This is a genomic window from Hirschia sp., from assembly GCF_058892565.1.
In genome coordinates this window covers 1-82,893 of sequence record NZ_JBZXVU010000017.1, presented here as the reverse complement: position 1 = coordinate 82,893, position 82,893 = coordinate 1, and the positions used below count along the sequence as shown (strand labels likewise).

78 protein-coding genes and 1 pseudogene are annotated in these 82,893 nt (G+C 45.6%); 45 read left to right on the top strand and 34 right to left on the bottom strand.

The features are described from left to right. A pseudogene (locus AC5EF3_RS07210) lies at positions 1-717 on the top strand (AAA family ATPase); the annotation flags it as partial. A gap of 626 nt (positions 718-1,343) precedes the next feature. Here AC5EF3_RS07210 and AC5EF3_RS07205 read toward each other — a convergent pair. Together AC5EF3_RS07205 and dut are read right to left on the bottom strand one after the other, a co-directional pair. Beyond that, a complete protein-coding gene (locus tag AC5EF3_RS07205) occupies positions 1,344-1,472 on the bottom strand; it encodes a hypothetical protein (RefSeq protein WP_493547546.1) in 129 nt (42 codons plus the stop codon). A gap of 625 nt (positions 1,473-2,097) precedes the next feature. Beyond that, positions 2,098-2,565, bottom strand: coding sequence for a dUTP diphosphatase (gene dut, locus AC5EF3_RS07200; RefSeq protein WP_015828865.1), 468 nt, complete (start codon positions 2,563-2,565; stop codon positions 2,098-2,100). 157 nt (positions 2,566-2,722) lie between these two features. Between dut and AC5EF3_RS07195 the strand changes: the two genes are divergently transcribed. Next, on the top strand, positions 2,723-3,637 hold the full coding sequence (locus AC5EF3_RS07195) for a hypothetical protein (protein ID WP_493547545.1): 915 nt from the start codon (positions 2,723-2,725) through the stop codon (positions 3,635-3,637). On the opposite strand, the gene coaBC is transcribed toward AC5EF3_RS07195, so the two are convergent. The 3 genes from coaBC to AC5EF3_RS07180 all read right to left on the bottom strand — a co-directional run bounded on the left by coaBC (position 3,627) and on the right by AC5EF3_RS07180 (position 7,235). Continuing rightward, positions 3,627-4,829 carry a bifunctional phosphopantothenoylcysteine decarboxylase/phosphopantothenate--cysteine ligase CoaBC gene (gene coaBC / locus AC5EF3_RS07190; protein WP_493547544.1) on the bottom strand — a complete coding sequence of 401 codons (1,203 nt, stop codon included), beginning with the start codon at positions 4,827-4,829 and terminating at the stop codon, positions 3,627-3,629. The genes AC5EF3_RS07195 and coaBC overlap by 11 nt on opposite strands. A 93-nt stretch (positions 4,830-4,922) precedes the next feature. Next, a complete protein-coding gene (locus AC5EF3_RS07185; RefSeq protein WP_493547543.1) occupies positions 4,923-6,470 on the bottom strand; it encodes an AarF/UbiB family protein in 1,548 nt (515 codons plus the stop codon). Between the two features lie 6 nt (positions 6,471-6,476). Further along, positions 6,477-7,235 (bottom strand): class I SAM-dependent methyltransferase, encoded by a 759-nt coding sequence (locus tag AC5EF3_RS07180; RefSeq protein WP_015828861.1) that lies wholly within the window; start codon positions 7,233-7,235, stop codon positions 6,477-6,479. A gap of 81 nt (positions 7,236-7,316) precedes the next feature. On the opposite strand from AC5EF3_RS07180, the gene mutM reads away from it, so the two are divergent. From mutM to AC5EF3_RS07120, 12 genes are all read left to right on the top strand, one after another. Continuing rightward, positions 7,317-8,162: a bifunctional DNA-formamidopyrimidine glycosylase/DNA-(apurinic or apyrimidinic site) lyase gene (mutM, locus tag AC5EF3_RS07175; protein WP_493547542.1), complete on the top strand. Its 846-nt coding sequence runs from the start codon at positions 7,317-7,319 to the stop codon at positions 8,160-8,162. Positions 8,163-8,247: 85 nt separating this feature from the next. Continuing rightward, positions 8,248-8,655: a hypothetical protein gene (locus AC5EF3_RS07170; protein WP_015828859.1), complete on the top strand. Its 408-nt coding sequence runs from the start codon at positions 8,248-8,250 to the stop codon at positions 8,653-8,655. Positions 8,656-8,699: 44 nt separating this feature from the next. Beyond that, the gene (locus AC5EF3_RS07165; RefSeq protein WP_015828858.1) at positions 8,700-9,485 is read left to right on the top strand and encodes an enoyl-CoA hydratase-related protein; all 786 of its coding nucleotides are present in this window, start codon (positions 8,700-8,702) and stop codon (positions 9,483-9,485) included. A 150-nt stretch (positions 9,486-9,635) separates the two neighbouring features. Further along, positions 9,636-9,899 carry a 30S ribosomal protein S20 gene (rpsT, locus tag AC5EF3_RS07160; protein WP_015828857.1) on the top strand — a complete coding sequence of 88 codons (264 nt, stop codon included), beginning with the start codon at positions 9,636-9,638 and terminating at the stop codon, positions 9,897-9,899. A gap of 511 nt (positions 9,900-10,410) precedes the next feature. Further along, entirely contained in the window at positions 10,411-11,913 is a 1,503-nt protein-coding gene (gene dnaA, locus AC5EF3_RS07155; protein WP_493547541.1) for a chromosomal replication initiator protein DnaA, read from the top strand. Positions 11,914-12,105: 192 nt separating this feature from the next. After that, on the top strand, positions 12,106-13,230 hold the full coding sequence (dnaN, locus tag AC5EF3_RS07150) for a DNA polymerase III subunit beta (protein ID WP_015828855.1): 1,125 nt from the start codon (positions 12,106-12,108) through the stop codon (positions 13,228-13,230). 13 nt (positions 13,231-13,243) lie between these two features. Further along, complete coding sequence (gene recF, locus AC5EF3_RS07145) at positions 13,244-14,434, top strand: DNA replication/repair protein RecF (RefSeq protein WP_493547540.1); 1,191 nt, start codon at positions 13,244-13,246, stop codon at positions 14,432-14,434. Positions 14,435-14,500: 66 nt separating this feature from the next. After that, the gene (gene gyrB, locus AC5EF3_RS07140) at positions 14,501-16,942 is read left to right on the top strand and encodes a DNA topoisomerase (ATP-hydrolyzing) subunit B (RefSeq protein ID WP_493547539.1); all 2,442 of its coding nucleotides are present in this window, start codon (positions 14,501-14,503) and stop codon (positions 16,940-16,942) included. A gap of 417 nt (positions 16,943-17,359) precedes the next feature. Continuing rightward, positions 17,360-20,347, top strand: a complete 2,988-nt coding sequence (locus tag AC5EF3_RS07135; RefSeq protein WP_493547538.1) for a TonB-dependent receptor plug domain-containing protein — start codon at positions 17,360-17,362, stop codon at positions 20,345-20,347. A 111-nt stretch (positions 20,348-20,458) separates the two neighbouring features. Beyond that, positions 20,459-21,448: an endonuclease/exonuclease/phosphatase family protein gene (locus tag AC5EF3_RS07130; RefSeq protein WP_493547537.1), complete on the top strand. Its 990-nt coding sequence runs from the start codon at positions 20,459-20,461 to the stop codon at positions 21,446-21,448. 116 nt (positions 21,449-21,564) lie between these two features. Continuing rightward, entirely contained in the window at positions 21,565-22,143 is a 579-nt protein-coding gene (locus AC5EF3_RS07125; RefSeq protein WP_015828849.1) for a hypothetical protein, read from the top strand. 26 nt (positions 22,144-22,169) lie between these two features. Continuing rightward, a complete protein-coding gene (locus tag AC5EF3_RS07120; protein ID WP_015828848.1) occupies positions 22,170-24,167 on the top strand; it encodes a cation:proton antiporter in 1,998 nt (665 codons plus the stop codon). Here the strand turns inward: AC5EF3_RS07120 and AC5EF3_RS07115 are convergent, their stop codons facing one another. Beyond that, positions 24,168-24,887 (bottom strand): M48 family metallopeptidase, encoded by a 720-nt coding sequence (locus AC5EF3_RS07115; protein WP_493547536.1) that lies wholly within the window; start codon positions 24,885-24,887, stop codon positions 24,168-24,170. Between the two features lie 56 nt (positions 24,888-24,943). Between AC5EF3_RS07115 and AC5EF3_RS07110 the strand changes: the two genes are divergently transcribed. Continuing rightward, the gene (locus AC5EF3_RS07110) at positions 24,944-26,548 is read left to right on the top strand and encodes an aq_1923 C-terminal domain (protein WP_015828846.1); all 1,605 of its coding nucleotides are present in this window, start codon (positions 24,944-24,946) and stop codon (positions 26,546-26,548) included. An 81-nt stretch (positions 26,549-26,629) separates the two neighbouring features. Here the strand turns inward: AC5EF3_RS07110 and AC5EF3_RS07105 are convergent, their stop codons facing one another. Next, positions 26,630-27,250, bottom strand: coding sequence for an SCO family protein (locus AC5EF3_RS07105; RefSeq protein ID WP_493547535.1), 621 nt, complete (start codon positions 27,248-27,250; stop codon positions 26,630-26,632). Between the two features lie 87 nt (positions 27,251-27,337). Between AC5EF3_RS07105 and AC5EF3_RS07100 the strand changes: the two genes are divergently transcribed. The 3 genes from AC5EF3_RS07100 (at position 27,338) to AC5EF3_RS07090 (ending at position 30,519) form a co-directional block, all read left to right on the top strand. Beyond that, a complete protein-coding gene (locus AC5EF3_RS07100) occupies positions 27,338-28,729 on the top strand; it encodes an ActS/PrrB/RegB family redox-sensitive histidine kinase (RefSeq protein WP_493547534.1) in 1,392 nt (463 codons plus the stop codon). Positions 28,730-28,863: 134 nt separating this feature from the next. Further along, positions 28,864-29,430 carry an ActR/PrrA/RegA family redox response regulator transcription factor gene (locus AC5EF3_RS07095; protein ID WP_015828843.1) on the top strand — a complete coding sequence of 189 codons (567 nt, stop codon included), beginning with the start codon at positions 28,864-28,866 and terminating at the stop codon, positions 29,428-29,430. Between the two features lie 84 nt (positions 29,431-29,514). Further along, on the top strand, positions 29,515-30,519 hold the full coding sequence (locus AC5EF3_RS07090) for a hypothetical protein (protein ID WP_493547533.1): 1,005 nt from the start codon (positions 29,515-29,517) through the stop codon (positions 30,517-30,519). Positions 30,520-30,562: 43 nt separating this feature from the next. On the opposite strand, the gene AC5EF3_RS07085 is transcribed toward AC5EF3_RS07090, so the two are convergent. Both AC5EF3_RS07085 and AC5EF3_RS07080 read right to left on the bottom strand, forming a co-directional pair. Continuing rightward, positions 30,563-31,057 carry a hypothetical protein gene (locus AC5EF3_RS07085; RefSeq protein WP_493547532.1) on the bottom strand — a complete coding sequence of 165 codons (495 nt, stop codon included), beginning with the start codon at positions 31,055-31,057 and terminating at the stop codon, positions 30,563-30,565. Between the two features lie 63 nt (positions 31,058-31,120). Then, positions 31,121-31,579 carry an MmcB family DNA repair protein gene (locus AC5EF3_RS07080; RefSeq protein ID WP_493547531.1) on the bottom strand — a complete coding sequence of 153 codons (459 nt, stop codon included), beginning with the start codon at positions 31,577-31,579 and terminating at the stop codon, positions 31,121-31,123. A 190-nt stretch (positions 31,580-31,769) separates the two neighbouring features. Here AC5EF3_RS07080 and AC5EF3_RS07075 point away from each other — a divergent pair, with 190 nt between their 5' ends. Further along, entirely contained in the window at positions 31,770-32,198 is a 429-nt protein-coding gene (locus AC5EF3_RS07075) for a metallopeptidase family protein (RefSeq protein ID WP_493547530.1), read from the top strand. Positions 32,199-32,204: 6 nt separating this feature from the next. Here the strand turns inward: AC5EF3_RS07075 and AC5EF3_RS07070 are convergent, their stop codons facing one another. Beyond that, positions 32,205-32,819: a TetR/AcrR family transcriptional regulator gene (locus AC5EF3_RS07070; protein ID WP_493547529.1), complete on the bottom strand. Its 615-nt coding sequence runs from the start codon at positions 32,817-32,819 to the stop codon at positions 32,205-32,207. Positions 32,820-33,063: 244 nt separating this feature from the next. On the opposite strand from AC5EF3_RS07070, the gene AC5EF3_RS07065 reads away from it, so the two are divergent. Next, positions 33,064-33,723, top strand: a complete 660-nt coding sequence (locus AC5EF3_RS07065; RefSeq protein ID WP_015828837.1) for a carbonic anhydrase — start codon at positions 33,064-33,066, stop codon at positions 33,721-33,723. A gap of 34 nt (positions 33,724-33,757) precedes the next feature. Here the strand turns inward: AC5EF3_RS07065 and AC5EF3_RS07060 are convergent, their stop codons facing one another. From AC5EF3_RS07060 to AC5EF3_RS07050, 3 genes are all read right to left on the bottom strand, one after another. Then, complete coding sequence (locus AC5EF3_RS07060; protein ID WP_493547528.1) at positions 33,758-34,390, bottom strand: LysE family translocator; 633 nt, start codon at positions 34,388-34,390, stop codon at positions 33,758-33,760. Between the two features lie 77 nt (positions 34,391-34,467). Further along, entirely contained in the window at positions 34,468-34,995 is a 528-nt protein-coding gene (gene ppa, locus AC5EF3_RS07055; protein ID WP_015828835.1) for an inorganic diphosphatase, read from the bottom strand. 132 nt (positions 34,996-35,127) lie between these two features. Continuing rightward, positions 35,128-36,372 (bottom strand): argininosuccinate synthase, encoded by a 1,245-nt coding sequence (locus AC5EF3_RS07050; protein ID WP_015828834.1) that lies wholly within the window; start codon positions 36,370-36,372, stop codon positions 35,128-35,130. Positions 36,373-36,814: 442 nt separating this feature from the next. On the opposite strand from AC5EF3_RS07050, the gene AC5EF3_RS07045 reads away from it, so the two are divergent. Together AC5EF3_RS07045 and AC5EF3_RS07040 are read left to right on the top strand one after the other, a co-directional pair. Then, complete coding sequence (locus AC5EF3_RS07045) at positions 36,815-37,399, top strand: rhodanese-like domain-containing protein (protein WP_493547527.1); 585 nt, start codon at positions 36,815-36,817, stop codon at positions 37,397-37,399. A gap of 29 nt (positions 37,400-37,428) precedes the next feature. After that, positions 37,429-38,223 carry a vWA domain-containing protein gene (locus AC5EF3_RS07040; protein WP_015828832.1) on the top strand — a complete coding sequence of 265 codons (795 nt, stop codon included), beginning with the start codon at positions 37,429-37,431 and terminating at the stop codon, positions 38,221-38,223. Positions 38,224-38,349: 126 nt separating this feature from the next. Here AC5EF3_RS07040 and purH read toward each other — a convergent pair whose 3' ends face one another. The 7 genes from purH to AC5EF3_RS07005 all read right to left on the bottom strand — a co-directional run bounded on the left by purH (position 38,350) and on the right by AC5EF3_RS07005 (position 47,851). Continuing rightward, positions 38,350-39,969, bottom strand: coding sequence for a bifunctional phosphoribosylaminoimidazolecarboxamide formyltransferase/IMP cyclohydrolase (gene purH, locus AC5EF3_RS07035; protein WP_493547526.1), 1,620 nt, complete (start codon positions 39,967-39,969; stop codon positions 38,350-38,352). Positions 39,970-40,178: 209 nt separating this feature from the next. Continuing rightward, positions 40,179-42,191, bottom strand: a complete 2,013-nt coding sequence (locus tag AC5EF3_RS07030; RefSeq protein ID WP_493547525.1) for a UDP-N-acetylglucosamine 4,6-dehydratase family protein — start codon at positions 42,189-42,191, stop codon at positions 40,179-40,181. Between the two features lie 44 nt (positions 42,192-42,235). Beyond that, positions 42,236-44,098 carry a heparinase II/III family protein gene (locus AC5EF3_RS07025; RefSeq protein WP_493547524.1) on the bottom strand — a complete coding sequence of 621 codons (1,863 nt, stop codon included), beginning with the start codon at positions 44,096-44,098 and terminating at the stop codon, positions 42,236-42,238. Positions 44,099-44,129: 31 nt separating this feature from the next. Then, complete coding sequence (gene rpe / locus AC5EF3_RS07020; RefSeq protein ID WP_493547523.1) at positions 44,130-44,786, bottom strand: ribulose-phosphate 3-epimerase; 657 nt, start codon at positions 44,784-44,786, stop codon at positions 44,130-44,132. A 104-nt stretch (positions 44,787-44,890) separates the two neighbouring features. After that, positions 44,891-45,409: an outer membrane lipoprotein gene (locus tag AC5EF3_RS07015; protein WP_493547522.1), complete on the bottom strand. Its 519-nt coding sequence runs from the start codon at positions 45,407-45,409 to the stop codon at positions 44,891-44,893. Between the two features lie 126 nt (positions 45,410-45,535). Next, positions 45,536-46,999, bottom strand: coding sequence for an RsmB/NOP family class I SAM-dependent RNA methyltransferase (locus AC5EF3_RS07010; protein ID WP_493547521.1), 1,464 nt, complete (start codon positions 46,997-46,999; stop codon positions 45,536-45,538). Beyond that, positions 47,000-47,851, bottom strand: a complete 852-nt coding sequence (locus AC5EF3_RS07005) for a M48 family metalloprotease (RefSeq protein ID WP_015828825.1) — start codon at positions 47,849-47,851, stop codon at positions 47,000-47,002. A 147-nt stretch (positions 47,852-47,998) separates the two neighbouring features. Between AC5EF3_RS07005 and AC5EF3_RS07000 the strand changes: the two genes are divergently transcribed. Further along, entirely contained in the window at positions 47,999-48,262 is a 264-nt protein-coding gene (locus AC5EF3_RS07000; protein ID WP_493547520.1) for a DUF1674 domain-containing protein, read from the top strand. Positions 48,263-48,383: 121 nt separating this feature from the next. Next, positions 48,384-49,013 (top strand): hypothetical protein, encoded by a 630-nt coding sequence (locus tag AC5EF3_RS06995; RefSeq protein ID WP_493547519.1) that lies wholly within the window; start codon positions 48,384-48,386, stop codon positions 49,011-49,013. 15 nt (positions 49,014-49,028) lie between these two features. Here the strand turns inward: AC5EF3_RS06995 and AC5EF3_RS06990 are convergent, their stop codons facing one another. Further along, positions 49,029-49,823 (bottom strand): SDR family NAD(P)-dependent oxidoreductase, encoded by a 795-nt coding sequence (locus AC5EF3_RS06990; RefSeq protein WP_493547518.1) that lies wholly within the window; start codon positions 49,821-49,823, stop codon positions 49,029-49,031. 83 nt (positions 49,824-49,906) lie between these two features. Here AC5EF3_RS06990 and AC5EF3_RS06985 point away from each other — a divergent pair, with 83 nt between their 5' ends. Together AC5EF3_RS06985 and AC5EF3_RS06980 are read left to right on the top strand one after the other, a co-directional pair. Next, positions 49,907-50,056, top strand: coding sequence for a hypothetical protein (locus AC5EF3_RS06985; RefSeq protein ID WP_159098047.1), 150 nt, complete (start codon positions 49,907-49,909; stop codon positions 50,054-50,056). Positions 50,057-50,174: 118 nt separating this feature from the next. Next, entirely contained in the window at positions 50,175-50,579 is a 405-nt protein-coding gene (locus tag AC5EF3_RS06980; protein ID WP_493547517.1) for a hypothetical protein, read from the top strand. 35 nt (positions 50,580-50,614) lie between these two features. Here the strand turns inward: AC5EF3_RS06980 and AC5EF3_RS06975 are convergent, their stop codons facing one another. The 4 genes from AC5EF3_RS06975 to typA all read right to left on the bottom strand — a co-directional run bounded on the left by AC5EF3_RS06975 (position 50,615) and on the right by typA (position 54,537). Next, positions 50,615-51,226 carry a LysE family translocator gene (locus AC5EF3_RS06975; RefSeq protein WP_493547516.1) on the bottom strand — a complete coding sequence of 204 codons (612 nt, stop codon included), beginning with the start codon at positions 51,224-51,226 and terminating at the stop codon, positions 50,615-50,617. Between the two features lie 200 nt (positions 51,227-51,426). Continuing rightward, on the bottom strand, positions 51,427-51,894 hold the full coding sequence (locus tag AC5EF3_RS06970) for a superoxide dismutase [Ni] (RefSeq protein ID WP_493547515.1): 468 nt from the start codon (positions 51,892-51,894) through the stop codon (positions 51,427-51,429). A gap of 80 nt (positions 51,895-51,974) precedes the next feature. After that, positions 51,975-52,592, bottom strand: a complete 618-nt coding sequence (locus tag AC5EF3_RS06965; protein WP_493547514.1) for a DUF1287 domain-containing protein — start codon at positions 52,590-52,592, stop codon at positions 51,975-51,977. 118 nt (positions 52,593-52,710) lie between these two features. After that, positions 52,711-54,537, bottom strand: coding sequence for a translational GTPase TypA (gene typA, locus AC5EF3_RS06960; protein WP_015828817.1), 1,827 nt, complete (start codon positions 54,535-54,537; stop codon positions 52,711-52,713). 296 nt (positions 54,538-54,833) lie between these two features. On the opposite strand from typA, the gene AC5EF3_RS06955 reads away from it, so the two are divergent. After that, positions 54,834-56,507 (top strand): methyl-accepting chemotaxis protein, encoded by a 1,674-nt coding sequence (locus AC5EF3_RS06955; protein WP_493547513.1) that lies wholly within the window; start codon positions 54,834-54,836, stop codon positions 56,505-56,507. 14 nt (positions 56,508-56,521) lie between these two features. On the opposite strand, the gene AC5EF3_RS06950 is transcribed toward AC5EF3_RS06955, so the two are convergent. Further along, complete coding sequence (locus AC5EF3_RS06950) at positions 56,522-57,631, bottom strand: glycosyltransferase (RefSeq protein ID WP_493547512.1); 1,110 nt, start codon at positions 57,629-57,631, stop codon at positions 56,522-56,524. A 216-nt stretch (positions 57,632-57,847) separates the two neighbouring features. Here AC5EF3_RS06950 and AC5EF3_RS06945 point away from each other — a divergent pair, with 216 nt between their 5' ends. Both AC5EF3_RS06945 and AC5EF3_RS06940 read left to right on the top strand, forming a co-directional pair. Continuing rightward, positions 57,848-59,284 carry a glutathione S-transferase family protein gene (locus tag AC5EF3_RS06945; protein ID WP_493547511.1) on the top strand — a complete coding sequence of 479 codons (1,437 nt, stop codon included), beginning with the start codon at positions 57,848-57,850 and terminating at the stop codon, positions 59,282-59,284. A gap of 29 nt (positions 59,285-59,313) precedes the next feature. Continuing rightward, positions 59,314-59,940: a rhomboid family intramembrane serine protease gene (locus AC5EF3_RS06940; RefSeq protein ID WP_015828813.1), complete on the top strand. Its 627-nt coding sequence runs from the start codon at positions 59,314-59,316 to the stop codon at positions 59,938-59,940. 158 nt (positions 59,941-60,098) lie between these two features. On the opposite strand, the gene AC5EF3_RS06935 is transcribed toward AC5EF3_RS06940, so the two are convergent. After that, positions 60,099-60,605, bottom strand: a complete 507-nt coding sequence (locus AC5EF3_RS06935; protein ID WP_015828812.1) for an Hsp20 family protein — start codon at positions 60,603-60,605, stop codon at positions 60,099-60,101. A gap of 217 nt (positions 60,606-60,822) precedes the next feature. Between AC5EF3_RS06935 and AC5EF3_RS06930 the strand changes: the two genes are divergently transcribed. The 4 genes from AC5EF3_RS06930 (at position 60,823) to AC5EF3_RS06915 (ending at position 64,212) form a co-directional block, all read left to right on the top strand. Beyond that, entirely contained in the window at positions 60,823-61,722 is a 900-nt protein-coding gene (locus tag AC5EF3_RS06930; RefSeq protein ID WP_493547510.1) for a class I SAM-dependent methyltransferase, read from the top strand. A 132-nt stretch (positions 61,723-61,854) separates the two neighbouring features. Further along, on the top strand, positions 61,855-62,736 hold the full coding sequence (locus AC5EF3_RS06925; protein WP_493547509.1) for a hypothetical protein: 882 nt from the start codon (positions 61,855-61,857) through the stop codon (positions 62,734-62,736). A 127-nt stretch (positions 62,737-62,863) separates the two neighbouring features. Then, on the top strand, positions 62,864-63,166 hold the full coding sequence (locus tag AC5EF3_RS06920) for an SCP2 sterol-binding domain-containing protein (RefSeq protein WP_015828809.1): 303 nt from the start codon (positions 62,864-62,866) through the stop codon (positions 63,164-63,166). Between the two features lie 116 nt (positions 63,167-63,282). Further along, on the top strand, positions 63,283-64,212 hold the full coding sequence (locus AC5EF3_RS06915) for an alpha/beta fold hydrolase (protein WP_493547508.1): 930 nt from the start codon (positions 63,283-63,285) through the stop codon (positions 64,210-64,212). Position 64,213: 1 nt separating this feature from the next. Here the strand turns inward: AC5EF3_RS06915 and hisN are convergent, their stop codons facing one another. The 3 genes from hisN to AC5EF3_RS06900 form a co-directional block, all read right to left on the bottom strand. Beyond that, on the bottom strand, positions 64,214-65,035 hold the full coding sequence (gene hisN / locus AC5EF3_RS06910; RefSeq protein WP_493547507.1) for a histidinol-phosphatase: 822 nt from the start codon (positions 65,033-65,035) through the stop codon (positions 64,214-64,216). A gap of 158 nt (positions 65,036-65,193) precedes the next feature. After that, the gene (locus AC5EF3_RS06905) at positions 65,194-65,592 is read right to left on the bottom strand and encodes a helix-turn-helix transcriptional regulator (RefSeq protein WP_015828806.1); all 399 of its coding nucleotides are present in this window, start codon (positions 65,590-65,592) and stop codon (positions 65,194-65,196) included. A 375-nt stretch (positions 65,593-65,967) separates the two neighbouring features. Continuing rightward, positions 65,968-66,921 carry an N-formylglutamate amidohydrolase gene (locus AC5EF3_RS06900; RefSeq protein WP_493547506.1) on the bottom strand — a complete coding sequence of 318 codons (954 nt, stop codon included), beginning with the start codon at positions 66,919-66,921 and terminating at the stop codon, positions 65,968-65,970. Between the two features lie 137 nt (positions 66,922-67,058). On the opposite strand from AC5EF3_RS06900, the gene cpdR reads away from it, so the two are divergent. Both cpdR and AC5EF3_RS06890 read left to right on the top strand, forming a co-directional pair. Further along, the gene (cpdR, locus tag AC5EF3_RS06895; protein WP_407635713.1) at positions 67,059-67,421 is read left to right on the top strand and encodes a cell cycle two-component system response regulator CpdR; all 363 of its coding nucleotides are present in this window, start codon (positions 67,059-67,061) and stop codon (positions 67,419-67,421) included. Between the two features lie 103 nt (positions 67,422-67,524). Continuing rightward, entirely contained in the window at positions 67,525-68,709 is a 1,185-nt protein-coding gene (locus tag AC5EF3_RS06890; protein ID WP_493547505.1) for a BaiN/RdsA family NAD(P)/FAD-dependent oxidoreductase, read from the top strand. Positions 68,710-68,731: 22 nt separating this feature from the next. Here the strand turns inward: AC5EF3_RS06890 and zapA are convergent, their stop codons facing one another. Together zapA and AC5EF3_RS06880 are read right to left on the bottom strand one after the other, a co-directional pair. Further along, on the bottom strand, positions 68,732-69,058 hold the full coding sequence (gene zapA / locus AC5EF3_RS06885; RefSeq protein WP_493547504.1) for a cell division protein ZapA: 327 nt from the start codon (positions 69,056-69,058) through the stop codon (positions 68,732-68,734). Positions 69,059-69,112: 54 nt separating this feature from the next. After that, positions 69,113-69,424 carry a DUF4164 domain-containing protein gene (locus AC5EF3_RS06880; RefSeq protein WP_493547503.1) on the bottom strand — a complete coding sequence of 104 codons (312 nt, stop codon included), beginning with the start codon at positions 69,422-69,424 and terminating at the stop codon, positions 69,113-69,115. Between the two features lie 136 nt (positions 69,425-69,560). On the opposite strand from AC5EF3_RS06880, the gene tkt reads away from it, so the two are divergent. From tkt to AC5EF3_RS06840, 8 genes are all read left to right on the top strand, one after another. Next, positions 69,561-71,543 (top strand): transketolase, encoded by a 1,983-nt coding sequence (gene tkt / locus AC5EF3_RS06875; RefSeq protein ID WP_493547502.1) that lies wholly within the window; start codon positions 69,561-69,563, stop codon positions 71,541-71,543. A gap of 85 nt (positions 71,544-71,628) precedes the next feature. Further along, on the top strand, positions 71,629-72,636 hold the full coding sequence (gene gap / locus AC5EF3_RS06870) for a type I glyceraldehyde-3-phosphate dehydrogenase (RefSeq protein WP_015828799.1): 1,008 nt from the start codon (positions 71,629-71,631) through the stop codon (positions 72,634-72,636). 26 nt (positions 72,637-72,662) lie between these two features. Then, positions 72,663-73,289, top strand: a complete 627-nt coding sequence (locus AC5EF3_RS06865) for a MarC family protein (RefSeq protein WP_015828798.1) — start codon at positions 72,663-72,665, stop codon at positions 73,287-73,289. Positions 73,290-73,298: 9 nt separating this feature from the next. Further along, complete coding sequence (locus AC5EF3_RS06860; RefSeq protein ID WP_493547501.1) at positions 73,299-74,501, top strand: phosphoglycerate kinase; 1,203 nt, start codon at positions 73,299-73,301, stop codon at positions 74,499-74,501. A 135-nt stretch (positions 74,502-74,636) separates the two neighbouring features. Next, a complete protein-coding gene (locus AC5EF3_RS06855) occupies positions 74,637-75,530 on the top strand; it encodes a fructose bisphosphate aldolase (protein ID WP_493547500.1) in 894 nt (297 codons plus the stop codon). Between the two features lie 176 nt (positions 75,531-75,706). Next, on the top strand, positions 75,707-76,360 hold the full coding sequence (gene thiE / locus AC5EF3_RS06850) for a thiamine phosphate synthase (protein WP_493547499.1): 654 nt from the start codon (positions 75,707-75,709) through the stop codon (positions 76,358-76,360). Positions 76,361-76,479: 119 nt separating this feature from the next. Beyond that, positions 76,480-77,655, top strand: a complete 1,176-nt coding sequence (locus tag AC5EF3_RS06845) for an endo-1,4-beta-xylanase (protein ID WP_493547498.1) — start codon at positions 76,480-76,482, stop codon at positions 77,653-77,655. Between the two features lie 210 nt (positions 77,656-77,865). Beyond that, positions 77,866-78,681, top strand: coding sequence for an inositol monophosphatase family protein (locus tag AC5EF3_RS06840; RefSeq protein WP_493547497.1), 816 nt, complete (start codon positions 77,866-77,868; stop codon positions 78,679-78,681). Positions 78,682-78,728: 47 nt separating this feature from the next. On the opposite strand, the gene AC5EF3_RS06835 is transcribed toward AC5EF3_RS06840, so the two are convergent. Next, on the bottom strand, positions 78,729-79,229 hold the full coding sequence (locus tag AC5EF3_RS06835) for a DinB family protein (RefSeq protein WP_493547496.1): 501 nt from the start codon (positions 79,227-79,229) through the stop codon (positions 78,729-78,731). A 208-nt stretch (positions 79,230-79,437) separates the two neighbouring features. Here AC5EF3_RS06835 and AC5EF3_RS06830 point away from each other — a divergent pair, with 208 nt between their 5' ends. Then, positions 79,438-80,718, top strand: a complete 1,281-nt coding sequence (locus tag AC5EF3_RS06830) for a serine hydrolase domain-containing protein (protein WP_493547495.1) — start codon at positions 79,438-79,440, stop codon at positions 80,716-80,718. A gap of 6 nt (positions 80,719-80,724) precedes the next feature. On the opposite strand, the gene AC5EF3_RS06825 is transcribed toward AC5EF3_RS06830, so the two are convergent. Further along, entirely contained in the window at positions 80,725-82,551 is a 1,827-nt protein-coding gene (locus AC5EF3_RS06825) for an ABC transporter transmembrane domain-containing protein (RefSeq protein ID WP_493547494.1), read from the bottom strand. A 112-nt stretch (positions 82,552-82,663) separates the two neighbouring features. Here AC5EF3_RS06825 and rpmE point away from each other — a divergent pair, with 112 nt between their 5' ends. After that, positions 82,664-82,891, top strand: a complete 228-nt coding sequence (gene rpmE, locus AC5EF3_RS06820; RefSeq protein ID WP_015828789.1) for a 50S ribosomal protein L31 — start codon at positions 82,664-82,666, stop codon at positions 82,889-82,891. Positions 82,892-82,893 lie beyond the last annotated feature (2 nt).

Genomic DNA, 82,893 nt, shown 5'->3' with positions numbered 1-82,893 from the left:
GAAGAAGAGCAAACTCTGAAAGAGCGTGTTTCATCGCGTACGCCTGCCGATGCATCCGAAACGCATATTGTGCTCACCCCCAATAATGCGGCGGCATGGCGGATAAATCAGCAACGCCTCGATGAATTACCCGGCGTTGCTACCAGCTATGAGGGGGTGAGTGATGGTCAATTTGATGAGCGCTCTTTCCCGACCGATGCTTTTCTTGATCTGAAAGTTGGCGCGCGCGTTATGCTGATCAAGAATGATCCAGAGGGCAGGTGGGTGAATGGTTCTATCGGTATTGTGGAAGCGTTGGGCGAAAGCTCAGTATTTGTGAAAATTGACGGCGAGACCTACCGAATTGTGCCCCAAGCTTGGGAAAAATATCGCTATGATTTTGATTCCGATAAAAAATCTGTCAGCCGAACGGTCGTTGGTTCATTCAAGCAATTGCCATTGCGGTTAGCGTATGCGGTGACCATTCATAAATCCCAAGGCATGACGCTGGATAATGTCTATATCGATTTTGACAATGGCATGTTTGCTCACGGTCAGGCCTATGTGGCCTTTTCCCGTTGCCGCACGCTTGATGGGTTGGAGCTTTCCCGCGAATTACGCCCGCGCGACATCATCATAGACCGCACAGCCTTTGCTTTTGGCAAGCTCAACATCAATGCCAATAATGATGACTACTTATTGGCAGATATGGCAGGGGAGCCGTTTCAGTTGGAGTAGATTTAGACCGGCAGGAGTTGGCCCATTCCTGCCTCATTACCAGAATTGCAAACCGTCCGCTATTGGCGATTTTAAGCCGCTCAGTTTTTGACAGTTTCGACGGAACCATAAGTAAATACGTACTGTGATATCAAATCAGTTTGGATAAAATCAGCAATCAAGCAGTTCTTAGGGTGTCATTTCGCGCCAATACCTCACCGCCCCCTATAGTGCCGAGATACAAACCCGTTACATGATAATTGCCTAACTGCGTCCTCAGCTCTTTGGTCTGCCCAAGGATAAGTTCAGCAGCGGGGGCGAAGGACTGGATCAACTTGGCCTAAAGCTCGAAGATCAGGAGACGGGCCAAGAGCAGCCCAAAGCGTTTAGACGCAGCCATAGATAAAGCGCCTGTTAAGATAAAGCCTGTCTGCCGCGCTCTTCCAAAACAGCTATCCATCATAAAAGTGCAGCTGGTGTCTGTTGGCCTCGGTGCGGGCTGCGGCGTAGGGTTTGACTACAGGGCTACCCCCTCGGCAAAGAGGTGATAGGAGAACTTGAGTATGTCCTGAGTCGTTTTGTCGTCAACCGCATCATACGATTACGCCTATCCTGCGAGACGGTATCGCAGGCACCTACGCCAAATCTTAATTTTTTGAAGATTTACTAGGTTTTAAACTAGGCTTATTTCCAGGAGTGTTTTTGTTGTCACGCCGACGTTGATCAAGTTTTCCTGTTGATTTAGCTTTTGGTTTTGGGCCGGGTTTAAGCGCCATGATAGTTCTCCTTAATTATAGCGAATGATAGCATCCTCTTTCATTACACATTTGGGTATAAAAAGAGTATTTTCAATAGCTCACAAAATTGGACAACCGTAAGCTAAATAAAGAGGTAAATTGTTTTAATATAAAAGTTCGCCAAACGCTTACCAAACAAGTCTCTGAGTTAATGCCTGCTTTTGCTCGCATTGGAGCCATTCGCACTGAAATGCTGAATGCCTTCCATTGGCCAGAAGCCGCCGTTAGGAATGCTTCATCGGGTGTCGCCTTTGGGCGATTTTCTGCCGCTTGTAGGAAGATACCTCACTCTCTAACATCCCTTCATTTTAAGGGGTGAACGAAGGCGAGTTGGATGACCTTATTTGGCAAATTCCACTCAATTCTTCACTTTAAGTCACATGCAACCCGAACATCGCGGGTCGCTATTGGATCATCTGCTTGCATATTTTGAAGGTGTGAGATGTCGTGTGAGCGACCCGACCCGTTGGCAAAAGAGGACGGGGAGGAACTCTTCAGTTTGTCGGTATCGCCAGCTTCTCACATTACGGTTTATTCATGTTGAGTCAGAAGCATAAAATTCAATCAAATAAATTTATGTTTTGTTAACTCAATTTTGGACCTTTTAGCGCCCTGTAGAGCCAAATCCACCTGTGCCGCGATCGGTGCTGGAAAGCTCATCAACTTCTTTCCAAACGCCTTGCGTGACGGGAGCCACGACCATTTGCGCAATGCGTTCGCCGCGTTTGATGGTGAATGGTTCTGATCCTAAATTAATCAAAATGACTTTCACTTCACCGCGATAATCAGCATCAATTGTGCCGGGTGTGTTGAGGCATGTAATACCGTGTTTAGCGGCTAGGCCAGAACGCGGGCGGATTTGCACTTCATAGCCATGTGGAATTGCCATGCTCAAACCCGTCGGGATCATATCGCGCGCCATTGGAGCCAGCACAATGTCTTCGCCTTCATTATTGGCTGCGCGCAAATCCATGCCAGCCGCACTTGTGGTTTCATAAGCAGGCAATGCCAAACCTTCAAAATGGGGAAGGGGCTTAACTTCGATGATGGCTGTGTTTGCTGGCTGGCTCATGACATATCTCCTAGATTTGGAAACATGCTTAAACTGGTTGTTGTGGTTTGGAAACTTGCCATATCTTTTTTCAATTTTAAAACAGACATTTACCTGAGGGTGTATTTTAGGTTGAAAATGTAGTAGGATAAGTATTCATTGCTAGTTGGGGGCTACTATGCAGTTTAAATTCATCATTCTTACAGTATTCGTGTATCTTTCAGGGTGTTCAAATGCACCACACATTAAAGATTATTCCAATAAACTAACATTACCGGCAACATTGTTGACGGTGAACAATATAGTGGATCCTACAAATGTTGTTGGTCTTTTAGATGCTGGCAATGTTGCAAAATATGAGACTTGTATAGGCAAGAAACCGAAGCCCAAACCGCGAAAGCAGTATACCAATTCGGAGATTAGAGATTGTAGTCTCTTGGCAAGTGCAAAGCAGGAAGTTCCAATTGAGAATGTTTTGGGTGTTATGGGAAGGGTGGATGATATAGTCCGGCGTCAGATATTGATAGCTGCTTATGCCAAATCGGATAGGCTTTGTGATGCCTATATGTCGGAAGTCATAACGCAATCAAAGGTAACGAAGTCTTCCATGGGGGTAGGAGGTTTGGCTTTGGCTGTATTGGCGGGTGTGAATACGCACGCGCAATCTGCCAATCAGCTTGCAAATGGTGGTGCTTTTCTTATCGGCGCGAGAGATGAGTTGAGCAATACTATTCTAGGGGGAGACAACACTGACCTTCATTATAGAGCCGTGCGCGTGCGGCGTTTAGAAGAAAGAGAAAAAGCCCAGCAAATGCTGGATGTTGCCGATTATGATGGATTGCAGCTTCATATTGTAAACTATCATGCATTATGCGGAATTGTGCATGGAAAATCTACGCTGGAGGCGGCAGTCTCCACGAAAGAAGACCAAGTGGAAGTTAGTCAAATTAAATCTATTGCTGAATTGCAGGCGAATAGAATAAGTGAACTACAAAAACAGATTGTAGAATATAAAAAAGCTATACAAATAAGTGAGACTGAGCTTTCAGAAGAAGGTGATAGTGCGGCAACCGAGGATGTGGCTAGTCCTTAAAGCTCTCAGCGATACGTTTGGCGAGATTTTGGGCGACAAATGCTTTGCTCATGCGTGGTAAACGTTCAATGCCATCACGTTTGACAATGGCGATTTCGTTTTCAGCTCCGCCCATCACATCGCCAGACACATCATTCGCCACGATCCAATCACAGCCTTTGCGTTCCAGCTTGCCTTGCGCGTGATCTTCCACATCATTTGTTTCAGCTGCAAAGCCAATAACAAGCTTGGGGCGGTCTTCGCTCATGTGGGAAATGGTTTTTAAGATATCAGGGTTTTCAACAAGCGTGATTGAACCCATGCCTTTTTTTGTTGTTTTGGCTTTGATTTTTACATCTGATGGTTCTGCCGGTCTCCAGTCCGCGACTGCTGCGACGGAAACGAAAATATCTGATGGCAAACCGGATTTTACAGCATCTAGCATCTCTATTGCTGTTTCAACTTGAACAAAATTTAGACCAGCCGGTTGAGGCAAGGAAGTTGGACCAGACACCAATGTGACGTCGGCTCCAAGGCGAGATAGTGCAGAGGCAATTGCGTAGCCTTGTCTACCTGAAGAATGGTTTGAAATATATCGAACCGGATCTAAAGCTTCTCTTGTGGGGCCCGCTGTAACAACAGCTTTTTTGCCTGCGAGGGGTGCATCAATCGGGCGCGCCAAATGATCAAGAATTTCGTCTTTTATCCGCATAATATCCGGCAGCCGACCAGGCCCATATTCACCACATGCCATTTCGCCAACATCTGGTTCCATCACTTCAATACCATCAAGGCGCAATTGTCTGACATTGCGTTGGGTTGCTGGATGGTCCCACATGCGCACATTCATGGCCGGCACCATGAACACGGGTTTATCAGTCGCAAGTAGAGTCGTTGTCGCTAGATCATTCGCAATACCGGCACAGGACTTCGCCATTAAATCCGCAGTAGCGGGACAGACGACAACCAAATCCGTGGAACGAGAGAGTTGAATATGACCCATATCGGCTTCATCATCGAGGTCGAAAAGTTCGGAAAATACTTTCTCACCTGTGAGGGATGAGACGGTGAGTGGGGTTACAAATTGCTCGCCACCTTTAGTTAAAATGCAGCGTGTGGAAACGCCGGCGCGGCCCAATTCACGGATCAGCTCAAGGCTTTTATAGGCAGCTATCCCGCCGCCAATGATAAGTAGAATTGATTTATCAGCCACGTTTTGTGTCTCCAAAGGGGTCTGTACGTTCTTGTTCTAACGTATATTTATGAGGAATGCACGGATTGGGCCGAACAGATTTTATGTAATCTCTTAAACGTGAATACCAACAAGATAACCAATTAGAGCGGCGAGGGCTTTGCCTAATATCAAAGTCACAGTCCACAATGGCCAATTTGAGCGTGGTTTTATGGGCGTTGGCGGATTTTCAATTTGAATCAAAGCATTATCAACACGGTCCATAAATTCAGGTAGGCGTTTAATGCGGTTAGTTGCTTCATTGGCGACATTCTGGGCTAGCTTGGCCGCACCTACAGGTCCAAATTCTCTGGCAACCCAACGCTCAACGATTGGACGCGCCGATTCCCATATATCATGTGGCGGGTAAATGGCGCGTGCAACACCTTCAACTTGTACCATTGTCTTTTGAATTAGCACGAGTTCTGGGCGCATGCGCATTCCAAATTGTTCTGTAATATCAAACAATTGCATGATAATACGGCCCATTGGAAGATCTTCTGCTGTTTGCCCATGAATAGGCTCGCCTACAGATCTTAATGCTTGTGCAAAATCATCCATTGAATGCTCTGCCGGCACATAGCCATTTTCAAAATGCACACGGGCAAGGCGGGTGTAATTGCGCGTTAGGAAGCCATTTATGATTTCAGCAAGGAAAAGACGCTCATTTGGACCTATCCGTCCCATAATTCCAAAATCAATAAAGGTCAGTTCATATTCATCCCCGTCTTTTTCGGGAGGGTGTAGTATCATATTGCCTTCATGAATGTCGGCATGAAAAAAGCCATGATCTAGCGCGGAGGCAAGAAAACTACGATTAACCTTATAAGCGAGCGCTTCGCGATCTTTGTCACTTATCCCCTCAAGCCGGGTCATGGCCTGTCCAGATATCCATTCAGTGGTCAGAACGCGTTTGCTTGTGCGTTTCCAATCAACTTCAGGTGCGCCGGCATAATTATCGATTTTGAGAACTTCTTTAAATTCAGAAGCAGCGCCGGCTTCAAAACGCAGGTCCAACTCTAATGTTAAAGAGCGAGCTATTGTTTCAACGGCGTCTATTGGGCGTAAACGTCTGGAATCAGGAACAAATTTCTCGATCATGCGCGCAAGGCGTCGAAGGGCGCGTAATTCCTTTTCGATGTGTTTTTCAACATCGGGTCTTAAAATTTTGAGGGCTTTATACCCATCTTCTGTGTGTATTTTGTGGACTTGGGATATAGATGCTGCGGCAATAGGTGCGTCCAGCTGTGGAAAGAGTGTCGAACATTCGTCTCCAAATTCGGCTTTGAGTGCTTTTTCTGCGAGTGCGACTGAAAAAGGCGGAACGCGATCTTTTAGACGAGAAAGATCTTGTGCGTTTTTTATCCCTATAATGTCTGGTCGAGTGGCGAGGATTTGTCCCAGCTTCACATAAGCTGGGCCCATTTTTTCAAGGGCGGATGCCAAGCGGTCGCCAGTGCTTTTCTTTTTGCTGCTACCAGAAAATAAACGCAGCACCATGCCCACAAGTTTGCCCGGCCAAGGTAGATGGCGGCGAATATCGCTAGGTATCAAAACATCATGTCTTGCGAGTGTCGTCCCCGCTTTTATCAAGCGGTAATAATCTGCAATGGCTTTAAACATAATCGGTTAAATCGCCCAACCTGTGTGTAGAGCAGCAACACCGCCAGTATAATTTGTGAAGGAGACTTTGGAAAAACCTGCTTCTTTTATCATGTCTGCAAATTTTTCCTGTTTAGGGAAGCGGCGGATCGATTCGACAAGGTATTGATAACTGTCTTTATCGCCGGTCACTATTTTTCCTAATTGCGGGATGACATTAAAAGAATACGCATCATAGGCAGCCTGCATTTCTTTGGTCGCCATATGTGAAAACTCAAGGCAGGCAAAGCGGCCGCCAGGTTTAAGGACGCGGCGAAACTCTCTTAATGCTGCGGGAATATCGACAACGTTTCTAATGCCAAATGAAATTGTCACGACATCTACGCATTTGTCGGGGAAGGGGAGTTTGGTTGCATCGGCGCATGCCCAGATCAATCCGTCATCGCCGCGTTGCTCTAATCCCGCCAATAGCATGTCGTCATTAATGTCTGTGACAATAGCCATAGCAGGTTCGCCGCCTCGGCGTTGGCGAACTTCTTCTGCCTTTGCAACGAAAGCGCGCGCGATATCACCTGTGCCACCCGCGCAATCAAGAAGCAATTCACCCGGTTGCGGATTTAAGCGGGCAATCGTGTTGGATTTCCAGATACGATGAATGCCCCCAGACATGAGATCATTCATAAGATCGTATTTGGAAGCGACAGAACGGAAAACACCTTTAACGCGTGAGACTTTTTCTTCTTCTGAAACGTCTTCAAACCCGAATGATACTTTTTCGCCCGTCATCAATTCATCCTGTGGACTATAGTTTTAGTATTTTGACGAACACCATAGGCGAAGCTTTGCTTACGCGCTATAGCTATCTGAATGCCAGAGCTTCCTGAAGTAGAGACTGTTCGTCGCGGTTTAATCCCCGCAATGCAAGGTCGCGTCATTGAACGCGTCGAATTGCGGCGTGCTGATTTACGTTTTCCGTTTCCTGATGATTTTTCTCAACGCCTTCAAGGTGTAAAAATAGAGCGTTTGGATCGGCGCGCCAAATTTTTGATGGTTGAGCTTTCATCAGGTGAATTGTTGACCATGCATTTGGGGATGACGGGCCGTTTTTCCATAGAAGGAGAAGGCTTTGATATATTTGCGCATGCAATTGCTGGAAATCCAAAACATGATCATGTTGTCTTTCATTTAGAGGATAATTTGAAAGTGACGTTTAATGATCCAAGACGCTTTGGATTTATGGAGTTATATCGTGCAGGCGAAGCCGAAAAATCCAAGCGTTTTTCAGAGTTAGGGCCTGAGCCTTTATCAAATCATTTCTCTGCAGCGCATTTAAATGAAGTTTTGCAAAAAAAATCTTCGCCCATTAAATCAGCCTTACTTGATCAAAGAGTGGTTGCTGGGCTTGGCAATATATATGTGTGTGAAGCGTTGTTTCGCGCGGGCATTTCTCCGACACGAATATCTTCCACTATAAAAGGTAAGAGAGCTGAAAAACTGGCACCCATCGTTAAGGATGTCATCAGTGAGGCAATTGAAGCGGGCGGTTCTTCTATATCCGATTTTGCTCAAACAGATGGCAAACTAGGTTATTTTCAGCACAATTTCTTGGTTTACGGTAGAGAAAATGAGCCTTGTAAAGTGTGTGATAAACCGGTGCAGCGTATCTCTCAGTCAGGCAGATCGACATTCTTTTGTGCGTCTTGTCAAAAGTAAGCTTTTGAAAAGGTGTGCTTGTTAGAAAGTGGGTATAGCGCTATTTTGCTATCTTTGGGCAACAAGCTACAAAAGGAAGGGGCTGATGATGTTTCTTTGTGCATCAATATTGCGCCGACACTTTTTATCATTGCTGGGGGCTCTTGTATTTTCGTTGAGTTTTGCTGTACCAGCCAGCGCAGTAGATTTTTTAGAAACAATTCAGGATATTCCTTTGCCAGCTGGTTTTGCCGAGCTGGCGGAACCTGTTGAGTTTGAAACACCTTTTGGGCGCATCGTAGAGGTGTCGGCCGAAGGCAAAGGAACGGTAGATCAGTCACGGTTTTTCTTTGAGGAAACTTTGCCGGCATTCGGTTGGGTTTTAAAAGAGCAACCCTTGGTATTTGAGCGCGGAAATGAGCGCCTTTATATCAGCCTGATCAGCGGTGATGGTATTGTGCGATCTGAGTTTAAGCTTGTCGTACGTCCAGCATCATCGGTTATGAACGACTAATTTGCAGTTTGCCGTCGAGGCGGTACGACGCAAGGAGAATTTTTATGAGCTATGTGCTGATTGAAACGAACGTAGATGAAGCCACAGGTGTTGCCACTATTGTGCTTAATCGGCCAGAGCAGCGTAATGCTCTTTCTAACCAGCTTATGAAAGAAGTCGCCCTTGCGATTGATGATTTCGAAAGCAAAGATACGATTGGTTGTATTGTTATAACTGGTAAGGGCACAAAGGCTTTTGCTGGCGGAGCAGACATTAAAGAGATGGCTGGCCGCGATTATGCGCAGAACTTAAAAGAAAATTTTATTACATCTCATTGGGAACGCGTTGCGCAATGCCGTAAACCAACAATAGCTGCCGTTATGGGTTATGCATTGGGTGGTGGATGTGAGCTTGCGATGATGTGCGACATTATCGTGGCTGCGAGCAATGCGAAATTTGGACAACCTGAAATAAATCTTGCGCTATTGCCAGGAATTGGTGGTACGCAGCGCCTGACACGGTTTGTTGGCAAGTCGACAGCAATGGATATGTGTCTGACCGGCCGTATGTTGAATGCAGAGGAAGCACTCGCATCTGGATTGGTGGCTAGAGTAGCGCCTACGGATGAGCTTCAGGATTTAGCACAAGAAATGGCTAAGAATATTGCAAGCAAGTCTCGCATGGCTTCAATGTTGGTAAAAGAAGCTGTTAACACAGCATATGAATCGACGCTTTCTCAAGGGATTTCGTTTGAGCGTAAGTCGTTTCATGCGATTTTTGCCTTGGAAGACGCTGATGAAGGTATGGCTGCATTCATTGAAAACCGTCCTGCACGGTGGCATAACAAGTAAAATGGCGTTTGAACTGAAGGAATTTCGAGATTCTGAAGATTCATCGTTGACGAAAATATCTCCTGTTGGTATCTACCCCGCTTCTGAGTGGCCGTCCCATGTGTGAGATAGACTGCTCAAACCTAATTTTATGTTCGGAGACTGCACTATATGGCCAACACTAGTTCCGCCAAAAAGATGGTACGTAAGATCGAGCGGAAGACGGCTGTTAACAAGAATCGCCGTTCACGTATGCGTACTTTTATTCGTCGCGTAGAAGAAGCTATTGCGGGTGGCGATCAAGCTGCTGCACAAGCTGCGCTAAAAGCGGCACAGCCAGAAATCATGCGTGCTGTAGGTAAAGGTATCCTTCACCGCAACACAGGTTCACGTAAAGTGTCTCGTTTATCATCTCGCGTTAAGGCGATGGCATAAACATAAAGCCTTCGGGTTTAAGAATAAGAGGCAGGCTCATGTAGCTTGCCTTTATTTTTGCCTATTATATTGCTACTAGCAATATCCAGAGAATAAAGTGATTGTTTCTGTTGAAATGCTGAGAAATGGTCTTGTCAAAACATGGTAAATGAAGCAGCCGACTCGCAATGGAAGTCATCCGTGTGCTGTGTGTTTTTTTTCGTAAAAAAAGAGTCTTTTTTCGCTTGCGTTTTTCTCATTTTTTCTAGGTCTCTGGAATCACTTGTCTTTTTAAAATTAGTGCTGATTTGACAAAAAAAATGTTTTGGCGGGTGTGACCTAACCTGTGAATATCCGTTGACTAACAGGGTTAATTTTGATGATTATCTCCTCCTCAGAGAAAGTTTCTCCTTGCACTGCAGAAGGACGCCACACACCGCTTGTTCATGGGTGTGAACGAGAGTGGCGTATCTAAAATAACTGTGGGTAGGGAGGGCTATTTATAAAATAAGAATTTGGGGCTGTGGGTAAGATGGACAACCAAACACATAAAGAATCCATGTCGCTATTTGGTGACTTGGACATGCAAGCTGAAATACTTTCCGAAGGAGGACGTGGTCCTGTCATTTGGAGTGAAGTGCGCGCAAAATTGCGTGACCTATATGGTGCGAGTTCATTCGATAAATGGATGGCGTCTTTAGTCTTTGTGGCTGAAGTTGATGGCACTGTGACTTTGTCAACTGAATCAAGAATTGATCGCGAACGTATTGATCGTGATTATATGAGAAACATTACGGGTGTTTGGGCTGCGCTTGACCCTAAATCCCGTCCTGTAAATCTTATGGCAGATGCAGATCTGTGTGAAGATTTGAAAGCTTTAGCGAAAACTAATCGTGCAAATCAGAATGAAAAAGCGGTGTCTGTAAAGGCATCAGCAGAAAACACCAAAGTAGCAGACAAAAAAGAAAGTGTAGATTTTACGCAAGGCGTAGATCTAACACAGACTTTTGACACGCTTGTTGTCGGTGATAGCAATCAGCTTGCAGCAAATATTGCGCGTAAAGTCGCTTCTGGCATTGTTGGTCCTGTTTCTGTCGTGCTTTTTTATGGAGCGCATGGTGTTGGCAAGACGCATTTGTTGCGTGCGATCGAGCATGATTGCGCGGTGCAAACGAAAGCTAAATCAGCTGTATATATGAGTGCAGAAGATTTTATGCTGTCATTTGTTGAGGGTGTCCGTCAGAAAGATACAAGCGCTCAGCGTAATCGCATTAGAAATGCCGATATTGTTCTTTTGGATGATTTGCAGCTTATTACATCTCGTGCCGCAACCTTGAAAGAGTTCTTCCAACATCTTCGCGCGGTAACATCTAATGGTGGAAAAGTGGTTCTATCAGCAGATGCTGCACCGACACGTCTTGAGTGTTTAGATGATCGTATGCGTGACGATATTCAAGGCGGCGTGGTTGTTGAGGTTCATCGTCCTGAAATTGAGATGCGTGCTGAAATTATTCGTTCAAAAATTGCAATTATCAAAGAGGACTTCCCTGAGTTTTCTTTGGAAGATGCATGGATTGATATGATGGCGGAACGTTTAACCGCATCAGGGCGTGCACTATACGGAGCGGTTCGAAATGTTTTTGCAGGAACTGTACTCGCGAATAAGCCTGTGACTGAAGCAGCTGTTGAAAATGCTATTCGTTTGATTGTTGGTGAGCGTCGCGCACCTAAGATTGATACGATCAAAGATGTTGTCGCAAAATACTATGGTGTGACAAAAGCTGATCTGGATTCTGCATCGCGTCGTCGTAATTTGGCGCAGCCGCGTCAGATTGCGATGTATTTTTGCCGTGAATTGACGACGTGTTCTTACCCGCTCATCGGATTCAATTTTGGGAAACGTGACCACACCACTGTGATATATGCTTGCCGTAAAGTGCAGGAGCGTATCGACCTTGAGAGTGAACTTGGGGATGAAATCGTGAAATTGCAGCGTCAAATTATGGATGACCCGCGCAATCAGCAATTCAATTAGAGTATTTTTTGGGCTGAATTGCATTTTAGGTGCGTATTTTTAAATCTTGACGCATCTAGAGGCTTCCCTCACACAAAAAACTAGATATGGTTTCGGCCCGTCCTTTCAAAGGCGGGCCGCATCCACATGAGTTCGCATATGATCGGAATTCTCTGATTATATAAAAGCCGTATCCAAAGCAGGTGACTGCATATGAAGCTGACAATCGACCGCGGTGCTTTGATGAAAGCACTTTCCCACGTTCAAAATGTTGTGGAGCGCCGCAACACAATTCCTATTTTGTCGAACGTGCTAATTGATGCAGAGGGCACGAGCCTGAGGTTGACTGCGACGGATTTGGATATGGAAGCATCCGATACAACGATCGCGCATATTGAAAAGCCTGGATCTGTGACTGCGCCAGCACAAACTTTGTTTGATGTTGTTCGCAAGCTGCCAGATGGATCGGATATTGGGTTGCTTTTGGACACTGAAACGCGTCGCCTGACGATCACATCTGGTCGCTCGCGTTTTGCGTTGCCGACTTTGCCAGCCGATGATTTTCAAACCATGTCTAAAGAAGAGGCTCCCAATTCTTTTGAGATTCCGGCCGCTGATTTTCGTCGTTTGATTGATAAAACTAAATTTGCAATCTCTACTGAAGAAACACGTTACTATCTGAATGGTGTATATATGCACGGAACAGAAGTTGGCGGCGCTGTGAAATTGCGTACAGTTGCAACCGATGGACACAGATTGGCGTTGGCCGAAGCAGATGCACCTAAAGGCGCTGAAACGCTTCCTGGCATTATTATCCCGCGCAAAGCAATTGCTGAAATTCGTCGTCTTTTAGATGATGCCGCGCAAGATAGTGATGTGAGTGTTTCTACCTCTGAGTCTAAAATCGTCGTTAAAGTGGGTGATGCTGTTATCACGTCTAAATTGATTGATGGATCTTTCCCTGATTACTCTCGGGTTATTCCTCAATCCAACAGCAAGATTCTTGTTTTGAAGAATTCAGAGTTTAAAAGCGCTGTTGACCGTGTTGCGACTGTATCCGCTGAACGTTCGCGTTCTGTGAAACTGACTTTAGAAAACGACAAGCTTGTTCTTCAGGTTTCAAATGCTGAAACTGGGCAGGGTGTTGAAGAGTTAGAAGCGCAATACAGTGATGAACCAATGGAAATTGGTTTCAACGCACGCTATTTGCTTGATGTGACGCAACAGATTGAAGGCGACGAAATTCGCTTTGAGCTAAATGACAGCGCATCTTCTGCGCGTGTGACTGATCTGGCTGATCAGGGTGCGCAATATGTGTTGATGCCGTTGCGTGTTTGATTAGAACATACTGATGGTTGATGCCGTGTCAGATATTACCGATGAGGAGGCGTTTGTGTCTCCTCAGGGGCTGACGATACAGCGTCTGGCACTTCATAATTTCAGAAATCATGCTTCCACCGTCCTTGAGATGGATGCCAGACCTGTCTGTTTGTTTGGTGCAAATGGTGCTGGAAAAACAAACTTGCTCGAAGCGGTGTCTATGCTTGGCCCCGGTAAAGGGTTGAGAGCTGCATCTTTGCCTTCTCTTGTGCGCGTAGAAGCGGGGGAGAGTGTGGTTGGTGGTTGGGCAATATCGGCACGTATGGATGATGCGGGGCTGGATAGGCAGATATCTGTTGGTTTGGATGTTTCTCCCGATGGGCGCACCAGACGTGTCGCAAAGCTAGATGATGCGCCTGTTAGCCAGACAAACTTAGCCGAACTTGTTCGTGTGGTATGGTTGACCCCGGCTATGGATCGCGTTTTCGCAGGACCAGCCGGCGACAGGCGTAAATTTTACGACCGGCAGGTGCTTGCACATGTCCCCGCGCATGGAAGTGCATCTGCCGCTTATGAGAAGGCCATGCGCGAACGAAATGCTCTTTTTGAGCAGGGGCGTATGGATGCATCTTGGTTGGATGCGCTGGAGGCGCGGTTAGCAGAGGCTGGAGCGGCAATTGCTGTTAATCGGGCAACGGCGCTCAAACGTATTCAGGCTGCAATAGATGCGCGTCCAGAGGGGCATTTCCCTAAGGCTGATTTATCAATTGCAGGTAAGTTTGAAGCAATGGCTTTGCAAGGTGATTCGCAAGCGGCTATTGAGGGGGCAATATCTGATTCGCTGAAGGTGGGTCGGGCGCGTGATTCTGTTGCTGGAAGGACACTTACAGGTGTTCATCGCAGTGATTTGCAGGTTGTTCACCGTCCAAAACAACTTCCTGCGGCTCAGTGCTCGACAGGAGAGCAAAAAGCGCTCCTTATGGGAATGATACTAGCAAATGCAAAAGCACTTTTAGAGGGCGACTTTGCCCCCAATCCTTTGCTATTGTTAGATGAAGCTGCGGCCCACCTTGATTCGGTTAGGCGGGCTGCTTTGTATGACGAATTGGCCGCGCTTGGCGGTCAGGCTTGGCTGACGGGAACAGACGCTGCCTTGTTTGATGCATTTGGTGATCGTGCGCAACGTTTTTGCGTCGAGAATGGCCAAGTGATCAAGGTTTGAACTGAGCGTCTAATTGCGTGCAGCTTTGCTGCGGAATGAATATTGATATGGGCGGAGGTCCTCGACATGACTGAACCAACACAGAACGCCGAATATGGTGCCGGATCGATTAAGGTCCTTAAAGGGCTTGAAGCTGTTCGTAAGCGTCCGGGTATGTATATCGGGGATACAGATGATGGGTCTGGTCTTCACCACATGATCTATGAGGTTGTGGACAATGCTATTGATGAAGCATTAGCTGGCCACGCTGATTATGTGACTGTGACACTTCATCCAGATGGATCTGCGTCTATTTCAGATAATGGTCGCGGTGTACCCGTTGATCTACACCCAACCGAAGGTATATCTGCCGCTGAGGTGATTATGACCCAGCTTCACGCGGGTGGTAAGTTTGACGACAACTCTTATAAAGTTTCTGGTGGATTGCACGGTGTGGGTGTGTCTGTTGTGAACGCTCTTTCTGAGTGGTTGCAATTGTCGATCAACCGTAATGGCAAACGATATTCTATGCGCTTTACGCATGGTGTCTCTGATGCGCCGCTTGAAATTGTTGGTGATGCTCCAATGCGTCCGGATGGCACGCGCCCTGAGACGGGAACAGAAGTGCGTTTCTTGCCATCAACAGACACGTTTACAATGGTGGAGTTTAAGCGGGAAACGCTTGAGCACCGTTTGCGTGAGCTTGCATTCTTGAACTCTGGTGTGAAAATCGTTTTCCGGGATGAGAGACCAGCAGAGCCTATCGAGACTATTCTTGAATATGAGGGCGGCGTTGTCGCATTTGTTGAGCACCTCGATAAATCGCGCACGAATGTTCTTCCGGAAGCTATTCAAGCGCGCGCTGAAAAAGACGGTATGACTGTTGATGCGGCGCTTCAGTGGAATGATGGATATCACGAGAATGTTCTGTGTTTTACAAACAATATCCCACAGCGTGATGGTGGTACGCACCTTGCCGGTTTCCGAGCAGCTTTAACTCGCGTCATCAATAAATATGCTCAATCGACGGGTGTAGCTAAAAAAGAGAAGGTCGATATTTCTGGTGATGATGCACGTGAAGGTCTGACTTGTGTGTTGTCGGTAAAAGTGCCGGACCCGAAATTCTCTTCACAAACGAAAGACAAGCTTGTCTCTTCAGAAGTGCGGCCAGTTGTTGATAATCTGATGACCGAGGCGCTTTCGACATGGTTTGAAGAAAACCCGAATGAAGCCAAAATCATCATGCAAAAAATTGTGCAAGCTGCTGCTGCGCGTGAAGCGATGCGGCGTGCGCGCGATTTGGCACGCCGGAAAACGGCTTTGGATATTACTTCCTTGCCGGGCAAGCTTGCTGATTGTCAGGAAAAAGACCCAGCTAAGTCTGAACTCTTTATTGTGGAGGGAGATTCAGCGGGTGGATCTGCAAAGCAGGGGCGAAACCGTGAAAACCAAGCTGTCTTGCCACTGCGCGGTAAGATTTTGAACGTTGAGCGTGCGCGATTTGACCGCATGCTCGGATCTGATCAGGTGGGGACACTTATCACTGCGCTTGGCGCGAGCATTGGTCGTCGTTCAGAAGAAAATCCGAATGAAGGTTTTCAGCCAGACAAGCTGCGTTACCACAAAATTATCATCATGACCGATGCGGATGTTGATGGTGCGCACATTAGAACGCTTTTGCTGACATTCTTCTATCGCCAAATGCCGGAACTCATTGAACGTGGTCATTTATTTATTGCCCAGCCGCCTTTGTATAAAGCAGAGAAAGGGCGGTCATCGCGTTATCTGAAAGATGATGCTGAGATGGATGCGTTCTTGATTGAAGAGGGGACATCCGGCGAGACGCTCATCTTGAGCACGGGTGAGCAAATTGGTGGTGAGGATTTGCGTGAGCGTGTTCGCGATGCAGCTGCATTTAAGCATACCTTATCAAGATTGGCACTTCGTGCGCCAGCCTTCATTCTTGAGCAAGCAGCTATCGCTGGTGCTATGGCTGAAGGTGCTGGAGATGCTGAGGCTAAATTGACGGCTGAACGTCTGAACATCCTTGCAGAAGAAGGTGAGAATACGTGGACAGCCAAATTTGAAAACGGTGGTTTGGTGCTTGAGCGTGAAGTGCGTAATGTCATGGAGCGCGCTGCATTGGATGCGACTTTACTGGCATTACCTGATGCAAAAAGACTGTCTGAGCGCGGGAAAGAAATGTCTTCTATATTCCGTGAATCCGGAAGACTTCGTCACGAGAAAGGTGGCGAAGTAGAAGTATTTGGCCCATTATCGCTTTTGGGCGCAGTATTAAAGTCGGGTGCTAAGGGTATTAAAATACAACGCTATAAAGGATTGGGGGAAATGAACCCCGATCAATTATGGGAAACAACACTCGATAGGAATGCGCGTTCTCTGCTTCAGGTTCGGGTTGAGCATGCTGATACAGCGGATGAAATGTTTACCAAACTAATGGGAGATGTGGTTGAGCCACGTCGTGAGTTTATCCAAGAAAATGCTCTAGAGGCTGAGGTGGACGTTTAGTTCAAAGGGTGTTGCTACATTGTGATGTGGCAACATTCGCACTTTGATGTATTTTTGAATATATTTTTGCACAAAAAGTGTTATTTTGCCCAAGGTAATTGGTTAAAGTCTACCCCGATTTGGCATATTGCCTGATTTGCAACAAATTCAGTGTGCACAATATACAGTCACCTATCGGCTGGAATTGAGCAAAATTTGTTGCGTTACGGTGTAAACAAGGCCTGATTGTTGCAATTTTGTCTCATGCTGGGTGGAAAGGCCGTTATTTTGGCGTTGTTTCATCTAAATCAATTGACGATTTTGTGACAGTAGACTTGTTTAGTATGCAAGTTCGCGGGCCAGAGGTTTCAAATTGATTGGGCAAAATCATTATGGAAGGGCTCCGAACTGTTGTAATTCTCTAATTCGGGGGTCCGAATGACTAATAAGAACTTAAAAAGCGGTCTGATCCGCTCAACCATTTTGGCTGGTTTGGCTGTATTCAGTGCGCCTGTTGTGCTTGCTCAAGATGTTGAGACAGTCGCTGAAACAGCAGAAGATGCTTCTGTTCAACAAACGATTGTTGTAACTGGTTCACGTATTCCGCAACAAAATCTTATTGGAACTAGCCCAGTAACGAACATTGGTGCTGGCGAAATCACAACACGTGGTGTTGTGCGCGTTGAGGATATTGTGAACACTTTGCCACAAGCATTTGCTGGGCAAGGTTCAGCTGTGTCTAACGGTTCTTCAGGTACAGCGACAGTAAACCTTCGTGGTTTGGGTGCTAACCGTACATTGGTGCTTATGAACGGTCGCCGTATGCCTTACGGTTCTCCTCAATTGGCTGCTGCTGACTTGAACCAAATTCCTGCTGCTCTAATCGAGCGTGTAGATGTTCTTACGGGTGGTGCGTCAGCGGTTTATGGTTCTGATGCGATCGCCGGTGTTGTTAACTTCATTATGAAAGATGACTTTGAAGGTGTTCGCATCGATTCAAACTATTCTTTCTTCCAACACAACAACAACAACACAACTATGCAGGAATTGAATGCTGCAAACGGTTATGATGCACCTAGCGGCAGCACAACTGATGGTACAGCATACGATATTACTGCGATCATGGGTGTGAACTCTGATAACGGTAATGGTAACATTACTGCTTACGCATCATACCGTAATGTGGAAGCTGTAAACCAAGGTCAACGTGACTATTCAAACTGTGCTTTGACAGGTTCTGGTCCATACGGATGTGGTGGATCTGCAACTAACCTTGATGCAAACTTCCTTGTTCTAGGTACAGGAAACATTCCAGTACGCGGTGATGCTAACCCAGGTGGTCTTCCTAGCTTGTTTGGTGTGCAAGATGGTGTGTTTAGTGATGGTTCTTCAGGAAGCTTCAACTACAACCCGTACAACTATTACCAACGTCCGGATGAGCGTTACTCTTTTGGTGTGAATGGTCACTATGAATTCAACAAAAATGTTGAAGTTTATACAGAACTTTCATTCATGCATAACCGCACATTCGCCCAGATCGCACCATCTGGTGTGTTCGGTGGTGGTATTGCTGGTGATGCTGGTGGCATCAACTGTAACAACGCATTCTTGTCAGACCAACAATTCCAATACCTCTGTGCTAGTCAAGGTTTAACAGCTGATGATACAGCTACTGGTGTTCTAATTCTTCGTCGTAACGTTGAAGGTGGTAACCGTACGGATGACCTGACACACCAAACATTCCGTGGTGTGGTTGGTACACGTGGTGAAATCGCAGACACTGGCTTGAATTACGATGTGTTCGCATCATTTGCTCGTGTTAGCTTGTCTCAGTCTTATCTGAATGAATTATCTAAAGCTAAAGTCGCTAAAGCGCTTAATGCTGTGGATGATGGTGAAGGTAACATCGTGTGTGCGGTAAACGCTGATGCAGACACGTCAAACGATGATGGCGCATGTGTGCCTTACGACATCTTCTCAGCTGCCGGCCCTTCAGAAGCTGCACTAGGATATGTTGTTAGCCCGCTATTGTCTAATGGTAGCACAGATGCACAAAATATTGTGGCGACTATTTCCGGTGACCTTGGTCAGCACGGTATGAAAGTTCCGACTGCTTCTGAAGGTCTTGGATTTGCTGCCGGTGTTGAATACCGTCGTAACTCTTTGGCATTCACTCCTGACGCTGGTTTCCAATCTGGAGATGGTTACGGTCAAGGTGGGGCAACTACACCGATCTCTGGTTCAACTGAATCATACGAATTCTTTGGTGAGTTGAATGTACCATTGGTACAAGACAGACCTGGTATTTATGACCTTGGTCTTGAGTTTGCTTACCGTTACTCTGACTACACAACACCAGATGCAACAACTGACACATACAAAGTCGGATTCGACTACGCGCCAGTTGAAGACATCCGCTTCCGTGCTTCTTACCAACAAGCTGCACGTACTGCGAATATCTTTGAGTTGTATGATGCTCAAGGTCTTGGTTTGTTTGACTTGACTGAGCAAGGTCCAGATGGCGCAAGCTATTATGACCCGTGTTCAGGTACTAACCCAGCTGCTACTGCTGCTCAGTGTGCGAACACTGGTGTAAGTGCCGCTCAATACGGTCTTATTGCTGATAACCCAGCAGGTCAGTTCAACCAGCTTACTGGTGGTAACTTAGAACTTGATCCTGAGGTTTCAGAAACATTCACAATTGGTTTTGTGTTTGAACCAACATTCATTGACGGTCTAACACTGTCTGTAGACTATTTTGATATTAATGTTGAAGACTACATTGATACTGTGAACCCAGAAACTGCCCTGAACGAGTGTCTCGATAATGGTGATGCTTTCTTCTGTAGCCTTGTTAATCGTGGTGATGGTGGAACATTGTGGGCTGGTACAACTGGCTTCATTACAGCGACAAACGTAAACACTGGTGAGCTATCAACATCTGGTTTTGATGTGAACGCAGCTTATTCATTCGATATTGGTACATTCGGATCAATGACAATGGATTACACAGCAACAATCTTGCAAGACTTAACAACGCAAGAACTTCCTACATCAGTGCCATATGACAGCGTAGGTTACTACGGTGGTCGTCACGGAACTTCCAACCCTGAATACCGCCACATTGCTGGTGCATCATGGGAAACACCTTGGAACGTGACAGCTGGTATCACATGGCGTCACTTCGGTGAGGTAGAACTAGAATCTGGTGCTCAACCACTAGATGCTCAAAACTATCTTGACGTGAACGCTACATACAACGTGTTTGAAAACACTAGCCTTCGTGCTGGTATCAATAACGTTCTTGACGATGAGCCACCATTGTCTTCATCTGTTGGATCTGGTTTCGGTAACGGAAACACATTCCCGCAGGTTTATGACGCCCTTGGACGTTATGTCTTCTTTGGTGCGACTGTAGACTTCTAGGTCTCATTTCCATCAAAAATAATAGGAAAGGCCGGAGCATTCTGCTCCGGCCTTTTCTTTTGTGTAAATATGTTTATCTAGCATCCTCTTGTTTTGGTGAGGTAATCGCATATGACACAAATTTCAGTGACGACGTTTAACTGCGAAAATTTGATGATGCGGTGTGATTTTTCAACGCAAACCATTCCCGACCTTGGAAACAAAATCACGTTGATTGATGATTCAGAAAAAGCCAATCAAATTGATGAGCTTTTTAATGTCTTATCTGAAGATGATCGCACTTTGACGGCGCAAGCCTTATCGGCTTCTCAGGCAGATATTTGCTGTTTGCAGGAGGTTGAAAACCTTGTCACTTTAACGGCATTTCACAATCGGTATCTACGGCGTTGGCTTAAAAAAGGTTATTTTTACAGGGCGTTGGTAGAAGGCAATGATCAACGCGGTATTGATGTTGGTGTTTTGTCGCGCGTTAAAATCATACGCAAATTAAGTCATGCAGATAAAACTTATGCAGACTTAAACATAAAGCCGCCTTTGGGTTGTCATGAAAACGATCGTATTTTTCGCCGCGATTGTTTGGAAATAGAGGTTGAAAAAGAGGGTAAGTCGCTCACGCTGTTTGTGTGTCATTTCAAATCCATGCATGGTGGTCGATTAGAAACCAAGCCGGTACGAGAGGCTGAAGCTAAGGCGGTCCGTTTACTCATCGAGCAGCGTTTTGCTGATCCTGAAGCAGAAAACTGGATCGCGCTGGGAGATTTCAATGATTATTTCGAGCTAGATGGTGCAACGCTTTTTGACCACGGATTAGGGCCTTTAATCAGCGATGGGTTTGCTATTGATGCAGGTGTCACTCTTGAGAAATCTCCATTAAATCGCTGGACGCATTACTATAGTCATGGTGATGTTTATGGTGCACTGGACCATATATTTATGTCTCCTTCTCTTGCTGCACGTAACCAGGATGCAAGACTGAGGATTGTTAGGGCAGGGCAGCCATTGAGAGCAAATCGATATAAAGGGCACCGCTTTGGTGGTGTGGGGTGGATGCGTCCCAAATCTTCAGACCATTGCCCATTGTCCGTGACTCTTAGTATATAAACTGCCAAATTGATCCAAATGGGCGTGCAATGGATGTTATTTCAATTTAACTGATTGTTTTACATCTATTATTATAGTTCTTCATGAGCAGAAAATCTTTTTCTAAAGAGAATAAAATGACAAAAACCAAAGATGCAACAAAGTTTGAAATCCTGATAGAGCGCGCTGGTGAATATCAGGAGTTAGCCAAAGAAAACTATGATCGTGTGCGTCGTATTGCAAATGGAATACAGTCAGGTTTTTGCAAATATTTAGCATCTACAGATGGGGTTTGTGTGCATTTAGTTCCTGCTCAAGGCCCGTTCCAACCGAAAGAATATGGGGATGCAGCATTTTCCATGCCTCCGCGCGGCTTCCGCCATATCGGACCAATTGCTTTTGGTTTGGCTGTGCGCGTGACACGGGGCACCGATTGGTTGAGGATGTCACTTATTTGTTCAAAAAAAGGTGACTTTTTCGAAGTTTCCATTGTAGATGGAGAATCTCACAAGTTTGATCTGCCGTTCACAGATGATGATCATCAAGAATTTTATCAAAAGCTGTTTGATCACATCGTGCATTGGTTAGATGAAAAGATAGAGCTTTATCGAGACGGTGATTATAGTTCGCGTAGTATCGGATTTGACTTTTCAGATGAGCATGTTGCGGGTGATGGATTAGCACCGGACATTATTGTCAACACTCCAGTTTCTTGATTTGCCGCCTGAGGGGCGTTTAATATATGCATGATAACTTAATCCTCGCCGTCGCCATTATCGGTGTGCTCGGTATTGGTGCGCAATGGCTAGCTTGGCGTCTTCAGGCACCTGCAATTGTCTTGATGAGTGTTGCCGGACTATTCGTCGGCCCGTTTTGGGCATGGATTTTCGGTGAACCCTTGCTAAATCCTTCCCAAGTCTTTGCATCGGGTGGAGAGGGAGCACATGGCGAGAAAACAAGCAGCCTTTTAGGTCCGATTGTTTCATTGGCCGTTGCAGTTATCTTGTTTGAAGGCGGATTGAATCTGCGTTTCCATGAATTGCGGGAAGCAGGTCGTGCGGTAATGCGATTGGTGTTTATCGGTACGCCTATTGCGTGGGGGCTAGGCACGCTTGCTGCCCACTATGCAGCAGGGCTTTCTTGGCCGGTGGCTATTTTGTTTGCCGGTATTCTGGTGGTGACAGGCCCCACAGTAATCATGCCATTATTGCGTCAGTCCAAATTGGGGGGGAAAGTTGGTTCCACCCTGAAATGGGAAGGTATCGTGAATGACCCTGTCGGTGCATTGCTGGCTGTGATTGTTTATGAAGCTCTGCGCGTTTTGAGCGCAGGTGAAAACCCCCTCTATGCTGCTGGGTGGATTTTCTTTACTGCAGTTATCGCTGGTGCTTTGGGGGTGGCTTTTGGATATGGTTTGGTCCACGCTTTCCGTCGTGGTTGGACGCCTGAATACCTCAAAGCCCCGATATTATTGTCGGCAGTTATTGCCTGTTATTCATTCGCTGAACTCATTGAACACGAAACCGGACTTGTCGCGGTCACAGTGTTTGGTATGGCGATGGCAAACGCCAAATTTGCAAGCTTACAAGAAGTTCGACGTTTCAAAGAGAATATCGCGGTATTGTTGATTTCAGGGGTGTTTGTCATCCTGACGGCAAATCTGAAACCAGAAGACATTGCTTCTGCGTTTAATTTCCCAACATTCGCTTTCTTATTCTGTATGCTATTTATTGTTCGCCCAATTTCAGCAGGTCTGACAACGCTTGGGGCATTGGAGCCCAAAGAATCAGCCTTGATCGGGTGGATAGCGCCTCGCGGTATTGTGGCTGTTGCTATCTCTGGCTTCTTTGCTGAAAGAATGGTGGCGGCAGGATACCCAGATGCAGAGCGTCTAACCACACTTGCTTTCGCGATGGCAATCACAACTGTTGTCTTGCACGGGTTTACAATCAAACCGATTGCGAGCTGGTTGGGACTTATTCGAACAAAAAGACCGGGAACTTTGATTGTTGGTTCGACGCCTTGGAGTGTCGGGTTTGCCAAATGTTTGGGAGAAGCCGGTGCCGATGTGATATTGGCTGATTCCAATTATGGTCGATTGCGCGGTGCTCGTCAGGCGAATCTAGACCGGTATTATGGTGAAGTGATTTCTGAAGAAGCTGAATTGCAGCTAGACCACTCCAAATTTGACAGCGTCGTCGCAGTGTCTGCAATTGATCCTTATAACGCGCTAGTGTGTAGTCATTTCGGACCAGAGCTAGGGCGCAATCACGCCTTCCAATTGGCGACACAAGATATTGAGGACGACAACCCAAGAGCTATCAACCTATCTGCGCGTGGCCAGATTTTAGGTGGTAAGGGCCGTACATATGATGCGCTTATTCGTGATACCTATCGGGGCTGGACTTTCACCAAAACGACACTGACTGAAGGCTTTACGCTAGAAAACCTGAAAGCACGTCGGCCAGAGGCTGATTTGTTAGCTGAATTGCGTACAGATGGTAGTCTTGTTTTCCTTGGTCCTGATCGGTCCGCAAAAGGCGGCGCTGGTGTGACTATCATAAGCTTTGGCCCAGAGCGCACAGTGGAAGAGACTGAGAAAAAATCAGAGCCAGAAGAACAATCTAAAGAATCTGACGGAGATGCAGTGTTAGATGGTTCAAAGGCGCAATCTAAAAAGCGTAGTTTACTTGGTAAAGTAAAGAACCAAATCTCGCCTAATGATGGTCCGGCAGTTTAGTTAGCCAATAGCATGCAATGCGCGGCCATGTGCGTTCAACCATTGTTTGGCTGGTTGAACGTCTGGAATGCATCGCGCCACATGTGCCCAGAATTTCGCCGAATGGTTCATCTCCAGAAGGTGTGCGCATTCATGGGCGGCGACATAATCTAGGACATAAGGCGGCGCGCAAACGAGTCGCCATGAAAAATTGAGATTGTTTTTAGAAGAACAAGACCCCCATCTCGTGCGGGTGTCTTTTATCGAAATACTAGCCGGTTGAACGCCAAGTGTTTGCGCATGCACATTTACACGCCGTGTCAAATCTGCTCTTGCGGCTGCTTTGAGAAATCCAACCACTTTTGCCGGCGTAAGGTCAGAGCGGCCGGGCACCATAAGTTTAGGTGGCTTGGTAGAATCATCGATGAAGACGGTACGGCCTTTTATGGCTGTTTGAATGAGGTGATTTTCTCCGCGCAGAGGCGCAAAATGCCCCACTTCCAATAATTGTTGATTTGGAAGTTCATTAAGGCGTTCACAAATCCAATCCACGCGTTCCTGTGCAAATTTTAATGTTGCTTTTTTGTATTTGGGGCCGGGTGAAATAGCGACTGCTTCTCGGTTTTTAGAATCTATTTTCAATGAAATACGGCGCGCGCGGGAATTTATATCAAGACGAATCTCGATAGTTTGACCATTATTGGCCATAAGATTGACACGGTGTGTGGGCTTAGTATCCATGGTATGGGATTAACAGTCGTCCGTGGGTGGGCGCAAGCACGTATTGAGGAACAGATATGAGACATTTTATGATTGGTGCGAGTGCGATTGCGCTGTTGGCAGCCTGTGGTGCTGATGATGACCCAAAATCCAAATCCGTTGCAGCAGTTGAGAAATCTCTAGACTCCATGAAAATTGAAGAGGTCAAGCTGCCTAAGCTGGACTTTAAAGCCAAAGATTATGGTCAAACAGCCGAAGTTCTAGCGGCATTGAAACTCGATGGCGAAGCGAACAATCTGATCAGTTTTGCTGATAGTTCAACTGGCAAGGGTGGCGCTGTATTTAAAGATGTTTCCATCAAGCCCAAGGACGAAGATGGCCCTGCTTTGATTGCGAAGACAATGACTTTTGATGGCCTCAATATGACAGATGAAGGCCCGTCATTTGATCGTCTTGTCTTGGCGGATTTATCTCTTGCTGATGAAGAAGAGGGCGTGAACCTTTCTATTGGTGATATTTCTATCGTTGAGCCAAATGCAGCCGCATCTAAATTTTTCGCCGCTCTGATTCAAGGTGAAGAGCCTGAAGACATTGCGCCGTTCAGTGAATGGGCGTTTGATCGTCTCTCTTTAAGTAATCTTTCTGTTGTTGCGACCCCAGATGATGAAGAGGGGACTGTTTCAGCAACAATCGGCGAGCTTTCAATGGCATCCTTGGCTGATGCGATTGCCGGACAAACACTTTTCTCAGATATCAAAATTGATTTTGACATTCCAGAAGCAGGCGATTTCCCGATTGTTGGTAGCTTAAACCTCGGCACAATGAGCCTTTCTAATTTGCAAACAGCTATTTTTGATGAATTTGCTGAAGCTGGCTCCGATCCAGAAAAATTAGCTGGTGTAAATTCAGCTATGATGAAGAATTACACCAGCCCGATTGATCAAGGCTTTGACCAAAGCATTGTAGAGGATCTTTCCTTAAGCGTATCTGGCCTAAGCTTTACTATGCCAAAATCAGCGACCAAAGTTGTGCGTAACAGCGATGGCGTGGCAACAGGTGTTGTAAGCCCTAAAACTGTTATGAAATTATCAGCTGATGCAGACGGTGGTCAACTTGGTGCGCAAGTGGCTCAGGCTTTGGCAATGATGGATTACTCTGATCTGGAAATGTCTATTGAAGCGAAAGCATCTTACGACCCTGAGACAGATGAAACACGCTACACTGACTATTCATTGGACTTTAAAGATGCCTTCGCTCTTTCTTTCAATGGTGGTGCTTATAACCTCTTAGAAGCCTTAAAAGGCATGGTGTCTGGTGATGGTGATAGCCCAGATATGGATGCTTTTAATAAAGTAAAATTATCTGATCTTGAAATCTCACTAGAAGATAAATCTATTCTGGATCGTGCATTTAAAGTTGCCGCAGACATGCAGGGCATGGAAGCTGCGCAAGTAAAGAGCATGGCAACAGGTATGTTGGCTATGGGCACTATGCAAGCAAGCCAGTCTGGTGCTGACATGGAATTGGTGAACCAAACAGTGAATGCTTTGACAGCCTTTATTGAAAATTCAGGAACTTTGACGATCAAGTTAGACCCTGAAGCACCTATTTCAGTTGGAGATTTTGAAGACCCAAGCAAGATGACTGTTGAAGCGCTTGGCTTTTCTGCTACAGCGAAATAAATCTTTTAAATTTAAATAGATAAGGGCCATAAGCACATCATGCTTCTGGCCCTTTTTTTATATTTTCGTTTGGGTTTAATTTTAGTTGTCGGCTAGTTCAGTAATACATCCGGCCACATCTTTAGGTGCTGCTTCTGACGTAAAAAATGTCTTCAATTTCCAATCTTTATCCATGAGATAGAGAATAGAGAGATGGTCCATTGTATAGCCCATTGTGCTGTCGGGCGCGTCTATTCGTTTGTAACTGGTTTTAAATTCATCGGCTGCCGCTTTGATCGCTTCTGGCGTGCCAGTAAGTCCGATTAATTCGTCTGGAAACCCATTGCTTTCTACATATTGTGCCAGCGCTTCAGGTGTATCTTGTTCAGGGTCAACAGAAATAAGAAGAGTTCTAGGCTTTTCGACGTCTGCTGGCAGAAGGTCCATAGCGGCCCCAACTACGGATAATGTGAAGGGGCAAACATCGGGGCAATTTGTGAAGCCAAAATAGACTAGAGTTTCTTTGCCTTTGTAATCCTCTTGCGTCACTGGCGTGCCTGTATGATCAACCAGTGAAATCGGACCACCTATATTTTCATAAGCTCGCGACGCGCAAGTGGATCCTCCACCTGACGAACCTGCGGAAGAACTATTATTGTTAGGCCCGCAAGCACTTACTAGCAAAGTGACCGCAAGGGCTGAAGTCAGAAGAGATTTTTTCATGGAGGCAATATGAAGCGTTTGCCTCCAGTAGCAATAGGCGTTTAAGTCACACTTGAGAAATTCGATTCTAAAACGACTGTGCATGCCATGACTCAAACAGATAATTCAGCAGCCAATGAACGTGCCAATGACATCACCCCATTAATTGACCTCGCGCCTGAGGGGCTAGCGGGGGTTGGATCTGTATTTGGGCGCACACGTGTCCGCACGCTTGTCAGCTTGCGTTGGATTGCTGTTGTCGGTCAGGTATTTGCTGTTTTATTTGTGTATTATGGCTTGGGATATGATCTGCCACTGTCAGGATGTCTTGCTGTTATTTCAGCATCAGCATGGGTGAATGTCGTTTTGACTGCGCTTCATCCTGCGCAACGTCTAGCCAGTCAAAAAGAAACGGCGCTTCAGTCCGCTTTTGATGTTGTTCAGTTGACAACTTTGATTGGTCTAACCGGTGGATTGGATAATCCTTTCTCTTTTATGATTGTTGCGCCGGTAACGGTGGCTGCTTCAAGGTTAAGGCCAGGGTATGCTTTGCTGCTATTAGGTTTGGGGCTTGTGTGTCTGGGGATATTGTCTCTGATATCCGTGCCATTGCCATGGATAGAAGGAGAGACACTTAGTCTACCTTCAACATATCGCTGGGGGTTGTTTGCAAGCGTGGCAATTGGGTTGACCTTCTTTGCTGTCTCATCTTGGCGAACAGGACGAGATGAGGCCCGCCTCGTGCGTGCGCTTGAAGCGGCGGAAGAAGTGTTGGCCAAAGAGCAGCGCTTGTCCGCGCTTGGTGCATTGTCAGCTGCAACAGCGCATGAATTGGGAACTCCTCTTGCAACAATTCACTTAGTTGCCAAAGAGCTCCAACGTGCCACTGACGAGAAAAGCGAAACATATGAAGATGTTGCTTTGATCGCCGAACAAGCAGAGCGTTGCCGCAATATCCTCCGCCAAATCTCAAGACGGGGAGAGGCGAGTGATGCGGCACATGCCAAACTACCGGTCTTAGCCCTGATCAAGGAAATATCCGATCCACATGCCGGCCTTGGCATTGATATTCAACTATCAAGTGAACCTCTTGAAGGCTTTGCAGGTGAAAAAATGTTTCCACCAGAAATACGTAGGCGGCCTGAGATTATCCATGCTTTGGGTGCGTTTGTCGAAAATGCTGTCAGTTTTGCAGAAAAAGAAGTGCAAGTTGCCGCGCGTTGGTCAGAAGAAGAACTTCGCATTTATATTATTGATGATGGGCCGGGCTTTTCTTCAACAGTCTTACCAAAACTTGGTGAGCCATACTTGTCTCAGAGAGGCGAGAACCAGATTGGCGGCGGTATGGGACTTGGCTTCTTTATCGCGCGAACATTGCTGGAAAGAACGGGTGCACGCATGAAACCCTATAATCGCAGAGCACCTGCAAAAGGGGCGGTTGTCAGAATTTCATGGATGTTAAATACAATTCGAGCTGCACCTGGATGGTCAGAAGAATAAGATACGAAAATCAAGTGGTTGTCAGGGCTTGCATTGCTGTTCCAACGCTTTAGTTTAGAATCAAGTAAAATACCCCTGATTGTATGGCTTGTGGAAAGTGCCTTAGCTCGGCAGGGGATACAGGAATGAACATAATGGACGCTGAATTCAAGCCAGATGAAGTAATTGCTGCTTTGGAAGATAAATCCCTATTGGTGCTGGATGATGATGCACCATTTCGAGGTCGGTTAGCGCGTGCTTTGACCCAACGTGGTTTTACGGTTTCTGCTTGCGGCACAGTGGCTGAAGCCAAAGATGTTGCGCGTTTAAATCCACCAGCATTTGCTGTGTTGGATCTGCGGTTGGAAGATGGTTCTGGATTGGATGTCGTGCAGACACTTCATGAGCATAAAGAAGACGCCCGCGCTGTTATTCTGACGGGTTATGGCGCTATCGCAACGGCGGTCGCGGCGGTAAAAGCGGGTGCAGTGGATTATCTCTCAAAACCCGTTGATATTGATGATGTGATTAAAGCACTTCTGACAAAGGCTGGTAATAAACCTGAGCCGCCTGAAAATCCGATGTCAGCTGATCGTGTGCGCTGGGAACATATTCAACGCGTATATGAATTGTGTGATCACAACGTGTCTGAAACAGCTAGACGTCTGAATATGCATCGCAGGACTTTGCAGCGCATTTTAGCCAAGCGCGCACCGCGTTAAATTATCTTCATGAGACTGCCGTCGAATTGACATGATTTTAGGCCTATTTTTCTTTGTATCATTCAAAGGGAAGGGACTTATATCATGGGTAATATCAATCAAAACGACGGCAAAATATGCCTCTATAATTCGGCTGGCATAGACACTGGCGCGCTCAATTCAGAAACTGCAAATCTAGCCCTTGGCGGCGGGAATGCATCTGGAGACATTATTCTGCGTGACGAAGCTGGTCTTGATACAATTCACCTCGATGGCGGAGATGCAAATCTACGCCTTGGCGGTCATGGCCATAATGGTGATATCGGCATGTATTGCGATCAAGGCAATTTGCGTATGCATATTGATGGTGGTGCAGCTAACATTTTCATAGGTGGCAATGGCGCGGGAGGCGATATCGCGCTTAAAAGCCATGACAATCTAACGCGCCTCCATTTAGATGGCGCTCAAGGTAATATTACGCTGGGCGGTAATGGTTCCCAAGGGGATGTCATTGGTTTGAATGCGACAGGCGGTCAAACAGTTCATGTTGATGGCGGGAATGGCAATATCACATTGGGCGGAAACGGGTCTGAAGGAGATGTTACACTCCTTCACACTGAAGGTGGTCAGACAGTCCATATTGACGGTGGAAACGGAAATATCACTCTAGGTGGATCCGGTTCACAAGGTGATGTTGTTCTGCTTGGTGTTTCCGGTCTTCAGTCTGTCCATCTCGATGGTGGAAACGGGAATGGCGTATTTGGCGGCAATGGTGCCAGCGGTGATTTGGCTTTGCTTGATGCTGCAGGGAACACGATTATCCATCTTGACGCAAATGATGCGTGCATAAAAATCAATGGATCATATGTCGCGACCGCAGACCATGTTTTTCAGGCTGATTACGCGCTTCCAAATCTTGCTGATGTTGAAGGTTTCATCGCATCTCAAGGGCATTTGCCGGGTGTGCCATCCGCACAAGACATGCAAAGAGACGGTGTTGATTTAAACGCAATGAACGCAGTTTTGCTCGCAAAGATCGAAGAGCTAACGCTTTACGTGATTGAACAAGGTAAGCGCATTGAAGAGCTAGAAAGCAAGCTTGCAAATTAGTGCATATTAGCAGGGTTGAAAGGCGGCGAAATAGGTCGCCTTTCTACTCTTTAACGCGAGGCTTAGGTGGGTTTTCGGGAGTAGGGCGGCCCGGTTTTGGAAATAGATCCAATTGACGAGGGTCAGGTTTACGCACACGCGGTTTTCGAACGCTCAATCCAAAACGTTCGCGTCTTTTTTCTGGGCGCGTGAAATAGACATCATCTGTATTTTCTTCGGCTCGCGCCGCTTTTTCTGCGATGATCTTTTTATCTTCTGCCTCAGCCTCTTCGATGGAAATAACTTTCCAAAAAGTGATGGCAAAAACAGTGTTTTCATCTTTGTCTTCATAAACGTGCACAAAGCCCTGCGCACGCGCCTTATCTGCCTTATCAAGGGCGTCTTCTAATGCGTCTTTTTCTGGTTTCAACCATTCTGTGACAAGGCTAACACGGGCATTGGCAATGCTGTAAGCTTGCGCCTGCGTCGAGCAAAATTTATTGTCGTCTGAGAAGAGAGCAGAACGAGCGTCGTTAGCAAGCGGATAAGATAGTCCCATTTTGAACGGGATCTCCTGTGAATCGACATGGTGATGAGGTTCTATTTAGTCCCTCAGCGATTATTATGCCATAGGAGGAGTCAAACTCTGGTAAAGACGTTTTGCAGCAAGTCTTGCAAATTTCAACGTAATTGATTTTCGACGTGGTCCAGATAGCTTTTTATGGGCAGCTTCACGGATGATGGCACCTCCAAATGCATCTGCAATAATAAAACCTGTCTCGTCGGGTAGGCGCTGCGTTGGAAATTCTTGATCAACAGCAAAGAGAAAATAGTCACAATAGTCTTCATATTCGGGCCATTTCTCGTCAGAGGAGAAATCAGCTAGGCATGACTTCACCTCAATGATGAGAATTTCCCCTTTATGGTTAATGGCCAGAATATCTGCGCGTCTATTATTGGCCAAATTCACTTCGATTAAACCGTTCCAGCCAAGGTTATGAAGTAGTTTTAAAGTGCCACTGAAAATAGCGTCCGCGCGTTGCGTATTTCGATTGACATTAGGGCTGATTTCTCGGGTCATAAATGATTCTGATTCGTTCAATGTTAGTTCTGAAATTAACGGAACATTAACCATGACGCATTTTGAGGTCGTTGCTGGAACGTTCCGTAAACAAATATACTTATAATCTCGCTTTGGTCGATCCCGATTTCTATTTTTATGGTGGTCGTATATAGATTACAGCTGCCGCATGTAAAAAGTGGAGTGATTAATGTCGACAGTTGAAGAGAGTTGGGGATGCGCCCCCCATGGCGACACACTTTTAAAAATCGCGGATAAAGTACTGTCTCAAATGCGACCATTCTTTCCAGATGGTGTTGGACAAATAAATATTTTCATTGATGAATTGCCAGATGAAGAAACTTTAGAAGCCCTATATCTGGATGACCCCTATGCATTGTATGGGGCTTATTCGGGGATGACATCTGCACTAGAGCTACACGAAATTGAAGCCGATGCTCGGATATGGATTTACAGATTGCCTATTTTAAAACACTGGGTTGAGGCTGCTGATATTGCTTTAGAAACACTCATCGCCAACGTTTTTCTCAAAGAAATAGCATCACATTATCGCTGGGAAGATGTGATGTTTGAACATGTGATGGTATCGGCAAATATTCCTCAGATAATTTTGGAATAGGGCTGCTTAATCGTCTTTTTTCAAATTGTTGATAACGGCGTCTACTAATCTATCAACATAGTTTTCGGGTAGGGGCGCACGCATCGCAACAACACGCTGCCAAACAGGCCCGAGAAGACTTTCAATCACAAAATCTATATCCCAATCTCGGCGAATTAGGTTTTTATTTGTGTGTTCGGCTAGAACAAATCTAACAGGTTTTCGGTAAGTCTCTGCGATCCAATTTCGAAAAATTTCATTGGCTTCATCACTATCGGCTGCGGCCAATATCACACCACGCCATTTGTGCGCACCATCGCCTAATCTAATGTCATTGATTAAGGGGGACATGAGTGCGGATAGGCGTTCTTTTAATGTTGTATTTGGGTCAGTGGATTTGGGTGTATTTTCTAAAGCTGATTGAACCACAAGACAGGCAGGTGTTGGCCACCAGCGATATATTGTTTGCTTGGAAGCTTTTGCATTTTTGGCAACCCGGTCAACACTAAAATTGCGCCAACCATTGCTCGCGAGTTCTTCCAATGCGGCTGTTTGAACCGCTAATCTGGATGCTTCGCTACGTTTAGGCCCAGCACGGCGGGCAGTGGTTGTTTTTTTGCTTTTCGCAGTTGGTTCAACCATTTTGGGTTTGACCTTTAAATCACTGATTCTTTTCGTGACCACATCTTCCAAGATTTTACAGGCAAAGGGAAGACAACAAGGGGATTTAATACTATTTGAATGAATTGAAGTCTGATTTATTGCTTGCGACTGGTTGATAGAGATCTTCAAATGGATTGATGTTAGCTATGGTCTAAACCATCATTGTCGTTGATATTCAGACAAAGTGTAATCCTGTTTTATTATTAAATGGAGAAAACGACACGTGTGTGCTGCCCGTACTGCTGAACAAGACCGTCTACTGACGGGATATCGTCGCTTCCGTAATGGTCGCTATCAAGAAACTTCTCAAATATATAAGGACCTTGGTAGCTATCAGGATCCAGATATCATGATCATTTCATGTGCTGACAGTCGGGCTGATCCTGCTTTGATATTTGATGCGGTTCCGGGTGAGTTTTTTATCGTCCGCAATGTGGCAGCGCTTGTTCCTCCTTATGATGATAGACCGGGTGGATATCACGGTGTTTCTGCCGCAGTAGAATTTGCTGTGACAGCGCTTAAGGTCAAACAAATTCTTGTCATGGGACATGCTGGATGTGGTGGTGTGAAAGCGTCATTGTCTGCGGCAAAAGATAAGCCCGTGGGAACATTTATCGCACCTTGGGTTGAGATAGCCAATGAAGCGCGTGATAAAGTTCTGGCATGCGAACACAATGATACACCAGAAAAACGCGAGCTAGCGCTTGAGCATGGTGTGGTTGGTCAATCTATTAAAAACCTTCAAACCTTCCCTTTCGTGACCAAAGCAATGGAGGAGGGAGAGCTTGTTCTTGAAGGCGCTTGGTTTTCAATTGCAGAAGGGAAACTGCTTTGGAGAAACTGGAGCACAGGTGAATTCTTTGAAGTTGATGCAAACGCATAAACTCTTCACTGACAACACAGATATGAGCCACTAATTACACACTGGCTTGAGAGAAAAGCGTTATATATAGCGCAAAAACTGCAGAGCTAAGCATGAGTAGCGCGGCAATTCGACTGAACCATTTTACAAATTCTTTGCTTTGAAAATTGCGAGAAAGCCGCTCTGCCGCCATTGCGTAAACCCCAAGTCCGAATAATTCAGTAATCGTAACTGTTGCGATGATTATGATGATTTGGGGCAGCAATGGCTTTTCTGCGCTAATATATGCTGGAAGTAATCCCCCAAAAAAGACAAGCGCACTTGGGTTGGCTAATTGCAATCCTATGCCTTTGACGTAAAGAACACGTCTGCGTGGGATGACCCGCGCAGCAAGCGTCATCGTCTCGCTATTTCTGATCATGTCCCACGCCAACCAAACGATGAATGCAACACCGGCAAGTTTGAGTATCAGGAAAAAATCAGGGAAGGTTTTTGCCAGTGCAGCAGCACCTGACACGGCCAAAGCAACCCATACAAGATTAGCTGTGGATACACCAATGCCGGCGATCATAGCAGGTGAAAAACCGTATTTTAGGGATGAAGATGTCACAAGCATAACGGCTGGACCGGGAGTTAATCCGCCAGAGAAAAAGAGTGCGACAAGGGCAAGCCAAATAGTAAAATCCATGGCGACATAGCCGCCATGGATTTCAAATAGTTTCAATAGCTTTTTGGAAAAAAATTATCCAATTAGACCAGAAAATCTTATTTTTTTGCGCGTTCGATCGCTTGAGTGATCAATTCTTCTGCTTTTTCACGATCGCCCCAACCTTTAATCTTAACCCATTTACCTGGCTCAAGGTCTTTATAGTGGGTGAAGAAGTGCTCAATACGTTGAGGTGTGATCTCAGGAAGATCAGTATAATTATCTACATTATTGTAGAAAGCTGTCATTTTTTGATGAGGAACAGCGAGAATCTTTTCGTCTTCTCCGCCATCATCTTCCATCATTAAAACACCCACTGGGCGCACGCGAAGTACACAACCAGGAATAAGCGCACGTTGACCGATACACATCACATCAATCGGGTCACCATCCAATGATAATGTGTGCGGTATGAAACCATAATTACATGGGTAACGCATTGGTGTGTAGAGATAACGGTCTACAAACATTGCTCCAGAGTCTTTGTCGATTTCATACTTAATAGGCTCACCACCTAAAGGTACTTCGATAACGACGTTGACATCTTTGGGAGCGTCTTTTCCTAAACTTACTTTATTCAGATTCATGATCCGAAATCCCCTATTTGTTTATTGTGGTATGCCCACCTTAGCCTATCTTGTATCAATAAGGCTATTCGACGAAAGGGAATGCAAGCTTTATGCTAACATTCCCCTTCTAAAATATGTAAATTCCGGAGTTTAGAGGTTTCTACCTGCTTTTTTATCCCGAGATGCCAATAAACGTAGACGAAGTGCATTCAATTTGATGAAGCCTTCCGCATCTTTTTGGTCATAGGCACCTGCATCATCTTCAAATGTCACATGTGCTTCTGAATACAATGAGTATGGGCTTGTACGCGCTAATAAGTGCACATGACCTTTATAAAGTTTCAGGCGAACTTCACCTGTCACCATGCCTTGAGATGCGTCGATTGCAGCTTGTAGCATTTCGCGCTCTGGTGACCACCAGAAACCATTATAGATCAGCTCGGCATAGCGGGGCATTAGCTCGTCTTTAAGGTGGGCTGCACCGCGATCTAGTGTGATTTGCTCAATACCACGGTGAGCTGCAAGAAGAATTGTTCCCCCCGGTGTTTCATAGATACCGCGAGATTTCATACCCACGAAACGGTTTTCCAGAAGGTCTAAACGACCAATACCATGTTTGCGACCAAGCTCGTTAAGTTTGGTTAGCAAGCTAGCTGGTGAAAGTGTTTCGCCATTGATGGACACAGCGTCACCGCGTTCAAAACCAACTGTGATTTCTTCTGGCGTGTCAGGTGCTTCTTCTGGAGAAACTGTGCGTTGGAACACAAATTCAGGTGCCACTTCGCCCGGGTCTTCCAAAGCTTTACCTTCTGAAGATGTGTGCAACATGTTTGCATCAACAGAGAAGGGAGCTTCACCGCGTTTATCCATTGGTACAGGGATGCCATGCTTTTCAGCAAATTCTAGAAGGTGCGTACGTGATTTAAATTCCCAGTCACGCCAAGGTGCAATCACGCGGATATCTGGGTTGAGTGCGTAATATCCAAGTTCGAAACGAACCTGATCATTACCTTTACCTGTTGCACCGTGACACACAGCATCAGCACCGACCATTTCAGCGATTTCGATTTGACGCTTAGAAATCAATGGGCGCGCAATTGATGTTCCAAGCAGGTAGACACCTTCGTAAACAGTGTTTGCGCGAAACATTGGGAAAACATAATCGCGTACAAAATCTTCACGCAGATCATCAATGAAGATGTTTTCTTCTTTGATACCAAGTTGAAGTGCTTTGTCGCGTGCAGGTCCAAGTTCTTCGCCTTGTCCAAGGTCAGCTGTAAATGTCACAACTTCACAACCAAATTCAGTCTGAAGCCATTTCAGAATAATCGAAGTATCGAGTCCTCCCGAATATGCGAGGACGACTTTTTTCGGCGGATTAGTGACAAGGGACATGAAAGGTCAAACCTTTTGAGTATGTGGATAACTATTCTTTGGCGGCACAATAACGATGCGTGCAGCTTCTGCAACAGCGCTCTTAAGCTCTGTTGCGGCGAGCGCAAGGTTTAATTGTATTTTGCTATGGCTTTCATATCGAAACGGTTCAAAAAATCCATCGCTTGAGGAAAATTTTGTGTGTTTGGGAAACTTATGCGTCGTCCTTGGTAATATTTTGCGCCTGATTTTATCTTATAAGAAGTAAGTCTCGAACGTGGTCTTTTATGCTGCTTTTCAAAATAAGGTATGTGGCAGGCGTCTAAATCAATCCAGCTTTTAGACCCATATAAGGCGAAAGAAACACAATCGCACCCTGAACCCAGCCTTATTTTCTATTCACCCTGAATTCATGGAAATGCACAAGAGCGATTAGCAGAGGCTAGTTGAAGCGGGATACGTCATGGCGAAGAATAACATAAATCCAGAAGACAATATTCATTTGCGTAAGATGAAACCTGCACTGATATTTGCGGTTTTATCAGTTTGCGCCGCAATCGCCATGTTTGCTTTTGGCCATATGTCGGCCCAGACTTCGAATTCGCAACGCAAACCATCTGCGGTCGATTATCCTACCTTTCAGGCAATGACAGATGAAGCACGGTCACATCGAGAACAACGCCTAATTACCCTTGAAAACTTTCTAGAAATGGGTGCTGCTAGCGATACGATTATTTTAGATACGCGTTCAAAATCAGCGTTTGAAGACGGGCATATCAAAGGCGCTGTTCATCTAAATTTTTCCGATTTCACGGATGATAAGCTTGCGGAAATTATTCCTGATTTTGATACGAGAATACTTATCTACTGCAATAATAATTTCAGTGATGATGTAGCACCTGTGCCCAAAAAGATGGTGTCACTCGCACTTAATATTCCCACATTTATCAATCTGTACGGATATGGCTACACCAATATCTACGAGCTAGGGGAAGAGATCTCTTTAGATGATTTGGGTGATAATTGGATAACAAAATCAAACCACTAACGACACAGTATACATGAGGAGGCGGACGAATGATTACGAATACAAAGACTTCAAAAACACTATTTCAAAAATGTGTTTCCGGTTTTCTAGCAATCACAGCGATTTCTCTTTCAGCTTGTGCAAATGCAGAGATTGCGCCGGATCCAGATATTTCAAGAATTGAGGGGGATTCACCCATGCATGCATATATATTACTCGACCGGACTGGTTCTATGTCGTCCATTTGGGATGAAGCGCTAAATTCGGTCAACACATATGCTGTCTCTCTTGGAACCAAGCAAGCGGGAGAGAAGGGCGATGTTGATGCCGATGTAACGCTCGCTGTATTTGATGCTCAAGATGGCTTGCAGTTTGATGTTTTGCGCAAAGGCGCATCCGCAAAAGAATGGAATGAAGTTAGCAATGATGAAGCATCGCCGCGTGGTATGACACCGCTCTTTGATGCCATCGGACGTATTGTAAGCATTGCTGAAACGGATAAACCTGAAAAAGCTGTTCTTGTGATCATGACAGATGGTCAGGAAAATTCGAGCCGTGAAATCACCAAACATGGCGCGAAAGCGGCATTGGACCGTGTACGCGAAAAAGGCTGGGAAGTTGTTTTTCTAGGGGCTGAGTTTGCCAATTTTGGAGACGCAGAAGCTGTTGGTCAAAGCTATAATAAAAGCATGGCTGTATCTAAAGGTAAGTTGGGCCAGACCATGGACCGTCTTGCTCAGAAATCACGTAGTTATGCCAAAGGTGAAGAAGCCGAGATTGAATTTGATGCAGAAGATCGCGCCATTGCCGACGAAGAAGATGTGAAACAACGCAAAGGTCAATAATGTCTTTGTAGAATTCAATCTCCACGTTGATATGCCTGGGTGGTAGGCCATTTGGCAATCAGTGGGACGGGCCAACGTCGAGATTGGAGCCCCACCTCTTCATAACAGAAGAGGTGGGGTTTTTATTTAGTGTTTGAAGTGGCGCATACCTGTGAACACCATTGCAACGCCTGCTGCATCCGCTGCAGCGATCACTTCATCATCACGTACAGATCCACCCGGTTGGATGAATGATGTTGCACCAGCTTCAATCGCTAGAAGCAGACCATCTGCAAATGGGATAAAGGCCTCAGAGGCCGCGGCACAACCCTTTGTGCGTGGCTCATCCCATCCAGCTGCTTTTGCAGCATCTTGTGCTTTGATAGAAGCAAGACGAGCTGAATCAACTCGGCTTACAAGCCCCATCCCAAGCCCCGCTGTTGAGTCATCTTTTGCATAAACCATACAATTAGATTTGACGTGTTTTGCAACGCGCCATGCAAACAGCATGTCTTTCATCTCTTGTTCTGTTGGTGCACGTTTCGTGACAACTTTCAGATCAGACATTTCGATGCGACCCGTGTCGCGCTCTTGCACAAGCATACCGCCAGCAATACTGCGATAGTTGAGAGAAGCCTCTTTGGGGTCAGGCAAAGCATCAGTTATCAATAGGCGTAGGTTTTTCTTTTTAGAGAAAATTTCAACCGCCTCATCGCTTGTTCCCGGCGCAATGACAACTTCGGTGAAGACTTGTGTAATCGCTTCGGCCGTTTGCGCATCCAATGCACAATTTAGCGCAACAATACCGCCAAATGCCGATACTGGATCACAAGCAAGCGCGGCTTTATAGGCATCTAAAGCCGTCTTCCCAACAGCTACACCGCATGGATTTGCGTGTTTTATAATCGCCACAGCAGGACGATCAGCAGGATCAAATTCAGCTACTAATTCATAGGCTGAATCAGTGTCGTTCAAATTGTTGAAGGAAAGTTCCTTACCTTGAATTTGTTTGGCTGACAGAACACCGGGGCGTCCTTCTGGTGTGGCATATACAGCCGCTTTTTGGTGCGGGTTTTCACCATAGCGTAGTTTTTGTTTTAATTGGCCACCAAAGGCACGAATGGATGGAGCTTCAATTTCTTCGTCATTTGCCAGTGCTTCAGCTTCAATTTGTGCAACATACCAGTTTGAAATGGCTGCATCATAGGCGGCTGTGCGTGCATATGTTTTAGCAGAAAGGGCACGACGTGTTTTTAGTGTCGTGGCGCCTGCATTGGCTTCCATATCCAAAATAACTTTATCAACATCAGAGCCATCCGTACAAACAGCGACGAAATCTACGTTTTTTGCAGCAGCGCGCAGCATTGCTGGACCGCCAATGTCTATGTTTTCGATGCAATCTTCAAATGGCTTACCCGCAGCAACAGTCGCTTCAAACGGGTAGAGGTTCACATAGAGAAGGTCGATCGCGCCTATATTGTGCTCTTTGGCTGCTTGCACGTGTGTGTCCAGATCTCTGCGGTATAACAGACCGCCATGGACAACAGGATGGAGTGTTTTAACGCGGCCATCCATCATTTCAGGAAAGTTTGTTAGGTCGGAAACATCTTTAACCGGAAGACCTGCATCTGCAATCGCCTTGGACGTTCCGCCTGTAGAAACAAGTTCTACACCCAATTCAACCAATTTTTTAGCACGCTCAATTAGGCCTGTTTTGTCAGATACAGATATAAGGGCGCGACGAATGGGAGAAAGGTTTGCAGTCATATTTGGCTCCGGCCATGATGCCCTGCATAGATTGGTGAAAAGCTAAAACCCTAATGGGAATGCTGCTTGAATAGCACCAGAATTTATCGACAGGACTATTTAATTACGTGATAATTGGGGGCGATAGCACGTTGTGTGCGAACGGCCAACCATGAGTTATCTTTGATAGATAAAAATGGCTTTAGATATGTGAGTAGGCAGGTTTGAAATTATTCAGATCGTGAACGCTTTGCTGCACGTAAAGGCAATACATTACTCTGCTTTTCTTTGAGATAGTCCACGTTTTCTGTGCGGATGTAATCCACCGGATTTTGAGGTAGGTTTGCCGGTTTTGAGATAGCCAATTGCGGTGCTAAATCGGCGAGCAGATTGAGCGAAATATTACGTTCCCGATTGCGAGCTGCTTCTATCATAGCGTCAAGTGTTGGTAAAATTGTATCCAGATTTTGATAGGAAGATTGCGCGGATAAAACGCCATCAACACCTGTTTCAGAAACTTCTTCTTTGGGATAAAAAACCGTTTCAGCAAGTTTCTCACCGGGCCGTAGTCCTGTGAAAACGATCTCTATATCTTTACCAGGGCGGTAACCTTTCAAGCGGATCATGCGTTCGGCAAGCTCAACGATTGAAACAGGTGGTCCCATATCTAATACATAAAGAAATGCTTCTTTGTGGGGTGATTTGCTAGATAATGCAGAAGCTTGAAGAACAAGGGAAGATGCTTCTTCCACACTCATGAAATAACGAGTCATTTCCGCATCTGTGATTGTGACAGGGCCACCTTCTTTGATTTGTCGCTCGAATAGGGGAGCCACCGATCCCGCCGATCCCAATACATTTCCAAACCTTACGATCGCAAAATTTGTTTCTGCCGCTTGGGGGGCAAGCGCCTGAATGAATAATTCGGCGGCCCGTTTAGAAGCGCCCATGACGTTTGAAGGTTGTACTGCTTTGTCGGTTGAAATGAATACAAAGTTTTTGACACCAAATTCAGCTGCATATGTTGCTGCTAATCGTGCGCCTTCTACATTCGTTAGAATGGCTTCATTTGGGTTGGTTTCCATTAAAGGAACATGTTTTAGCGCTGCTGCATGAAGAACAATGTCAGGTTTTGCCTTTTTCATGGCTGTTCTTAAGCGATTTGCTTCTTTAACATCACCAAGTAGGGCGCGTCTTTGTACATTTGGGAAGTGTTTTCCCATATACATGTCTATTTCATACAAATTGTATTCTGAATTATCGTAAAGGGTTATCTCTGACGGGCCATAGCTTGCACATTGGCGCACTAATTCAGAACCAATTGTACCACCAGCACCTGTTACGAAAACACGCGCACCAGAAATCAACTTACTAACATTGATGCGATCTAGATTTTTTTCTGGGCGGGTTAAAAGGTCGGTTGGAGAAATTTCATCATGATTGAATTCTCCATCAGCTCTCAGACGTTGAACGGTTGCTTTGAATTTGGCGGAAACTTCCAAGACGGTGTCCATTGTTTCTCGCTCGAGCGTGCCTCCGATCATCGCAATCCAAGGTGGGGTGCCATATCGGGTTGTCATTATCGACATGCTTTCCTGTAATTTGGAAAGGTCTCCTAATACCTGAATACCGCAAATGGCCCGTCCGGTGTGATCCCCACTGGTTTCAATGATTGCAAGTGGGCGAATGGGTAAACCTTCGCTTGAATTATCTAAATCCCTGAGAGTAGAAGAAATTTTAGATGCTGTTCCAATGAGAATTGCAGCAGGTTTCTTTTCGTTCGGCGCACGAAATGCAGCCATGAACTGTCCTGTTGCTCTTGCGCGCGATGCAAGGCGTCCAGCAATCATAATTGTAATTAGAATAGGGACTTCAATAAAAATACTAGACCTGAAAAATCCTTCTAATCTGTTTGTGAGAAACATGATTGGAAGAAATATAAGGTTTGCCAGTAAAGCAGCTTGCACGATACGCCGAAGATCACTCGCGCTCGTATGGCGCCATACTTGGCGGTAAACGCCGGTGAATGTGAGCGACGCAACCATCGCAACAGCAAGTTCAACGGTATAAAGTGCAGTTACAACGGGGTTTGGGGTCGTCCCTTGAAGGGCATTTCTAATATATATTGCCGAAATCATGGCAACAAATGCCGCTATGACATCATAGCATGTGCAAATAATGATGGCACGCCATGCTTGGCGTTGTCCGATGGTAAAGGCCCGAATAATGTCTTTGCGGGTCAAAAACTATACTCTCTTATGCAGTAACACTATTGATATCAGAGAACTCAATCACTTGAGGTGCGACTCAGTGCCCAACGTAACCTGTTTGGCGCAGTAGTGCCATCTCCAATTGGATTAACTTTACAATAAACGACCAGTTGTGCAGCTGGGAGGCGCACACCGCCCGCCGTGTAAACAGTTTTTTCAACATGCACTGTCTGCTCCGCTCTAAGTTTCCAAGTAATTCCGGTGTCTCCGATAAGTAGAAACACAGAATGTGTGTCTTCACCCTGTTCTACAGAAATTTGAGGGTGAAGCTGGAAACGCAATGCGCATGGGACATCTTCTTCCGGTGGTGTAGAAATTTCAGCTAGGGGTCGGTAGACAGAGTCTTCACCGGTTATTCGCGTCCCGTTTTTAGCTAAAAATAATCTGCGTCTATGCACGAGGCCGTGGCTTTGTCTCCAGCCTGAATGTTGTCCTTCCAGAAGAAATTGATCACCTTCTTCTAATCGTCGAGCAGATACATTTGGCGGGCCCAAAAGCTCCATTAGCCCGGTTGTTTCATTCTGTTTGAATATTCCTGAATTTTGATTATCCAAAACAAGCGTAGAAGAAGCTGCTGTCTGGCGAGCTGCAAATTTCCATGCTGGGTCAAGGTCGGAATATGCCCCCATGGAAGTGATGATTCGATGTGGACCATCGCAAACATGGATAGATAAACAAGATGCACTTGCTATTTCAGTGTTCTCACCGGTTTGAGAAGATCCTGTATCCATATACAGAGTCAGATCACCTGCTTGAATGCGCTGAAATCCAGTTTGTTGTGCAAAAGCAAATTTGCCGCCGCCTTCGCCAAAAGGTGCAAGCGCGGTTGTCGCAAGTCCGTCCCATCCGTCTGAACTGGAGTTGGCAACAAGAAGACCTCCATCACCAAGCTGAAGAAATTTGAGCATGTTCTGCATGCGCATTTGTGCTTTTGAGAGAAAGGCCGGAGCCTCTTTGCCCATTCGCAGGAGGAAATCCTCAACAATGTTCAAATCAATGAGTGTTTCAGCAAGCCGAGAAGGGCTTCGCGTAACATGACCACCATCTTTTAGAAGTTGAAGACCTATTTCTTTTTCAAGATTTTCTAATCCAAGTTCCAGATAGGATTCGCTTTCGGGTAAGCAGATACCAGCCAATGTAAGGGCTAATGCGCAGCGAAAACGGCCTCGTAGAGAGTGTACATTTTCATAGCTCAAAGACAGATGGCGCGCTTGTCTGGCAAGACAGTCCAAAAGATTGGCTCTTGTTTCACTCGATACTGGTGCAATGACGACTGGCGCAGCAGATAGCCAGTTAATCACGCGATCAGCAGTCACATTTACGCGCCACGCCGTATCGTCCCATTTGCCAAACGCCTTAGCCCAGCTCACCGTTAGGCTTCGAGCCAGTTTTTCACCTGCTTCACCATTGGCTAAAAGATCACGTAGCCAGTGGAAGCGATGAATGCGGTCTGCAAAATTGACACTCGGAAAAGGAGGGCCCCAAGGCGCGCGCGCTTCGGGAACCTCCAACTTTTCAGTCCCAAATCGCCATTGACCATTGATGATATTTTCACCGCGTTTAGCGCGCGCTGGATGGCCTGTTTTGGGGCTACCTAGCAGCGCGTTAAATGTCGCTGGATTTAATCGCATCCGATACATTGGCGATGATTTTATGGGAAGTCCGTCTTCGCCCGTAAACTCGGTCCATTCCGCAGCATCTTTCATATCAGTATATTGGCTAGGAATAGCGCGAGGTTTAGGAGTTTCAGATGAATCTGTCGTGTGTTCGCTCACCTGTTCAGACTCTAACTGATCAGGATTAGAATCTTCCGCTGTTGTCTCGCTTGACAGCGCGTCGTGCGTTTGCGGGTCTTCCGACTGTTCGTTTTCTGGTGACATGTGTCGCCGGACTCCAATAATTTTGGTGCGGTTAGCCTCTTAAAGCTGAAATAGCATTTGCGTAATTTGCCGGCCCTTTTTTGAACACCGCTGATCCTGCGACGAGTGCGTTTGCACCAGCATTGATAACTTTTGAACAATTATCAGGCGTTACACCGCCATCAACTTCTAAAATAGTTTTTGTGCCCAATGCGTCAATGCGGTTGCGTATGTCTTCGATTTTACGCAATTGGTTTTCTATGAATGATTGCCCACCAAATCCGGGATTAACACTCATAATTAGCACAAGATCTAGTTCTTCAAGAACGTAATCAAGAGCGTTTGCAGGTGTTGAAGGGTTAAGAGCAGCACCGGCTTTTTTGCCAAGCTTGTGTATGGCTTGCACCGTGCGATGAAAATGCGGTCCTGCTTCTGGGTGGGCTGTAATGAGATCAGCGCCAGCATTCGCAAAAGCTTCCAAATAAGCATCAACCGGTGAAATCATCAGGTGCACATCAAATGGTTTGTCTGAGAGCGGCCTAAGTGCTTTTACGACATCAGGGCCAATTGTTATATTTGGAACAAAATGGCCATCCATCACATCAATATGAATCATATCGGCACCAGCAGTGTCGATTGCACGAACCTCTTCGCCGAGCTTTGCAAAGTCGGCTGCGAGAATGGAAGGGGATATCAAAATTTCAGACATAAATTCCGCCTATCAGCACCAGACAAAGGGCGCAAGCTCCTTGTCTGGATTAGGTTGCATTTATTATGTCGTTGGGCCTAGGTGAAAGTCTACTAAAAATAGATTTAGTATCCGATATTGGCGTGCTGAGGCACGACGCGCGCACGATTTCCGTATTCAATAAAGATTGGCGTTCCATTTGGCAGCGCCACATCACCGCCCTGCGTGATAGAAATGATCTCGTCATTTTTATCTAGGCGGATTTTATATTCAAAACCCTGCTGCTTGCCAGCTGATTTGTTGATTTGCTGACCAGCGATAGCGCCTCCAACGGCTCCAACAACACCGGCGATTGCTTTTTCATCATCACCGCCGCCAACTTGGCTTCCGGCAATTCCACCAATGACCGCACCAGTCGCTGCGCCAAGAAGGCCGTTATTGGATGCCGATATCTGCACAGCGCGAGAGGCGACGATCACGCCTTCATCTACACGAGAAATACGCCCAACTTCATCGCGGGAATAATCATTGGCACCTTGACTAGACGCACACCCTGTAATGGCGAGCGCCGTACCTGCCACCAAAGCAAACATCATGTTTTTTGCTGGATTGGTTTGTTTTAGGTTTTTCATAGGCAGTGTCATGGCGGGCTCCAAACATGAAACAAGAATGCAAATCATATCGTCCTGTTTTACGGCAGATATGAGGCAAGCTGACAGTTTTATCTAAACAAAACTGTCATTCTATTCATGAATGGAAACTGAACTAAATTAGACCTTTTCAAGGCGCGCCATATAGAACACATCCGACGTGACGAGATCTTCGGGGTTTTCAATATCGAATTTTGGAAGGCTTAATAGTCCGCCAAAATCGTCAATCGCATGCTCATAGCCGGGCACTTCTTCAGGCGTAATGGGTTTACTTATCCATTTGCCACTATCAACGGCTTCTTTGACAACTTCAATCCCTTCAGCGGGAAGGGGCGTACATACACAATATAGCATTGTACCGCCAGATTTCATCATGTCGTAGGCTGCTTGAACAAGTTTGATCTGAAGGCCGGAATATCTATCCAAACCTTTATCATTTCTTCTCCAAGCGCCTTCAGGGTGGCGCCTCAAAGTTCCCAATGCAGAACAAGGTGCATCCAAAAGCACAGCATCAAAAGGTTCAGCAGGTCGCCAATGGCGTGCATCTGTCACTTGCGTTTTGGCTTTCAATCCTGTGCGTTCTAGGTTTTCGCGTACTTTTTCAATACGTTGTTCAGAAAGGTCTATGGCCGTAACCTTTGCACCCTTGCTAGCAAGTTGCATTGTTTTACCGCCGGGCGCAGCACATAAATCTCCAATTGATAATCCTTTGACATCGCCAAATAACTGCGCTGGCAGCGTTGCAGCAACATCTTGCACCCACCATTCGCCTTCAACATAACCTTCTAATTCTGTTAGGCTGGCACCTGTGGGTAGTCTAACTGAACCAGAGGGAAGGGCTGTGCCTTCTAGTTTTTGTGCCCAAGCTTCGGGATCTGATTTCACGGTCAGATCAATACGCGGCTCTAGCATTTGCATCATCGCGATGTTTTGCGTGGTTTCTTCGCCAAGTGCGCTGGAAAAACGCTCTGATAGCCAATCTGGCCAGATGCGGCTGGCTGGTAGGCTTTCATAAGCTTCTGGTTCACGTCCGGCGCGGCGTAAAATAGCGTTCACCATACCGCCGCCTCGCGATGCTGGTTTCCATTGGCGTGCTGCTTCTACTGTCGCATCAACTGCCGCATAAGAAGGTGCTTTTAAAACCCATAATTGGGCACAACCAACGCGCAATAAAGACAATACAGCGGGGTCTATTTTCTCTAATGGTCGGTCCAGATAGGTTTCAAGAGCATCATCAATGCGACCAAAAGCGCGTAAGGCGGCTGAGGCAATTGCGCGTGCAAAGCCGCGATCTGGTCCTTCTAATTCGTCGAAGAATTTTGAACTTGCTAGCGCCTCATCCATGTCTGCGCCTTCATGCACGATACGCATGAGAATATCCGCAGCAGCGCGTCGGCTCTGCCAACCGTTTTGAGGCAGCTTTCCACCTGTACGTTTGGTGGAATTGTCCTGAGGCTTTGAACGTGGGTTTTTACCAGAACGAGATCTGGTGCGTTCGCCTGAAGAGTTTTGGCTGTTTGGTCCAGAACGGCGATTAGGCCCACGTGGTGAACGCGGGCCTTTACCTGATGAAGTATCGTTCACTTAGTAACGCGTTTCAGGTTTAGCGGTTGAACTAATGTTATTATCTTCAGCCTGACGACGTAAACGCGCAATGCGTTTCTCTGTTGCCGGGTGGGATGAACGGTGTGTGCGTTTAGATGCGTGCAATGGATCGACCACGTAGATATGAGCTGTCGCAGGGTTCTTCTCAGCGATAGGGTTGAGAAGAGATACGGTATTGCGGTCTATCTTTTCCAGAGCGGCGGCAAGATCAAGGGGTTTTCCACAAATTTTTGCACCATCACGGTCTGCAGCGTGTTCGCGAGACTTAGAAGCAAAGATTAAAGCGACAGTTCTTGAGATGAATCGTGATGAAATGGCAGATAGGCCAATTGGCGCAAATATGATCCATGTGAGACGGTTTAACAGACCTGAAACAGCCGATGCTATGCCCATGGATAAGCTGTCGCCTCGTTTCACATGCGCGAGCTCGTGTGCGATTACTGCGCGTGTTTCGGCGCGGCTAAGGGTCATCAACAAACCATTTGTTACAGCGATGGACGCGTGAAGTGCGTCACGGCCAACTGCAAAAGCATTTGGTTGGTGAGCGTCCATGATAAACAGACGCGGACATATCATCCCGGCGTTAAAAGATAGGTCACGACATTCTTTAACGAATGAACGCACCATTGGAGAGGGGTGGTTTTCATCTACTTCTTGAGCTTTGTGGGCACGCAAGACAAGACTGTCAGCTTTCCAAAAAACAGCAATGTGGAAAAGCAAAGCAATAGCCGTTGCTATAACTGCGCCCTGATTGCCATAGATTGCCCAGCCAATCCCCGCAAAAATAGCATGGATGAAGAACATAAATAAGGTTGCGCGCAAATAGCTCACGGGTCAGCTCCAAAGAGATGAAGGTACAGATATTCGTACCTTTGGGTTGAATTTGATTGGTCTTATTAAGTTGTCACTCATGAAGGTTAATGAATTCCAACTTTAAAAAGCGCTGGACTAAAAAAAAATAGAAATTATCTAGTTTGCATGACCCAAAATAACGAAAATGACTCAAATTCTGAAATTCAAGCCAATTCAGAGGATTTAAACCCGACAATTCCCGGCGCTGCACCGGGGAAAGTTTTGACCGGTGCTGCCAAACGCGCATTGGAAGAGGCTGCCATTCGACGTGAAGCTGAAATGGCCGAAACAGCCAAGAAAAAATTGGTTGAAGAGTGGAATGGTCCTGCTGGTGAAGAACCAACGCGTTATGGCGATTGGGAGCGTAAAGGAATCACTTACGACTTCTAATTTGCTAACTTGAATAAAGGCGAATGCAGTTATGAATATTCCCGCCAGAGGCGCGAGTGATTGCGTCAGCTTGATAGTTCGAGTTAACCTCTCATTAATTGTTGAAATTAGTGAGCGTATTATGATGAAATCATTTCTCGGTTCAGGTGTTGTTTTGGTTGCTGCGTTTGCAGGACTAACACCCATAGCTTTCGCTGATGGAAGCAATACGCCGACAATTCATACGCCGGCACCAGCACCTTTGAACGTGCAATCATATTCCTCGTCTTCACCGACTATTCACTACGCGAATCCAACTGCGGCTGGAACCAAGATATATTCGTCATCATGCGCCAACTCAGATAATGAAGTTTGTTCAGGAACATTTGTTTCAACTGGGCGTGTTGTGTTGTCAGGTGAGGCTCCAGCTTATGTTGAATCTGTTGCGCCAATCATTCACCGCGGACAACACATGACTTCGACACCTGTGACACAAAAAGTCGTTACGCATTCGCAAAAACTTCAGCACCAAAACTGCAATTGTTGCGCTAATTGTCAGCACACATCACACGGTTCTCAGCAAATTCATATGGATGGAAATTTCACTGGCGGTGTAGGTGCAGGTGTTTCTAGTAATTGGGGCGGCGGACATGGCGGCTTTTTAAGCGTTCAAAGTCCTATGGTGCGCTCGCGTAATTCTGTGATGTATCACCCATATTCATCCTATATTCCACGCCACCGCACATATCGCGTCAACAAGCGTCGCGGCTAAAATTATCGCCTGAATTTAACGGTGACGCGCTTTCATTAGGTGCATGATTAGTTGTTCGGGAAGTATTTTGTTTAATATATACAATGCCTTATTGATGGGCCCTGGAATGCAGACAGGATTGGATCTCTGTCCTGCTTTAAAGGTTGCCTTGGCGACATCTTCCGAAGATTGCCAGAGATATTTGGGCAGTGCTTCAAGTTTGCCTCTTTGGCCATTCACATCGTGAAATTCCGAATAGGTCAGACCCGGACATACCGCAACTATATGTAAGCCATACTTTTGGTTTTCCATATACAAAGATTGCGAAAACTTGATCAAAGCAGCTTTACTTGCAGCATATAAAGTATGCCCACGACCAGCTGGTGCAAAGCCAGCCATTGAGGCGATATTTATGATGCTCCCATGACCTCTTTTTCGCATTGCTGGAAGCAAAGCATGTGCTAATTCGCAGGGTGTATTGAGCATTAATTGCAAGAAAGACGCTTGTTCTTGCCAGCTCGTATTTGTAAATTCTGGGGCTAATCCAAAGCCTGCATTATTCACTAATATTTCGACATCTCTTTGAATAGTTTGAAGATATTGTACAATTTGTTGCGTGCTGTCAGGTCGAGATAAGTCCACGCAATGAATATATGTTGAGATACCGTGTGCCGTCGAAAGTTCCTCGCCCAGTTGTTCTAACTTTTCTTTGCGGCGCGCAACAAGAATAACATCATAATTATTCGCAGCGTATTCCCGCGCAATTGCTTCGCCAATGCCCGCCGAAGCTCCTGTAATCAATGCAAGTGGTCGTTGCCGCTTCGCTAACATCTTATGAGCCCTGTGCATTTAAGGTATTGAATTTGGATCAGCCTTAGTGACAATGATCCCCTCAAAAGAAAAGGGGTAGGGCATTGAAAACTCTAAAGATAGCTGGGTTAATCCTTGGAACAATTTTGATCGCCTATTTGTCAGCATGGGCGCTTCAAGACGATAAGAGCAAGCCGCCAAGTTTCAAACCTAAAATGTCCGACCACAATGGAACGCCGCCCGGCAAACATTGAAGCTGACAAAAATGATAGTGTTTTATCTCAATTGAACACAGTATTCCTGTTAACGGATTACGGTAGTCAGGGTAAGACTAGTTATCTTTATTTGGTTTTTGCGGTGAGGAGTGTCTCCATGGAACAGATTCTAGAAATGCTTAATAAGGTTTTTGGTGAAGGTGGAGACCTTGCAGGTATTGCTTCAGCTGCGGGGTTGGGAGGCGGCGCGACTAGTGCTGCTGCCGTGGTTGCTTTTCGCGGCATGGTCATGAAATTCATCGTGCGAATTGTGACGACAGCTGCTTTCACTGGTATTGGCTTTTTGGTTTTGCTCAATCAGTTAGGATTTGAAATCGTACCAAAGGAAGACTTGCAAATTTCTCAAAATGGAAATGCGAAATCTCCTTTGTATTCTGAATGGGTTGGTATTGAAGGCATGTCTACTCAAGCTGAAAATAGGCTGCAGAAAGCCGAACGCGAAGGTAAGCGTGTTATCGTGTTGGGGCGTCGTTCTAAAAATGACGAAAACGATAATTCCTAGGCGATATCAAAGCTGAGATTGAACGTCGGTCGGGTCTAGTGGCCAAACCAAGCAGGATATAAGGACAAAACTAGCAGCACGGCTGCTGTAATGTTGAAAACACGCGTCTTGAGTGGGCTGTTTAAGAATTGACGAATTTTTGTACCTGCGATGGTCCAAATACTGATGCTGGGCAGGCTTACGATCCCAAATACAGCGCATATGACCAAGACGCTTAAGAATGGTGCATCCTGCACAGAGTAAGCCGCCATCGCCGTTGTGCCCATTGTCCAAGCTTTGGGATTAACCCATTGAAACAATGATGCTTGCATGAAGGTGAGGGGCGCTGAACCTAAAGCATTTTCATCTGATGCTGATTGTAGAGGCTTTGCGTTGGCAATTTTCCAAGCAAGAAACAAAAGATAAAGCGTGCTGACGATTTTTAGAATTGTAAATGATTGAGGAAATGCCTCAAACACACGCACTAATCCGATCCCGACAAGAAAAAGCATGAAGATGAAACCAAGTCCAACACCTAACATGTGCGGGATCGTGCGACGGAAACCGAAATTGGCTCCCGATGCCATGAGCATGAGATTGTTAGGACCAGGTGTTATGGATGCCACACCACCAAAGGCAAAAAGTGCAAGGATAATTTGATAAGTCATGAAGGTGCAATAATAATCACTTTTTAGAGCAATATGCGTTTACAATTAATGATAAAAAATGACCAGATGAATGGTTAAATATTGCGAGAACTTTATCGTGTTGGCAATGGTGAATGCATTATGTGGTTGAGAAAATATTCGTCCAGCTGATCTTTGAAACGATAATATGATGACCAGCTGGAGAAGATTATTTCATCGGTTTAGTGTTCATGTCCGTGAATTTTAAAATAAAGCGTCTTATAAGCTTCTATTTTGGTGCCCAGAATATCCGCTTTTTCCATGTCTGAACTTTGTTTTGTTTTCATGGCGGCAACGATGATTGAATGTGCTAGCTCTAAAGATTGAACATATTCCTCGTTTTTAGCTGCATCAGCCGGCGCTTTAATGCGTTGCGCTAAAAAATAAGTAGCCATTTCATCTTGAATTTTTTGTGCGTGGTTTTCTTTATTTATCACCCAGCGGACTGTGTCATGTGTGGTTTTTGATTCAGAAATACCCTCAATGGAACGTTTGATCGTCTTAACGTGAAGGGCGAGTTCATCAAATTTGGCTTCGTCATCATAAATTCCACAAGGAATTTCACAATGTGCCATTGCAGGGGCGGCCATGGAAAAAGTTGAAATTCCAAGAGCTAAAGCTGTGAATAGAGTGCGAGTCGTTTGTTTCATGGGGTGCCTCGTGGTGATGTGGATATGAAAAGTCTTGTCACATATTTGAGAGACATTCTCAACATGTTTAAATTTGATCACTAAAATTGTGATCGTTTAGGCCGATATCGTCCTGTAATTGGCCAGTTAAATAGCACGCTTTCCAATTGCGGGCCTGCACCTATATTGTGAACAATAAGAGGTGTGCCATCGCGTGCCTTTTGGTCTGTGACGATGCCTATGTGTGGCATCCATCCACGGCCATGGCCACTTAAGTTCCACGCGACGATATCGCCTGCTTGATAATCAGATGGGTTTTCCGAAGGCGACAGGCGCATTCCTTGGCGTGATAGATAGGCTTCTATGTTCGGCACGCGGCGATGGTCAATATTGCGATCTGTGCGCTTTAGCCCCCATCGTTGAGGGTAGGCATTAAAATTGGCTTTCATGTCTTCATGGATGAGTTTTTGTAGATCTATATCGAGCGTTCTGAGGGCACGTATAACGACATCTGCGCAGACACCTTTATCTGGTGCTACGTCTCCATTGGGATAATCAAGGCGTACATAAGCGGGATCATAAGTCACTGAATGGTGTGTGCGTTCTATAGCGGAGCTCGAAAGGCGTTTGCCAAATTCGATATCGCTTACTTGCGCAAAACTTGAAGAGGCAAAAGCCAGCGGTAAAATTGTAGCGAAGAAGGGGGCTGCATATCTCATGTGTATATCAGATAACTAAAACTTGGCTGATATGGGGCGAGAATAGGCATGTGCTGTCACGAAAAAGCCCCACCAGAATGAACGGGTGGGGCTTAAAACTTCGTCGCTATTGCAAAGCTTATGCTTTGCCGCGGTTCCGTTTACGGTCGTTCGGGTCTAGCCAGACTTTACGAAGACGGATGCTTTCTGGTGTGACTTCAACCAATTCGTCATCTTGGATGTAAGCAAGTGATTTTTCTAAAGTCATTTGAAGAGGTGTTGTCAAACGAACAGCTTCATCTGTACCTGATGAACGCATGTTTGTAAGTTTCTTACCTTTTAGACAGTTTACTTCAAGGTCGTTATCGCGAGTGTGCTCACCGATGATCATACCTTCGTAAACTTTCACACCAGCACCGATCATCATCGGACCACGGTCCTCTAGGTTCCAAAGCGCGAATGCAACAGCTTCACCAGTGCCGTTAGAGATCAACACACCTGTGTGACGACCAGTGATAGCACCTTTGTGAGGAGCGTAATCATGGAAAATACGGTTCATAGTTGCTGTACCGCGTGTGTCACCGAGCAATTCACCTTGGTAACCAATCAAACCACGTGATGGTGCGTAGAATACCAAACGTGTGCGGCCAACACCTGATGGGCGCATGTCGATCATCTCAGCTTTGCGCTCATTCATTTTTTGAACAACGATACCTGAGTGCTCTTCGTCCACATCGATCACAACTTCTTCGATAGGCTCAAGCTTGTTGCCGTTTTCGTCTTCTTTGAAAACAACTTTCGGACGAGAAACACCAAGCTCGAAGCCTTCGCGGCGCATTGTTTCAATCAATACAGAAAGCAGAAGCTCACCACGTCCTGATACTTCAAAAGCATCACCTTCAGCAGCGCGCGCTACTTGCAGAGCAACGTTACCTTCAGCTTCTTTTTCCAAGCGATCCCAAATCATACGGGAGGTTACTTTTGTACCTTCGGTTCCGGCAAATGGTGAGTCATTCACACGGAATGTCATTGTGATTGTTGGCGGGTCAATCGGTTGAGCTTGCATAGCTTCGGTCACTGCAGGGTCACACAATGTGTCTGCAACAGTGGCTTTCGTCATTCCTGTTAGAGATACGATATCTCCGGCAACACCTTCATCAACAGGGGAACGCTCTAGTCCGCGGAAAGCGAGAACTTTGGAAACGCGGAATTGTTCGATCAAAGTACCATCGCGAGACAATGCTTTGAGCGTTTGGTTTGGTTTAACCGAACCTGAAGCAACACGTCCAGTTAGAACACGACCAAGGAAATTATCAGAAGAGATTGTTGTGGCTAGAAGGCGGAATGGGCCTTCTTCTGTAACTGGTTCAGGTACATGCTCGATGACCATGTCAAACAGAGCAGCCATATCTTCTGTTGGGTTGTTGTAGTCTGTGCCCATCCAGCCGGCTTTGGCAGATCCGTATAGCACTTTAAAGTCAAGTTGTTCGTCTGTTGCATCGAGGTTTGCGAATAGATCGAAAACTTCGTCAATTACTTCATCAGGGCGGCGCTCTGGTTTGTCGATTTTGTTGACAGCAACGATTGGTTTTAGACCAAGTTTAAGCGCTTTAGATACAACGAATTTAGTCTGAGGCATTGGGCCTTCAGCAGCATCAACAAGAACAATACAACCGTCCACCATGTGAAGGATACGTTCCACTTCACCACCAAAGTCTGCGTGTCCTGGTGTGTCAACAATGTTGATGCGAGTGTTTTTCCAAACAACAGATGTGTTTTTTGCTAGAATTGTGATCCCACGTTCACGTTCTTGATCGTTTGAGTCCATCATCCGTTCAGATGTGGCTTGGTTTTCACGGAAAACACCGGACTGTTTCAAAAGACAGTCAACAAGTGTTGTTTTACCGTGGTCAACGTGAGCGATAATAGCGATGTTGCGCATCGAAGTGGTTTGTTCGGCGGTCATGTGGCATCTTCCGGGGAGATATAAATACTTTGACGCTGCAGAGCCTTTCCGCAACATCGTTTGGGCGCGACATACAGCAAAGAAACACGTTTGGCGACCCCTGACTGTTTATCCTGTGTAAGACGGGGAGCAATTCATGTTTGAATTTGAAGCGAGTACACTGCTTTTAGACGATCAAATGTAATATACTTCATCTTTTGCAAGGCGTTTTACTTTTAACGTATTAGTAATTCAAATATAGTTAAATTAACCATGGTGCATTGTAGCCCTTTACATAAACTGAGTTGGTACTTCCATTGTTGATATCTATAAAAAGCAAAATACTGAGTGTTGTTGCACTTTCTCTTTGCGGTATGGCAGTTTGCGTTTTTTCACTAAGCTGGCGCAGCTATCACAAGAGTGAGCAGGGAATACATAATCAACTGGAGAGCATTGTTCAGGCTTCCAATACTATTATCCAGTCTGAATATAATTTGTTCCAGGACGGCTTAATCACTGAAGCCGTAGCCAAGGAAAATGCACTTAGAAGTATTGCAGCACTTAGATATGGTGGCAGTGAATATGTTTTCATCCTTGATGAAGATGTAAATATGTTGATGCATCCAATCAAACCCAAATTAAACAATACTTCGGTTAAAAACTCTCAGGATCCGACAGGTAAATTCTTATTCCGTGAAATGGTTGATGTCGCCATGAATGGTGGTGGAATTGTTGAGTATATGTGGCCGCGCCCGGGCGACGAAGAGCCCGTACAAAAGGCGTCTTACCTAGACGTGTTTGAGCCGTGGGGATTTGTCATCGGTACAGGTGTTTACATTGATGATTTGAAGTCGGTTCTAATGAACACATTGATTGAAGGCTTTATTATTCTTCTTGCTTTTGGTGGCATTACTGGTCTGGTCGCTATGCGAACCGCAAACTCTGTTGTTCGCCCCATGCTAAGGCTAGCGGATACAATGAAAGAATTAACGCTTGGAAATACGTCCATTGCTGTTGAGGGTACAGAACGCAAGGATGAGATAGGTCCGATGGCTGTCGCGGTTACAGCTTTTAGAGATGGGCTTGCGGAGCGTGCGGTATTGGAAAAAGCAAATAAAGAAGCTGAATCTTCTAATTTATTGCGTCAAAACAAAATAGAAAAATTAATTGAAGTCTTTAAGGGTAAATCTGCAGACGTTCTTTCACAAATGGAAGCCAATATCCATTCGTTGAAATCTTCTTCTGATGGACTTCAAGGGTATGCTCAGGAAACTGATGCGCAATCTGCGCGGGCTTCTGCCGTCTCGCACGAAACATCTTCTAATGTCCAAACTGTTGCTGCTGCAGCTGAAGAATTGTCTGCGTCTGTGTCTGAAATTATGCAGAATGTACACAATAATAATGGAACGATCTCCGAAACAGCAAACATGACTTCTAAAGCAAATGAAAAGGTGAAGGAGCTCGCAAATGCTGTGTCTAAGATCAGTGATGTTGTCAGTTTGATTGCTGATATTGCTGAACAAACGAACCTATTGGCTCTAAATGCGACGATCGAAGCTGCAAGAGCTGGGGATTCTGGAAAGGGTTTTGCCGTCGTTGCATCTGAAGTTAAACAATTGGCTGATCAAACAGCGCGGGCTACGGATGAAATTTCAAACCAGATTTCTATGGTTCAAGGTTCAACGAAAGAAACTGTCGTCTCCATTGAAAATATCACTCAATCAATGGAAGAGGTTTCAAACATTATGTCCGCTATCGCAGCCGCTGTTGAAGAGCAGGGCGCTGCTACGAATGAAATTAGTCGAAATGCGCAATTTGCAGCTACAGGTACATTAGAGGTTTCAGAAAATACTCAGAATGTGACAAAAACAGCCAAAGATACAACTTCGTCAGCACTTGAAGTTGGACATGCAGCCGATGATTTAGCAATGCGCGCTGAAGAAATGAAAGTGCAAGTTGAGCAATTTTTAAGCGGCGTCGCGGCGGCCTAATTCGCTCGATAGACTTAGATTAAAGAAAGCAGTTTTTCTTCCAATTTTTTTGATTGTGTTTGAAGGTTGAAATTCTGCTCGGCGTGTACTTTCCCTTTCCGTCCCATCGCTAACGCGTTTTCTGGTGATGCTAGTAGGAGAGTCAGTTTTCTTGCAAATTCTACATGATCATTTTCATCAACCAAGAAACCGGTTTCATTGTCGATAATGCATTCTGGTATTCCAGCATGACGCGTCGCTATCACTGCGCAAGCGGCTAGCTGAGCTTCTATGCAAACCATTGGCAGTCCCTCGGCGTCTCCTGAGGCGGCCCGTTTAGATGGAATACAAACAATAGACGTTTCGGCAAAATGTTTTGGCATGTCATCTGCGGGAATCCAGCCGGGAAGTTCTGCATCGATATTAGCTGCTTTGAGTGTCTCGACGAGGTGTGCTTTGAGCGCACCTTCTCCAAGTAACCGAACTGTCCAACCCTCCAACTGATCAGAAACCAAGGCGAGTGCTTTTATGAGGGTGTCTATGCCTTTTTTTTCAATCCAGCGGCCGGCAAATAGAATAATTTTCTTCTTGTCGCCTGCATAAAAACGATCTGGATCAGCTGTATTACGGTGAACATTCATTTTACTTGCCGGGCAGCCTTTTGCTTTTAATTCTCGGCCAATAAATTCAGAGCAGGGCAATATAAGAGCAGCATCATTCCATAATTGTTGTCGACGACGATTATAGACACGAAACAAACTATTCTTAGTATTTGAATGCTTAGTTGCATCTCCACCATGGTAGGTGACAACTAGCGGAATATCCAAAGCCTTGGCTAGAGGAAGGGCATAGGCACCAGATTTACCAAAATGGGCATGAATTAGAACTGGTTTTTCTTTCTTAAGGCGCGCTAATAGTTTTTTAGAAATAATCCCAAATTGCTTGAAGCCGGTTTCACCTGCCAGGCCGTGATAGTCTCCAAGTGTAATGAAATCAGTATTTTCGGGTGCCGGTCCACGCACTTCATGGCCGATATAGATCGGTTTGAGGTTTGAAAAGCTTGTATAGGCACGATGAATGAAACTTTCTGAAGGAGAAAACAGCTTGTCTGCAAAGACCAGAAAGTTGGCTGGGGTGTCAGGCATCACAGTGTTCTATCCGCAAAAGTAATAGGGCAGCTTTAAAGGCGCATAAGTGGTAAAGCGCAAATTGAATATATATGTCCAGCGGGAGTTGCGCTAAAAATATAGAATGAAAGTGTGGTTTTGTTGCCATATTTTCAATTCAGCCTAATTAAGGCGGGTTGCTTTGAAAGGCGCTACGGCGTAGCGTCCGGCTCGATTTTCAGGAGTTATATAGATATGAGCGCGTCCTACCGTCTCTTTGGCGCGGAAACTTCCGCTTTCTCAATCAAGCTAAGAAGCTACATGCGCTATAAAGGCCTTGAGCATGAATGGCTTGTGCGTACATCTGAGAATGAAGAAACGCTCAAAGAAGTTGCAAGGTTTGCAACATTGCCCGTGCTTGTGACAGCGAATGGTTTTGCTGTACACGACACGACACCGACAATTGAAGCTCTTGAAGCTGATAGTCCTAACCCTGAAGCGATCCCAGAAGACTTATCATGCGCTTTTTTAGCGGCAGTCCTTGAAGATTATGCTGACCTTTGGCTTTCCAAAGCGGTGATCCAGTATCGCTGGGGACGAAAGAAAGATCAAAAGGAAGCTGCGATACGTGCTTTTGATGAGTATTTCGTTTCAGAGAAACCTGAAAACCGCAAAGAGATGCTTCAGGATTCAATCGAACGCATGATGGATATGTTTCCAAGCATGGGATTGAATAAGGAAATGGGCGGTGTTGTTGAGAAGAGTTTCAAACGTTTTGTGAAACTTTTGAATGTGCACCTTGAGAAACACTTGTTCATATTCGGTGGAAGACCATCTATTGCAGATTTTGGGCTCGCTGCTCAATTGGGACAATTGTTGAAAGATCCAACACCTGCGAAAATTATTGAAAAAGAAGGTCCATTCGTAAAAGCTTGGTGTGAGTTCATGGATGACCCAAAGCCAAATGGTCCATTTGAGCCATTGGCTGATTTGACTGAAACGCTTGCTCCTTTGTTTTCTAAAGAACTTGCCATTACGTTTCTGCCTTGGGCGGCGGCAAACCTTGAAGCATCTTTATCGCGTCAAGAAGAAGTGACTGTTGTTCTTGGCAAAGAAGCTGTGACACATGCACCATTGCGTTCAGCTGCACGCTCTTTCAAAGATGTGCGTCGTAAGTTTTCTACGCGTGATGATGAAGAAGCATTGATGTCATTTGTTGAAGCTGTGGGTATTGGAGAGTTTTTGCGTCGTCCAGAACGACCAAAACGTGATGACGATGGTAAAGGGCGCAATCATCGCCGTGGACGCCGAAGAGGCGCACGCAATAAACGCGAGAATGATACGACAGAAAGTGAAGCAGTCGTAGCAGCTGGGATTGTTGCGGTTGAAAATGAAGCTGATATTTCGGCTAAATCCGTAACTGAAGCGGAAACTAGTCCCGATAATTCCAATCAGCAAGAAACACCTATAGTTTCGTCTGAAGAGGCCAAAGTACAGGAAGCTGCTGATCAAGTTGAAAAAGCTGAACCGGCTGATTCTGATATAACTGAAAAGACTGAGGCGAACGAAAACACCTCTGTTGAGGCATCTCCTTCCATTGATGCGGGTTTAGAAGAAAAAACGAGTTCTGCTGTTTCGCAAGAAGATGGCGTTGCGTCGGATGATAATGAAAATCAAGCCACAAAAGACTAGATATTTAAGCGCATAGGGTGGGGTGATTGATGTTCGAAGTTTTATTAGGGGCACCGATCACGTTGGCGCTAATTGCGGCGAATGTGGCATTTTCATTGATCGGTTTTTCAAACGAGAAATTTTTTCGTGCGAATTATTTATTGGTTGGTGACATTGTCCAGAAGCACCAATGGTATCGGGTTTTAACATCAGGCTTTCTGCATGTGTCGCCGGGGCATTTATTGCTTAATATGCTGACGCTCTTCTTTTTTGGCCCGTATTTAGAAATAAAACTGCTGGGGCCGACAGGATATTTGCTGGTTTATTTTGTATCGCTCATTGCTGGTGGAGCGTGGGCTGTATTGGAAAATTATAGACGGCTTGATTATTCTGCGGTTGGAGCATCTGGTGCAGTTTCGGGTGCATTGATCTCATTCTGCATGTTTGAGCCATTCTCATTGATTTATTTGTTTATGATTATTCCCATTCCCGCCATCGTATTTGGAGTAGCATTCATCTCATATTCTGCTTTTGCTTCTGGCAATGAAGACTCTAAAATCGGACATGAAGCACATCTCGGTGGTGCTATTGCTGGACTTCTTGTTACGGTTTGTCTGCATCCGGGCATTCTCAATAGTTTGATTTCTCAGGTATTGAGTTTGGTATCCAGCGTTTAAAAACCTTATTTAAAAACAAAAAGCGATACTGCGCTGATCTCGGGAGGGGAGAGAGATCGGCAGTATCGCTTACCTGAATCGGGGGATCATTCAGGGATTTATAAGACGGACGAAATATCTAATCCATCTTTAAGTCTTGTTCTGGTGAGAGCGCTCTATTACGCGACACCGATTTTTGTTGTTTCAGCAGTGGCTTGACCGTCAATCGCTTCTGGTTGCGCCTTAGATGTCCCGCTGCCAATTGCTATTTTGCGGGGCTTCATAGCTTCTGGAAGCTCACGAATAAGGTCTATACGCAGCATACCGTGCTTCAAATCGGCTTGGGTCACGATAACGTGATCGGCAACCTGAAAGCGACGGACAAAGCCGCGTTCGGCGATTCCGCGATGGAGGAAGTTACGCTCATTTGCATCTGATGAACTGTCTGGCCCTGCCTTTTTGCCGACAACGGTCAGTTGGCCTTCTTTGATTTCGATCTCTAGATCGTCTTCAGAAAAACCAGCCACAGCAATCTCAATTGCAAATGCATTTTCGTCTAATTGTTCAATGTTATAAGGGGGATAGCCCTGTGCACCATCTAGTCGCTGTGCGGTATTTATTAGGTTTGCCATGCGGTCAAATCCAACCATCGTGCGGTAAAGTGGTGTTAAATCAATCGTGCTCATAGTTCTGTCCTTCTTAAGCAACAGGCGCGATCCGGGTGTCGATTGTTCCGGTTCACAGTTTCAAATTCCAAGCTTCACGCAACATATGTTCATCGCTCTGCTCGAGAGACCCGTCATCGGCGTCTCTGGATTAAAGTTAGGAATGAAGATTAGGGTGTTCAAGGGCAACAAAATAGATAATGTCCAAATTATTGATTTTAGGTGGAGGGAAATACCCATGAAAACAACTCAAATTTTGATGGCCGGAGCCGCAGTATTTGCACTCGTTGCATGTGAGCCAGAAACATCAACACCTGCAAATGAGGATGTAAAATCAGCATCCGAAACTGTAGAAACAACTGAAGTTGAATCCGAAAAAAGTGCAATTGAGCTTGCTTTGGAGGGTGACTGGCGCGTTGCTCCAGAGCGTGATGTTTGGCGCCACCCTGCTGAAACATTAGAGTTCTTTGGTGTTGAAAACAGTGACACTGTCGTTGAAATTTGGCCCGGTGGTGGCTGGTACACATCTGTTTTAGGGCCATACCTAAAATCAGGTGGCGGAAAATTGATTGCGGCTTCTTTTGATCCAGCATCTTCTGATTATGCAAAAAATGGTATCGAGAAATACACAGAAGCGTTCTTGTCAAAACCAGAAATTTACGGCGATATCGAGCTTACAGTTGCATCTAAAGAATCTGATGGGTTGGGTGTTGAAGGAACAGCCGATGTGGTTCTGACATTTAGAAATGTTCACAACTGGATGGGTGGATCTTATGCCGACAAAATGTTTGCAGATTCTTTTAGAGCTTTAAAGCCTGGTGGAATATTGGGTGTCGTTGAGCACCGTTTGCCAACAGCTGCAGAACAAGACCCTTCTGGTAGCGGTGGATATGTTCAGGAGTCTTTGGTGCGTCAAATGGCTGAAGAAGCAGGGTTTGAATTTGTGGCAAGTTCTGAAATCAATGCAAATCCTGCGGATACGGCTGACCACCCATTTGGTGTTTGGACTTTGCCGCCTGTAAATCGTTCTGCACCACGTGGAGAAGAGCCGGCGGCAGATTTCGATAGCGCAAAATACGCAGCGATTGGTGAATCTGACCGTATGACATTGAAATTTATGAAGCCAGAAGCTGAATAAAAACAAGTTAAAAAACTAACGTGGCATCCCTTCTCACAATGCAGAAGGGGTGCCATTCTATTTTCATTGTCTGGTAATGCTATTAAGGTGGGACTTAGCTTTAAGTTATCTATGATAAAAGGGGTGTCGGAGATGAAACGTTTTATTGCTTTGAGTGCGCTTTTTCTAAGTGTATTTACGTTTGCCTGTAGTGCACCACCTGAGGATTCCTACCCGAGTGAAACTCAAGAAGATTTTCCACCACCACCACCTCCGCCGCCACCTCCTCCTCCTGTTCTGCCTGAACCTGATGAAGATATGGGGATGGAAGCAAGTTCCGATGACGAGGTTGCATTGGATGAGGTTGCGTCCCTTGAGGTCGTGACTGATTTTTTAAGAGCAGACGAGGGCTTTTTGCCAAAAGAAGGCGAGCTTCCCGTTGGTTTGGTGTTGTTTGATAAAGATGAAGAGCTGAAAAATGCTGTGTTGTGTGATGCTTACACGAAAGAGTTAAGGACACATGCCGAGGCTAAAGCAGATGCACCGGATCAGGATTTTTTTGTGACTTACTGGTTGCTCAAAGATGAACCAGGCAATTTTTCAAGCTGTGATGCACTGCGAGATGCTTATGATTATGAGCGAGCAGAAAAAATAAAGTCCGATTATGGATTGGAAGATACCAAAGGACCTGTTTTCCTAGCCGTTGATGTAAATGGGGATAGTGTGTTCTTGGACTTAAGTGATGCAGATATGGCAGCGACGAGGGCGGCTGTGGATCAGTGGCTAATTCTTGCGCTTGAGAGTTCAGACGATACTGAAGAGATGGTGAATGAAGAAGCGTTTGCCGAAGCTGAGGTTGGGCAGGTTACACAGTCTAGGTTTTCGTTGGCATCCTTTTCCGTAAAGGTGAAATCAAAATTGTTATCTATGGAAACGACAGATTTACTGGAAGAAACGCAAGTCAAAGACCGAAAATTGTTTGCTTACAATGATCCAGATACTGGTTATCGCTTAGGTTCTACCCTGCGATTTTAAAAATGGGGGTTTCCCTTTACCCAAGGAAATCAGCTAAAGAGAATATGGGGAGTCGCAATTGCTGTTTTATCGTGGCAATTGTAGCAAAACACTATCAATAGCCTCGATATGAGGAAGGATTTACGACATGGATTTGAACGAAATTACTGCGAAGATTGCCGGTGTTGTTTCTTCAGGAACAGATTTTGACAACACAGTGAAATTTGACTTTGGTGACATTGGAAAATTGTTCATCGATGGTGCTCAGAATGCTGTCACCAATGAAGATGGTGAGGCTGATGCCACTATTTCTGTTGATTTTGAAGATTTCAAAAAACTTGCTCAGGGTCAAATGGATCCAATGATGGCTTTCATGCAAGGTAAATTGAAAGTTGCTGGTGACATGAGTGTTGCTATGAAACTTCAAGGTCTATTTTCAAGCATGAGCTAGTCTACTGATTTTAATCAGAATTAGAGTGCATTCTTTTCGCCATATATGTTGAGAATGCACTCATATTATATGGGTTTTGCTTAAATTGCGCGTGGTTTTGATGGGGATAGTTTTTGATGATTGAATATGTCCTGATACCGGATAATCCTGCGCCAGAATCGATTGAGATTTTCTATTTTAGAGATGATCAAAACCGTCAAATGCGTGGAATGTTCGCGCATGCTAGTTCTAAATATGCTTCGCCGCGTGGAACAATTATTATCAGTCCTGGGCGTACTGAATTCATCGAAAAATATTTTGAACTTACTAGGGACATGCAAGAGCGTGGGTTTTGCGTTGTTGCTTTTGATTGGCCTGGGCAAGGGTTATCTTATCGCATGCTCAAAGATCCCTTAGCGGGACATATCGATGATTTTAATACATATATTCAAGCTTTTCGCCGTGGCCTAAATGCGATTGATCACAAACTTTATGGAGCAAGAGTTGTATTGGCGCATTCTATGGGCGGAGCTATCGCCCTAGAAGCAATACGGCAACAAGTACTTGATGTTGAAGCTGCTGCTTTTTGTGCGCCAATGTGGGGACTTAAAATAGCGAAAATTCTGCATCCGCTTGTGCCCATAATGTGCAAAATCGGGAGATCTGAAAAACTTGTCCATAAGCATGATCTCGATGAGAAATTTGAAGGCAATATCATTACCAATTATGAAAAACGTTGGAAGGTCCAACAAGACCTAATCAAAGCAAACTCAAAATTGGCATTGGGTGCAATTACTTGGGGCTGGGTGAATGAGGCGCTGAAGGTATCTAAGACTTTAGCTCAGCCTAAAGCATTGGATCATATCAATATTCCCATACTCATCGGATCCGCATTGGAAGAAGCACTCGTGGACAATCATTCTCATGCCTTACTGGCAAGTCGTTTGAAGAGCGCTCAGCATATCAAAGTTGCTGGGGCAAAGCATGAAATCCTAATGGAAACAGATAGTCGTCGGGATCAGTTTATGACCGCTTTTGATAAAATGCTGGATCGTGCTGGGATATAAACTAGCTGCAACCAAGTGCTTTTGCAGAACGGCGCAGTGAAATAAGTGCTTCGTCCAGAATATTTTGATTTGCAGCAGCTACAATCTGTCCGCCGAGCTGCGCTGGTCTTCCGCACCAGTCTGTGACAACACCGCCCGCGTTTTCGATGACGGGGATGAGAGCTGCAACATCATAGGATTGTAGGCCAGCTTCTGCGACCATGTCCATTGTGCCGGCGGCAACACGCGCATATGCGTATGCATCTAGCCCATAGCGGGTGAGTTTTGCTGTTGCACGTAAATGTTCAAAGGCACCGCGTTCGGGATGAGTAAAAATGAAATAATCGGTCGTTGCGAGTATGGCGTCGGTCAATTTGGGACAGTTTCGTGTTTTTAAACTGTGTTTTTTACCTTCATTATCAATCATATATGATCCAGAAGGTGTGCCGACATAGCGCTCTTTCAGATAGGATTGATCGATAATGCCGATGACCGATTTTTCTTCTCTCACTAGTCCGATGAGCGTTGTCCAGACGGGAAGGCCAGACATGAATGCGCGTGTGCCATCAATGGGATCAAGATACCAAGTCCAGCCTGAAGTACCGGCTTTATAGCCATATTCTTCGCCCAAAATGGCGTCATCAGGGCGTTCTTTATCTATGATGTCACGAATAGTTTGTTCGGCTGCTTTGTCAGCAATTGTTACCGGATCAAAACCAGATGTCGCTTTATTGTCAGCGACTGACCCTTCACCTCTAAAAAAAGGTAGAATGGTCTTGCCTGCAGCGTCGGCCAGTTTCTCGGCGAAAGCTGTGAGTTCTAGTAATTCTTGTGCATTGCTCATACGAGCAAGATGCCGAGAGCTGCTATATTTTGCAAGCGGAAAGTCTACCACTGTGTGAACAGTGTCGATAAATTGGCAATGCTATGATCAATGAATATCGACTCTGTGAAGGGGTAGTGTGTGTCTACCCCTTAGTCAGAGTGTGTTTCGTGTCGCTTTTATGCGGCACCTTGATCTTTGTTGTCTTCTTCAAGTGCTTTTGCAAGATCTAGAAGGCGACGACGTGGGCGTTCGCTCAAACGATAATAGGCACGAACAAGTTCAAGTGTTTCTTTTTGAGAAAGAATGTCACCTGACAATGTGTCATTGCCGTCATTTGCTGGTGCTTGTTTTCCATCTGGCGCTAGTCCATCAAAGAAATAGCTGACATTAACTGTCAAAGCATTTGCAAGGTCGAAAAGACGACTGGCTGTTATGCGGTTTGCGCCACATTCGTATTTTTGAATTTGTTGGAAACGTACACCAATCTCAGAGGCTAGGTCTTGTTGGGTCATCCCCAGAAGACGGCGTCTGCGACGAAGGCGCTTTCCTACATAAATATCTACATCTGTTGCCATTGTTACACTCCGACCTTGTTGGCACGCTTGGCACCGTACCAATTGAATACCTGTCGGGGGGTACTGAGCAATCTATGGGCCAAATGTAGGAAATCGGCGAAGATTTTTTAAATGGGGCTTATTTTAACCATGCTTGATATGGATCGAGACCGAATCTGCTTAAACGGAGTGCAGTAAAATCTCGAATGCAAGCGAAACGGGCGGATGCTTAGAAAAATGTCATTATACGTTTTGAAAAATTGCGAAACACAATTGATTGGGGTTTAAAGGTCTTGCTGGCGTTCGCGCCGCATTCGTTCTGATTTTCAGAACGTTTCCTCCCTATTAAAACTTTCGGGCTGTGCGTTTGCATAGCCCTTTTTTTATTGCGTACCTCTATTGCGATTGCGGGATTGGTATATTTTTAGGGGTTTTGGGAGCGATTTGCTTTGCCCAAATATTTAATTCTTTAAAAATTGAATTTATGTCGGATTTCAGATTTTTAGCATTTTCTGACAATAAGACATTTTGTTCGTCCAAATAGAGCTTTCGATTTATTTCTATTTGCAAAGCATGGCGCTGCTTTTCAGGGCGGCCCTGTGATTGGGTGATAAATCCACCTGCATAGGGACGATTTCTGGCAACACTGTATCCGTGTGAAGTGAAAGCGTCTTCCACTTTTTGAGTCAGTTCAGCAGAACATGATCCGCCAAAGCGATCCCCCAGAACGATATCCGGGAAATTTCCGCCTATTTCGCTTTGAGACGGCATTGAGTGGCAATCGATCAAGAATGACACACCAAAATGTTTGCGGGTGGTGTCTATCAGAGCATCAAGGGCTTTGTGATAAGGTAGGTATATTGTTCTAATACGCTTTTTTACCTCATCTGGGGTAAGTTTACGCCCATATATAGTTTTTCCTGAAAATGCTATTCGCGGAATACACCCTAAACCTGCTTGGACGCGCGGTGTTCTATTGGGGCGGGGTGATTTTATGGGTGGATCTATAAGGTGAGCGTCCAATTCATTGGAGGCTCGGTTAAGGTCCAGACATGCACGACCTACAAGTGCGCGCAGCAGGGGAGCCCCTATTGCTGGAATATCATCAAATAATACATCGACATAGGCATCTTCCACGCGGCGGAGGTCCAAAGGGGTGGCAATACACGCACTAAAAAACGCACGCGGATAACATCTGCCCGAATGCGGTGAGGCAAAGACGAGCGGGCTTGTATGCGATTCTGGGTAAGATATGGAAAAACTCTCTTGCGAGTCGTCAAGAATGTGGCGGCAGGTTAGATCCTGAGCCTGTGTTGATTTATCTTCAGAAGAGGGAATGTGACCATGCATTCCAATGGTATAATCCGTGACGCAAGGTGAATGCAATCAATGAAATAAAGGAAGTTGCACTTGATTGTTCATTGGAACTTTACTCAATTATGGGAAGTTTGCTATTATTGCGAACAAGCGGTGTGGTGAGACAGGACATTATGGCTAAAATTATTCTTGCGGAAGACGACAACAGTCTGCGCGGTTTTCTTGTGAATGCGCTTAAAAAGGCAGGTCACACAGTTCGTGATTATGATGATGGTGAATCAGCGCTTGAAGCACTTCAGGAAGAAGTGTTTGATCTGCTTCTGACTGACATTGTTATGCCTGGTCTTGATGGGATCGAGCTGGCGCGCAAAGGTGCAGAACTTGATCCAGCAATGAAGATTGTTTTCATTACTGGCTTTGCGGCTGTTGCGCTGTCAAACGGTAGCCCGACACCAGCAGGGGCGAAAGTGCTTTCTAAACCTTTCCACTTAAGAGAATTGGTCGATGAAGTAGAACGCGTTATGGCTGCCTAAGCTTCGTCAATAGTGTTAAGATGGCCGCCGAGTGGGACTTGGCGGCTTTTTTGTATTTGCTTCATGGCTTGGCTAAAGCCTTAAACCGTGTTCCAAGGTGGTTATGTCTTCAGAAAATTACGATATTATTGTCCTTGGCGCAGGTGCGGCGGGGCTTTTTAGTGCCATTGAGGCGGGAAAACGCGGTCGATCAGTCTGCGTGATTGATCATGCCAAGAAACCAGCTGAGAAAGTGCGTATCTCGGGTGGTGGACGTTGTAATTTTACAAATGTGAACACGCATCCCTCCCGCTTCATTTCGCAAAATCCGCATTTTTGTAAGTCAGCGCTGAAGCAATATACGCAACATGATTTTATTGCGCGCGTGGATCAGCAGGGCATCAAATATCACGAGAAAACTTTGGGCCAATTGTTTTGCGATGATAGTGCGACTGAAATTATTCAAATGTTGTTGGATGATTGTGCGGCTAATAATGTCGAGATCAGGTTGAGCACTGAAATTACAGGTGTTTCTAAACGTGATACCGAATTTTTGGTGCAGACAAGTATAGGAAATATGCATTGTGAGTCACTTATTGTGGCAACGGGCGGGCTTTCTATTCCTAAAATGGGGGCGACACCTTTTGCTTATGAATTAGCAAAACAATTTGGCCTCAACATTATTGATCCACGTCCGGGACTCGTGCCTTTTATGTTTGGCGGAGAATTACTGGCAGAAATGTCGGAATTGTCTGGTGTGTCTGTGCGTGCGCGCATTGATACGGGGGAGATTGCCTTTGATGAAGCCATGCTCTTCACGCATAGAGGTTTATCAGGACCGGCCGCATTACAAGCCTCTTCTTATTGGCTGCCGGGTAATGAAATTGAAGTCAATTTGGCGCAGCGCGTTGATGTGTTGGCTGCATTGAAAAAGGGACGCGAAGAAGCGCCGAAAAAGAAACTGGCAAGCGTATTGGAAACATTTCTTCCGTCTCGTTTGGCGCAGTCAATTGCTGAACAGACATATGCTAGCTTTCGGATGGCTGATCTTTCCAACGCGAAATTGGAAGAGATTGCAAAGCGCATTTCTGCTTGGCGTTTAAAGCCAGTCGGCACGGAAGGTTATCGTACCGCTGAGGTGACGATTGGCGGTATTGATACCAATGATCTGTCGTCAAAAACGATGGAAGCTAAAAATGTAGCGGGATTATTCTTTATTGGTGAAGCTGTTGATGTCACAGGGTGGCTTGGTGGATATAATTTCCAATGGGCATGGTCATCTGGCTATGTGGCAGGGCAAAATGCCTAAACGAGATTGAGATCAAACTGGTTTAGTGAGCGCGTTCTAAATGCGCCGATAGCGATTCAATACGACTGGCCGCATCGGATAAGGCCTTTGCTGCGCGCGCTTCTATTGCTGTTATCCGGTCATCAAGTGATTTAACACCGGCATCCATTTCCGCATCGTCTAACTCATCGAGAAGAGATAGAGCGGCAGCTAGGAATAGTCTTTCTACGCCGATCTCTCCCATGACTTCGGCTAATCCGATGACACGTTTATCCAGACGTTCACCAAGCTTGGTCAAACGTGCTTCCTGTCCTTCTTCACAAGAAACGATGTAGCGCTTCTTATTGATTATTAATTCTGCTTTGCTCATCTTTTCACCCCAAAAAGACACGGGTTTTGATTAAGGTCTGTACTTCCCACAATGTCAGACTTTGCCCAATGCCTCTCTTACTTCCTTTATTGCTGCTCCTAAAGCGCTAGAGGCTTCATCGGCGAGCTGTTGTAATTCTTTTTCTCTTGCGCGTGCGCTATCAAGATCCATGGCCAAACGTGCCCGGTCGCGTCTCAAAGCCTCGGCTTCTCTTTCGGCGGGGCGGGCAGCTTCTAGGCGTTCGAGCATACGGTCTACGCTTCCCGTCAAAGAGGTGACGGCATTGGTTAGGCGTAATTCAGCCTGTCCAAGAATATCTCGGACGGGTGCTTGCTCGCTTTTTTTATCGTTATCTTGCTGATCCATATTAACTATTTTGCTTCACTAAACACTTGGATGCAATCAATTTTTGCAATGGCCATTTGTCGAGGTCTGATCGGAAGGGTCTTGACGTAATTTATAATGCGTTTAACTCAGCTAAAAACAATTCAGGGAAGCCATTATGAGTTCATCAACAGTTGCAAATCGGGATATGGCGAATGCCATACGCGCACTCTCTACAGACGCTATTGAAAAAGCGGGAATTGGGCATCTTGGATTGCCTTTGGGGATGGCAGATGCTGCGACTGTATTGTTTACTCAGTTCCTGAAATTTGACCCGACAGCACCTAAATGGGCAGACCGCGACCGCTTTGTTTTGTCTGCTGGTCACGGGTCTATGCTTATCTATTCTTTGTTGCATTTAACGGGTTACCCATCCATATCAATGGAAGATATCAAGCAGTTCCGTCAATTAGGGTCTAAGACTCCTGGGCACCCTGAAAATTTCATTACTGAAGGCGTTGAGACAACAACAGGTCCATTGGGGCAGGGGATTGCCACAGCTGTTGGGATGGCGATTGCCGAACGCAATATGAATGCGCGCTATGGTGATGAGCTTGTTGACCATTACACCTATGTGATTGCGGGTGATGGTTGCTTGATGGAAGGTATCTCTCAAGAAGCTTTGACACTTGCTGGCCATTTGGGGCTTGGCAAGTTGATTGTACTTTTCGATGACAATGCAGTGACGATTGATGGCGGTACTGATGTTGCCGATTCAACAAAACAAACAGCGCGTTTTGCTTCTTCTGGATGGCAGGTTGATGCCGTTGACGGTCATGACCCAGAGGCCGTTGCTGAAGCTATAGAGCGCGCAAAAGCAAACACAGACAAGCCAAGCTTGATTGCTTGTAAAACTACAATTGGATTTGGTGCCCCAACATTTGCCGGACAAGGCAAAGCGCACGGTGGTCCATACCCAGCAGATGAAACTGCGGCACTGCGTGAAAACCTTGGTTTACCAAGTGAGCGCTTTACGGTTGTGCCTGAAGTGTTAGATGCATGGCGTGCTGCGGGTGCGCGTTCTGTGGATGTACGCAAGGCGTGGGAGGCACGTTTGAATGCATCAGATAAAGCATCTGAATTTACACGCGCAATGGCAGGCAAGCTTCCTGAAGGCGTAGAAGCTGCGGCGAATGCACATAAAAAAGAAGTTGCAGAAGGCCAAGCGACAAAAGCAACGCGCCAATGGTCTGGTGCTGCGCTTGAAGTGCTGACAGGTGCTATTCCTGAGATGATCGGTGGATCGGCAGACCTGACTGGTTCAAACAACACGAAAACATCTCACACAACGGCTTTGAACAGTGATGACTGGGCTGGGCGTTATATGCATTATGGTGTGCGTGAGCACGCAATGGCGGCTGCCATGAATGGTATGGCGCAACATGGCGGTGTTATCCCTTATTCTGGGACATTCCTCGCATTTGCTGATTATTCTCGAGGCGCGATACGTTTGGGTGCTTTGATGGGCGCGCGCGTTATTCACGTCATGACGCATGATTCAATCGGTCTGGGTGAAGATGGACCAACACACCAACCAGTGGAGCACGTGGCTTCATTGCGTGCAATGCCGAACATACACGTTCTGCGCCCATGTGATGGTGTGGAAACGATGGAAGCGTGGCAAGTGGCATTGAACCGTGAAAACGGACCTTCTGTTTTGGCTTTAACGCGTCAAGGTGTTGTGCCGGCGCGTAAAGATCACACAGATGAAAATTTGGTGGCAAAAGGCGCTTACATTTTATCTGAAGCCAAGGGTGAAGCTCAAGTTGTTTTGATCGCGACTGGATCTGAAGTTGGTCTTGCGCTGGAAGCTCAAGAGAAGCTTGCAGCTCAAGATATTGGCGCACGGGTTGTGTCCATGCCATGTATGGAATTATTCCTAGAGCAATCTGACGCATACCAAGCTGAAGTTCTTGGCAGTAACCTACCTAAAGTCGGCGTCGAGGCCGGCGTGCGTTTTGGTTGGGATAGCGTGATAGGATCAGATGGTGAGTTTGTAGGTATGAATGGATTTGGGGCGTCTGCGCCTGCAAAAGATCTGTTCAATCACTTTAATATCACGTCTGATGCCGTTGTGGATGCCGCATTAAAGCAAATCTAATTGACTGACTAATATTGATAAAACTTCGCTACGGGGCCATGTATTCCGTAGCGACACTCACAGGGACTAAAAAGGGAATTTAAAGATGGCTGTACGTATAGCAATTAACGGCTTTGGCCGTATCGGACGTTTGGTATTGCGTTCTATTATTGAAAACAACCGCACTGATGTTGAAGTTGTGTCTATCAACGACCTCGGTCCGGTTGAAACAAACGCACACCTTCTAAAATATGACTCTGTTCACGGTACACTTCAGGCGGATGTGTCTGTTGATGGTGATAACATCATTGTAAACGGTAAAGCGATCAAAGTAACAGCTATTCGTGACCCTAAAGAACTTCCACACGCGGAAAACAAAGTTGATATCGCGATGGAATGTACTGGTTTCTTCGCCTCAAAAGAAAAAGCGTCTGCCCACCTTGAAGCAGGTGCAAAACGCGTTCTTGTGTCTGCACCAGCTACAAACGCTGACAAAACAATCGTTTATGGTGTGAACCACGGTACATTGACCGCTGATGACATGGTTGTTTCTAACGCGTCATGTACGACTAACTGTCTATCTCCAGTTGCTAAAGTGTTGAATGACACGATTGGTATCGAAAAAGGTATCATGACAACAATTCACTCATACACTGGTGACCAGCCGACACTCGACCGTATGCACAATGATCTTTATCGCGCACGTGCCGCGGCATTGTCTATGATCCCGACATCAACAGGTGCTGCTAAAGCCGTTGGTTTGGTTCTTCCTGAATTGAACGGAAAGCTTGATGGTTTTTCTCTACGTGTTCCAACTCCAAACGTGTCTGTTGTTGATTTGAAATTCGTTGCAAAACGCGATACAACAATCGAAGAAATCAACGCTGCTGTTAAAGAAGCTGCTGAAGGTTCTTTGAAAGGTGTGCTAGGTTACACCGAAGTAAAGCATGTATCTTCTGACTTTAACCACGACCCACACTCATCAATTTTCCACGCTGACCAAACTAAGGTTATGGATGGAAACTTTGTGTCTGTTCTAGCTTGGTATGACAATGAGTGGGGCTTCTCAACTCGTATGTCTGACACTGCAGTAGAGCTTGCAAAATTTATTTAATAACAACTGACTAAAGAGTATAGTATATGGATTGGGGATCGCTCTATCGAGATTTGATAACGCTGTTTGTGGTTATTGACCCTATTGGAACGATCCCCATTTTTATTGCAGTTACCGCAGGTATGGCACCTGAAAACCGCCCTAAAGTGGCGCTTATCGGTGTGTTGATCGCGGCAATCGTGCTCTACACGTTTTTGATACTTGGGCAGCTGGTTTTTGAAGCGCTTGGGTTGGCGTTAGGATCTTTCCAGATTGCTGGCGGGATAATTCTGTTTTTGTTTGCGCTGCAAATGATATTTGGGCCTTCAAAACCCGAAGAAGAACTCAATCAAGCAAAATCAATAAGCCAAAGCGCTGTCTTTCCTTTGGCTATGCCATCTATTGCATCGCCGGGTGCAATTATGACTGTGATTATTCTTACAGATAATCATGGGCATTCCGTTTTGGAACAAACCGCTACCGCAGGGCTGTTGCTGGGTGTGCTTGTGTTCACTTTTGTGCTGCTTCTTCTTGCTAATCCAATACTAAAATTAATCGGGACTTCTGGAGCTAGTGTCATAAGTCGTGTAATGGGAATGATATTGTCCACTGTTGCAGTAGACGCCATTCTAAACGGTTTTGCTGTCCTGAATGTCATAGATTTAAACCATTAGGAGAAAGTCATGTCGAATTTTCGAACATTAGACACGATTGCCAATGAACTAGACGGCAAAACAGCCTTGGTTCGTGTTGATTTTAACGTACCTATGAATGATGCCGCCGAAGTGACAGATGACACACGTCTGCGCGCCGCAATGCCGACAATTAAATTTCTCATCGATAAAGGCGCAAAAGTAGCGCTCTTGGCACACTTTGGACGCCCAAAAGGTAAAGTGGTTCCAGAGATGAGTCTTGGGCCGGTTGTTCCTGCTATTGAGGCTGTGTTGGGTAAGTCTATTACTTTTGCAACTGCATGCGTAGGCCCAGTTGCGCAACAAGCAATTGATCTTGCTGGTAAAGGCGATGTTATTCTTCTTGAAAATACACGTTTTGAAGCAGGCGAAGAGAAAAATGATACTTCTCTTGCAGAAGAAATGTCAAAGCTTGGTGATATATTCGTCAATGATGCATTTTCTGCGGCGCACCGTGCACATGTCACAACGGAGGGGATAACTAAATTTCTTCCTGCATATGCTGGACGGTCTATGGAAGCAGAGCTGAAATCACTTGATGCAGCGCTTGGGACACCTGTTCGTCCTGTCGTGGCTGTGGTTGGCGGCGCGAAAGTATCTTCTAAAATCGACTTGCTCAAAAACCTTGTGTCCAAAGTAGATACTTTGGCAATTGGCGGCGGTATGGCGAATACATTCCTGTTTGCAGATGGGATAAATGTAGGAAAATCTCTGTGTGAGTCAGAACTAACTGGCACTGTTGCAGAAATTAAAGCAGCTGCTGAAAAATCTGGTTGTAAGATTTTGCTTCCAACAGATGTTGTGTGTGCCAAAGAATTTAAAGCATTTGCACCGTCGCGTATTTGTGACGCAAATGATGTGGCTGATGATGAGATGATCCTTGATGCAGGTCCTATCGCAGCAGCAGCACTTGTCGATGAAATGTCTAAATCTAAGACAGTTGTCTGGAATGGTCCGCTTGGTGCGTTTGAGCTTGAACCATTTGATGAAGCGACAGTGGCAGCTGCAAAAGGTGCTGGTGATCTCGCAAAATCTGGTAAGATTACTGCGGTTGCAGGCGGTGGAGACACTGTTGCAGCGCTTAATCATGCAGGTGCGGCTGAGGATTTCACCTTTATTTCTACAGCTGGCGGTGCCTTCCTAGAGTGGATGGAAGGTAAAATTTTGCCAGGTGTTGAAGCGCTACGTGCCTAAAAACGTAACAAAACTGACGTTATAGATGCATATAATGTTAGAAGATGAAATGGCGGCACGAAATCTGCTAGGGTTTCGTGCAACCGCAATAAAGCAATAATCGCGAAAACGCGAATGCAAATGGGACAAAATAGAATGACTAACAAAGAAATGGCGCACCAAGCGGCAACCAAAATTGGATTCGTAGCTGCTCTGGACCAATCAGGTGGTTCAACGCCTAAAGCTCTTAAAGCTTATGGTGTAGAAGAGAACGAATATTCCAATGATGATGAAATGTTTGCGCTTGTTCATGAAATGCGTACTCGCATCATTAAATCACCAGCTTTCAATGGCGAAAAAGTTATCGGTGCAATTTTGTTTGAGCGCACGATGGATGGCCAAATTGATGGCATGCCAACAGCAAAATATCTTTGGGAAAAGCGCGGCGTTGTTCCATTCTTGAAAATTGATAAAGGTCTTGCTGACGAGAAAGACGGTGTTCAGTTGATGAAGCCAAACCCAGGTTTGGATGCTTTGCTTGAGCGTGCTGTTGCCAATGGTGTTTATGGAACAAAAATGCGTTCTGTTGTGAATGCAGCTAATGAAGCTGGTATCGCAGCCGTTGTTGCACAGCAGTTTGAAGTTGGTAAGCAGATCTTGTCACATGGTTTAATGCCGATCATTGAGCCAGAAGTGACAATCACAATTGCTGACAAAGCCGAAGCTGAAGCTATTCTTCGCACTGAGATCACAAAACAGCTAGATGCGCTGCCAGACGATTTGCAGGTGATGTTGAAGCTGTCACTTCCAAGCGAAGCAAACTTTTACAAGCCATTGATCGATCACCCACGCGTTCAGCGTGTTGTGGCGCTTTCTGGTGGTTATTCACGAGAAGACGCGAATGCAAAACTTGCATCTAACACAGGCATGATTGCGAGTTTCTCGCGTGCGACGCTTGAAGGTCTTTCAGCTAAGCAAAGTGATGAAGAGTTTGATGCAACGCTTTCAGCAACAATCGATTGCATTTGTGAAGCTTCTAAAGCTGGTTAAATCAGTCGCATTTCCATATTGATTGGAAAATTTATTTTACCCGCTCCTTAAATAAAGGGGCGGGTTTTTATTTTAAAGCGGGACAATATGCGGCTTGGTCAATTTTCTGATGCAAAAACCATAAAAGGCTGACATATAGATTTAGTTACCCAAGCTCTTTGCCTTAATAAGATCAAATGATGAACCAAGAATGCCGCCTATACTTGATCACGCCTCCTGTTATTGAGGATGTGGAAGCTTTTGCACGTGATTGTGAGCAAGCCTTGGATGGGGGAGATGTTGCGTGTCTTCAGATCCGCTTGAAAACGCGTGAAGGTGTTGCTGCAAGTGATGCACATATAGAAGCAGTTGCGAAACGTATACTTCCAATGGCGCAGGCCAAAGATGTGGCTGTATTGATCAATGACCGTCCAGATCTTGCGAAGAAGTTTGGCGCAGATGGTGTGCATATCGGGCAAGATGATGTGTCTTTGAAAGACGCGCGTCAGATTGTTGGTGATGATGCTATTGTTGGGGTGACGTGTCATGATAGCCGTCACTTGGGGATGGAAGCAGGTGAGGCGGGGGCTGATTATGTTGCTTTTGGTGCATTCTATCCCACACAAACCAAAGACCCTAAAGCCAAGGCTGAATTGGAAACATTGACTTGGTGGCAACAATTTATTGAAGTTCCTTGCGTTGCGATTGGTGGCATCACGGTGGAAAATGCAAAACCTTTGATTGATGCGGGGGCTGATTTTCTTGCTGTTTCATCGGGCGTCTGGAACTATGCTGACGGACCTAAAGCAGCGGTTAAAGCTTTTAATGTTTTGATGCAGTCAAAGGGTTGAAAATGTCGGGCATTTCCGGCAAATTCTAACCTATATAGCTGATTTTTCTATAATTAACCAAATAATTTAAACGTCGAGCGAATCTTATTGGCTCGATTGGACCGCGTTTGAGAGGTAGCATGATGACTGAGATCGATGCACGACAACGGTTGAAGTTGTTAGTTGGTGGCGTAAGTCTTCTAGCGCTTGGAAGTTGTAGTGGTGGAGGGGGAGGTTCATCGCCTACGCCCACGCCAACATCCACCTCGACGCCAATTGCTTATGAACCCACATCTGGATTGTTGCGCAACACATATAGGAATAATTTTAAAATTGGTTCGGCGGCACAAACGCCTCAGATTGATACAAATGATCCGATAGTCGATCTGCTTAAAAGCCAATTCAATTCTATGATGGCGGAATATGAGATGAAGGCGGATGTCATCTCGCCCTCTGAAGGGGTTTACGATTTTTCAGCTGGTGACAAATTGGTAGCATTCGCTGAAGCCAATGGTTTTGAATTACATGGCCATACGCTCCTCTGGCATTCATCGACACCTGATTATTTCTTTTTAGGCTCCAAAGATGAAATCAAAACGAAACTTCAAAATTATGTGACTGAGGTCGTGACGCATTTTAAAGGTAAGGTGCATTCTTGGCATGTGGTCAATGAAGTAGTCTCAGACAGTGCAAGCGAAACAACTGCGCCATATCGAAATTCTGATTGGTATCAGGCTGTTGGTAGTGCTGAATATATTGATTGGGCATTTGAAGCTGCTCATGCTGCGGACCCAGATGCATTACTTTTTATCAATGAGTACAATACAGAATTTGAAGATAAAAGAGGCCGGTTGATTGAGATAGTCGAAGACCTGCTAGACCGGAACATACCGATTCATGGTGTCGGCCACCAGTGCCATTTAGATTATAGAGATGCCGCATCTTCGGTATTAAGTGCCATTGATGCAGTTGATGATCTTTTTGCTGGACTCGTCAATCACATTACGGAAATGGATATGTCGGTATATGGAGATCCTGGTTCTTGTTGGCAAAATGAAACGGGGTGTGATGCTGATTTTGGTGCGAATGTGCCCGCAGAGCGCCTAAAGCTTCAGGCGCAAATCTTCAGAGACCTTTTCAATGGCCTAATATTGCGACCGAGCGTAGAAAACGTTTCATTTTGGGGAGTTTCCGATGCCCATTCATGGCTCAATGAGAGGCCGACTGAGCGCACCAATTACCCTTTATTGTTTGATCGTAATTACAAAGCAAAACCGGCCTTTAGAGCAATAACTGATAGCAATTACGTGATATAGTTTGTTCGTTCTTAGTTGCTCATTTGTGATGGAAATTTAAAAGGGGCGGTTTTAATTGTTGTAGGTCGAATTTGTAAAATCGCCTTGAAATTGAGCTACAATGGCTTGTTACCTTGATAATTTGCTCTGACTAGGATAGACGCCCCGTCTGGTATTTTACTTTGTGATCTCCACACACATCGCAAAGACTGCTCTTAGGAAATTAAAAAAATGTCGCGTCCTTCACCCACCGTATCGATAATGATTGAAGCTGCTCAGGCGGCTGGCCGTAAATTATTGCGTGATTTTGGCGAAGTGGAACAGCTTCAGATTTCTAAAAAAGGACCGGCAGATTTTGTTTCTGCTGCTGACAGAAAAGCCGAAGAGATATGTTTTGATCGCTTATCCAAGAAGCGTCCGGGCTATGGCTTTTTGATGGAAGAGGGCGGCATCGTAGAGGGATCTGATAAATCACACCGTTTTATTGTTGACCCGTTAGATGGCACAACAAATTTCCTTCATGGTATCCCGCATTTCGCCGTATCAATCGGGCTTGAGCGTGATGGTGAATTGCGTGCAGGTGTCGTGCATGATGTGATCCGCAATGAAATTTTCTGGGCAGAGACAGGTGAAGGTGCTTGGTTAGAAAATAGACGTCTACGTGTATCTAATCGCCGTAAACTTGGCGAAAGCGTTCTTGCCACAGGCATTCCCTTTATGGGGCGTGGTGATCACCCGGAGTTTTTGAAAGAACTTAATATCTTAATGGGTGAAGTTGCTGGTATTCGCCGTTTTGGTGCAGCTTCGCTTGATTTGGCATATGTCGCTGCTGGTCGGTTTGATGGCTTTTGGGAAAGAGGGCTTGCGCCGTGGGATGTGGCAGCGGGAATTGTTCTAGTTCGCGAAGCTGGCGGTGTCGTCAATGGCCTTGGCGGTAAGGACCCGCTAAATGATGGGGATCTCGTTTGCGGGAATTCTACACTGGTTGCCAAAATGACAGATCGTATTGAAGGTCGCGTGAAGCCCAAGTCTTCTGATACATTTTAGTTTGATGTAAGGGCCAGATATTTTCTGGCCTTTTTGTTTCCATGCTCTTATTTCGGCATAAGCGGCAGATCAGTGTCGCCAACATCAATGCCGATTGGCTTGAGCATTTGTGTAATTTGGCCACGATGATGGGTTTGGTGATTGAATAAGTGTGTGATGCATAGCCAGAAGGGTTTTGTGACTGGTGTGCCGCCTGAAGCGCGCGTCCAGGTTAGATCTTGTGATATCTGATCTTCATTCAAGGTGTTTGACCAATGGATAATGTGCTCAGCCATTTTTAGATGTTCATCACGTAAGCTTTCGAAATCATCAAACAGATCGACACCCATTTTGCTGTCTTCAAAAGGGTAGGTGTTTCCTGTAAATCTGCTCATCCAACGAATGTCAGCCCAGAGGAGATGGTTTAAAGTTGAGTAGATAGATTTAAAAAAAGCACCACGATCTTTTTTTAATTCTTCAATCGTTAGGCCTTCAATGGCGGTATAGATTTTGGTTGTCATCCATTGATTATAGAGGGCAAGTTGCTGGTAATTTCTGGTCAAATTCATGCGTGATATTCCATCTGGAGGACGAGTTGAATTTTGTTTCTCTCAACATAATTGATTAATGAGCTGTTCAGATTGAAGGTTCAGAATATAATCACATTCTGTGCGTTTTGCTAAATTGAATAAAAAGATGGTTTCACCTCAATTCTGACTCGATTGGTCGCAAAGTGCAGCTTGCAATATAGGTCTGTCAATTTGGCAAAGGTTCAAAATGTCGTCATTCTTAGGTCGTATGAATCAAGTCGTTTCTATATTCTTTGCGCTTGGAGTTTTCTTCTCAGGTGTTCAAGCGCTTGCGCAGGAATCTAGTGCTTATCATTTTGATGAGGAACCAAATATAAGTGCGCCATCACTAGCGCCGCCAGCGCCTGCGCCGGTGCTTGACCTTGCCTATATTGATCAACGCGCTGAAAAATTAATGCAAGAAGACCAGATGATCGGTTTTGCCTTAGCTGTTGTTGAGAAGGGCGAAATTTCATTTGTAAAAGGATATGGGAAAACCTATCCGGGTGGTCCTGCAGTGGATAAAGACACGGTTTTTCGTTGGGCATCCTTGTCTAAAGGCATGGCAGGTACACTTGCTGGTGTTTTGAATAAAAATGGAGCGTTAGATTTAAAAGCGCCAATATCTGATTTTCATACGTCTTTGAGATTACCCAAAAACGGCCTCTCGACGTTAAAAGTAGAGGATATTCTTTCGCATCAGTTGGGGATTGTTCCTAATGCCTATGATACGCGGCTAGAGGATGGCGTTGATCCTAAAATCATACGCAAAGATCTGGGTAAACTGACCAATATTTGTACGCCGGGTGAGTGTCATTCATATCAGAATGTTGCCTTTGACACGATTTCAGAAGTGATGGCGGAAGCAACTGGTAAAGATTATAAGGACTTGGTGACAGAATATATTTTTGCACCCCTTAATATGCGTTCAGCTAGCCTAACCAAAGATGATCTAAAACGTACAGGTAACTGGGCGCGACCATTTGGATATTCGTCTGGAATTTCTATGATGCGTCCGGTCGAGCTAAATGACAATTATTATAAAGTTCCTGCGGCAGGCGGTATGAACTCATCTATTGAAGATTTAGCGCAATATATGCGCGCCCAAATGGGTTTGGTGCCCGAAGTCCTGCCAGAAGATGTTTTGCAAGAGATACACACACCGCGTACACCAACGTGGAAAGAACGTAATCGTATGCGGCGCAAATCTTCGCATGTCACACATGCTGACTATGCACTAGGGTGGCGTGTATATGATTATGCGGGTCATAAATTGATTGGACATCGCGGAGCTGTGAGAGGTTATCGTGCCATGATCTTGTTTGATCCAGTATTGGATACAGGGATTGTTGCTATGTGGAATTCAACGTCTAGCAAACCTGTCGGTCTCCAATTTGAGTTGATGGATATGGCTTATGGTTTTGAGCGAACCAAATGGATGCAGCTCACTTCCGATGAAAGTGAGCCGATCAGACATGGTGGTGATTAGCTTCAGCTAGGTGCCTGAAAATTGAAGTTCGGCCAGATGGGCATAAATGCCGCCTTGCTTGACGAGACTTTCATGATCGCCTTCTTCCGCCACACTTCCTTGATCCATCACAATGATACGATCTGCTCTGCGCACTGTTGCCAAACGGTGTGCGATAACAAGCGTCGTACGGTCGTCTGATGCGCGATCTAGGGCAGACTGTACCAAGCGCTCGTTTTCAGCATCCAGCGCGCTTGTAGCTTCATCTAGCAGCATAACAGGAGCGTTTCGTACGAGTGCGCGTGCAATAGCGACCCGTTGGCGCTCTCCACCCGATAAATTCTTGCCGCGTCCGCCCAATTCAGCATCCAGTCCTTGTTTCGTCTGAAGGAATTGCCAAGCTTCTGACGCTTTAAGGGCGTTGATAATGTCTTCATCTGAAGCTTCTGGGAATGCAAAGCGCATATTGTCGGCTGCTGACCCTGAAAACAAAGCTGCTTCTTGTGGGACATATCCAAATTGAGCGCGCCATTCTTGTGGTGTGACGGCGCGTGCATCCATTCCATCAAGCAAGACTGCGCCGGCATTAGGATCATAGAAACGCAATAGCAAACGAAACACAGTAGATTTACCCGCACCAGATGGTCCGACAAGCGCAACTGTTTCACCGGCTTTGATATTGAGGTCGAAACCATTCAATGCTGAACGCTGTGAATCTGTCGGATAGGAAAAGGATACATTGTCGAAACGCACAGCACCAGTAACAGGGGATGGTAGATTAAGAGGCTTTTCAGGCGCGCGGATGTCAGGATCTTCATTGAGGATTTCTGAGCACCGCTGAATAGCACCGGAGGTTCGCATGGCCGCATTGAAAACATCAGCCAGCATTCCGAAGCCTGAAACACCTGATAGGGCATACATTGCAAACTGGGCTAACTCTCCAGACGTCATTCGGCCTGCAAGTACTTCCTGAATGGCCAGCCATGCCATGAAGGCGATACCAGTAAATAATCCGAAGATAATTGAACCTGACATAAGCGTTTGCGCGCCAATGCGGCGACGGGCAGCGATGAATGCAGTTTCACATGCTTGGCGGAAACGGCTGGCACGTGTGGCTTCTTGTCCATACGCTTGAACCAGTTCAATCGCTTCAAGGCTCTCAGAAGCTTCTCCTGCGGCATCAGCAATACGGTCTTGAACAGCAGTGGAGAGTTTACGCACACGCGTACCGATCACGAACATGGGTATCATAATGAGCGGCACTGCGATGAACATAACACCGGTTAAGCGCCAGTTCAGGATGAACATCATGATTAGCGCACCTGTGAGGGAAAGCGCGTTGCGTAAAAAGATTGAAGCAGACGAACCAAGAAAGCTTTCAATTAATGTGACATCGGCTGTTAGACGAGAGACAGCTTCACCTGATCGCAAGCTGGAATAATAACCAGATGAGAGGTTGATTAGTTTTTGGTACACATCTGAGCGTAAATCGGCGGCAGCACGTTCACCTAACAAAGACATAAAATAAAAGCGCGCTGAGGTGATGAGTGTCATGAGGATGACCACACCGATAAAAGTTTTGAAGCCGCTATTGATGGCTGGAATGTCGTTATTGGCGAGGCCATTGTCGACAATGCCGCGTAATACAACGGGCAAATAGAGGGTAATACCTACACCGGCGAGAAGCAGAAGTAGAGCGGGCCAGAAAATGACACCTCTTCCAGCAACATATGGCCATAACTGAAGGAGAGGACGTAGTTTCTTGCTGCGTGGTCTATCAGGTAGGGCAGCTGATCCACGTTTCTGTGTACCAGTTTTGCGATCAATATCGGCTTGTGTTTGGTGTTCTGTCATATTTTATTCTGCTCTAAAACCCAGTTAGGGGTTGATAAATGTCTCTATATCCGGTAAGCGCGCTGCTTCGATTTTAAAAACTAAGACCAAGGCGTTTAAGGGCCACGTACCGATGAAACAAGACGTACATCCGGACTATCACTTCATCACTGTCAAGATGACAGATGGAACTTCTTACAAAACTCGTTCAACAATGGGTAAAGAAGGCGATACTCTTCAGTTGGATATTGACCCTAAGACACACCCAGCTTGGACTGGTGGAAACCAGCACATGATGGACCGTGCAGGTCGTGTATCTCGCTTTAACGACAAATTCTCTGGCTTTATGAAAAAGAAATAAGG

Excerpts from the sequence above, each read along its gene's own strand:
- AC5EF3_RS07205 (WP_493547546.1), bottom strand. The coding sequence starts at position 1,472 with ATGGCGCTTAAACCCGGCCCAAAACCAAAAGCTAAATCAACAGGAAAA.
- dut (WP_015828865.1), bottom strand. The coding sequence starts at position 2,565 with ATGAGCCAGCCAGCAAACACAGCCATCATCGAAGTTAAGCCCCTTCCC.
- AC5EF3_RS07195 (WP_493547545.1), top strand. The coding sequence starts at position 2,723 with ATGCAGTTTAAATTCATCATTCTTACAGTATTCGTGTATCTTTCAGGG.
- AC5EF3_RS07185 (WP_493547543.1), bottom strand. The coding sequence starts at position 6,470 with ATGTTTAAAGCCATTGCAGATTATTACCGCTTGATAAAAGCGGGGACG.
- AC5EF3_RS07180 (WP_015828861.1), bottom strand. The coding sequence starts at position 7,235 with ATGACGGGCGAAAAAGTATCATTCGGGTTTGAAGACGTTTCAGAAGAA.
- mutM (WP_493547542.1), top strand. The coding sequence starts at position 7,317 with ATGCCAGAGCTTCCTGAAGTAGAGACTGTTCGTCGCGGTTTAATCCCC.
- AC5EF3_RS07170 (WP_015828859.1), top strand. The coding sequence starts at position 8,248 with ATGATGTTTCTTTGTGCATCAATATTGCGCCGACACTTTTTATCATTG.
- AC5EF3_RS07165 (WP_015828858.1), top strand. The coding sequence starts at position 8,700 with ATGAGCTATGTGCTGATTGAAACGAACGTAGATGAAGCCACAGGTGTT.
- rpsT (WP_015828857.1), top strand. The coding sequence starts at position 9,636 with ATGGCCAACACTAGTTCCGCCAAAAAGATGGTACGTAAGATCGAGCGG.
- dnaA (WP_493547541.1), top strand. The coding sequence starts at position 10,411 with ATGGACAACCAAACACATAAAGAATCCATGTCGCTATTTGGTGACTTG.
- dnaN (WP_015828855.1), top strand. The coding sequence starts at position 12,106 with ATGAAGCTGACAATCGACCGCGGTGCTTTGATGAAAGCACTTTCCCAC.
- recF (WP_493547540.1), top strand. The coding sequence starts at position 13,244 with ATGGTTGATGCCGTGTCAGATATTACCGATGAGGAGGCGTTTGTGTCT.
- gyrB (WP_493547539.1), top strand. The coding sequence starts at position 14,501 with ATGACTGAACCAACACAGAACGCCGAATATGGTGCCGGATCGATTAAG.
- AC5EF3_RS07135 (WP_493547538.1), top strand. The coding sequence starts at position 17,360 with ATGACTAATAAGAACTTAAAAAGCGGTCTGATCCGCTCAACCATTTTG.
- AC5EF3_RS07130 (WP_493547537.1), top strand. The coding sequence starts at position 20,459 with ATGACACAAATTTCAGTGACGACGTTTAACTGCGAAAATTTGATGATG.
- AC5EF3_RS07125 (WP_015828849.1), top strand. The coding sequence starts at position 21,565 with ATGACAAAAACCAAAGATGCAACAAAGTTTGAAATCCTGATAGAGCGC.
- AC5EF3_RS07120 (WP_015828848.1), top strand. The coding sequence starts at position 22,170 with ATGCATGATAACTTAATCCTCGCCGTCGCCATTATCGGTGTGCTCGGT.
- AC5EF3_RS07115 (WP_493547536.1), bottom strand. The coding sequence starts at position 24,887 with ATGGATACTAAGCCCACACACCGTGTCAATCTTATGGCCAATAATGGT.
- AC5EF3_RS07110 (WP_015828846.1), top strand. The coding sequence starts at position 24,944 with ATGAGACATTTTATGATTGGTGCGAGTGCGATTGCGCTGTTGGCAGCC.
- AC5EF3_RS07105 (WP_493547535.1), bottom strand. The coding sequence starts at position 27,250 with ATGAAAAAATCTCTTCTGACTTCAGCCCTTGCGGTCACTTTGCTAGTA.
- AC5EF3_RS07100 (WP_493547534.1), top strand. The coding sequence starts at position 27,338 with ATGACTCAAACAGATAATTCAGCAGCCAATGAACGTGCCAATGACATC.
- AC5EF3_RS07095 (WP_015828843.1), top strand. The coding sequence starts at position 28,864 with ATGGACGCTGAATTCAAGCCAGATGAAGTAATTGCTGCTTTGGAAGAT.
- AC5EF3_RS07090 (WP_493547533.1), top strand. The coding sequence starts at position 29,515 with ATGGGTAATATCAATCAAAACGACGGCAAAATATGCCTCTATAATTCG.
- AC5EF3_RS07085 (WP_493547532.1), bottom strand. The coding sequence starts at position 31,057 with ATGGGACTATCTTATCCGCTTGCTAACGACGCTCGTTCTGCTCTCTTC.
- AC5EF3_RS07080 (WP_493547531.1), bottom strand. The coding sequence starts at position 31,579 with ATGACCCGAGAAATCAGCCCTAATGTCAATCGAAATACGCAACGCGCG.
- AC5EF3_RS07075 (WP_493547530.1), top strand. The coding sequence starts at position 31,770 with ATGTCGACAGTTGAAGAGAGTTGGGGATGCGCCCCCCATGGCGACACA.
- AC5EF3_RS07070 (WP_493547529.1), bottom strand. The coding sequence starts at position 32,819 with ATGGTTGAACCAACTGCGAAAAGCAAAAAAACAACCACTGCCCGCCGT.
- AC5EF3_RS07060 (WP_493547528.1), bottom strand. The coding sequence starts at position 34,390 with ATGGATTTTACTATTTGGCTTGCCCTTGTCGCACTCTTTTTCTCTGGC.
- ppa (WP_015828835.1), bottom strand. The coding sequence starts at position 34,995 with ATGAATCTGAATAAAGTAAGTTTAGGAAAAGACGCTCCCAAAGATGTC.
- AC5EF3_RS07050 (WP_015828834.1), bottom strand. The coding sequence starts at position 36,372 with ATGTCCCTTGTCACTAATCCGCCGAAAAAAGTCGTCCTCGCATATTCG.
- AC5EF3_RS07045 (WP_493547527.1), top strand. The coding sequence starts at position 36,815 with ATGGCGAAGAATAACATAAATCCAGAAGACAATATTCATTTGCGTAAG.
- AC5EF3_RS07040 (WP_015828832.1), top strand. The coding sequence starts at position 37,429 with ATGATTACGAATACAAAGACTTCAAAAACACTATTTCAAAAATGTGTT.
- purH (WP_493547526.1), bottom strand. The coding sequence starts at position 39,969 with ATGACTGCAAACCTTTCTCCCATTCGTCGCGCCCTTATATCTGTATCT.
- AC5EF3_RS07025 (WP_493547524.1), bottom strand. The coding sequence starts at position 44,098 with ATGTCACCAGAAAACGAACAGTCGGAAGACCCGCAAACGCACGACGCG.
- rpe (WP_493547523.1), bottom strand. The coding sequence starts at position 44,786 with ATGTCTGAAATTTTGATATCCCCTTCCATTCTCGCAGCCGACTTTGCA.
- AC5EF3_RS07015 (WP_493547522.1), bottom strand. The coding sequence starts at position 45,409 with ATGACACTGCCTATGAAAAACCTAAAACAAACCAATCCAGCAAAAAAC.
- AC5EF3_RS07000 (WP_493547520.1), top strand. The coding sequence starts at position 47,999 with ATGACCCAAAATAACGAAAATGACTCAAATTCTGAAATTCAAGCCAAT.
- AC5EF3_RS06995 (WP_493547519.1), top strand. The coding sequence starts at position 48,384 with ATGATGAAATCATTTCTCGGTTCAGGTGTTGTTTTGGTTGCTGCGTTT.
- AC5EF3_RS06990 (WP_493547518.1), bottom strand. The coding sequence starts at position 49,823 with ATGTTAGCGAAGCGGCAACGACCACTTGCATTGATTACAGGAGCTTCG.
- AC5EF3_RS06980 (WP_493547517.1), top strand. The coding sequence starts at position 50,175 with ATGGAACAGATTCTAGAAATGCTTAATAAGGTTTTTGGTGAAGGTGGA.
- AC5EF3_RS06975 (WP_493547516.1), bottom strand. The coding sequence starts at position 51,226 with ATGACTTATCAAATTATCCTTGCACTTTTTGCCTTTGGTGGTGTGGCA.
- AC5EF3_RS06970 (WP_493547515.1), bottom strand. The coding sequence starts at position 51,894 with ATGAAACAAACGACTCGCACTCTATTCACAGCTTTAGCTCTTGGAATT.
- AC5EF3_RS06965 (WP_493547514.1), bottom strand. The coding sequence starts at position 52,592 with ATGAGATATGCAGCCCCCTTCTTCGCTACAATTTTACCGCTGGCTTTT.
- typA (WP_015828817.1), bottom strand. The coding sequence starts at position 54,537 with ATGACCGCCGAACAAACCACTTCGATGCGCAACATCGCTATTATCGCT.
- AC5EF3_RS06950 (WP_493547512.1), bottom strand. The coding sequence starts at position 57,631 with ATGCCTGACACCCCAGCCAACTTTCTGGTCTTTGCAGACAAGCTGTTT.
- AC5EF3_RS06945 (WP_493547511.1), top strand. The coding sequence starts at position 57,848 with ATGAGCGCGTCCTACCGTCTCTTTGGCGCGGAAACTTCCGCTTTCTCA.
- AC5EF3_RS06940 (WP_015828813.1), top strand. The coding sequence starts at position 59,314 with ATGTTCGAAGTTTTATTAGGGGCACCGATCACGTTGGCGCTAATTGCG.
- AC5EF3_RS06935 (WP_015828812.1), bottom strand. The coding sequence starts at position 60,605 with ATGAGCACGATTGATTTAACACCACTTTACCGCACGATGGTTGGATTT.
- AC5EF3_RS06930 (WP_493547510.1), top strand. The coding sequence starts at position 60,823 with ATGAAAACAACTCAAATTTTGATGGCCGGAGCCGCAGTATTTGCACTC.
- AC5EF3_RS06925 (WP_493547509.1), top strand. The coding sequence starts at position 61,855 with ATGAAACGTTTTATTGCTTTGAGTGCGCTTTTTCTAAGTGTATTTACG.
- AC5EF3_RS06920 (WP_015828809.1), top strand. The coding sequence starts at position 62,864 with ATGGATTTGAACGAAATTACTGCGAAGATTGCCGGTGTTGTTTCTTCA.
- AC5EF3_RS06915 (WP_493547508.1), top strand. The coding sequence starts at position 63,283 with ATGATTGAATATGTCCTGATACCGGATAATCCTGCGCCAGAATCGATT.
- hisN (WP_493547507.1), bottom strand. The coding sequence starts at position 65,035 with ATGAGCAATGCACAAGAATTACTAGAACTCACAGCTTTCGCCGAGAAA.
- AC5EF3_RS06905 (WP_015828806.1), bottom strand. The coding sequence starts at position 65,592 with ATGGCAACAGATGTAGATATTTATGTAGGAAAGCGCCTTCGTCGCAGA.
- AC5EF3_RS06900 (WP_493547506.1), bottom strand. The coding sequence starts at position 66,921 with ATGCATGGTCACATTCCCTCTTCTGAAGATAAATCAACACAGGCTCAG.
- AC5EF3_RS06890 (WP_493547505.1), top strand. The coding sequence starts at position 67,525 with ATGTCTTCAGAAAATTACGATATTATTGTCCTTGGCGCAGGTGCGGCG.
- zapA (WP_493547504.1), bottom strand. The coding sequence starts at position 69,058 with ATGAGCAAAGCAGAATTAATAATCAATAAGAAGCGCTACATCGTTTCT.
- AC5EF3_RS06880 (WP_493547503.1), bottom strand. The coding sequence starts at position 69,424 with ATGGATCAGCAAGATAACGATAAAAAAAGCGAGCAAGCACCCGTCCGA.
- tkt (WP_493547502.1), top strand. The coding sequence starts at position 69,561 with ATGAGTTCATCAACAGTTGCAAATCGGGATATGGCGAATGCCATACGC.
- gap (WP_015828799.1), top strand. The coding sequence starts at position 71,629 with ATGGCTGTACGTATAGCAATTAACGGCTTTGGCCGTATCGGACGTTTG.
- AC5EF3_RS06865 (WP_015828798.1), top strand. The coding sequence starts at position 72,663 with ATGGATTGGGGATCGCTCTATCGAGATTTGATAACGCTGTTTGTGGTT.
- AC5EF3_RS06860 (WP_493547501.1), top strand. The coding sequence starts at position 73,299 with ATGTCGAATTTTCGAACATTAGACACGATTGCCAATGAACTAGACGGC.
- AC5EF3_RS06855 (WP_493547500.1), top strand. The coding sequence starts at position 74,637 with ATGACTAACAAAGAAATGGCGCACCAAGCGGCAACCAAAATTGGATTC.
- thiE (WP_493547499.1), top strand. The coding sequence starts at position 75,707 with ATGATGAACCAAGAATGCCGCCTATACTTGATCACGCCTCCTGTTATT.
- AC5EF3_RS06845 (WP_493547498.1), top strand. The coding sequence starts at position 76,480 with ATGATGACTGAGATCGATGCACGACAACGGTTGAAGTTGTTAGTTGGT.
- AC5EF3_RS06840 (WP_493547497.1), top strand. The coding sequence starts at position 77,866 with ATGTCGCGTCCTTCACCCACCGTATCGATAATGATTGAAGCTGCTCAG.
- AC5EF3_RS06835 (WP_493547496.1), bottom strand. The coding sequence starts at position 79,229 with ATGAATTTGACCAGAAATTACCAGCAACTTGCCCTCTATAATCAATGG.
- AC5EF3_RS06830 (WP_493547495.1), top strand. The coding sequence starts at position 79,438 with ATGTCGTCATTCTTAGGTCGTATGAATCAAGTCGTTTCTATATTCTTT.
- AC5EF3_RS06825 (WP_493547494.1), bottom strand. The coding sequence starts at position 82,551 with ATGACAGAACACCAAACACAAGCCGATATTGATCGCAAAACTGGTACA.
- rpmE (WP_015828789.1), top strand. The coding sequence starts at position 82,664 with ATGAAACAAGACGTACATCCGGACTATCACTTCATCACTGTCAAGATG.